The sequence below is a fragment of the Halobacillus sp. K22 genome (assembly GCF_052246795.1).
Lineage (GTDB): Bacteria > Bacillota > Bacilli > Bacillales > Halobacillaceae > Halobacillus.
Genome location: NZ_JBQQCN010000001.1, coordinates 173,014 through 288,356 on the forward strand (window position 1 = coordinate 173,014; position 115,343 = coordinate 288,356).

Annotated in this window: 121 protein-coding genes, 1 other RNA gene and 3 other annotated features (2 of these 125 only partly in view); of the genes, 16 read left to right on the top strand and 106 right to left on the bottom strand. The window is 41.0% G+C overall.

Annotation, left to right across the window (positions count from 1 at the left end; all coding sequences use genetic code 11):
• The 32 genes from dnaG to gpr form a co-directional block, all read right to left on the bottom strand.
• Positions 1-1,189, bottom strand: the 5' portion of a protein-coding gene (gene dnaG, locus ACTWPM_RS00880) for a DNA primase (RefSeq protein ID WP_443131174.1). It extends 626 nt beyond the left edge of the window; only the first 1,189 of its 1,815 coding nucleotides appear in the window; its start codon is at positions 1,187-1,189; the stop codon falls past the left edge of the window.
• Positions 1,190-1,224: 35 nt separating this feature from the next.
• A complete protein-coding gene (locus ACTWPM_RS00885; RefSeq protein WP_443131175.1) occupies positions 1,225-1,689 on the bottom strand; it encodes a YaiI/YqxD family protein in 465 nt (154 codons plus the stop codon).
• A 246-nt stretch (positions 1,690-1,935) separates the two neighbouring features.
• The gene (locus ACTWPM_RS00890; RefSeq protein ID WP_443131176.1) at positions 1,936-2,748 is read right to left on the bottom strand and encodes a pyruvate, water dikinase regulatory protein; all 813 of its coding nucleotides are present in this window, start codon (positions 2,746-2,748) and stop codon (positions 1,936-1,938) included.
• Between the two features lie 22 nt (positions 2,749-2,770).
• Entirely contained in the window at positions 2,771-3,400 is a 630-nt protein-coding gene (locus tag ACTWPM_RS00895; protein WP_443131177.1) for a helix-turn-helix transcriptional regulator, read from the bottom strand.
• An 83-nt stretch (positions 3,401-3,483) separates the two neighbouring features.
• Positions 3,484-5,568 carry a glycine--tRNA ligase subunit beta gene (gene glyS / locus ACTWPM_RS00900; RefSeq protein ID WP_443131178.1) on the bottom strand — a complete coding sequence of 695 codons (2,085 nt, stop codon included), beginning with the start codon at positions 5,566-5,568 and terminating at the stop codon, positions 3,484-3,486.
• On the bottom strand, positions 5,561-6,448 hold the full coding sequence (gene glyQ / locus ACTWPM_RS00905; protein WP_443131179.1) for a glycine--tRNA ligase subunit alpha: 888 nt from the start codon (positions 6,446-6,448) through the stop codon (positions 5,561-5,563). The genes glyS and glyQ overlap by 8 nt, the downstream gene beginning before the upstream one ends.
• Positions 6,449-6,747: 299 nt before the next feature.
• On the bottom strand, positions 6,748-7,491 hold the full coding sequence (gene recO / locus ACTWPM_RS00910) for a DNA repair protein RecO (protein WP_443131180.1): 744 nt from the start codon (positions 7,489-7,491) through the stop codon (positions 6,748-6,750).
• A 22-nt stretch (positions 7,492-7,513) separates the two neighbouring features.
• Complete coding sequence (locus tag ACTWPM_RS00915) at positions 7,514-7,693, bottom strand: YqzL family protein (RefSeq protein ID WP_443131181.1); 180 nt, start codon at positions 7,691-7,693, stop codon at positions 7,514-7,516.
• A 70-nt stretch (positions 7,694-7,763) separates the two neighbouring features.
• Entirely contained in the window at positions 7,764-8,669 is a 906-nt protein-coding gene (gene era, locus ACTWPM_RS00920) for a GTPase Era (protein WP_443131182.1), read from the bottom strand.
• 64 nt (positions 8,670-8,733) lie between these two features.
• Positions 8,734-9,114: a diacylglycerol kinase family protein gene (locus tag ACTWPM_RS00925; RefSeq protein ID WP_443131183.1), complete on the bottom strand. Its 381-nt coding sequence runs from the start codon at positions 9,112-9,114 to the stop codon at positions 8,734-8,736.
• On the bottom strand, positions 9,089-9,559 hold the full coding sequence (gene ybeY / locus ACTWPM_RS00930; RefSeq protein ID WP_443131184.1) for an rRNA maturation RNase YbeY: 471 nt from the start codon (positions 9,557-9,559) through the stop codon (positions 9,089-9,091). The genes ACTWPM_RS00925 and ybeY overlap by 26 nt, the downstream gene beginning before the upstream one ends.
• A 603-nt stretch (positions 9,560-10,162) precedes the next feature.
• Complete coding sequence (locus ACTWPM_RS00935) at positions 10,163-11,125, bottom strand: PhoH family protein (protein ID WP_443131185.1); 963 nt, start codon at positions 11,123-11,125, stop codon at positions 10,163-10,165.
• Between the two features lie 2 nt (positions 11,126-11,127).
• Positions 11,128-12,315, bottom strand: coding sequence for a sporulation protein YqfD (gene yqfD, locus ACTWPM_RS00940; protein WP_443131186.1), 1,188 nt, complete (start codon positions 12,313-12,315; stop codon positions 11,128-11,130).
• Positions 12,316-12,325: 10 nt separating this feature from the next.
• Positions 12,326-12,610, bottom strand: coding sequence for a sporulation protein YqfC (gene yqfC, locus ACTWPM_RS00945; protein ID WP_443131187.1), 285 nt, complete (start codon positions 12,608-12,610; stop codon positions 12,326-12,328).
• A 69-nt stretch (positions 12,611-12,679) separates the two neighbouring features.
• Positions 12,680-13,186 (bottom strand): hypothetical protein, encoded by a 507-nt coding sequence (locus ACTWPM_RS00950; RefSeq protein ID WP_443131188.1) that lies wholly within the window; start codon positions 13,184-13,186, stop codon positions 12,680-12,682.
• 30 nt (positions 13,187-13,216) lie between these two features.
• On the bottom strand, positions 13,217-14,212 hold the full coding sequence (floA, locus tag ACTWPM_RS00955) for a flotillin-like protein FloA (RefSeq protein WP_443131189.1): 996 nt from the start codon (positions 14,210-14,212) through the stop codon (positions 13,217-13,219).
• Complete coding sequence (locus ACTWPM_RS00960) at positions 14,209-15,567, bottom strand: NfeD family protein (protein ID WP_443131190.1); 1,359 nt, start codon at positions 15,565-15,567, stop codon at positions 14,209-14,211. The genes floA and ACTWPM_RS00960 overlap by 4 nt, the downstream gene beginning before the upstream one ends.
• Positions 15,568-15,690: 123 nt before the next feature.
• The gene (locus ACTWPM_RS00965) at positions 15,691-16,137 is read right to left on the bottom strand and encodes a GatB/YqeY domain-containing protein (RefSeq protein WP_443131191.1); all 447 of its coding nucleotides are present in this window, start codon (positions 16,135-16,137) and stop codon (positions 15,691-15,693) included.
• A 22-nt stretch (positions 16,138-16,159) separates the two neighbouring features.
• Positions 16,160-16,333, bottom strand: coding sequence for a 30S ribosomal protein S21 (gene rpsU, locus ACTWPM_RS00970; RefSeq protein ID WP_089749081.1), 174 nt, complete (start codon positions 16,331-16,333; stop codon positions 16,160-16,162).
• 80 nt (positions 16,334-16,413) lie between these two features.
• On the bottom strand, positions 16,414-16,992 hold the full coding sequence (locus ACTWPM_RS00975) for a flavin reductase family protein (RefSeq protein ID WP_443131192.1): 579 nt from the start codon (positions 16,990-16,992) through the stop codon (positions 16,414-16,416).
• 96 nt (positions 16,993-17,088) lie between these two features.
• A complete protein-coding gene (deoC, locus tag ACTWPM_RS00980; RefSeq protein WP_443131193.1) occupies positions 17,089-17,760 on the bottom strand; it encodes a deoxyribose-phosphate aldolase in 672 nt (223 codons plus the stop codon).
• 84 nt (positions 17,761-17,844) lie between these two features.
• Positions 17,845-18,606, bottom strand: a complete 762-nt coding sequence (locus ACTWPM_RS00985) for a 16S rRNA (uracil(1498)-N(3))-methyltransferase (RefSeq protein WP_443131194.1) — start codon at positions 18,604-18,606, stop codon at positions 17,845-17,847.
• A 12-nt stretch (positions 18,607-18,618) separates the two neighbouring features.
• Complete coding sequence (gene prmA / locus ACTWPM_RS00990; protein WP_443131195.1) at positions 18,619-19,557, bottom strand: 50S ribosomal protein L11 methyltransferase; 939 nt, start codon at positions 19,555-19,557, stop codon at positions 18,619-18,621.
• 214 nt (positions 19,558-19,771) lie between these two features.
• Entirely contained in the window at positions 19,772-20,893 is a 1,122-nt protein-coding gene (gene dnaJ, locus ACTWPM_RS00995) for a molecular chaperone DnaJ (protein WP_443131196.1), read from the bottom strand.
• Positions 20,894-21,044: 151 nt separating this feature from the next.
• Complete coding sequence (dnaK, locus tag ACTWPM_RS01000; RefSeq protein ID WP_443131197.1) at positions 21,045-22,874, bottom strand: molecular chaperone DnaK; 1,830 nt, start codon at positions 22,872-22,874, stop codon at positions 21,045-21,047.
• Positions 22,875-22,916: 42 nt separating this feature from the next.
• Positions 22,917-23,459: a nucleotide exchange factor GrpE gene (gene grpE, locus ACTWPM_RS01005; RefSeq protein WP_443131198.1), complete on the bottom strand. Its 543-nt coding sequence runs from the start codon at positions 23,457-23,459 to the stop codon at positions 22,917-22,919.
• Positions 23,460-23,578: 119 nt separating this feature from the next.
• On the bottom strand, positions 23,579-24,601 hold the full coding sequence (gene hrcA / locus ACTWPM_RS01010; protein WP_443131199.1) for a heat-inducible transcriptional repressor HrcA: 1,023 nt from the start codon (positions 24,599-24,601) through the stop codon (positions 23,579-23,581).
• Positions 24,602-24,699: 98 nt separating this feature from the next.
• Entirely contained in the window at positions 24,700-25,839 is a 1,140-nt protein-coding gene (gene hemW, locus ACTWPM_RS01015; RefSeq protein WP_443131200.1) for a radical SAM family heme chaperone HemW, read from the bottom strand.
• 75 nt (positions 25,840-25,914) lie between these two features.
• Complete coding sequence (lepA, locus tag ACTWPM_RS01020; RefSeq protein ID WP_443131201.1) at positions 25,915-27,729, bottom strand: translation elongation factor 4; 1,815 nt, start codon at positions 27,727-27,729, stop codon at positions 25,915-25,917.
• 90 nt (positions 27,730-27,819) lie between these two features.
• The gene (locus ACTWPM_RS01025) at positions 27,820-28,107 is read right to left on the bottom strand and encodes a hypothetical protein (protein WP_443131202.1); all 288 of its coding nucleotides are present in this window, start codon (positions 28,105-28,107) and stop codon (positions 27,820-27,822) included.
• Between the two features lie 31 nt (positions 28,108-28,138).
• Positions 28,139-29,281, bottom strand: a complete 1,143-nt coding sequence (spoIIP, locus tag ACTWPM_RS01030; protein WP_443131203.1) for a stage II sporulation protein P — start codon at positions 29,279-29,281, stop codon at positions 28,139-28,141.
• A gap of 96 nt (positions 29,282-29,377) precedes the next feature.
• On the bottom strand, positions 29,378-30,469 hold the full coding sequence (gene gpr, locus ACTWPM_RS01035) for a GPR endopeptidase (protein ID WP_443131204.1): 1,092 nt from the start codon (positions 30,467-30,469) through the stop codon (positions 29,378-29,380).
• Between the two features lie 160 nt (positions 30,470-30,629).
• On the opposite strand from gpr, the gene rpsT reads away from it, so the two are divergent.
• Positions 30,630-30,890, top strand: a complete 261-nt coding sequence (rpsT, locus tag ACTWPM_RS01040; protein WP_443131205.1) for a 30S ribosomal protein S20 — start codon at positions 30,630-30,632, stop codon at positions 30,888-30,890.
• 94 nt (positions 30,891-30,984) lie between these two features.
• Here the strand turns inward: rpsT and holA are convergent, their stop codons facing one another.
• Positions 30,985-32,007 carry a DNA polymerase III subunit delta gene (gene holA, locus ACTWPM_RS01045; protein ID WP_443131206.1) on the bottom strand — a complete coding sequence of 341 codons (1,023 nt, stop codon included), beginning with the start codon at positions 32,005-32,007 and terminating at the stop codon, positions 30,985-30,987.
• Positions 32,008-32,357: 350 nt separating this feature from the next.
• Between holA and ACTWPM_RS01050 the strand changes: the two genes are divergently transcribed.
• On the top strand, positions 32,358-32,492 hold the full coding sequence (locus tag ACTWPM_RS01050; RefSeq protein WP_014643818.1) for a YqzM family protein: 135 nt from the start codon (positions 32,358-32,360) through the stop codon (positions 32,490-32,492).
• 41 nt (positions 32,493-32,533) lie between these two features.
• Here the strand turns inward: ACTWPM_RS01050 and ACTWPM_RS01055 are convergent, their stop codons facing one another.
• The 3 genes from ACTWPM_RS01055 to ACTWPM_RS01065 form a co-directional block, all read right to left on the bottom strand.
• Positions 32,534-34,801 (bottom strand): DNA internalization-related competence protein ComEC/Rec2, encoded by a 2,268-nt coding sequence (locus ACTWPM_RS01055; protein ID WP_443131207.1) that lies wholly within the window; start codon positions 34,799-34,801, stop codon positions 32,534-32,536.
• Complete coding sequence (locus tag ACTWPM_RS01060) at positions 34,798-35,358, bottom strand: ComE operon protein 2 (RefSeq protein ID WP_443131208.1); 561 nt, start codon at positions 35,356-35,358, stop codon at positions 34,798-34,800. Before ACTWPM_RS01060 ends, ACTWPM_RS01055 begins: the two co-directional genes overlap by 4 nt.
• 66 nt (positions 35,359-35,424) lie before the next feature.
• The gene (locus ACTWPM_RS01065; RefSeq protein WP_443131209.1) at positions 35,425-35,991 is read right to left on the bottom strand and encodes a helix-hairpin-helix domain-containing protein; all 567 of its coding nucleotides are present in this window, start codon (positions 35,989-35,991) and stop codon (positions 35,425-35,427) included.
• A 78-nt stretch (positions 35,992-36,069) separates the two neighbouring features.
• On the opposite strand from ACTWPM_RS01065, the gene comER reads away from it, so the two are divergent.
• A complete protein-coding gene (gene comER, locus ACTWPM_RS01070) occupies positions 36,070-36,879 on the top strand; it encodes a late competence protein ComER (protein ID WP_443131210.1) in 810 nt (269 codons plus the stop codon).
• 93 nt (positions 36,880-36,972) lie between these two features.
• On the opposite strand, the gene ACTWPM_RS01075 is transcribed toward comER, so the two are convergent.
• From ACTWPM_RS01075 to ACTWPM_RS01110, 8 genes are read right to left on the bottom strand one after another with little or no spacing between them, the layout of a single operon-like run.
• Positions 36,973-37,704: a class I SAM-dependent DNA methyltransferase gene (locus ACTWPM_RS01075; protein WP_443131211.1), complete on the bottom strand. Its 732-nt coding sequence runs from the start codon at positions 37,702-37,704 to the stop codon at positions 36,973-36,975.
• A gap of 4 nt (positions 37,705-37,708) precedes the next feature.
• Positions 37,709-38,062: a ribosome silencing factor gene (rsfS, locus tag ACTWPM_RS01080; RefSeq protein WP_014643824.1), complete on the bottom strand. Its 354-nt coding sequence runs from the start codon at positions 38,060-38,062 to the stop codon at positions 37,709-37,711.
• Between the two features lie 43 nt (positions 38,063-38,105).
• Complete coding sequence (gene yqeK / locus ACTWPM_RS01085) at positions 38,106-38,666, bottom strand: bis(5'-nucleosyl)-tetraphosphatase (symmetrical) YqeK (RefSeq protein WP_443131212.1); 561 nt, start codon at positions 38,664-38,666, stop codon at positions 38,106-38,108.
• Positions 38,647-39,222 (bottom strand): nicotinate-nucleotide adenylyltransferase, encoded by a 576-nt coding sequence (locus tag ACTWPM_RS01090; protein WP_443131213.1) that lies wholly within the window; start codon positions 39,220-39,222, stop codon positions 38,647-38,649. The genes yqeK and ACTWPM_RS01090 overlap by 20 nt, the downstream gene beginning before the upstream one ends.
• A gap of 12 nt (positions 39,223-39,234) precedes the next feature.
• Positions 39,235-39,525, bottom strand: a complete 291-nt coding sequence (gene yhbY / locus ACTWPM_RS01095) for a ribosome assembly RNA-binding protein YhbY (protein ID WP_443131214.1) — start codon at positions 39,523-39,525, stop codon at positions 39,235-39,237.
• Position 39,526: 1 nt separating this feature from the next.
• Entirely contained in the window at positions 39,527-40,363 is an 837-nt protein-coding gene (aroE, locus tag ACTWPM_RS01100) for a shikimate dehydrogenase (protein ID WP_443131215.1), read from the bottom strand.
• Positions 40,364-40,374: 11 nt separating this feature from the next.
• Entirely contained in the window at positions 40,375-41,475 is a 1,101-nt protein-coding gene (gene yqeH / locus ACTWPM_RS01105) for a ribosome biogenesis GTPase YqeH (protein WP_443131216.1), read from the bottom strand.
• Positions 41,472-41,999, bottom strand: coding sequence for a YqeG family HAD IIIA-type phosphatase (locus ACTWPM_RS01110; RefSeq protein ID WP_443131217.1), 528 nt, complete (start codon positions 41,997-41,999; stop codon positions 41,472-41,474). The genes yqeH and ACTWPM_RS01110 overlap by 4 nt, the downstream gene beginning before the upstream one ends.
• Positions 42,000-42,324: 325 nt before the next feature.
• On the opposite strand from ACTWPM_RS01110, the gene ACTWPM_RS01115 reads away from it, so the two are divergent.
• From ACTWPM_RS01115 to sigK, 8 genes are all read left to right on the top strand, one after another.
• Positions 42,325-42,486, top strand: a complete 162-nt coding sequence (locus ACTWPM_RS01115) for a sporulation histidine kinase inhibitor Sda (RefSeq protein ID WP_443131218.1) — start codon at positions 42,325-42,327, stop codon at positions 42,484-42,486.
• A gap of 275 nt (positions 42,487-42,761) precedes the next feature.
• Positions 42,762-45,101: a Na+/H+ antiporter subunit A gene (locus ACTWPM_RS01120; protein WP_443131219.1), complete on the top strand. Its 2,340-nt coding sequence runs from the start codon at positions 42,762-42,764 to the stop codon at positions 45,099-45,101.
• Positions 45,102-45,104: 3 nt separating this feature from the next.
• Positions 45,105-45,443, top strand: coding sequence for a Na(+)/H(+) antiporter subunit C (locus ACTWPM_RS01125; RefSeq protein ID WP_443131220.1), 339 nt, complete (start codon positions 45,105-45,107; stop codon positions 45,441-45,443).
• Positions 45,436-46,920 carry a Na+/H+ antiporter subunit D gene (locus ACTWPM_RS01130; protein WP_443131221.1) on the top strand — a complete coding sequence of 495 codons (1,485 nt, stop codon included), beginning with the start codon at positions 45,436-45,438 and terminating at the stop codon, positions 46,918-46,920. Before ACTWPM_RS01125 ends, ACTWPM_RS01130 begins: the two co-directional genes overlap by 8 nt.
• A gap of 6 nt (positions 46,921-46,926) precedes the next feature.
• Positions 46,927-47,403, top strand: coding sequence for a Na+/H+ antiporter subunit E (locus ACTWPM_RS01135; RefSeq protein WP_443131222.1), 477 nt, complete (start codon positions 46,927-46,929; stop codon positions 47,401-47,403).
• Positions 47,403-47,714 (top strand): Na(+)/H(+) antiporter subunit F1, encoded by a 312-nt coding sequence (locus ACTWPM_RS01140; protein WP_443131223.1) that lies wholly within the window; start codon positions 47,403-47,405, stop codon positions 47,712-47,714. Before ACTWPM_RS01135 ends, ACTWPM_RS01140 begins: the two co-directional genes overlap by 1 nt.
• Positions 47,695-48,069, top strand: a complete 375-nt coding sequence (mnhG, locus tag ACTWPM_RS01145; RefSeq protein ID WP_443131224.1) for a monovalent cation/H(+) antiporter subunit G — start codon at positions 47,695-47,697, stop codon at positions 48,067-48,069. Before ACTWPM_RS01140 ends, mnhG begins: the two co-directional genes overlap by 20 nt.
• A gap of 164 nt (positions 48,070-48,233) precedes the next feature.
• Positions 48,234-48,947, top strand: coding sequence for an RNA polymerase sporulation sigma factor SigK (gene sigK, locus ACTWPM_RS01150; protein ID WP_443131225.1), 714 nt, complete (start codon positions 48,234-48,236; stop codon positions 48,945-48,947).
• Between the two features lie 41 nt (positions 48,948-48,988).
• Here the strand turns inward: sigK and ACTWPM_RS01155 are convergent, their stop codons facing one another.
• The 19 genes from ACTWPM_RS01155 to ACTWPM_RS01245 form a co-directional block, all read right to left on the bottom strand.
• Positions 48,989-49,216: a YrhC family protein gene (locus ACTWPM_RS01155; RefSeq protein ID WP_443131226.1), complete on the bottom strand. Its 228-nt coding sequence runs from the start codon at positions 49,214-49,216 to the stop codon at positions 48,989-48,991.
• Positions 49,217-49,284: 68 nt separating this feature from the next.
• Positions 49,285-49,977 carry a 5'-methylthioadenosine/S-adenosylhomocysteine nucleosidase gene (gene mtnN, locus ACTWPM_RS01160; protein WP_443131227.1) on the bottom strand — a complete coding sequence of 231 codons (693 nt, stop codon included), beginning with the start codon at positions 49,975-49,977 and terminating at the stop codon, positions 49,285-49,287.
• A 19-nt stretch (positions 49,978-49,996) separates the two neighbouring features.
• A complete protein-coding gene (locus ACTWPM_RS01165) occupies positions 49,997-50,746 on the bottom strand; it encodes a YrrS family protein (RefSeq protein WP_443131228.1) in 750 nt (249 codons plus the stop codon).
• A gap of 1,047 nt (positions 50,747-51,793) precedes the next feature.
• On the bottom strand, positions 51,794-52,270 hold the full coding sequence (greA, locus tag ACTWPM_RS01170) for a transcription elongation factor GreA (RefSeq protein WP_443131229.1): 477 nt from the start codon (positions 52,268-52,270) through the stop codon (positions 51,794-51,796).
• Between the two features lie 160 nt (positions 52,271-52,430).
• Positions 52,431-53,084, bottom strand: a complete 654-nt coding sequence (gene udk / locus ACTWPM_RS01175) for a uridine kinase (protein WP_443131230.1) — start codon at positions 53,082-53,084, stop codon at positions 52,431-52,433.
• A gap of 55 nt (positions 53,085-53,139) precedes the next feature.
• Positions 53,140-53,769, bottom strand: coding sequence for an O-methyltransferase (locus tag ACTWPM_RS01180; protein WP_443131231.1), 630 nt, complete (start codon positions 53,767-53,769; stop codon positions 53,140-53,142).
• 109 nt (positions 53,770-53,878) lie between these two features.
• Entirely contained in the window at positions 53,879-55,018 is a 1,140-nt protein-coding gene (gene mltG / locus ACTWPM_RS01185) for an endolytic transglycosylase MltG (RefSeq protein WP_443131232.1), read from the bottom strand.
• 143 nt (positions 55,019-55,161) lie between these two features.
• Positions 55,162-55,446 carry a DUF1292 domain-containing protein gene (locus ACTWPM_RS01190; protein WP_443131233.1) on the bottom strand — a complete coding sequence of 95 codons (285 nt, stop codon included), beginning with the start codon at positions 55,444-55,446 and terminating at the stop codon, positions 55,162-55,164.
• A 15-nt stretch (positions 55,447-55,461) separates the two neighbouring features.
• Positions 55,462-55,878 (bottom strand): Holliday junction resolvase RuvX, encoded by a 417-nt coding sequence (gene ruvX, locus ACTWPM_RS01195; protein WP_443131234.1) that lies wholly within the window; start codon positions 55,876-55,878, stop codon positions 55,462-55,464.
• Positions 55,875-56,147, bottom strand: a complete 273-nt coding sequence (locus ACTWPM_RS01200; RefSeq protein WP_014643848.1) for an IreB family regulatory phosphoprotein — start codon at positions 56,145-56,147, stop codon at positions 55,875-55,877. The genes ruvX and ACTWPM_RS01200 overlap by 4 nt, the downstream gene beginning before the upstream one ends.
• 62 nt (positions 56,148-56,209) lie before the next feature.
• Positions 56,210-58,846, bottom strand: a complete 2,637-nt coding sequence (gene alaS / locus ACTWPM_RS01205) for an alanine--tRNA ligase (RefSeq protein WP_443131235.1) — start codon at positions 58,844-58,846, stop codon at positions 56,210-56,212.
• Between the two features lie 96 nt (positions 58,847-58,942).
• Positions 58,943-59,156 (bottom strand) — a binding site (T-box leader).
• A 41-nt stretch (positions 59,157-59,197) separates the two neighbouring features.
• Entirely contained in the window at positions 59,198-60,265 is a 1,068-nt protein-coding gene (locus ACTWPM_RS01210) for an AI-2E family transporter (RefSeq protein ID WP_443131236.1), read from the bottom strand.
• A gap of 240 nt (positions 60,266-60,505) precedes the next feature.
• A complete protein-coding gene (locus ACTWPM_RS01215; RefSeq protein WP_443131237.1) occupies positions 60,506-61,321 on the bottom strand; it encodes a sugar phosphate isomerase/epimerase family protein in 816 nt (271 codons plus the stop codon).
• Positions 61,322-61,341: 20 nt separating this feature from the next.
• Positions 61,342-63,663, bottom strand: a complete 2,322-nt coding sequence (gene recD2 / locus ACTWPM_RS01220) for an SF1B family DNA helicase RecD2 (RefSeq protein WP_443131238.1) — start codon at positions 63,661-63,663, stop codon at positions 61,342-61,344.
• Positions 63,664-63,684: 21 nt separating this feature from the next.
• Positions 63,685-64,344, bottom strand: coding sequence for a tetratricopeptide repeat protein (locus tag ACTWPM_RS01225; RefSeq protein ID WP_443131239.1), 660 nt, complete (start codon positions 64,342-64,344; stop codon positions 63,685-63,687).
• A 67-nt stretch (positions 64,345-64,411) separates the two neighbouring features.
• Positions 64,412-65,524: a tRNA 2-thiouridine(34) synthase MnmA gene (gene mnmA / locus ACTWPM_RS01230; protein WP_443131240.1), complete on the bottom strand. Its 1,113-nt coding sequence runs from the start codon at positions 65,522-65,524 to the stop codon at positions 64,412-64,414.
• Between the two features lie 4 nt (positions 65,525-65,528).
• Positions 65,529-66,680 (bottom strand): cysteine desulfurase family protein, encoded by a 1,152-nt coding sequence (locus tag ACTWPM_RS01235; protein WP_443131241.1) that lies wholly within the window; start codon positions 66,678-66,680, stop codon positions 65,529-65,531.
• 19 nt (positions 66,681-66,699) lie between these two features.
• Positions 66,700-67,119 (bottom strand): cysteine metabolism transcriptional regulator CymR, encoded by a 420-nt coding sequence (cymR, locus tag ACTWPM_RS01240; protein ID WP_014643856.1) that lies wholly within the window; start codon positions 67,117-67,119, stop codon positions 66,700-66,702.
• Positions 67,073-67,756: a YczE/YyaS/YitT family protein gene (locus ACTWPM_RS01245; protein ID WP_443131242.1), complete on the bottom strand. Its 684-nt coding sequence runs from the start codon at positions 67,754-67,756 to the stop codon at positions 67,073-67,075. Before ACTWPM_RS01245 ends, cymR begins: the two co-directional genes overlap by 47 nt.
• 438 nt (positions 67,757-68,194) lie before the next feature.
• On the opposite strand from ACTWPM_RS01245, the gene ACTWPM_RS01250 reads away from it, so the two are divergent.
• Positions 68,195-69,469 carry a replication-associated recombination protein A gene (locus ACTWPM_RS01250; protein WP_443131243.1) on the top strand — a complete coding sequence of 425 codons (1,275 nt, stop codon included), beginning with the start codon at positions 68,195-68,197 and terminating at the stop codon, positions 69,467-69,469.
• A 137-nt stretch (positions 69,470-69,606) separates the two neighbouring features.
• Complete coding sequence (locus ACTWPM_RS01255; protein ID WP_443131244.1) at positions 69,607-70,275, top strand: RsfA family transcriptional regulator; 669 nt, start codon at positions 69,607-69,609, stop codon at positions 70,273-70,275.
• 69 nt (positions 70,276-70,344) lie between these two features.
• Here ACTWPM_RS01255 and ssrS read toward each other — a convergent pair.
• From ssrS to hisS, 3 genes are all read right to left on the bottom strand, one after another.
• A non-coding RNA gene (gene ssrS / locus ACTWPM_RS01260) (6S RNA) lies at positions 70,345-70,537 on the bottom strand.
• An 84-nt stretch (positions 70,538-70,621) separates the two neighbouring features.
• Entirely contained in the window at positions 70,622-72,385 is a 1,764-nt protein-coding gene (gene aspS / locus ACTWPM_RS01265) for an aspartate--tRNA ligase (RefSeq protein ID WP_443131245.1), read from the bottom strand.
• Positions 72,386-72,387: 2 nt separating this feature from the next.
• A complete protein-coding gene (gene hisS / locus ACTWPM_RS01270; protein ID WP_443131246.1) occupies positions 72,388-73,668 on the bottom strand; it encodes a histidine--tRNA ligase in 1,281 nt (426 codons plus the stop codon).
• A gap of 69 nt (positions 73,669-73,737) precedes the next feature.
• Positions 73,738-73,958: a binding site (T-box leader), on the bottom strand.
• Positions 73,959-74,121: 163 nt separating this feature from the next.
• On the opposite strand from hisS, the gene ACTWPM_RS01275 reads away from it, so the two are divergent.
• Positions 74,122-75,177, top strand: coding sequence for an N-acetylmuramoyl-L-alanine amidase (locus ACTWPM_RS01275; protein WP_443131247.1), 1,056 nt, complete (start codon positions 74,122-74,124; stop codon positions 75,175-75,177).
• A gap of 60 nt (positions 75,178-75,237) precedes the next feature.
• Here ACTWPM_RS01275 and dtd read toward each other — a convergent pair whose 3' ends face one another.
• From dtd to secDF, 6 genes are all read right to left on the bottom strand, one after another.
• Positions 75,238-75,684 carry a D-aminoacyl-tRNA deacylase gene (dtd, locus tag ACTWPM_RS01280; RefSeq protein WP_443131248.1) on the bottom strand — a complete coding sequence of 149 codons (447 nt, stop codon included), beginning with the start codon at positions 75,682-75,684 and terminating at the stop codon, positions 75,238-75,240.
• A gap of 24 nt (positions 75,685-75,708) precedes the next feature.
• The gene (locus ACTWPM_RS01285) at positions 75,709-77,913 is read right to left on the bottom strand and encodes a RelA/SpoT family protein (protein ID WP_443131249.1); all 2,205 of its coding nucleotides are present in this window, start codon (positions 77,911-77,913) and stop codon (positions 75,709-75,711) included.
• Between the two features lie 144 nt (positions 77,914-78,057).
• A complete protein-coding gene (locus tag ACTWPM_RS01290) occupies positions 78,058-78,570 on the bottom strand; it encodes an adenine phosphoribosyltransferase (protein WP_014643866.1) in 513 nt (170 codons plus the stop codon).
• On the bottom strand, positions 78,560-80,887 hold the full coding sequence (gene recJ / locus ACTWPM_RS01295) for a single-stranded-DNA-specific exonuclease RecJ (protein WP_443131250.1): 2,328 nt from the start codon (positions 80,885-80,887) through the stop codon (positions 78,560-78,562). Before recJ ends, ACTWPM_RS01290 begins: the two co-directional genes overlap by 11 nt.
• A gap of 57 nt (positions 80,888-80,944) precedes the next feature.
• Positions 80,945-81,277, bottom strand: coding sequence for a LapA family protein (locus ACTWPM_RS01300; RefSeq protein ID WP_443131251.1), 333 nt, complete (start codon positions 81,275-81,277; stop codon positions 80,945-80,947).
• Positions 81,278-81,475: 198 nt separating this feature from the next.
• On the bottom strand, positions 81,476-83,752 hold the full coding sequence (gene secDF / locus ACTWPM_RS01305; protein ID WP_443131320.1) for a protein translocase subunit SecDF: 2,277 nt from the start codon (positions 83,750-83,752) through the stop codon (positions 81,476-81,478).
• Positions 83,753-84,239: 487 nt separating this feature from the next.
• On the opposite strand from secDF, the gene spoVB reads away from it, so the two are divergent.
• Positions 84,240-85,796, top strand: coding sequence for a stage V sporulation protein B (gene spoVB, locus ACTWPM_RS01310; RefSeq protein ID WP_443131252.1), 1,557 nt, complete (start codon positions 84,240-84,242; stop codon positions 85,794-85,796).
• Between the two features lie 24 nt (positions 85,797-85,820).
• On the opposite strand, the gene ACTWPM_RS01315 is transcribed toward spoVB, so the two are convergent.
• Together ACTWPM_RS01315 and ACTWPM_RS01320 are read right to left on the bottom strand one after the other, a co-directional pair.
• A complete protein-coding gene (locus tag ACTWPM_RS01315) occupies positions 85,821-86,471 on the bottom strand; it encodes a YetF domain-containing protein (RefSeq protein WP_443131253.1) in 651 nt (216 codons plus the stop codon).
• Between the two features lie 59 nt (positions 86,472-86,530).
• On the bottom strand, positions 86,531-87,820 hold the full coding sequence (locus ACTWPM_RS01320; RefSeq protein ID WP_443131254.1) for an ArsB/NhaD family transporter: 1,290 nt from the start codon (positions 87,818-87,820) through the stop codon (positions 86,531-86,533).
• A gap of 126 nt (positions 87,821-87,946) precedes the next feature.
• Between ACTWPM_RS01320 and ACTWPM_RS01325 the strand changes: the two genes are divergently transcribed.
• A complete protein-coding gene (locus tag ACTWPM_RS01325) occupies positions 87,947-88,330 on the top strand; it encodes a TIGR04086 family membrane protein (RefSeq protein ID WP_443131255.1) in 384 nt (127 codons plus the stop codon).
• Between the two features lie 44 nt (positions 88,331-88,374).
• On the opposite strand, the gene yajC is transcribed toward ACTWPM_RS01325, so the two are convergent.
• The 32 genes from yajC to ACTWPM_RS01485 all read right to left on the bottom strand — a co-directional run.
• Positions 88,375-88,638: a preprotein translocase subunit YajC gene (gene yajC, locus ACTWPM_RS01330; RefSeq protein ID WP_089748968.1), complete on the bottom strand. Its 264-nt coding sequence runs from the start codon at positions 88,636-88,638 to the stop codon at positions 88,375-88,377.
• Positions 88,639-88,653: 15 nt separating this feature from the next.
• Positions 88,654-89,790 (bottom strand): tRNA guanosine(34) transglycosylase Tgt, encoded by a 1,137-nt coding sequence (gene tgt / locus ACTWPM_RS01335; protein WP_443131256.1) that lies wholly within the window; start codon positions 89,788-89,790, stop codon positions 88,654-88,656.
• Between the two features lie 36 nt (positions 89,791-89,826).
• Positions 89,827-90,852, bottom strand: coding sequence for a tRNA preQ1(34) S-adenosylmethionine ribosyltransferase-isomerase QueA (gene queA, locus ACTWPM_RS01340; RefSeq protein WP_443131257.1), 1,026 nt, complete (start codon positions 90,850-90,852; stop codon positions 89,827-89,829).
• A gap of 19 nt (positions 90,853-90,871) precedes the next feature.
• Positions 90,872-91,072: a DUF2905 domain-containing protein gene (locus ACTWPM_RS01345; protein ID WP_443131258.1), complete on the bottom strand. Its 201-nt coding sequence runs from the start codon at positions 91,070-91,072 to the stop codon at positions 90,872-90,874.
• Positions 91,069-92,070 (bottom strand): Holliday junction branch migration DNA helicase RuvB, encoded by a 1,002-nt coding sequence (gene ruvB, locus ACTWPM_RS01350; protein ID WP_443131259.1) that lies wholly within the window; start codon positions 92,068-92,070, stop codon positions 91,069-91,071. The genes ACTWPM_RS01345 and ruvB overlap by 4 nt, the downstream gene beginning before the upstream one ends.
• An 18-nt stretch (positions 92,071-92,088) precedes the next feature.
• Positions 92,089-92,706, bottom strand: coding sequence for a Holliday junction branch migration protein RuvA (gene ruvA, locus ACTWPM_RS01355; RefSeq protein WP_443131260.1), 618 nt, complete (start codon positions 92,704-92,706; stop codon positions 92,089-92,091).
• A 498-nt stretch (positions 92,707-93,204) separates the two neighbouring features.
• Complete coding sequence (locus ACTWPM_RS01360; RefSeq protein WP_443131261.1) at positions 93,205-93,774, bottom strand: BofC C-terminal domain-containing protein; 570 nt, start codon at positions 93,772-93,774, stop codon at positions 93,205-93,207.
• 80 nt (positions 93,775-93,854) lie between these two features.
• Positions 93,855-94,607: a YebC/PmpR family DNA-binding transcriptional regulator gene (locus ACTWPM_RS01365; RefSeq protein ID WP_443131262.1), complete on the bottom strand. Its 753-nt coding sequence runs from the start codon at positions 94,605-94,607 to the stop codon at positions 93,855-93,857.
• Positions 94,608-94,680: 73 nt separating this feature from the next.
• The gene (locus ACTWPM_RS01370; protein ID WP_443131263.1) at positions 94,681-95,241 is read right to left on the bottom strand and encodes a YhcN/YlaJ family sporulation lipoprotein; all 561 of its coding nucleotides are present in this window, start codon (positions 95,239-95,241) and stop codon (positions 94,681-94,683) included.
• Positions 95,242-95,311: 70 nt separating this feature from the next.
• Positions 95,312-96,052, bottom strand: coding sequence for an NAD(+) synthase (nadE, locus tag ACTWPM_RS01375; protein WP_443131264.1), 741 nt, complete (start codon positions 96,050-96,052; stop codon positions 95,312-95,314).
• Positions 96,053-96,084: 32 nt separating this feature from the next.
• On the bottom strand, positions 96,085-97,047 hold the full coding sequence (locus ACTWPM_RS01380) for a phosphotransferase (RefSeq protein ID WP_443131265.1): 963 nt from the start codon (positions 97,045-97,047) through the stop codon (positions 96,085-96,087).
• A complete protein-coding gene (gene safA, locus ACTWPM_RS01385; protein WP_443131321.1) occupies positions 97,037-98,119 on the bottom strand; it encodes a SafA/ExsA family spore coat assembly protein in 1,083 nt (360 codons plus the stop codon). Before safA ends, ACTWPM_RS01380 begins: the two co-directional genes overlap by 11 nt.
• Before the next feature lie 169 nt (positions 98,120-98,288).
• The gene (gene pheA, locus ACTWPM_RS01390; RefSeq protein WP_443131266.1) at positions 98,289-99,164 is read right to left on the bottom strand and encodes a prephenate dehydratase; all 876 of its coding nucleotides are present in this window, start codon (positions 99,162-99,164) and stop codon (positions 98,289-98,291) included.
• A 14-nt stretch (positions 99,165-99,178) separates the two neighbouring features.
• Positions 99,179-99,628, bottom strand: a complete 450-nt coding sequence (locus tag ACTWPM_RS01395; protein WP_443131267.1) for an ACT domain-containing protein — start codon at positions 99,626-99,628, stop codon at positions 99,179-99,181.
• A 17-nt stretch (positions 99,629-99,645) separates the two neighbouring features.
• Positions 99,646-100,926: a GTPase ObgE gene (obgE, locus tag ACTWPM_RS01400; protein ID WP_443131268.1), complete on the bottom strand. Its 1,281-nt coding sequence runs from the start codon at positions 100,924-100,926 to the stop codon at positions 99,646-99,648.
• A gap of 13 nt (positions 100,927-100,939) precedes the next feature.
• Positions 100,940-101,458, bottom strand: a complete 519-nt coding sequence (locus ACTWPM_RS01405) for a Spo0B domain-containing protein (protein ID WP_443131269.1) — start codon at positions 101,456-101,458, stop codon at positions 100,940-100,942.
• A 159-nt stretch (positions 101,459-101,617) separates the two neighbouring features.
• The gene (rpmA, locus tag ACTWPM_RS01410; protein WP_443131270.1) at positions 101,618-101,908 is read right to left on the bottom strand and encodes a 50S ribosomal protein L27; all 291 of its coding nucleotides are present in this window, start codon (positions 101,906-101,908) and stop codon (positions 101,618-101,620) included.
• Positions 101,909-101,925: 17 nt separating this feature from the next.
• Positions 101,926-102,252, bottom strand: a complete 327-nt coding sequence (locus ACTWPM_RS01415) for a ribosomal-processing cysteine protease Prp (protein WP_443131271.1) — start codon at positions 102,250-102,252, stop codon at positions 101,926-101,928.
• A gap of 11 nt (positions 102,253-102,263) precedes the next feature.
• Entirely contained in the window at positions 102,264-102,572 is a 309-nt protein-coding gene (gene rplU, locus ACTWPM_RS01420) for a 50S ribosomal protein L21 (RefSeq protein WP_443131272.1), read from the bottom strand.
• A 13-nt stretch (positions 102,573-102,585) separates the two neighbouring features.
• Positions 102,586-102,660: a sequence feature (ribosomal protein L21 leader region), on the bottom strand.
• Positions 102,661-102,696: 36 nt separating this feature from the next.
• Positions 102,697-104,130 (bottom strand): ribonuclease E/G, encoded by a 1,434-nt coding sequence (locus ACTWPM_RS01425; RefSeq protein ID WP_443131273.1) that lies wholly within the window; start codon positions 104,128-104,130, stop codon positions 102,697-102,699.
• A gap of 11 nt (positions 104,131-104,141) precedes the next feature.
• Entirely contained in the window at positions 104,142-104,999 is an 858-nt protein-coding gene (locus ACTWPM_RS01430; RefSeq protein WP_443131274.1) for a site-2 protease family protein, read from the bottom strand.
• Complete coding sequence (locus ACTWPM_RS01435) at positions 104,986-105,759, bottom strand: peptidoglycan DD-metalloendopeptidase family protein (protein ID WP_443131275.1); 774 nt, start codon at positions 105,757-105,759, stop codon at positions 104,986-104,988. Before ACTWPM_RS01435 ends, ACTWPM_RS01430 begins: the two co-directional genes overlap by 14 nt.
• 128 nt (positions 105,760-105,887) lie before the next feature.
• Complete coding sequence (gene minD, locus ACTWPM_RS01440) at positions 105,888-106,685, bottom strand: septum site-determining protein MinD (RefSeq protein ID WP_443131276.1); 798 nt, start codon at positions 106,683-106,685, stop codon at positions 105,888-105,890.
• Positions 106,678-107,364 carry a septum site-determining protein MinC gene (gene minC / locus ACTWPM_RS01445; protein WP_443131277.1) on the bottom strand — a complete coding sequence of 229 codons (687 nt, stop codon included), beginning with the start codon at positions 107,362-107,364 and terminating at the stop codon, positions 106,678-106,680. The genes minD and minC overlap by 8 nt, the downstream gene beginning before the upstream one ends.
• 37 nt (positions 107,365-107,401) lie before the next feature.
• Positions 107,402-107,929, bottom strand: coding sequence for a rod shape-determining protein MreD (mreD, locus tag ACTWPM_RS01450; protein ID WP_443131278.1), 528 nt, complete (start codon positions 107,927-107,929; stop codon positions 107,402-107,404).
• The gene (mreC, locus tag ACTWPM_RS01455; RefSeq protein WP_443131279.1) at positions 107,926-108,807 is read right to left on the bottom strand and encodes a rod shape-determining protein MreC; all 882 of its coding nucleotides are present in this window, start codon (positions 108,805-108,807) and stop codon (positions 107,926-107,928) included. The genes mreD and mreC overlap by 4 nt, the downstream gene beginning before the upstream one ends.
• 11 nt (positions 108,808-108,818) lie before the next feature.
• Positions 108,819-109,859 (bottom strand): rod shape-determining protein, encoded by a 1,041-nt coding sequence (locus tag ACTWPM_RS01460; RefSeq protein WP_443131280.1) that lies wholly within the window; start codon positions 109,857-109,859, stop codon positions 108,819-108,821.
• 158 nt (positions 109,860-110,017) lie between these two features.
• Positions 110,018-110,689 carry a RadC family protein gene (radC, locus tag ACTWPM_RS01465; protein ID WP_443131322.1) on the bottom strand — a complete coding sequence of 224 codons (672 nt, stop codon included), beginning with the start codon at positions 110,687-110,689 and terminating at the stop codon, positions 110,018-110,020.
• A 59-nt stretch (positions 110,690-110,748) separates the two neighbouring features.
• Positions 110,749-111,315: a Maf family protein gene (locus ACTWPM_RS01470; protein WP_443131281.1), complete on the bottom strand. Its 567-nt coding sequence runs from the start codon at positions 111,313-111,315 to the stop codon at positions 110,749-110,751.
• A 162-nt stretch (positions 111,316-111,477) separates the two neighbouring features.
• The gene (locus ACTWPM_RS01475; RefSeq protein ID WP_443131282.1) at positions 111,478-112,326 is read right to left on the bottom strand and encodes an SPOR domain-containing protein; all 849 of its coding nucleotides are present in this window, start codon (positions 112,324-112,326) and stop codon (positions 111,478-111,480) included.
• A gap of 150 nt (positions 112,327-112,476) precedes the next feature.
• Positions 112,477-113,229, bottom strand: a complete 753-nt coding sequence (locus ACTWPM_RS01480) for a prepilin peptidase (RefSeq protein ID WP_443131283.1) — start codon at positions 113,227-113,229, stop codon at positions 112,477-112,479.
• A gap of 568 nt (positions 113,230-113,797) precedes the next feature.
• Positions 113,798-115,343, bottom strand: the 3' portion of a protein-coding gene (locus tag ACTWPM_RS01485; protein WP_443131284.1) for a diguanylate cyclase. Its footprint extends 188 nt past the window's final position; 1,546 of the gene's 1,734 nt are visible here — the last part of the coding sequence; its start codon lies beyond the right edge, outside the window — the gene reads right to left on this strand; the stop codon is at positions 113,798-113,800.

Below are 115,343 nucleotides of genomic sequence, written 5' to 3' on the forward strand. Positions count from 1 at the left end.
CCTGTAGTACCTTTTCGATATAAGCAATTCGATCTCCTTCTAGCTGGAGATTATAATCTCTCCGAAGATAGCTCATGATAAAAGCTATAAACGTATCACTCGTGTCCAAAACTTCTTTCTTAAAGCGATCTCCACCATGCTTTTGTATGAAATCATCGGGGTCTAAACCGTCCGGAACTCTAGCGACGAATGTTTGACATCCTGTATTTTTAAGCAGGCGTCCAGCCTTTACGGCAGCTTCTACTCCTGGCTGATCCCCGTCATAACATATGATAACCTGATCCACATAACGTTTGAGAAGATTAGCCTGAGAACTAGAAATCGAGGTTCCCATTGTCCCCACTGCATTATGAACGCCGGCCTGGTCAGCTGAGATTACATCAACGTACCCTTCAAACAAGATCACCGATTTCTGTTTACGAATTGCAGCTCTTGCCAGATCAAAGTTGTAGAGTAACCTATTTTTCTGAAAGAGTTCCGTCTCCGGACTATTCAAGTACTTAGGTTCTTGATGACCAAGTGAACGACCGGCAAAAGCCACAGTTTTTCCTAAATGGTTGCGCAGCGGAAAAATTAACCTGCCTCTAAAACGATCGGCATACTCTCCCTGCTCATTTGCGTTTAATAACCCTGCTTTAACCATGGTTTGTGGATGAAAACCTTTTTTCTCCAGAAAGGTCACAACAAACTCTTTCGAATTCGGCGAATATCCAATTTGGTATTTTTTAATTGTTTCTTCACTGAAACCACGGTCAATTAAATACTGATAAGCGTCCTGTCCTTCTTTTGAATTAAGAAGCATATGGTGGTACAACTTTGCAAGCCATTGATGAGCTTCTAAAACACTTTGAGATTCAGTACTTCTTTGTGAAGGCTCCTCTTGCGAAGCTTCCTCAGGCAGATCTATTTGTGCCTGGGCAGCCAGTTGTTTTATAGCCTGTATGAAGTTGAACCCTTCCATTTCCATAAGGAAGGTATAAACATTCCCTCCCTTTCCACATCCAAAGCAATGGAATATTTGCTTGTCAGCAGAAACGGAAAAAGAAGGAGTGCTCTCCCCATGAAACGGACACAAACCGAAATAATTTCTACCCTGCTTTTTCAACTCTACGTAATCACCAATAATATCCACGATATCTGTGGATTGGCGTATTTCATCTACTTTTTCTTCTGGAATATGCCCAGCCATACGCATCACCATACTAAACCTTTATTCGAGATAGACTATTTAATACCTTCTTGATCAGCTAACAAATTTTCAAATACATGCTGAAAATGATCCCGATCTTCTTTCCTAAAAGCTGAAGGACCTTTCCAATTTTTTCTTCTCTTCATTGATTGCTGTCTCAAGTACTTGTTATTCATTATTTCATCTGCATCAGCTTCTTTAATTAGTTTACCTCTTGGAGTAAGAACATAAACCCCTCTAGATGTCAATAGCACTGCTAAAGATAAATCCTGAGTTATTACATAATCGGACGCAGAGACGTTATTAAGAATGTAAAGATCCACTGCTTGAGAGCCATGATCTAAAAAGATCCAACCTTCTTCTGCTTTTTCAGGACTATAATGGTTGACAGTGGCTATGAAGATAGGTGTAATTTCATATACACTGCATACATTATAAATTTCCTGTTGAACCGGACAGCTGTCTGCATCTACCCATATTTTTGGAATTTGATTTGACATAGTAACTCTACTTCTACAATAATACATAGAATCCTTCTAAATTTAGAATGTTTTATTTTTCTGAAAAGTACTCACTTTGCGCTTTAGGTAAATCTAAAGACCTAATGACTACTTGTATAGAATCATTTTTACCGCAAATAAACATTATAATACATTCTATTGTTTTTCGCTATATACTATTTTACCTAATTTCATCCTTCCCAACAAAAGTCGCGCTTAATCATAGCGCGACCTTAAGTGATGATCCTATTCTTGGGAATCTTGGCGTAGTTTATTCGTAATAACATTAGCCGTCTCTTCTACAGCTTTATTGGATACATCGATGACGTGGCAGCCAATTCTATCCACCACACGATTAAAATGCTCAATTTCCTGGTGAATTCTATTCATGTTTGCATAGCTGGCTTGCGCTCCAAGACCAAGGGATTTTAAACGCTCTTTTCTGATATCATTTAACTTTTCTGCGCTAATCTTTAAACCAATGCATTTATCAGGGTCCACTCGATATAATTCAGCTGGTGGCTCAACTTCTGGAACAATGGGCACATTAGCTACCTTCAATCGTTTGTGGGCCAAGTATTGTGAAAGCGGAGTTTTAGAAGTTCTTGAAACACCGATCAACACGATGTCCGCTTTAGCAATTCCTCGGGGGTCTCTTCCATCGTCGTAACGTACGGCAAACTCAATTGCTTCTACTCTCTTAAAGTAATCTTCGTCTAGTTTATGAACCAGACCAGGTTCAAGACGAGGTTCTAAATTAAAGTGCTTTTCCATGGCTTCCATCATCGGGCCCATAATATCCACACATTCAATATCATACTTTTTTGCTTCCGCAAGTAGATATGTCCGGAACTCTGGAATAACAAATGTAAACCCGACCATCGCTCCCTGTTCCTTTGCCTGTACCAGAGCCTCATTAATAGTACCTTTATCCTCCACATAAGGAATTCTCTGAAGATCAAAGGGACCATCATCGAACTGACTGAGAGCTGCTTTAACGACAAGCTCTGCAGTTTCCCCAACAGAATCTGATAATACATAAATTAATGGTTTCCCCATTTTCTCCCTCCTCTCTGTTCCTTTATAGATGCTGGTCGCGTCCTAATTCAACTAAGGCTTTAGTTATGTTGGTCTTTGTCAGTCTGCCTATAACTTCTAATCCATTCTCAGCAGGATCAACAACTGGAAGACCATCAATTTGCTTTTCTATAAGCTTTTGAGCGGCATCCAACAGTAGGTCCTCTGGTTCACAAATGGTGATATTCGGCATCCGAGTCATAATAATATGCACAGGGATCGAGGACAAATCTTGGTTACCAATGCTTGCTCGTAAAAGGTCTTTTCTGGAGAGCACACCTGTTAGATGTCCATGTTCATTCGTTACAAATAATGTACCGACATCCTCTAAAAACATGGTGCAGATGGCATCATACGCTGAGACGTCCTCTTGTACAACGATTGGTATAGATTGATACTCTTTGACTTTAAATTTCTTTAGCTTTTCCGTTAATAATTCAGATCCAGTTTTTCCAGTAAAGAAGTATCCAACACGAGGTCTCGCGTCCAAAAAACCCGCCATTGTTAAAATGGCAAGGTCAGGCCGAAGAGTAGCCCTTGTAAGGCTTAAATGGTCTGCTATATTTTCTCCAGTTATAGGTCCATTATCTTTTACTATTTGAATGATTTGTTCTTGTCGGTTAGAGAGTTCCAATCTTTCACCACCCTGCTCACTGTGACGTGCTGTTCTATTTTATTATTATAGACCATATTAATAACCGGGTAAAAGAAGGGGCCTTAGAACTGCTGCTTCCATTCAATAGCATTTAGGTCAGCAAACTCTTTAATGTCTGCAGCAATTTGATTTAATAATCCCAATCGATTGTTTCGAATCTTCTCGTCTTCTGCCATAACCATCGTGCCTTCAAAGAAGTCATGGATCGGGGAAGCCAGTTCAGATAGTTTCTCCAATGCCAGAGCAGGTCGGTCTTCTTGTAATGCTTGTAAATACTCTGGATGGACCAATCTAAAGGCTTCATACAAACGGGCTTCTGAATCATTTTCAAAATACTTCGGCTTTACTTCCATAGCGTCAGCTTTTTTGGCGAGATTGAGCACCCGTCCCAGTGCTTCATGTACATTCTTGAAAGTAGGGTCCTGCCGCTTATCTACAAGCAGCCTTGCTTTATCAATGGTTACTGCGTAATTCTGAACACCGTTCGTAAGTGTTGCTTCTACAATATCAGGATCAATTCCGTTCTCTCTTAATAGGTAAGCAGCTCTTACCTTAAAGAATTCATGTAAATCTTGATGAACCTCTTGTTCTGTACGTGTTGGAAGATTTAATTCACGATAGAATTGGTGAACAAGATCTATTAACTTTTCTACAGGTATGTTCCATTGCTGACTCTGTAAAGTTTGTAATATTCCAAGAGCTTGTCTCCTTAACCCGTAAGGATCCTGTGAACCTGTTGGGATAATTCCAATCGAGATGCTTCCTACAATCGTATCAAGCTTATCCGCTATACTTACTATAGAACCAATTGTTGAAGAAGGAAGGGTGCCATTAGCCTGTCTCGGCATGTAATGTTCGTTAATAGCTCGCGCTACTGCTTCATCTTCTCCAAATAATCTGGCATACTTTTCGCCCATTACTCCCTGGAGCTCTGTAAACTCATCTACCATTTGAGTAACTAGATCAAATTTACATATCTCAGCAGCGCGTTCAGCTTGCTGCTTTTCTTCATCATTCAGATCAAGCCACTCACTGATTTTACCTGTTATAGCTCGAATGCGTTTAACTTTATCTGCAAGTGTTCCAAGCTCAACTTGATATACCATCCGTGACAGCTTTTCAAGTTTTTGATCAATCGATCCTTTTTGATCTTCTTCATAAAAGAATTGTGCATCTTTCAAACGCGCTTTCAATACTTTTTCATTTCCGCGGGAGACGGTATCCAGATGCTTATCATCCCCATTACGAACTCCAACAAAATAAGGAAGCAGGGTCCCTTTATGAGAACGAACTGGGAAATAACGCTGGTGTTCTTTCATTGATGTAATTAAAGCTTCTTCCGGAATATCCAGGAATTCCTCATTATAAGATCCAAAGAAGACTGTTGGATACTCTACTAGATGAGTGACTTCCATTAATAAACCTTCATCAATAATGAGTTTCCAATCTTTTTCTTTTTCAAGCTCCAACAATTGTTCTTTTATGGCATTTTTCCTCTTAGTAACATCACTGATAACATATTCGCCATTTAATATTTCTTCATAGTTTTCAGCCGAACGAAGAGATGCTTTATTACCTAGGAAACGATGGCCGTATGTAATCCGGTCAGTCGCTACATTTTCAATAGTAAAGGGAACGATCTCCTCACCAAACAAAGCGACCATCCAACGAATAGGGCGGGCATACCGTAAATCATAGCTGCCCCACCGCATATTCTTGGCGAAGGTAATACTTAGAAAAACAGACCGAAAATCCTGAAGCAACTCTGCAGTTGACTCCCCTTCAATAAACTTCGTTACATGTACATATTCAGTTCCCTTTACTTCTTTGAAGTATATATCTTCTACATCTTTTCCTTGTCCTTTGGAAAAACCAATGGCTGCTTTTGTCCACTCTCCATTTTCATCCAATGCAATTTTTTTAGCAGGGCCTTTGGCTTCTTCTTCGACATCAGGCTGCTTATCAGCTACATTGCTTATTTGGACTGCTAATCTTCTTGGAGTAGCGAATCCTTTCACTTCCCCGAAAGGAATCCGCTGCTCACGGAACCACGTTTCTGTCTTTACTTTTAATTGTTCTAAAGCATCATCTATAAATCTAGCCGGGAGTTCTTCTAACCCAAGCTCAAATAAAACCGTTTTACTCATGGCCTTCAACCTCCTTAGGTAACATTGGGAATCCTAGTCGTTCTCTTTCTTCCACATAGGCTTTGGAAATTTTTCTTGCCAGATTTCGGACCCGGGAAATGTATCCTGTACGTTCCGTAACGCTAATTACTCCTTTGGCATCTAAAAGGTTAAATGTATGTGAGCACTTCAGCACATAGTCATAGGCTGGGAATACTAACCCTTTTTCCATAATTCTTTCTGCCTCTTTCTCGTAAGTGGTAAATAACGTGAAAAGCATCTCTTCATCTGAGTCTTCAAATGTATAAGTAGAATGTTCGAATTCCGGCTGCATAAAGATATCTCCTACCGTGACGCCGTTAGTCCATTCTAACTCAAATACGTTTTCTTTATCTTGAATATAAGAAGCCAGTCGTTCCAGCCCATAAGTAATCTCCGCAGACACGGGACGTGCTTCAAGTCCACCAATTTGCTGGAAATAAGTAAATTGAGTAATTTCCATTCCATCCAGCCAAACTTCCCATCCTAATCCTGCAGCTCCAAGCGTGGGATTCTCCCAATTGTCTTCTACAAAGCGAATATCGTGCTGAAGTGGATCTATTCCTAAAGCACGAAGGGAATCAAGATAAAGCTCCTGAATGTTATCAGGAGATGGTTTCATAATGACCTGGAACTGATGATGCTGGTACAGACGATTCGGATTTTGTCCATAACGTCCGTCGGCAGGTCGTCTAGAAGGCTCTACATAAGCAACGTTCCACGGTTCTGGCCCGAGGCTTCTCAGCAGAGTCATTGGAGACATCGTCCCCGCCCCTTTTTCCGTATCATAGGCTTGCATCAATAAACAACCCTGCTCGGACCAATGGTTTTGCAATGTAAGAATCATATCTTGTATATTCATTTTCTTCCTCCTCTTGTTAATCGAAGTCGCAGCCTTGCAAGCAAAAATAAAAATCCCGCCCCTATGTCCTAATCAGACATAGGGACGGGATTCCCGCGGTTCCACCCTACTTGCTTTTCCACATGGAAAGCCACTTTAAAGTAAATTGCTCAGGACTGCCTTCACTGAACCAAAGACGCTTGTCTTCCACCATCACAAGCTCGCTCTATTGTCTGGATCTCAGCTACTACTTTCCTTCTTCACAACGTATTATTAAGTAGTTGAATCATACTGAATAAATAACCGAATGTCAATCGAGATCATGTAAAGAGATCTAATTGTTTCAAAAACTTCTTTGATTTAATTAAATACCCACCGTACTGATCATAATATTCATCCATAATTAAACGCAATATCTTTTTATTCTTCTCTTTCATGGAAATCTGCCCCAGCCGCTTAACATCCATATGTACAAAGATACGTAATAGTTTAGGCAAAGGATCTGGCAGGCCATAGGCGTTTGGGTCTTTGTGTTTGCAGCGGTAACAAAGGAGTCCGCCCTCAAGTATCGAGAAGGAATAGGGCCCTTCTTGGCTGCCGCAATTTATGCAATGATCTACCACTGGAGAAAAACCAGCTTTTTTAAATAATTTAAGTTCATAAATCATCGCCAATACCGCTGCATCTTTCCCCTCATTCATCCAGAGAAGGGTCTGAAGAAATTGCTCATACATAAACGGATCCGGCTGTTTTTCATCTATCAGCTTGTCCACGAGTTCCGCCAGATAAGAGGCGTAAGCGGTTTTTACAATATCTTCTCTTATTGAGCGCAGGGAGGAGAGCATTTCCCCCTGACTCAAAGATCCCAGACCAGATCCTAGCTGAATTAAATACATCCCATGAATAAATGGCTGGGTTACAGAAGAGGTGCGGCTCTTAGGTTTTTTAGCACCGCGGGCCATCACCCCTATTTTTCCCTTTTCACGTGTAAAAAGTGTAATAATCTTATGAGTCTCCCCGTAATCTCTCGTGCGAATAACAATGCCTTCGATCTTCTCTAACAAAGCACTCACCTGCTTTTTAGTCTTACAAATTTAAGTCCTCTTTAGATTCCTGTTCGATAGAGGAAGCTTGATGTTCAGGAGATTGCTGATTTTGATCCTTTATTTCCTTCATCAATAAATAAGTTTCAATGTTTCCTGTTTGTCTAAATACATTCCATGGAAGGTTTTCGAGCAAAAGAAACACCGCCTTTCTTATATTCACTGAGCATCGGAATTACATCATTAGCATGCTTCTTAAAGGTGAAATCATAAGACTTAATATTTTCCAACTCTTAATAATCTTCTTCGTTATATCCAAAATCACTTAGCTGGACTTGACGGTTTCTCCAGTCTTTCTGTACTTTGACCCACAATTCTAAAAAGACTTTGCTTCCCAATAAAGATTCAATATCGTGTCTGGCGCGCTTGCCTATTTCCTTGAGCATACTTCCCTGCTTACCGATAATAATCCCTTTTTGCGACTTTCTTTCTACTATAATCGCAGCCTGTATATAAACAGCATTCTTATTTTCTCTAGGCTCAATCCCTTCAATTACTACAGCTATAGAATGCGGGATTTCTTCATGCGTTAAATGCAAAACTTTTTCCCGAATAAATTCACTGATAACGAACCGTTCAGGATGATCTGTTATTTGATCTTCAGGATAAAATTGCGGTCCTTCGGGTAAGTGACCTTTTAATACATTGAGCAAATGATTGACGTTATTGCCTTCTAAAGCAGAGATGGGAATGATTTCTTCAAAGTCCAGTTTTTCCTTGTACTGCTCAATCAGAGGAAGCAATTGGTCTGGGTGTACTTGATCAATTTTATTAATAATTAAAAATACTGGCTGATTCACTCGCTGCAAACGATCAATTATAAATTGATCTCCACGCCCGTATCCTTCTTCGGCATTGATCATAAAAAGAATGGCATCTACTTCGTTTAAAGTATTTTCTGCTACATTCACCATATAATCTCCGAGCTTGTGCTTAGGTTTATGAATACCCGGAGTGTCGATAAAGACGATTTGGGACTCTTTATCCGTCATAACCCCCTGGATTTTATTTCTAGTTGTCTGTGGCTTGTCACTCATAATCGCGATTTTTTCTCCAATTACGCGGTTCATAAAAGTGGACTTGCCTACATTAGGCCTGCCTACAATCGTGACGAAGCCGGACTTGAAATTTTCATTCATAGTTGAGCCTCCAATGTTTCTACATCACTTCTTTATTACTAAATCTACTAAAAACTACTGCTTGTTAAAATAAGGCTATCAAGTGTGGGACAAAGATAAATGCTCCCACGATTAATGAAGCTAAACTGGCTATTAATACAGCTCCCGCAGCAATATCTTTCACAAGACCTGCAAGTGGGTGATATTGAGGTGCCAAGTAATCCATCACCCGTTCGATACTTGAATTAATCATCTCCAGCGTAATTACGTTGGCAATCATAACGATGAGGAGTGCCCATTCTACCGTAGATACTCTTAAACCTGCACCTGCTGCTATACATAGCACTCCGGCGATTAAATGAATTCGGAAGTTTCTTTCTGAATTCCAAACTTCCTTTATCCCTTTCCATGCAAAACGAAAGCCGATCGACTTCTTATTTTTATGCCCTTTCAAGTCCGAACTCATGAAGGATTTCCTCTTGTCTATTAAACATTGCTTTTTCGTCTTCTTCATTCTCGTGATCATATCCTAATAAATGCAAAAAGCCGTGAAGGGCTAAGAAACCTAATTCTCTCTCCAGCGAATGACCGTAATCTTCAGCCTGTTCCTTAGCCTTATCTAATGAAATAACAATATCGCCAAGCATGAGAGGAAGATCTTCACTAAGAATTTTTGTTTCCCCTTCTCCTTCTTCCTGCATAGCAAACGAAATAACATCCGTAGGCTGGTCTTTCTGACGATAATTTCGATTAATTTCTTGAATTTCGTTGTTATCAACAAAGCTTATTGAAACCTCAGCATCCGTTTGTACACCCTCTTTTTCGCCTGCAAAACGAATGATACGTTGAATTAAATCCACATAAGCTTCATCTACTGAATTGGTTTCATCTTGAAAATCAATTTGAATCATACTGTTTCCTCCTCAAGCTGCGGTTTTTACTATCCATGCTGTATTCAGCAATGTAATTTACACAATAGTTTATTATAGCTTCTTCCCTTATGAATTTCATTAAAGATTGCTAATGACTGTGGGGTTTATCACCCACGCCCTTCCTTCTTTAAACAAGGAGGGTTTTTTAGGTTCTTCAATATTATAAGTTCTTATAGACCATGATACCTCCAAGAGGGAAGGAAAACAAATCCAACCCACAAAAAAAGAGGATGATTAACATAATCCAAGCTTTACCTATGTAAAAAAGCTTTTCGTCTTTTTTATGAAATCGCTCTGTTAAACTTCCGTGTTGATTTTAAGCGTAAGCTCCTAATACTGTAAGACTCAGTTTCGAGATATTTAGTGAGAGAGTTAGGTCCTGTGGGGAACGTCCCTGCGTCGTGCAGGGCCGGAAAGCGAGTCGTTCCCCACCACCCCGCTCCTTATAGGGTAACGGGCCCAATTCATCTCGAAATTGAGTCTTAAAGTAACCGACCTTATTGTGTAATAAGACTCTTATGAAAATCAACTATAAACTTTAACAAAGCCTATGAAATAAAATAAGGCCCGCATATAGGGGCCTTAGGAATTGTCTTTTTCATAAGCATCAATTATCCGCTGTACAAGCGGGTGTCTTACTACATCAGATTGATCTAAATGAATGAAGGCAGAACCCTTCACTTTACCGAGCCGCTCTTCTGCAACCTTCAATCCTGACTTAACACCTTTTGGCAGATCAACTTGAGTGATATCCCCTGTAATAATCATTTTGGAGCCAAATCCAAGGCGAGTCAGAAACATTTTCATCTGCTCAGGGGTAGTATTCTGGGCCTCATCTAATATCGCAAATGCATCATCCAGAGTTCGCCCTCGCATATATGCAAGAGGGGCAATCTCAATTGTACCTCGATCAATGAGACGTGCAGTATGCTCCGTCCCGAAAACATCATGAAGAGAATCGTAAAGTGGACGCAGATAAGGATCCACCTTTTCCTTTAAGTCGCCGGGTAAAAACCCAAGACTCTCGCCAGCTTCAACAGCCGGTCGAGTTAAAATGATCCGCTTAACATCACCATTTTTCAAGGCGTTTATTGCCATGACCACAGCTAGATAAGTTTTACCTGTCCCTGCTGGGCCAATCCCGAAAACCAGATCATTATTTTTAATAGCCGAGATGTAATTTCTTTGTCCAAGTGTTTTCACTCGGATAGATTTACCTTTACTATTTCTTGTAATTTCATCTTCAAATAAAGCTTCAAATTGATTAATTTTACCTTTTTTAGCAAGTTCTACAGCATAAACAACATCTCTTTCCGTAATGGTTAATCCTTTACGAATAATAGCAAGTACTGAATGTAGAATATCCTCCACTAATTGAACTTGCTCGGCTTGCCCGGAAACTCGAACCGTTTCACCTCGAGAAATAATAGTTACTTTTAATTGTTCTTCGATCTGCTTTAAATTTCTATCTTCTGTCCCAAAGAGGGCCAAAGCTTCCGTTGTATTATCTAATTGAATGTCCATTGTTTTTAAATCTTCCGGCATACTCAATCTCCTTGACTTATATACTTGGTCACTGCTATGTTTTCATGAACTTTGAATAATAGGATTAATTTTACTTTACCATTCTCCTCACGAAGGTGCAAAACTTTTTCCTTCATGACTTCAGCCTCTTTTCCAAGGTATTGGCTCAAGCTTTCTCTTGCCGTTAAAATTCCCAATTTTTGAATCTTATCTTTTGATTGTTCATATTTTTTTAGGTCGATCTTATAATAACGAGTGGTTTTCAGGTCAACTGGTGATTTCCAGCCGAGCCACTCCCAATTCGTCTCCTTAGTTTCGTGTCTATATTCTGAATCCTCGTTCTTCCACCATCCCCATAAAGGAATAGTTAAGGAGCCGACTGTTAAGTGGTATTCTTTGATTTCTACTCCATCCGTCAACTGAAGCACTTGGGTCGTGGGGAGATTCTGGTCGACTTTATACCAGGTCTCAGCTATGACTTCCCCCTCCGTATGAACCAGTATATCTTTATCCTCCACCAATTTTCCCGCAGCCAGCTTTTGACCCTTTTTCACTACATCATTCACGGCCACAAGTGGTCTTCCTTTTTTTATAAACGTTTTTACTATCATACCCTTTTTTTCTGCCACCAAGTCAGCGGGACGCAGGTTCTTATTCGTATCATGTCTTGTCTTTTCTACACCGTACAGGTGATAACTTGTCCCCTTCTTATTAACTCCTACCCATAAAAGATCCGGAATATCATCAAGCAGCTTTCTTTGTATATCATTCGGATCGTCCATTCCAATAGTCAGCTTGCCCGGGGAAACTCCATAAGATTGTAACTTTTTTTCTACGTTAGCTTCCAGCTCAGGAGTCAACCCCTCTACTTTAATAGACCAAAGCGTATTGGCTAGTAAAAAAACGACTATAAGTGAAAGCAGGAAAGCTGCCATTAAAGCTGTTCGCTGAGTGATTTTTCTGTAAAAGAACGGCAGACCTTTTCCTCCCAGGAGAGAAATTTTGCAACGATACTTCTTTCGTAACTGCCTAAATGTTTTCCACTCACTAAGTCTAATGGTCATTACTGCTTCATTTTCTTTGATTCGTTTAATATTTGAAATCACGCATCCCCTGCGGACACACGCTTGAAGAAATGGTTCAATCATTTTTCCTTCCACTTTAATTCTCATGCTGCCTTGAAAGAAGTTATGCTGCATCTTCATACTCATCTACTCCCCCTTAAGCTTCAGGCAGGAATTCCACCGATTTTATTTCTCCTTCTAGCAATAATTCTTCCTTTAGCATCATTTTTACACCGAGATCTTTTCCAACTATCTTCACTTGGCCCTGCTTATATTGGATCCTTACTTCACTATCCGAAAAATGTAATAGACCTGTATGATTTTCTATGTACACATGAATCGACCCAATTGTCGTAATTCTGGGTAAATCAAGCATTACATCAGAAGGTAAATCGAAATAACGTCCGATCCACGTACGGATTTGCTTTTGCCATTTAGTCATTCGACTCCCCCCTCTTTTTATTTATACGAAAAACGCACGAATTGTATCACTACAATTCGTGCGTTTCGATTATCTTTTTCTTGGATGAGATCGATGAGGCTTATACGCTCGGGGCTGGCCGAGAATCTCGGCTGCAATAACCCCTTCGGCTAATCGTTTCTTATCCCATCTATTCAATTTTTTCAGCTTAGGAAGATCAGGTATATCATCTTCTTGAGGCACATACCGCTCCATTTGCCCGTCCTGGATCTTATCCGATGTATGAATATCCTTATTCGGTGTCTCATACGTGAACGTTTTCTGAGGGTCCTGAGAAACGTTTTCCCTTGGATACCCTTTGATCTTTTCCTGCTGTTCTTCATAGTATTCTTGCAAATTTTTCTGGCCTGTCCTTATAGGACCTCGCTCCTCCGCTTCCTCAGAAGAACCGGTTGGATAAGTGGAGGGTCTGGGCTGATGTTGTTTACGTTCGTCTTCCTGTTCACTTCCCCTTCGGCTGAAAAAGCTAATAATACCACCTATAACAGCAGCTACGATGAGAAAGTTGCTGAATAATAGTTCAAAAAGTTCTCCCATAGAAATTCTCCTTTTTTGCTAATCAGGGGATTAACTTTCTTCACCTTCACCCTGCTCACCTTCAGACATTTTGCCAAGTGTATTTCTCATATCGGTGTCGGCATTAATATTTTGATAATTCATATAATCCATGACACCCATTTTTCCTGAACGAAGAGCTTCTGCAAGAGCCTGCGGAACTTGAGCTTCAGCTTCCACAACTTTGGCTTGCATTTCCTGCACGCGTGCGCGCATTTCTTGTTCTTGAGCAATCGCCATAGCACGACGTTCTTCTGCTTTAGCTTGTGCAATATTTTTATCAGCTTCAGCCTGATCTGTTTGCAGAATTGCGCCAATGTTTTTACCGATATCAATATCAGCTATATCTATGGATAAGATTTCAAAAGCCGTTCCGGCATCTAACCCTTTTCCTAATACATTTTGTGAGATCATATCAGGATTTTCCAACACTTTATTATGGTTTTTACTTGAACCAATCGTCGATACAATCCCTTCCCCTACACGGGCTATAACTGTATCTTCACCAGCACCTCCGACTAAACGGTCGATATTGGCACGCACAGTAATACGTGCTTTAGCTTTTACTTCTATACCATCCATAGCAACACCCGCAATAAAGGGAGTTTCAATTACTTTTGGATTAACGCTCATTTGCACGGCTTCCAATACGTCACGGCCTGCCAGGTCAATCGCAGCACAACGCTCAAAACTTAATTCAATATTTGCACGCTGAGCTGCAATTAGGGCGTTAACCACCCGGTCCACGTTACCACCGGCTAAATAATGGCTTTCCAATTGGTTAGTATCAACGTTCACCCCAGCTTTATGAGCTTTAATCAATGGATTAATAACTCTTGAAGGCACAACTCTTCGTAACCTCATCCCAACGAGTGTAAAAATACTGATCCTGACCCCAGCTGCCAGAGCACTGATCCAAAGCATTATTGGGATAAAGGTAAATAATACAGCTAAAACAATGATAATGACACCAATGACAATAATTGGCATAAGTTCTTGTAACGTCATTCTTTCTCCTCCTCTTTCTCTTTTGATGAAAGTTCACGTACTACTATGCGTGAACCTTCTGTTTTCAAAACTTTAACAGATTGCCCGGTGCCAACAAATCCTCCCTCAGTAACTACATCCAGGCGCTCACCATCGAAAACAGCGGTGCCTGCTGGCCTAAGGGGAGTCACGGTTTCTCCAACCATGCCAATCAACTCGAGACGGCTGGTAGAAGATAAATATCCTTTCTCAGCTGATGTTGAATCCTGAAGGATGATATGTCGGAAAAACCCTCGCTCCAGTCCCATTGTTTTAAACAATACAACGGAAACAATAATGGTTGCAATCAAGGCTATTCCAATACTCATGGCCATATGCCCCATATCCGCTGATGAAAGCATAAGGGAAGCTACAATAGAAACGACTCCCGCAATCCCAGCGATACCACCGGGTAAGAATATTTCAGCTATGACAAGCCCTACCCCAAGTATTAGCAAAATAATAGCTTCATATCCGGCAAGTCCTGCTACGATATGTCCATAAAAGAATAAAACGAGTGAAAGCAGCCCCATTATTCCAGGAATGCCAAATCCAGGCGAATACAACTCAACAATAAGCCCGAGACTAGCAACGGAGAGTAAAATAGGAATGACCACCGGATCAGTTAAAAATCTGGCAAGATTCTCTGCCGGTGTAGGATTATTCTCAGTTATTTTAGCATTAGATAATCCTAACTCATTAAGTAATTCAACACGATCTTCTACAATACCTTCTGCATAACCTACTTCTTCAGCATCACTGGGGCCAAGTGTTAGAAATTCTCCTTCAGCGGCATTGTATTCAGGAAGATCTATACTGCTGTCAGCCATAGCTCGGGCATAAATAGGATCTCTGCCATTAGATTCAGCAGCAGCTACCATAGAGGATATCCAGGCAGACTGGGCTTTCTTATCAGCAGCTGTACCATCTGAATTAATTACCCCAGAGGCCCCCATAGTTGCTTGCGGTTTCATATAAATATTATCCGCATTAAGTGCTATATAAGAACCTGCAGAATAGGCACGGCTGGTAATAAAAGCTGTATTCGGGATATCAAGATCCTGAAAAATCTCACCTATATCCCCAGCAGCGTCTACTCTGCCGCCAGGTGTATCTATTTCAAATATGATGTGGTCCACACCATTTTCAGCAGCTTCTTCCGTGGTCCTCTTCAGAAAAGCAGCCATCCCCCGTTCCACCGTCTCCTGAACAGGAACAATATAAACCTGCTGTCCTTCTCCCTCAGCATGAACGGAAGAGTAGAGATGAAAGATGGATAAACCAGCAGCTAAAGCTACCATGCAAAAAATTATGGATAAACGAATAGTGCGCTTCATTAAACGATCACCCCCTTATGCTTATTAGCTTTCCCAAGGAATACTACTTATACGATTAAAGTATCACCTTGGTTTCAAAAAATATAAAAAGACCTCTCTTTTTTAAAAGAGAGGTCTTTATATTTAAGATAAATGCTGAAGTACAAGCTTATTGACTTTGGAGCCATCGGCTTTACCTTTAACTTTAGGCATCACAGCACTCATGACTTTACCCATATCACTTTTCGATGTAGCTCCTACCTCTTGAATTGTTTCCTGAACAACTTGTTCAAGTTCTTCATCTGAGAGCTGTTTCGGCATATACACTTGTAAAATCTCAATTTCACGCTCGAGTCCTTCTACAAGATCGTCGCGTCCAGCTTCTTTAAATTCGTGGAGGGAATCTTTTCTCTGCTTAACCTCGCGGGTTAATACAGTTAATTCTTCTTCTTCAGTTAATGAATCTTTCCCCAATTTAATAGCTTCATTTTGCAAAGAAGCTCTAGCCATGCGGATCGTAGACAGTTTTTCTTTGTCCCGAGCTTTCATAGCGGTTTTCATATCCTGGGTCAGATTTTCAGTTATAGTCATCGTTCCGCACCCTCTTTAGTTACTACTTACGCTTTCTAGCCGCCTCAGACTTTTTCTTACGGCGTACGCTAGGCTTATCGTAATATTCACGTTTACGATATTCAGCTAATGTACCACTTTTTGATACATCGCGCTTAAAGCGACGAAGAGCATCTTCAAGAGACTCGTTTTTACGAACGCGAGTTGTGTTTGACATGCAATTTCCCTCCCTCCGAAGCAAAAACCTGATTCTTTGTATAGGAACCTCCCATACCTTTGACAATTATATTATATGGTTTAAAAGCGGTCAACTTTTTTATTCAATACTTTTGGATTAATCACCTGTTTTTCGACCTGATTATCCAGTTTTAAATATGTAGATCTGCCGAGATAGAGAGGAAATTCAAGCTTTTCCAAATCTGGAAGCCCATCTTCCAGAAAAAATTCCTCTTTATAATGGCAACCGCTAATCCGAGTAATGATCCATTCATGATCACCAGTAGGAATGAATTGATTAATGAGGCATTCGTACGCAAGATAAGAGTCTTTCAAAAGTGGATAGCCGGCTTCACTTATATACCAATCCTGGTTAAAACTCGAAAGTTTATTCACGTCTTCACCAGAAACGGTACCACTGTATTGAATGAACTCAGTCTCCTGATAAGGCAGAAAATTTATAGATAAGCGCTTTGCTGCTTTCAATTTACTATAGGTATAACGTTCTCGGCCGATGGCTACTCCATACATGGGCGGGGAAATCGATAAATAAGCATGCCAGCCCGCCGCCATAAAATTAGCACCGCTTTCTGTTAGTACTCCCACAACCGCCACCATACCAGGATAACTATGCATTTTTACATGATCCTGCTTTTTCATCAGCTTCATCACCTTTTAATTACTGCCTCAATTCTAACAGGTCTGGTAAAAAAAGAAAGCCGTTTGCTTTTTCAGCAGGACGGCTTTCTCTCAACATTAATAGTCAGATGTACCTTGTTCACCTTTAAGAATTGAAATTCCAGCACTGGCTCCTATACGAGTTGCCCCGGCTTCGATCATTTCGTTCGCACCTTCATAGTCACGAACACCGCCTGAAGCTTTAACGCCCATTTCCGGTCCTACAGTTTTACGCATAAGACTAATATCGGCTACAGTTGCTCCTCCTCCAGAAAAACCTGTAGAGGTTTTTACATAATCTGCTCCCGCTTCTTTAGCAAGGTGAGATGCTTTTTCTTTTTCTTCCTCAGATAAAAGAGATGTTTCAATAATTACTTTTACAATCGCTTTACCTGCTGCTTCACGAACGACAGCTTCAATATCTGATTGAACGGCTTCAAAATTGCCTGATTTAAGTTCTCCAATGTTAATCACCATATCCACTTCTTCAGCACCTTTTTCAATTGCCTGCCGGGTTTCAAAGGCTTTGTTTTCCTTAGTGGTAGCTCCTAGTGGAAAGCCTATAACTGTACAAACTTTTACATCTGTGTCCTTTAACTTATTATAACAGTAGTCCACCCAGTAAGGATTCACGCAGACTGATGCGAAGCCGTATTCTGCAGCTTCTTCACATATTTGAGTGATTTTTTCCTTCGTAGTATCTGGCTTTAGTTGTGTATGGTCAATCATTTTCGCAAGATTTTGTCCCATGTATTTAAATCTTCCCTTCTTATTTTTAAGTTGTTCGTACAACTATCTTAACACACCTATGCATATTAAGGAATTCAGGCTGATTCAGCAATTCTTTCCTTTTTCTTCAAAATGATAAGAGATCGTGGACAGGAAATATAAAGGCGCCGTTTCCATCCGCAGAATTCTTGGACCAAGACGCACGGTCATAAAACCTGCTTTCACTAAGTCCTGTACCTCATTTTCAGAAAAACCGCCTTCTGGTCCAAAAACGACTAAAACCCTATCCTCTGGATTTATCTTTTCAAGTATAGAATCAATTGCTCGGAATGTTTTGCGGCGTGCTTCATCTTCATGCGCAAGAATACACCAGTCATATTCTTTACTAGACTGAATGAGTTCTTGCAATGAGATAAGTGAATGAACCTCAGGAATACGAATTCTTTCGGATTGTTCACTTGCCTCTTTAGCAATTTTTTGCAGACGTTGTATTTTCTTTGCCGTCTTTTTTTCATCCCATTTAACTACTGATCGCTCGGCCTGATAAGGAGTAAATGTCCAAGCTCCAAGTTCTGTTCCTTTTTGAACGACTTGCTCTAACTTGTCTCCTTTTCCAAGGCTTTGGACGATACTTACTTTAACGGGAAGCTCGCGGTTTTCATCTAACCATTCCTCTACGGAACATTCGATTTGACTGGATGTCATCTCTAGAATTCTGCATATAGCTGGCCCTTGCTCCGGGTGAATTCCTATCAGCTTGTCTTCTTTATCCATCCGCATGACACGGGAAATATGGTGGACGTCTTCTCCTGTAATCCATAAACTTCCGTTTTTCCAATTAGATCGTTCTACAAAATAGCGCTGCATGAATGATCACCTTCACTCTGGCTTTCTCGCAATAATACTGATCCAATCTTCCATTTTATTTGTTTCCACTATATCAAAACCAGACTCCTTCAGACGTTCCATAACCAAGTCCTTCTTACCGGAAATGATTCCACACGTAATGAAATACCCTCCTGGTTTAACAACTTTAAAAGCGTCATCCGTAAACCGTACGATGATTTCAGCCAGTATATTAGAAACAATCAAATCAGCTTCTTGCTCCACTCCTTCAAGCAGATTATTAAGCTTAGCGGTCACTTGATTTTCAACACCATTCAGCTCAGCATTAATCATGGTACTTTTCACTGCAATATCATCCAGGTCAAACGCTTTAACGTGCCTTGCCCCTAATAAAACAGAGGCCACACTCAATATTCCAGACCCTGTTCCTACATCAAGCACTAAATCATTCTTTTGCAAATACTGTTCCAATGCCTGAATACTAAGAACTGTGGTCGGATGAGTACCTGTGCCAAAAGCCATACCTGGGTCCATTTCGATGATAATTTCATCACTTGAAACAGGGGTGTACTCTTCCCATGTCGGCATAATGGTAATCCTTTCAGAGATCTTAACTGGTTTGTAATACTTTTTCCAGGCTGTAGCCCAGTCCTCTTCTTGAACCTCGCTAAGTGTTACCTTATTTCTTCCTACATCTATCCCAAATTCGTGGAGATTATTAATAGACTGCTTAATTTCCTCGATCGTTTCCCCCAGAAAGCTGTTCATAGGTAAATAAGCTTTCACATATACCCCTTCTTCAGGATAATCTTCAGGGTTCAATTCATATATTTCTCCCAGGTCAGTCTGGTCTTTCATCATATCCTGCGGGTCTTCAATTACAACTCCGCTAGCTCCTGATTCATGTAGAATATTGGAGATTGGTTCAATCGCTTCATTGGTTGTGTGAATACAAAATTCAGACCACTTCATTGGACTCAACTCACTTTATAATTTTTTCTTGCCGGGGTATCACCCAGCAGGCTGATTTTCTGCCCCTAAAGGATGATCCCTCTGCACTGTGATCAAATATCGAATAGAATTTATCCTCATACAAAAAAAGAGTGTCTGAACGATTGTACGGGACCTTTCAGATTAAAAAACTCTGTGAACCGTTTCGTTTCAGACACTCTCCTTTTTTATTCTATCAGTCACCTTTAAAGGCGCGCTTCATACGTTCAAAAAAGTTACCATGCTGCTCTTCCGTAGCATCGTTGCCACTAATATCATTAAACTCACGCAGCAATTCTTTTTGACGTTCTGTGAGATTTTTCGGTGTGATAATCTTCATTTTTACGTGCTGGTCTCCTTGACCACGCCCATGAACATTAGGTGCACCTTTTTCTTTCAATCGGAATGTTTTACCAGTCTGAGTACCTGCTGGAATCTTCAGCATAACTTTTCCGTGAACGGTTGGGACCTCAATCTCATCACCAAGTGCGGCTTGAGCGAAAGTCAGCGGGATCTCACAAAAGATGTGGTCTCCATCACGTTGGAAGAACTCATGAGGCTGAACGCGGATTACTACAAATAGATCGCCTGCAGGTCCCCCATTAACTCCTGCCTCACCTTTTCCTTGAACACGGATTTGATGACCTTCATCAATACCTGCCGGAATATCAATATGAATTTTGTTGCGTTTTTTCACCCGGCCGTCGCCGCCGCATGTTTGACATTTATCTTTAATAATTTTTCCGCTTCCCTGACAATAATGGCAGACTCTGCGGTTAACTACGCGGCCAAACGGAGTATTCTGTTCCTGATTGATTTGTCCACTGCCTTCACAGTGAGGACAAGTGTCAGGCGTTGTACCTGGTTTCGCACCAGAACCATCACAAGTATCGCATGGCTCTTCAACTGGAATCTCAACATCTGTACTCTTGCCAAAGATGGCTTCTTCGAATTGTAAAGTCATTGTGTACTGTAGGTCAGCACCCTTGCGCGGAGCGTTTGGATCACGCTGACGACCGCCACCGCCAAAGAACATATCGAAAATATCTCCGAAGCCGCCAAAATCCTGGCCGCCTCCGAAACCACCAAAGCCTTGGTTAGGATCCTGGTGACCAAACTGATCATACTGTGCACGTTTTTGCTGGTCACTTAACGTTTCATAAGCTTCTTTTGCTTCCTTAAATTTCTCGGACGCATTTTCCTCTTCACTAACATCAGGGTGATACTTTCGTGCTAGTTTTCTGTACGCCTTCTTAATTTCGTCTTTAGAGGCATCCTGGGATACACCCAGCACCTCATAATAATCACGTTTACTCACTTGTAGATCACTCTCCCGGACACTATTACATAACGTTTATATTAACATTGACTGGTTTGTTGAAGCAAATAAGATGGAGCTCATCTTTACGTGAAAAAAAGTCAAAGTCAAGAAGATCCTGACTTTGACTTTTCTTTTTTACCTATGATTTTTATTTTTTATTCTCGTCATCATTTACTTCTTCATAATCAGCATCCACAACATCTTCTTCAGCTTCGCCTTCTTGGCCTTGCTGTGCTTCTGCTTGCTGCTGAGCCTGTTCGTAAAGCTTCACAGATAGAGCCTGAACTTGTTCTTGAAGAGCATCTTTCTTCTCTTTGATCGCCTCTTGATCTTCACCTTCGAGCGCGGTCTGAAGTTCTTCTTTAGCTGTTTCAGCTTTTTGTTTCTCTTCTTCGCTTACTTGCTCGCCAAGATCTTTGATCGTTTTATCTGTTGTGAAGATAAGCTGATCAGCTTCATTACGAAGTTCAATCGCTTCACGCTTCTTCTTATCTTCTTCAGCGTTCTCTTCAGCCTGACGAACCATATCTTCTACTTCTTCATCAGAAAGACCTGAAGAGGATTTAATGGTAATGGACTGCTCTTTATTCGTACCCATATCTTTCGCACGAACATTCACAATTCCGTTTGCATCAATATCAAAGCTTACTTCGATTTGAGGCACACCACGTGGAGCCGGTGGAATATCCGTTAGTTGGAAACGTCCAAGAGTTTTATTGTCCTGTGCCATTTCACGTTCGCCCTGAAGGACGTGGATGTCAACCGCTGTTTGGTTATCAGCAGCTGTGGAGAACACCTGTGAATGGCTTGTTGGAATCGTTGTATTACGTTCAATAAGCTTAGTCGTAACTCCACCCATAGTTTCAATACCAAGAGAAAGTGGTGTCACGTCTAGAAGTACAACATCTTTCACATCGCCTTGAAGGACTCCGCCTTGAATAGACGCGCCAAGCGCAACCACTTCATCAGGGTTTACACCTTTAGATGGTTCTTTACCTACTTCTTTCTTGATCGCTTCCTGAACTGCAGGAATACGAGTTGAACCACCTACAAGAAGTACTTTATGGATGTCGCTAGCGCTCATGCCAGCATCTTTCATAGCTTGACGTGTAGGCTTCATAGAACGCTCAATCAAGACAGATGCAAGTTCTTCGAATTTAGCACGTGTAAGATTCATTTCAAGGTGAAGCGGTCCCGCTTCTCCAGCTGTGATAAATGGAAGTGAAATTTGAGTCTGTGCTACCCCAGATAGATCTTTTTTAGCTTTTTCAGCGGCATCTTTCAAACGCTGTTTAGCCATTTTATCTTGGGAAAGATCAATACCGTTTTCTTTTTTGAATTCAGCTACCATGTGATCGATGATGACCTGGTCAAAATCGTCACCGCCAAGACGGTTGTCACCGGCAGTAGCTACAACTTCAAATGTACCTTCGCCAATATCCAGGATGGATACGTCGAATGTACCGCCACCAAGGTCATAAACAAGAATTGTCTGATCTTGATCTTCTTTATCGATACCATAAGCAAGTGCTGCTGCTGTAGGCTCGTTAATAATACGCTCAACTTCAAGTCCAGCAATCTTACCGGCATCTTTCGTAGCTTGACGTTCAGCATCATTGAAATAAGCAGGTACCGTAATGACTGCTTTATCTACGGTGTCTCCCAGATAATCTTCTGCATAATTCTTAATGTACTGAAGGATGATAGCAGAAACTTCCTGTGGAGTGTACTCTTTACCTTCCACTTCTACTTTGTGGTCTGTACCCATGTAACGTTTAATAGAAAGAATCGTGTTAGGGTTTGTGATCGCTTGACGTTTAGCTACTTCCCCTACTTGACGTTCCCCATTTTTAAATGCAACGGCTGATGGAGTCGTGCGGTTACCCTCTGGATTAGGGATAACTTTTGATTCTCCACCTTCCATAACAGCTACACAAGAGTTTGTTGTACCTAAATCAATTCCAATAATTTTACCCATGGTTTTGTGTCCTCCTTTTACCTTACTACATTAAATGTTAATTTACTGATTTACTTTTACCATAGCCGGGCGGATTACCCGATCATTTAGTCGATACCCTTTTTGCAGTTCTTCTACTACAATGTTGGAGCCAAAGTTTTCATCTTCGACTTGCATCACGGCCTGGTGGAGATGAGGATCAAACTCTTCTCCTTTAGATGGAATCTCTTCCACTCCCTCTTTTTCAAGAGCACTGTGGAACTGTTGATAAACCATTTTGATTCCTTCAACAAATTTTTGAGAAGACTCTCCATCTACTTCTACCTGCAAAGCCCTTTCGAAGTTATCCATCACCGGAATTAACTCCTCAACTAAGCTTTGGGATCTATATTTCCGATCCGCTTCTCTCTCTTTCTGAGTACGGCGTCGGAAATTATCATAATCAGCTTGAAGACGAAGTAAACGGTTCTGCGCTTCTTCTTTTTCCTCACGCAGCTGGTCCAATTCAGAGTTTTCCTCTACTACTTCTGTTTCTTCATCAGCTGTTTGATTTTCTTCATTCGTTTCATCAATAATTTCTTGATTCTGCTGCTTACTTTCTTCCACGACTTCCACCTCCTAAATTCCAATTCACCGTTAATGACTATAACATGAATTGATATGCTGAAAAAGCAATATACAATAAAGAAGCGATGGGATAAAAAACCGCTTTTTATTATTAAAGGTTAGTACCACCCTTTAAACGTTTCCGTCATGTGCTTAGATAAAACATTCATTAATGAAAACATCCGGTTGTACTCCATCCGTGTGGGACCTAACAAAGCAATGGTACCTATTTGGTTATTGCTTAGTTTATAACTAGCTGTGATCAGGCTGCAGTTCTGCATTGCATCAAAAGGATTTTCCTGACCAATACGTACATTAATGCCTTCTTCACCTGAGCGCAGTAGATCTGCGATATCATTCTCCTGCTCGATCGTAGCGTATAAGGAGCGCACTTTATCAAGGTCTCTAAATTCCGGCTGCCTCAGGATATTCGTTTTCCCACCAATATATAGCTTGGTGCTATGATCATCCAGAAGAGCCGCCTCTAAGTAAGAGAATGCCTGTTCATGCTGATCCGTATGAGTCTTAAGCAAATCACTTATTTCTGTATGCAGCTTTTCATGCAGCTTTACTAAGGGCACACCCTGGAGACGACTGTTTAAAATGTTAACCATTTTTTCAAGGTTCGAAGGGTTGATTTCCACAGGAACATTGAATGCTCTATGTTCCACGTGGCCTGTATTGGTAACTAGGATAGCAATGGCCGATTGATCATTTAAAGGAACAATCTGCAACTGTTTTAGTTTGGTTTCAAACACTTCGGGACCCAGAATAATGGAAGTGTAATTTGTTAAATCTGATAGAATACCGGCAGATTTCTGCACGACTCTCTCAAATTCAAGCATCTTGTCGTCAAAGGCTTCCCTTATAGTCAGTATTTCTTTGTTCGACAGACGTAAAGGAGCAAGAAGGTGATCCACATAAAAACGGTACCCCTTCTCAGATGGAACTCGCCCAGAAGAAGAATGGGTTTTTTCAATATACCCCATCTCCTCAAGGTCTGCCATTTCATTTCTAATAGTGGCTGAACTGAACGTTACAGCATCTTTTTTAGCAATTGACCGCGACCCCACAGGTTGTGCAGTCAGAATGAAATCATCAATAATCACTTGCAAAATGAGCAATTGTCTTTCAGTTAACATCGATGATCACCTCTGTTAGCACTCGAAGAAAGCGAGTGCTAAATCTAATAATAAATTATCAAAAGGGTTTGAGGATGTCAACGGATATCATTTATTTTTTAGTCATCAATAAGAAATTCTTGAAATACTTCATTTCCTAGAATCCGCCCACGTGAAGTCAGACTAATATTGTCGCTTTGCTGCTCAATTAATCCTCGTTTTTTTAGAGATGGAAAAGCCTCTCCAAACACTTCTTCTGCCTCACGATTGTACTTTTCACGGAATCGGGACAAGGAAACCCCGGCAGTTTTTCTAAGACCAAGAAACATTTCCTCTTCCATTTGCTCTTTAAGACCCACGGGTTCCTCGTGAAGGACTGGTTTTCCGTTTTCCATTGCTTGTTTCACATAAGCAGGAAGCGGACGAATATTAATGGTTCTTTTACCTGGGAGATACCCATGTGAGCCTGCGCCGATTCCATAGTAATATTCATTATTCCAGTATGTCAGGTTATGCTTGCTTTCAAACCCCGGTTTTGAGAAATTACTGATCTCATACTGTTGAACACCGTTTGCAGCCAGCTTCTCCTGAAGCATTTCATACATTTGAGCCTCATCTTCTTCCGGCGGCTTAACGAGAGTGCCCTTATTATATCGCTGGTAAAATACCGTCTTAGGTTCAATCTGCAGCGAATAAGAGGAATAGTGGGGCAAACCGAATTGAAGAGCCTCATCAATCGTCTTTTCAAAATCATTTACACTTTGCCCTGGAAGAGCATACATAAGATCAATGCTTACGTTCGATAATCCTACCTGCAGCAAACGGTCAATGTTAGTGTAGACATCTTTCACTCGATGGACGCGACCGATTTTTTCAAGCATATCATCATCGAAAACCTGGACTCCTAAGGAGATTCTGTTCACTCCATAATCTTTCAGCATTTGAACTTTCTCCAAATCCAGATCTCCAGGGTTAGCTTCAAATGTGTACTCCTCGCATGAAGCAATGTCAAAATGATTATCAATCATGTCAAGGAGCTTCTTCAGCTGTTTATGGGTCACAACAGTTGGTGTACCACCGCCGACGAAAATGGTTTTTACTACAGCCTTTTCTCCAGGTACGTAAGTGTTTATTTCCTTCTCTAATGCTTCCAAGTATTCATCAGCGAGTTTTTCATTGTAGAAAAACTTCGTAAAGTCACAGTAATGGCAAATCTGCTGGCAAAAAGGAATGTGAATATAAGCGGAAGGTATATTCATTGATGATGTTCCACCTTTCATAAGGAAAACCGCAAGAGATTTACTCCTGCGGCTTTATTCATTATCTTCATTTGATTAATCTTCACTCAGATCTAGTACGGACATGAAGGCCTCCTGAGGAACTTCAACCGAACCAACCATTTTCATGCGTTTTTTACCTTCTTTTTGTTTCTCAAGAAGTTTACGTTTACGGGAAATGTCTCCCCCGTAGCATTTGGAAAGCACGTTTTTACGCATCGCTTTTATAGTGGTACGGGCAACAATTTTTGTTCCAATTGCTGCTTGTACAGGGACTTCAAACTGCTGCCGCGGAATCAGGTTCTTCAGCTTTTCAGCAATCAGCTTTCCACGTTCATAGGCAAAATCACGGTGGACAATGAACGATAGAGCATCAATCGTATCACCGTTCAGCAAGATATCCATCTTAACCAAATTAGAAGGACGGTAACCGATTAGTTCGTAATCGAAAGAAGCATAACCTTTTGTCTGAGATTTTAAGGAATCAAAGAAATCGTAAACGATTTCTGAGAGTGGAATTTCATAGACAATATTTACACGATTATCATCCAGATATTGCATATCCATGAAGTTTCCGCGTTTCCGCTGGCAAATTTCCATTACAGGCCCAACATAATCATTAGGAACCATGATAGTTGCTTTTACGAAAGGCTCTTGCACTTCTTCAAGGGTTTGATTATCGGGCATCATTGATGGGTTATCCACTTCTTTTTCTTCCCCATCCGTAAGCATAACTTTATAAATTACGCTCGGTGCCGTAGTAATCAGGTCAATTTTATATTCGCGCTCGATCCGCTCCTGAATGATTTCCATATGAAGCATTCCCAGAAAGCCGCAGCGGAAACCAAACCCGAGGGCTTGAGAAGTTTCAGCTTCATACTGCAAAGAGGAATCATTTAATTCAAGACGTTCCAGGGCATCTCTTAAATCATTGTATTTATTGGCATCTACCGGGTACATCCCGCAGAAAACCATCGGATTCATTTTTTTGTAACCTGGAAGCGGCTTATCAGCAGGATTATTCGCTAAGGTAATGGTATCACCTACGCGTGAGTCTCCTATGTTTTTAATAGAAGCGGTTAAATACCCGACATCGCCTACCTGTAACTCTTTTAAAGGGGTAGGTGTCGGTCTGAATACTCCCACTTCATTGACTTCAAATTCTTTTCCGGTCGCCATCATTTTAATCTTGTCGCCGACTTTAATGGACCCCTCACGTACACAGGTGTAGGCAATAACACCTCTGTAGGAATCATAGAGGGAATCAAAAATCAATCCCTTTGTAGGGGCCTTTGCCTCTCCAGCAGGTGCAGGGATGTCGGAAACGATACGCTCTAAAATTTCATCAATACCGACCCCTTCTTTTGCTGAAGCTAATATAGCATCAGAGGCATCGATGCCAATCACATCTTCTATCTCCTGCTTAATCCGCTCAGGATCTGCTCCTGGAAGATCAATCTTATTAATAACTGGTATAATTTCAAGGTCATTCTCCAAGGCTAGATAAACATTTGCCAGGGTCTGCGCTTCGATACCTTGTGCTGCATCCACTACCAGGATAGCACCTTCACATGCCGCTAAACTCCGGGACACCTCATATGTAAAATCGACATGTCCTGGTGTATCAATCAGATGAAAGGTATAATCCTCTCCATCATTAGCTGCGTAATTAAGCTGAACAGCATTCAGCTTAATGGTAATGCCCCGTTCTCTTTCTAGATCCATCGCATCGAGAAACTGCTCTTTCATTTCTCTTTGCGTTAATGCTTTTGTTTTTTCAAGGATTCTGTCAGCAAGCGTTGATTTCCCATGATCAATGTGGGCTATAATCGAAAAGTTGCGGACTCTATCCTGGTTATATTGACTAGTCAACTTAAATCACTCCTACCTAATTCGGCACACATAACTAGCCTGATTATAGCAATAGAAGCTTTATTATTCAATGTCTAAGCAGAATCGATTCTATGCAGAACCCGGGTTGGAGTGTATAAACTCAGCCAGAACCAGAATTATTCCATTAAAGCTTGCGGCAACTCCTTCTCCCATCCCTGCTGCAACTTTTACAATAAAGGGGACGTCTTCCATGGTTTCAGGGGGAGAACATCGATCGGCTGCAGCCGGTTTCTTCACTTCTTCTTCATGAACTACCGGAGAGTTTTCACGCTCCTTCTCCTGATTCTTTTCTATTCCATATAAAGACCCTGCCACAAACAACGCAACCCCTAACAGAATAGCCAGCAGCCATTTCACGTTCCATCCCCCCTCCTTTTCCTTTTTAAGACTAGTTTGATACTTTTTCTGCGTTCAAATAATATTCACTGAATACTTCAGCCATTACATCAGCAGAGCGATACAATTCATCCAGATTATTTTCTACTCCCCCGAACTCTATCACGATTAGATTAGGATCGAGATCCTGGTTATATACTCCATCTACCCCGGAGCCTTTCTTTGTAATAACTCCACGGCTGATTCCTGGATATTTACTTTCCAAAAGCTTATGCATATCAGACGCAAACTTTAAATTTTGTTCATACTGACTATGTTCTGCTCCAATAACGAAGATAAAACGCGCGTATTCTTTTCCATCGATGTTAACGGTAGTATTCTCCCTAGGAAGGCTGTCCCGATGAAGATCAAAGTAATATTGAAGTGATTCATTCTGGCTCATAGCTTCCTTGATTACAGGTCTCATCGCATCATAGGACTGGTAATGTTTCATTCCTTTTTGCTTTAAAATAGCAGCCACATCGGTAAGATCAACCATTGCCCCTATTCCTTTGTTTTCTAAGCTCTCTGCCAGCCGCTTACCTACAAGTGTGATATTTACTTTTCCATCATAGGCAGTCGAGCGGTCAGGCAAGTGAGGGTAAAAAGATTCCGTGTTATGAGTATGGGATATGAAAACCCGATCTTCTTTAATCGTTGGAGTGCCTTCGGGAGAGTCTTCCTGTTTCTCCTCAACCTCTCCTTCCTCCCCCTTATGATCCACGTCTAGTGGCGGTTCTGACTCTATAGGAAGGGTTGCAAAGTTTGTGCCTTCTCCAGCTATAATGATTTGACTGTTATAAAACGAGAGACCAGGAATTTCACGTCCAAGCAGACTCCTCGGGTCATTAGGCGTTAAGCTTGTCAACAATTTAAAAGTTAGAGTAGATAAGCCTGGAATTCGGTTCTCATCAGGATGAGCACCTGAAAATGTTCGATTTTCCATTTCAAATAAGTAAATGAACGAGCTTCCTTTTAATTGAGTAGTCCATTCTTGTATAGTATCCGAATATAAACGATAGGTTGTTTTGGCTCCTGTTAACAAACCAATCCCTATAAACAGCAAAATCATTACTGCAGTCCCTGCACCTAGCCATTTTGACCATGATTTTATAATATGGGGACGTTTCCTTTTCCAGTTTTTATACTTAGACATAAGAAAAATCCTCTCCTCATCCAAACTCTATCTAGTAAATGGTATGAGAGAGAGGATTTTAATAGAACCCTCTTCTATATTTAATTCATTTCTATATTAACGGGAGTAGGACTGGGCTTCTCCATCTTCTACACCTGGATGAAGGGCTCCATTTATACCTGAAGCAATTACATGGGCCATGTCCTTGATAAAACCGTCTACTTCCTTTGGGGTGACCATTAAATTATGTCCAAGGGGAGTAAGCACTTCTTTAATTAACTGTTTTTTCTCTGCTTTTCCAAGCTGTCCAAACATTCCCAGAACGGCTTTACTCTGCTCTTCATTTGGGTAATCTTGTTCCGTTAAAGTTTTTCTTTCAAAAGGATTCATAGCCGGCGATAAAGCGTTCGATGGACGGTCTTTTTCCTTCCATTCTCTTCCAAAGTGTTTCAGTACAAAATCCACCGTATCACTGGTTATTGTCACCGCATCTACAACAGTTGGGACACCAATAGAAATAACAGGAATTCCGTAAGTTTCTTTGCTGATTTCCTTTCGTTTATTCCCTACTCCAGAACCAGGATGAATACCTGTGTCCGATAACTGGATGGTGGAATTAATGCGGCTTATAGAGCGAGAGGCTAGAGCATCAATGACGATGACGAAATCAGGTTTCGTCTCTTCAATGATCCCATTCACCATATCACTCGTTTCGATTCCTGTTACTCCCATAACACCAGGCGTGACAGCCGAAACTGGGCGGTATCCATCTGCCACAGTCTCTGGATGCAGCTCAAATAAATGGCTGGTGACCAGTACTTTTTCTGTAACCAGCGGACCTAGCGCATCCGGGGTAACCTGATGATTCCCGAGTCCTACAAGCAAACAGCGATCCATCTCCTGTACTCCGCTATCCAATAACAATTTACGAAGCTGACCTGATAATGTTTTTGCTAAGTTTACTTGAAGGTCTGTATCTTGTTTTCTAATAGCTTGTGATTCGAGCGTGATGTAGTGACCTGCTTTTTTCCCAATGCGGGCAGCTCCCTCATCATCTACGGTAACGTAAGTAATCTTTATGTCGTCTTTTTCATTTTCTTCTACCTTTACACCGTCATTATCAGACGAATCAGGATCATCTTTCACGTTCATTTCCTGCGCTTCAAGCGCCAAATCTGTGCGTACCACGTATTCTTTTTCTTTTTCCATGAAACACCCGCCTCCTTATGCCCATCTTCTCCTATACGGACAAAAACTATGCAAATCTTCATGGAGATCGATAAATCTATTGAAAACAAGCCTCTGCTTTGGTAAAATGTCTCTTGTTCGATATGAATGAGTCTTTTGTTTTTACCTAGGAGGTGAAACCATGCCTAATATTAAATCAGCGAAAAAACGTGTACGTTTGAATGATGATGCTCGCTACTTGAATGCAGCTTTTAAATCAGATATGCGTACAGCGGTTAAACGTGTAGAGAAACTTGTCTCTAGCAATGAAAAAGATAGCGCGAAAGATGCTTTAAGCACAGCTGTTAAGAAAATTGACAAAGCTGTTCAACGAGGTGCCCTTCATAAAAATAACGGGAACCGTACAAAATCTCGCCTATCTAAAAAAGTAAACGCATTATAATACTTTTTTCGTTAATTATGACCAACAAACGATCCTTCCTGTGTATGGGTCGTTTTTTCATGAAAAAGAGCCTTCCGTTTCCGGGAGGCTCTTTTTAAGATAAGGATTGCACCTGATTTTGTTTAATATGGATCAACTTATAAAGCATCATCTCAAATGCCAAAGACTTTTCCATCTTCCCTTGTTTTAAGGCGTGGTCAGTCTGGGCAAGTTCTATTATTATTTCGTTCAGCTCTTCTAGAGTAAAATACTTCTCCCTTTTAAGTGCCATTTTAATCACAAATGGATGGGCCTTTATATAGTTCCTCATTTGATTTTGAGCATAACCTTTCTGCTTCAGAACCTTAGCTTGACTAATGATGCGAAATTGTGAGGCAAGAAGCGCTGTAAGAGCAATTGGTTCTTCGTTCAGTTTCTCCAAATCCTTAAATAACCGAATAGCCCTTCCTAAGTCTCTTTCCATTACAGCATCTACCAGCTTTAACCCAGAAGCCTCCGCACTATGAGAAAGCAGTTGCTCAGCAAGTTCTCTTGTCACCACACCGCCTTCACCTACATTTAAAGCAAGCTTTTCCATTTCAGACCTTAGCGCGAGCAAATTGGTTCCTACTTCCTGAGCAAATAATTCATGCAAGCCTTCTGGTACAGTAATATGTAAATCATTAGCAATTGAATCTACCCACTTAGAAACATCCCATTCTTTTACAGGCTGACAGGAAATAATCTCTCCGTGCTTCTTCAAGGCCTTAAAAATCTTTTTTCTTTCGTCTACTTTTTCATAAGGTGCTATTAGAACCAAAACGGTATAATCCGCCGGAGATTGAAGGTACTGCAGGAGCGCATCAACGTCATGCTCAAATGACAGCTTGTCCGGTTTTGCTTTTAAAAACACCGGTTGTTCTCCGATAACAATCTTTTTTTCACCTAAAAAAGGAAAAGTTTCTGCATCTGTCACCAGTTCTTCAATTGGAGTTTCCTCCAGATCAAATTGGGAGATGTTAAATTCCTGGTCTTCTTTTTTTAATGTCTGTTGAATGATTTTATTCTTATTCTCTTGAATTAAAAAGGATTCTTCTCCATACAATAAATATACCTGTGATCGTTTAATTTTCCCCATTATTTAGTCCTTCCTTTTTTAAAAATACGGCGGCTTCCCCTGGATAATGGTGGGTCAGTGTCACTATTTTATGGTTGTTTTGAATATCTGTCAAAATAAAGACACAAAGCCGCCGCATGAATCATCTATATAAACGTCATTTCAAAAGCCCCGGAAGCTTTTGAAGAGGACGATACTGTTCCTCTCTTGAATATAGTTTGACCCTCTACTCGAGAATTATCTGTGACAAGTCTTGCTAGCTGAGGCAATGAATGAAGCTAAAAGGGAATTTTTTATAATCACACAAAGTTGAATGTAGATTTTTGCTTAATAATGACTTATACTTAATAATTGATATAGGAGGGGTCACAATGAACGAATTCAAGAAGGATATTCAGTCCAAAACTAATGACGTTATCGACTCTGGATTAGGGTTTGTATTCTCATTTGTTTTCTTCTTTGTCATTTTCGCAATCGGTATTGTATTCTCTGTTATAGGACAATAATGAATACAAAATTCAAAAAGGCTGCAGTTGCAGTCTTTTTTTTATTCTCTGCTCGCATTATACGGCAGAAAGGTGGAAAACGTTCCTGATGATCCAGAGAAAACATACTGCACAGCTCCATGGGTTTTTGTTACGTAAAGAAGACTGCCGGATTCCTCAAGCCTCTGTAGTACCTCTTCATGAGGATGGCCATAACGATTATTTCTCCCAGCAGATAAGAGACTAACCTCCGGCTTTAGCCATTCCACCCACTCTCTAGAACTAGAAGTATTGCTGCCATGATGGGCTACCTTAAGGACATCTGCTTTCATGCTTGGATAAGATTCCATTAGCTCAGCTTCATTCTCCGTGGATATATCTCCAGTAAATAACCACGAAAGCCCTCCGATCTCAGTCCACAAAACCATAGAATTATCATTTGGATTACCTGCATCACCTTTTGGATAGAGCACGTGAAATGAATGATCGGCAATAAGGACGTGATCTTCAGGTCTTACACGTATTATTTCCACATCTTTTTCATCTGCAGCATAATAGTCACTCACAAACAATTTACTCACATCGAATGTATCCACTAATGCTTGAACACTTCCGCTGTGATCTACATCCTTATGCGATATCAATATAGCGTCAATATAATGTATCCCGCGTGATTTTAGGTAAGGTGTGATAATCTGATCAGCTGTTTTATTTTGATCTTGAGTAAATACAGGGGGACCGCCTGCATCCACCAGTATTACTCCCCTGCGATAAGGAAGTTCAACTACAAACGAATCTCCCTGTCCGATGTCTAGCATAGTGACCCTGCCAAAAGGTGAAATGTAAGGAATGACACTAAAAAACATAAGGACACAGATAGCCATCACCCCGGCTGCAAAGCCCCTGGATAACTGCTCTTTTATCCACTCTTTCATCATGAATCCAAAGAAGAAAAGATACAAAAGTATATATATGGTTTCCAACTCTCCTACGATCCATTGAATATTAAAAGGAGAACTTAAATTTTGTAGTGTGTAAAGAATTTTTTCATGGGGATGAATGATGATAGTAGAGAGCTTATACGCACTGCCGGGGACGATTAAACAAACGCAAAATAAGAATAGCAGGAGCGGGATGACAATAAATGAGAAATAAGGAACGATAAGCAGGTTAGCGAATAGTGAAAGTGGGTTAAATTCGTAGAAGTAGTAAAGTTGAATGGGAAGTATAGACAATTGACTGATTAAACTAATGGAGGCTGACTGAACTAACATAAACGGAGATCTTTCAATAATGGGAAGAGAATAAATTAAACTCATAGTGACCAAAAATGAGAACTGAAACCCAATATTGGTAAAGTAATTAGGGGACAGTAAAAGTAAACTCATTGCAACCAGGGACAGAAGATCTGTAATTGGAATTTTTACATGTAACTTTCTGAAAATCAGTATTAAGAAAGCCATTAATGAAGCGCGTACCACTGAAGGAGCTGCTCCTGCCAAAAAGCAATAGGCGGGAATTATAAGAATAACCAGTAACTTTGCCTGCTCAATTGTTCCAAGACCTGTCCGATAAATAAGAAAATAAAGACCACCAATAGTTAATCCAACATGCAGACCTGAGATCGCCAGGATGTGAGATAAATTAAAATCTCTGAACCATTCTATGGTCGATTCATCCAGGAGCTTTGCCTCTCCAAAAATCAGAGCTGCCATCCAGGGATAAGCCCCATCATTCACACTTTTCTCCACGTGCTCCATCAGGCTACTGCGCCATTCATATACATAACTGAGGAGAGATCGATTTTGGCACGATAATCCCTCAATACTACTGAGTTCAATTTGAGAATAAATCCCTTGGTTAGCTAAAAATTCCCGGTAATCAAACTGACCCGGATTCGTCGACTTGTCTATCTCCTCCCTGCTGCCTTCCAAAATACACTCGGCTCCATGATGCCAGCTTTGAGGACGGCTAACAGGTTCATTTTGATCATTAAAAAAAATCACCAATGCTTCATTTTGTGGATCCTGCAATGTTACTTCCATTTGAATGGTTTGGGGGGTTTCTTTCACATCTGATGAAATCGTTATTGAAAGCAGGCCTGTTGGACCTGATTTAATTGAGGGGGGCGTTAATGGGGACAAATAGTAGTAACCAAACAGACAAAAACAGAGAAGGATAACAACATAAGAGAAGGATTGCCTCATCAAGAAAATCCAACTGATTATTATACCGATTAAAAACCAGAGCGGAACTCCTGATAATCGGGAAAGGACCCCGCCCAAAACAAAAGCTGTGACGGGGATATGCCATCTTCCTTTACCGATCATTTCTTTTCCATTAGCCGAAATAAGCTTCCAGCCTTCTGTTTGACGTTCTCAACATCGGGGTCATCGTGCTCTTCAAGTTTATCGATCAATTCCTCCACTAGCTGTTGTTGTTCATAATAGACAGGATCGGTTTCAAGCGGAACTTTTTTAAATGTCACACCTGCCTGTTGTAATAATTCAATCGCATAGGGATGATTTTTGTAATCTTCACTGTAATATACCGCTTGTATTCCGGCTTGAATAATAGCTTTTGTACAATGCAGGCAGGGAAAGTGAGTAACATAAATTTCTGAGCCCTCGGCAGCCACACCGAATTTAGCACACTGAAGCAGCGCATTCATTTCTGCGTGAATTGTACGGACGCAATGCCCGTCAATTACGTAACACCCTTCATCAATACAGTGTACACCTCCGGATACGCTTCCATTATAGCCGCCCGCAATCATCCTCTTATCTCTTACTATAATAGCTCCAACGGCTAACCGCTCACATGTACTTCTTGATTTCAAAAGATGACTTTGTGCCATAAAATATTGATTCCACGAAATTCTTTCCACTATGTAGCCCCCTGTAGATTTTTCATCAGTGTACCCTTCACTTTTTTTTTCGTCAAACGAAGCCTGTCATGGTATCCTAATATATTCTTCCATATTTTCCAAAGTTTTCTCACCAATCCCTGAAACATTTAACAAATCTTTTGATGTTTTAAACGGACCATTTTCTTCCCTGTACTGAAGGATAGCAGCTGCTTTAGAGGGACCTATTCCATTTAGACTTTGGATTTCTTCCAGAGTAGCTTGATTTATAGCTAGTAAATCATTGGTTTCGCTGCTGACAGTTTCATTCGAAACTGAAGGTAAAGATAACACAGAAATAACCATCTCATCCTGTAATTTTTGCGCGAGGTTTACACTCGAAGGGTCAGCGTCAGTAGTTAAACCACCGGCCATTTGGATCACTCCATCCACCCTTAGTCCTGGTTTTACTGTATAAACACCAGGCTTTACGACTTCACCTTTCACATCCACTATAATTTCTGAAGGATCGCTCTCTAATCCCTTATCGAAAACCTTTTCAGATTTTTCTACAGTCACAGTATTCTTTTCTTTTGCAGGATTATTAAATAAAATTATTAGCATGGCAACTACAACTACCAATATTATCCAGGTGTAACGCCGCAAAAAGCTCATGTAAATAAAACCACCCTTTCATAATTAGAATTGATTAGAATAAAAATAAATAGGTAACTACCTAAGGAGGGGATTCCAGTGAAATGGGGAATCATCGGTACTGGTAATATGGGGAGTATGCTCACCACTTCCTTGGTGAAGAGTGGAGCAGTTCGTGCAAGTGACCTTATTTTATACAACCGTACAGCTCAAAAAGCTTTAGATTTAAAAAAAGCCGAAACTGAGCTTACCGTGGCGAAGGATTTAAGGGAAGCTGCGAAAAAAAGCGATATTCTTTTCCTATGTGTTAAACCACCTCACTACAGTCAGGTTTTGAATGAGATCAAAAATGAGCTGTCCCAGGAAAAATGTCTTGTATCCATTACAAGTCCAGTTTCTGTAGAAGATCTGGAAAACAAAGTTTCTTGCCAAGTAGCTAGAATCGTCCCTTCCATAACGAACCATGCTCACGCTGGAGTCAGCCTATTTACATTCGGATCAAGGGTCACAAAAGATGTAAAAAATACTCTGCTGACTACCTTCGAGTATATTTCAAAACCAGCAGACATTGAAGAAGAGCACATTCGTGCAGCTTCAGATATGGTCTCATGCGGACCTGCATTCATCAGCTTTTTATTAAAAAATTGGATTGAGGCTGCAAGAGAGGTAACGGGAATTCCGGAAGCGAAAGCTACCGAACTTACTGAGAATATGATGGTTGGATTAGGAAGCTTATTAGCGAAGGAGATATTCACACTCGATGAATTAATGGAGAAAGTGACAGTTAAAGGTGGAGTGACAGGGGAGGGCCTGAAAGCACTTGAAGCCCACATTGGCTCACTCTTTCAGGAGATGTTTAAAGCCACTCAAAACAAGCATAGGGAAGATAAGCTTGAGATTGACCTTTAAACCTAACTCAAATATTACAATTCGACAAAGACTTTATAAATCCTTCAAAAAATCAGAAAAGGAGTACGTATTTTACGCACTCCTTTTTATCTATTATGGTTTTTGACACACAAAAAACATCCGCTCTCCGCTATCAGTTTCTTCCATTTGAAAATCTGCACTAATGAACTGAATTTTGAACCCAGTCTGCTTCAGCCATTCACTCAACTGTGGAGACGAGTAACCCTGCTGAACGTGCTGTTCGTCAAATCTCTCGTAATTAGGACCATTTTGCACGAAGAATGTAAGGTCATGTATCATACGATTTTCAATTTCTCCTTGGTCACAAAACCAAATATAAGATAAGTCATCATAAACCTCTGCAAAGGTTGCACCTATCAAATTATCTTGAATATGATCGATAGAATGGACATCAAAAATAAATAATCCGGAAGGACAAAGTGATTCATAAATACTACGAAAAGCTCGAATTACGTCTTCATGATCTGACAAATAATTTATAACATCACAGTAGCTTATGACACATTCTACATCTTTTAAACCGGCTAAATCAGTTATGTCCTGGTGAAGCCATTGAATTTTAGCAGAAGGACCTTTCTGCTGGGCAACTGCCAGCATATCTTCAGATAGATCAACACCCGTGAGAAGATAGCCTTCTTCATTTAATCGGTGCGTAACCTCCCCGGTGCCGCAGCCTGCATCTACTATAGACTGGGCATCAGGTAGAAAACGCTTGATCATTTTGTCCGTAAATTCAGCCCAATGATCGTAAGGAGCATCTCTCATCAGCCGATCGTAAACTTGAGCCATTTGTTGATAGCTCATGTGTTCAGCCTTCCAACCCCTCAAGAGCTACTGTTGAAGCATCTCCCCAAAGGCGTTCGAGATTATAATAATGACGTTCATCTTTATGGAAGATATGACAGATCACGTCGTTTAGATCTACAAGAATCCAGCGCGCCTGTTCAAACCCTTCCATTCTTTTTACATCAATGCCGTTTTCTTCGGCCTGATTCTTTAATTCTCTAGCTATTGCCTGCACCTGACGCTCATTCGAACCTTCACATATTAAGAAATAGTCGGCAATTAAGGATACATCCGACATATCTAAAACAACTATATCTGTGGCTCTCTTTTCATCACATGCCTGTGCAGCTATGGTTACTAATTCTTTACTTTCCATTCTGTTCCTCCCTATTTCATCCTTGTCTCTCTTACAAAAAATTCTATATTAAATCATTATATGCATGAAACGTGTCCGGATAAACGGTTCTTTCCTTATTTATTAGAAAAACCACTGTATTTTTTAAAGCAAGCAGACAAGCCTGTTCTAAATTTGTGCGGGCTGTTTCCCTTACTTCTTCCACTCCTGGAAAATCTCTCCCAGGTTCGATATAATCTGCTAAAAATACAACCTTATCTACCATACTCATATGCTTCTTGCCTGTGGTATGGCAAGCAATGGCTGAGATGATTTCAGGATCCTCAAGCCCTATTTCCCTTTCAAGCATGTATGCTCCTACAGGTCCATGCCATAATTCGTGATGATAATCGAGTAAATCTTTAGACAGGCGGCGCTCCTGCTCAATCCAGCGCTTCATTTCGTCCAGAGGCTTATATTTCGCATAATCATGTAACGCTGCAGCCAATTCCGCTTTTTTTGTATCTGCGCCAAAACGTTCAGCCAGCGTAACGGCTTCATCCGTTACACGTATAGTATGTTCATATCTGGATTTCTTTAAAGCAGATCTTACATATTCCAATGCTTCATTTCGAGTCATCTGCATATAATTGATGCTCCTTTATATAAAGGTTTACAGACTCAGGGACGAGATATCTCACACTTTTTAAAGAGCTGAGTCTTCTTCTGATATGAGAAGAAGATATATCAATTAAAGGGATTTCTACCTGATGAACGGGCATCTGGGGGTTCCAGTCGTATCCGGGCCGCTTTATACCTACGAATTCCACCAGAGAGTTTAATTCATCTATTCTGTTCCATTTAGGCAGATGCTCTACCATATCTCCCCCGATTATAAAATAAAAGGTATGATTTTCATATTGATCGATTAAATACTTCATCGTATCTACCGTATAAGAAGTACCTTTTCTAGTCAACTCTGCATTGCATACTTTAAAACGCGGATTATTTTCCACTGCCTTTTCCACCATAGAAAGCCGGCTTTCAGCTGAAACCGCTGCTTCTTGTTTATGCGGTGGAATGTGTGATGGCAGAAACCATACTTCATCCAGTTCCATTTCGCTGCATGCAAATTCTGCCATAATTAAGTGGCCCTGATGAGGAGGATCAAAGGTTCCTCCTAGAATACCAATTCGTTTCATATAAGAACTCCTTTACGGCAGCTCAATTTGTTTGTTTTCTTTCGATTCTTTATAAAGAATAACAGTATTACCGATAACCTGAACAATGTGAGCACCTGTAGACTTCGCAATTTGATCAGCCACCTCGTTGTTATCTTCAAAGCAATTTTGAAGTATACTGACCTTTATTAACTCTCTCTTTTCCAGGGCTTCTTCAATTTGTGTGGTCATATTTTCATTAACGCCTGCTTTTCCTACTTGAAAAATTGGCTGTACATGGTGAGAATCAGCACGTAATTTCTTTTTTTGTTTACTTGTTAACATTCTATACCCCTTTCAGTTTTTTTTCGAAACCTTCCAATAATAAAGAAGCGTCCGGATTGGCATCTGTCCAAATATGGAAAGCATAAACTGCTTGCTGTAGAAGCATTTCATGACCGAAGTGCAGCTGAGCTCCTCTGTTTTTAGCTTCCTGTAGAAATCGGGTCTCCAGGGGACGATACACAATATCGCTGACTACTGCCTCTTCGTTTAAATTATGGAGATTTATTATGACCTCCTGATCATTCGGACTCATTCCTACCACTGTTGTCTGTACAATTAAACCATAGTCATTTAATTGCTCTGCCGCCTTATTTAAGGACAAAGCTTTTGAATCATTATTTGTGGAGGCAGTCTTTATGACCTCTTCTGCTTTCTCAATTGTGCGGTTCGCGATATCAATTTTAGAGAGCCCGGCTTCCATGAGGGCATGATAAATGCCTCTCGAAGCTCCGCCACTCCCAATAAGAAGAACCCGCTGCTCATTAGAGAATATCTCTGGATATCTATTTCTAACAGAAGCAGCAAATCCTATGCCATCGGTATTGTAACCAACCCATCCGCACTCTGTATTTTTAACTGTGTTTACAGCGCCTAGTGCACGCGCACTGCTGTCGACTTCATCAAGGTAAGGAATAATTCTTTCTTTATACGGGACGGTGATATTAAAACCATCTAAACCTTTATCTTTTAGTGCATGGATTTGTTGATCAAACTCCTCCGGATCAATATCAAATAACTCATAGGTACCTTCCAGTCCTTCAAGCTCCATAAGCTGTTCGTGGATCCATGGAGATAACGAATGTCCGACCGGATGACCGATTAAACCAAGTCTAAGCAATAGTTCCCCTCCTATAATAACGATTCACGTAAAGATACTTTTACACCTTCAGGAACATGTACGGTTACATTAATATTTCCTTCCGGCACTGTAATCCAGCCTAGACCGGAAAATACAATGTCTGTTTTATCTTCTTTAATTCTAAATGTTTGCTTTTTAAGCGGCGGAAGTTTTTCGATCGTACGACTGTCAGGTGGAACAAGAAGTTCCCCTAGGTGATTTTCATATAGATCATCAGCTTTTTCCAATTTCGTTCTGTGGATGTGGAGGTCATTTGAAAAGTAACATACAAACGAGGTTCGCGCTCCACTTTCAAAATCAAGCCTGGCAAGGCCCCCAAAATAAAGCGTTTGAGCTTCATTCAACTGATAAATCTTAGGTTTTACTTCTTTTCTCGGAGTGATCACTTTTAAATCCTGATCGGATACATAATGAGCCATTTGATGACGCTGAATAACTCCTGGAGTATCAAATAATGAACTTCTGTCATCTAATGGAATATCTATAAAACCAAGGGTTGTGCCTGGGAAGTAAGACGTAGTTATGGCATCCTTCTCTCCCGAAGTATTTGAAATTAGCGTATTAATAAAAGTGGACTTACCCACATTCGTCGTCCCTACTACGTAAACATCTCCACCGTTCCGGTAGTTCTCCATAGCGTGTGAAAGTTCTGTGATTCCTTGATTTTTTTCAGCCGAGATCAAGAAAACATCTTCCACCACCAGGCCTTGATCCTTAGCTGACCTTCTCAGCCAATGCTTAACTTTTTCATGGTTTACAGATTTAGGTAGTACATCCATTTTATTCCCTACAAGGACGACAGGATTATTACCTGTTAACCGCTTTAATCCTGAAATAAAACTTCCATTAAAATCAAAGATATCTACCAATTGAATAATTAATCCTTTAGTATTACTGATTTGGTGAAGCATTTCTAGGAAATCATCATCATTATAAGGAACATCTTGCACCTCATTATAATGCTTCAATCGAAAGCAGCGTTTACAAATCACGTCTTCCCGCTCTAATGCTGAAGGCGGAGCGTAACCGAGCTGCTCTGGATGGGTTGTCTGAATTTCCGCTCCGCAGCCCTGACAATATACTTCGCTCATGAACGATCACTCCTGTCCCAAGTAATTTTCCCTTTTCTTCTCATCCAATTTAGTATCCGCCTCTCAATTTGTCGATTAAATTTCGTCAAGAGACCATCAGTTTCTACGATGGGCACGACGAGAATCGTATGATACCCAACCATATTCCCTCCTAATACATCCGTGAGAAGCTGATCTCCAACTACTACGACCTCACCTTTTCTAAGCTTCATTTGCTTCCTTGCTTTTTTAAATGCTTTAGCTAAAGGTTTTCTGGCACTGTAGATAAATGTTGCATTTAAAGGCTGAGAGAACAGTTTTACTCGTGCTTCTTTATTATTAGAGACAATGGTAACCTGGATCCCATGATCATTCATTTTTTGAAACCAGTCCTTAATATCTTCTGTTGCATCTTCAACATTCCAAGCAACCAGCGTATTATCAAGATCAGTAATAATCCCTTTGATTCCTTTATTTTTTAATTCACTGGGGTCTACATCAAATATGCTGGGTACGTGCTCATTTGGTAAAAACTTATTTAACATTTCTTTCACTCCATCTCATAAACACAGGCAAAATCTCCTTATACATCATATACAAAAAAGCTTCATGTTTCAAAAACGAATTTTAATATATGAACTAGAACGTAAATCGTTCGACAATTCCCGACAGTCCTGGCCTGTGGATAAGTTTATACACATTTTCCACACTCGACTTCCTATGGCATCTCTAATTCGTTCGTTAAAAATGAGAAAGTTATCTACATTTACTTGTAGATAACTGCCATATTGTAGGGAATTTCAGCTCATGGTAAGGTTAGAATACATTACTCGAAACGTTCATTTCGAACAATCAGGAGGTGGCTGTCACATGAGTGACAGAGGTATTAAACAATTATCTGATTCCCTGTTAATACAATCTTACCACAAAGCAATTGAACTGAATCTCTCAGAAGACTTCATTCTTCAAATGAGAGAAGAACTCGTAGCCAGATCGATCAATATGGATAATTTAGCTATCCAGGTCGGATAACCTTTCACAAATTCCATTTTATAAAAATTCTCGTCCCCTGAAAAACTCGCTGATAACAAATCAGCGAGTTTTTTTATAAAAAAATTATCTCTTTAAATTGAGGTGTCTCTTCTTATTTAATAGGGAATACTAAAAGGTAGTGCAAATACGCTCTCCTCAGGAGGCTACAGTTGAATAATGCCCCTGCTTTTGATTACAATTGAAATCAACAGTACGATTCAGAAAGAATGTATTTGTTTTTATTAAAGAAATTTTGTTGAGGGAGGAACAGCCAGATGCTGCTGGTAGTATTATTGCCTTTTATCTTTGCGATTGCAATTCCATTTTTAAGTAAATGGAAAGATAAATTTCATCCGGGGATTTTCGTCACCATGATTCCCGCAATCATTTTCATTTATTTTGTACGTTTTATTGGGACAGGGTTTGAACCTTTAACAAGAGAGTACTCTTGGATACCTTCATTAGATATAAATGTAGTATTTTATCTAGATGGTCTCAGTTTATTGTTTGTGTTATTAATAAGCGGGATTGGTGCCCTAGTTGCCTTTTACTCGATTTACTATCTACATAAATCAGAGCAACTGGGACATTTTTATGTGTACTTTTTAATATTTATGGGGTCTATGCTGGGGGTCGTCCTATCCGATAATGTGTTCGTCCTATATAGCTTTTGGGAGTTCACTTCGTTATCGTCCTTTTTACTGATTGGATTCTGGAACTTTAAGCAAGAATCCCGGTACGGTGCCTTAAAGTCTATGCTCATTACCGTGTTTGGCGGGCTAAGTTTACTTGGCGGGCTTATTTTTATGAGTGTCCTGACTAAAACCACAAGTATTCAAGGGATGATCGACCAGCAGGAGCTTATTTTGAATAGTGAATTCTTCCCGTTAATTTTAGGGCTTATTCTGTTAGGGGCTTTCACAAAATCAGCTCAGTTTCCGTTTCACATCTGGTTACCAGATGCGATGGAAGCACCAACTCCAGTAAGTGCTTACCTGCACTCTGCCACTATGGTAAAAGCAGGTATCTATTTAGTCGCACGTTACTCACCTATGCTGTCTGCGAGTGAGTGGTTTTTCATTATTGTTTCATCGGTGGGAATTGTAACCCTATGCTGGGGTTCTTATATGGCCGTCAGACAAACTGATTTGAAAGCTATTCTTGCATTTTCCACCATTAGTCAGCTGGGTATGATTATGGCAATGCTTGGTTTCGGCACAGAAATAGCAGTATTTGCAGCCGTCTTCCATATCTTAAACCATGCTACCTTTAAAGGAAGCTTGTTCATGGTCGCCGGAATCGTGGATCATGAGGCTGGAACCCGTGACATTCGAAAACTGGGTGGTTTAATGACGTTTCTGCCTATTACAGCAACGCTTGCTTTGCTAGCTTCTTTTTCTATGGCAGGACTACCTCTACCATTCCTGAACGGCTTTTACAGTAAAGAACTCTTCTTTGATGCTTCACTACACTTAGAAGCATCCGCAGCAGGAATTACAGGCGTACTTCAGTCAGTTCTTCCTTACTTGGCTGTCTTTGGAAGTATTTTCACATTTGTATATTCCATGTATTTCTTTTTCAGTACGTTCAGAGGGAAATCCAATTTGGATCAATTGCCTAAGAAACCTCACGAAGCTCCGTGGGGTATGCTGGTTTCCCCTTTTATCTTAGTCGCTGCGGTGATCGTCATTGGACTATTTCCTAACCTGTTCAACCAATCTTTTATTGAACATGCGGCAAGCTCAGTAAAAGGGATGCAAATTCATGAACATCCTATTAAGTTCTGGCATGGTATTAAAGCTCCACTTATTATGTCATTGGCTGTTGTTTTTCTGGGTACCGCGCTGGTACTTTCGCGTAAAGTCTGGCAGCCTGTTTATAACTTCTTGCCTGGACGTCTTAGCTTCAATAAAGTCTATGATGGAATGGTCGACCGCCTTGAATCATATTCCTCCATATTAACAAGAGGCTATATGAATGGATCATTAAGTCGTTATGTACGCCTGGTACTTGCTGCGATTCTTGTTATGACTTTTGCCTTTATGGCGATTACTGGAGGCTTCACTGTGGATACCAGTAATCTAGCAGATATTACTTTGCCTGAAATATTCGTTGCCGTACTTATGGTATGTGCTGCAGTAGGAACAATTATTACGAATAACCGCATAGCTGCGATTCTCATATTAGGAGTGGTAGGTTACGGTCTTTCTATGCTATTCGTATTATACAGGGCTCCTGATTTAGCCTTAACTCAGCTAATTATAGAAACCGTTACGGTCGCTTTATTCTTACTGGCTTTCTATCACCTTCCAAAAATGAGGAAAAAACAAGAATCAGCAAGTACGCGAACGCTGAATCTCATTATCTCTATTGGCTTTGGAGCGTTAATGACCATGGTCGCTATTTCTGCTCATAGTTCTAAATACTTTGATTCAATAGCTAGTTACTTCCTTGATAAGTCCCATTCCCTGGGTGGCGGTGATAACGTTGTAAACGTAATACTTGTAGATTTCCGTGGTTTAGATACGTTATTTGAGATCGTTGTTCTCGGAATTGCCGCTATGGCGATTTATGGTCTGGTTCGTTTAAGAGGTAAAGAAAAGGAGGAGGAATAATTTATGGAAATTATTATGTCGATACTAGCCGGTATTTTATTTACCACAGGTATTTATAACCTCCTTCAAAAGCAATTATTACGCATTGTCATTGGGACGGGGCTTATCTCCCACGGAGCCCACTTATTTATTTTAACGATGGGTAAGTTGAAGACAGGAGCCCCTCCAATCCTATCTGAAGGAGTGGAAAAATATACAGATCCACTTCCTCAAGCCTTAATTTTAACGTCAATTGTTATCAGTTTTGGTGTAACAAGTCTACTGCTCGTGCTGGCTTACAGAACTTCTAAAATTAATGGCACGGATAATATGGAACAAATGAGAGGTACGGATTATGAGTAATTTAACAGCATTGCCCATTATATTACCGCTGATTGCCGGAATTATAATGGCCTTCATTCACAAACGAACTACTATGGTCAGAAAATTATCCCAGGTCATCGCTGTGGTTAACTTGCTGGTTGTGGGAGGAATTTTCCTTTATGTCTTACAAAACGGAGCCATCATTCTGGAAACAGGCGACTGGGCCGCCCCTTATGGCATCATACTGGTTGGTGATCTTCTTGCAATGACACTGATTTTAACCTCTAACCTGGTAGGAACAGCCTGCGTATTCTACGCGCCCAAGTCCCTGTCTAAGGAGCAGGAATCCTTTTACTTTTACAGCTTCTTCTTTATGCTGATTGCAGGTGTAAGTGGTGCCTTCTTGACAGGTGACTTATTCAATCTGTTCGTGTTTTTTGAGGTACTTTTAATGGCTTCTTACGGCTTGATTGTCTTAGGAAATGGCAAAGCTCAACTTAGAGAATCCATTAAATATGTTTTAATTAACCTATTCTCCTCCATGCTCTTTGTCACGACTATTGCCTTTTTGTATTCAGTAGTAGGTACGGTAAATATGGCGCAGGTCGCTGAAAGAGTGCAAGAGGTGGATCAACAAGGTATTCTTACGACTATAGCGATCATGTTCTTTTTCGTATTTGCGACAAAAGCAGCTGTTTTTCCATTGTACTATTGGCTGCCAAGACCATATATTTCGCCTAACCCTGTCGTATCAGCGCTATTTGGTGCTTTATTAACAAAGGTAGGAATTTATTCGATCTTGAGGGTTTTCACCCTGATCTTCAACCAGGATGTACAGCTGACACACACACTTTTCATTTATCTCGCGGCATTGACCATGATTTTTGGAGTCGTAGGAGCTTTATCTACGAATAATATTAAACTAGTCGTGGCCTACAATATCATTCCGGCTGTTGGTTTTATGTTGATGGGTATAGGCATCTTCACAGAAGTATCCATTAGCGGCACCATCTACTATCTGGTCCATGATATGATTATCAAAGGTGCTCTCTTCCTTCTTGTGGGAGCAATAGCTTATGTAGCGGGAACTTCGGACTTAAGAAAAATGGGGGGACTCATTCACCATTATCCGGTTCTGGGGTGGTTATTCTTTATTGCTTCCCTGGTACTTGCAGGCATTCCTCCCTTTAGCGGTTTTATTGGCAAACTGCTTCTGCTCAGAGGTGGTCTGGCGGAGGAAGAAATTTTGATTGTCATTGTCGGGCTTATAACCAGCCTACTTATTCTATTCTCTATGATTCGCATATTCATTCGCGGGTTCTGGGGAGAGAAAACTGACCTCCCACTGCCTGAAAGAGAACGTAAAGGCAAAATGATGGCCTGGCCGATAGGATTGCTTTTAGCCTTTTCCGTATTACTTGGGGTCGGTGCTGAGTGGTTCTATCCATCCATTGAATCCATTTCTACCTACTTAATGGATCCACAACTCTACATTGATTCTGTATTAAAGGAGTAGAAGCTGATGCCTTTTCAAATCGTTTTAAACATTATTATTGCGATCATGTGGATGTTTCTCAGTGAAAGCTATCAATTTTCCACTTTTCTTGTGGGGTATCTACTTGGGATCGGTCTCCTATTTATTCTCAGGAGATTCATTCCAGACTCATTTTATATGCATCGGGTATGGAATTTTATTAAATTGATGCTTTTATTCGTAAGAGAGCTTGTCCTTTCAAACATTGATATCGTAAAAGTTGTCTACAAACCAAAGCTGGATATCGAACCAGGAATATTCGCTCTTCCTATTGAATTAAAGAGCAATTTTGAAATAACTTTATTAGCAAACTTAATTACATTGACACCTGGTACACTATCTATAGCTGTCAGTGACGACCACACAAAAATTTACGTACACGCGATGGACATCCCTGACGTTGAAAAGTCCATTAACGAAATTAAAGAAACCTTTGAAAAAGCGATTATGGAGGTGACTCGCTAATGGACAACATATTAGACGTTACCCAGAAACTGATCGAGTATTCAGCAACCATTGCGGTCTTAGGAGTTTCTGTTTCCGTAATGATCTTATTATATCGAGCGATTAAAGGGCCGACCAATCCGGACCGGGCCGTTGCCCTTGATATTATAGGCATCAACTTAATGGCTTTGGCGGGGATCATTGCTATATTACTCGTAACAACTAAATTTAATGATGTTATTCTTCTGATCGGTATTTTACTATTTATCGGAACGGTTGCCTTAGCGAAATTCTTAGAAAAGGGTGTTATTATTGAGCGGGACATGGATTAATTTAATTTTTGACATCCTCATATGTTTTTTCTTACTCTCGGGTACCTTTTTTATCATTTCAGGTTCAATTGGAATTCTTCGCTTACCTGATGTTTATACGAGACTCCATGCTGCCACTAAGAGTTCTACCCTGGGCGTCTCCGGAATCATGATAGGAGCCTTTTTATTTCTATTCATCGAGCATGACATTGTGAGCGGAAAGCTTCTTTTAGGAATACTATTTGTGCTCCTCACAGCTCCTGTATCAGGACACGTAATATCAAGAGCAGCCCATCGAAGTGGTGTTCCTTTATGGAAAGATAGTGTCAAAGATGATTATGATGAAGTTTTACAGGCTGAACAGAAAGATAAATAAATACACCCTTAAAAACCGCGGGTCCTGTGATGACAGGGACCCGCGGTTTTTTATGAAGAAACAACTAGGTCAGGCCTTTTTGTTCCTGTACAAGCACATCCTCCCTTATTCACACATAGATATGTTGTAGGCAATTGCCTAAATATCGAGGAGGTGCGCGTCGTATGAGCAGTATTATCGCTTCCATCCTTTACTTTTTCAAAGAATCTTTATTCTTTATGTCTTACGTTAAAAATCAAGCCTTTCCAAATCCCCTTTCCTCTGAAGAAGAAGCTAAACAGCTTGAATTAATGAAAGAAGGCAGTCATGAGGCGAGAAACATGCTTATAGAACATAACTTGAGGCTGGTAGCCCATATCGTGAAAAAGTTTGAGAATACAAAAGAAGACTTTGAAGATTTAATTTCCATCGGCACAATTGGACTGATTAAGGGGATTGAAAGTTATTCGACAGGTAAGGGAACCAAACTAGCCACATATGCAGCGAGGTGTATTGAAAATGAGATATTAATGCATCTTAGATCCACTAAAAAAATGAATAAAGATGTTTCCCTTCAAGATCCGATTGGCCACGACAAAGAAGGAAATGAACTAAACCTATTGGATATTTTGCAAGCGGACGTCAAGGATATAGTGGAAGAAATTCAGTTACACATGGAACTTGAAAAAATAAAAGACTTTATCACTATATTAGATGAACGTGAAAAAGAGGTCATTATCTTTCGCTACGGACTAAATCAAACCGAAGAAAAAACTCAAAGAGAAATAGCGAAAGAATTAGGAATCTCCAGAAGTTATGTATCGAGAATTGAAAAGAGAGCCTTAATGAAAATCTTCCACGAATTTTATAAACAAAGTAAACAAGGAAAGAAAACGTAAGAGAGCCACTGAACGATGTTCGATCAGTGGCTTTACTAAGGCTATTCACTTGGTAAAAGCTGCTGCAGCTTTTTTATTTTTTTTATAAATACGAAAGCGGAAACCAATCCTGCTCCGATAACCGGGTAAAGAAAATAGTGTAGTGTAGTGTGATATTCAAAAATACTAATTAAGGTGCCAATATATAAATAGCTGATTAAGATTAATAGAGTCATAATAAAGCGTTTATAATCTGAGATTTTCTTTTCCATCCATTCAGTCGATTTCATGGATAGATCACCTCCTGCACGGCTATTATTGTAACATATTGGCCGTGCAGCGAAGCTGGTAATATTATCTATTCATAAGCAGTGACCATTGAAATTATCATAGCTGCCGCATTTCCGGCAGCTTTTGGTAAGAATTGGTCAAAAGAAATCGAGGAGTCTTTTCCTGCGATATCGGACAAGGCCCTGATTACAACAAATGGCGTCCCGTATCTGTAGCATACCTGGGCGATCGCTGCGGCTTCCATTTCTGCAGCTACCATTTGTGGAAATTTACTACGTACGAACTGCACCTTGCTTTCCTCCTGCATGAAAGTATCTCCTGTTGCAATTAGACCCTTCGCAAAAGCTGCATCTGTTTGATCCACAGCTTCCACCGCTTGCTTTATAAGCTTTTCATCTGCCTGATAGCGGGCGGGCATATCTGGAACTTGTCCATAATCATAAGAGAAGGCGGTCACATCTACATCATGGTACGTAACAGCATCCGATATAACAATATCTCCTACCTCTAGATCTTTAGCAAAACCTCCTGCCGACCCCGTATTAATAACAGCTTCCACGTCGTAATGCTCGTGCAGAATGGTTGTCGCGACCGCCGCATTTACTTTTCCTATTCCTGATTTTAAGAGAACCACTTCTTTTCCTTGTAGAGTGCCATGAATAAAAAGGCTTCCTGCAATTTCTTCTGAGTTCGTGTTTTGCATCTCAGTTTTTAGTTTTTCGATTTCCTCATCCATTGCTCCGATAATACCAATTGCCATTTTTCTCTCTCCCTTTTCTTTAGCGATCCACTTCTTTTCCTTCCAACACTTCTAATTTAACAGGCTTATATCCTTCTCCTTCTACCCATTGAACAGAAACACGGTAATGCTCGGTTTCATTTTTGTTAGAAACCGTTGCTTCAGCTTTTTGAGGACTCCCCCCATTTCCAACCCACCAGGTAATCATATTTTCCTTTGAAAGACCTGTAGCCTTACTGACAGCCTGAATAAGTTCATTCCAATCCTGTGAACCTTTATCGTAAGAAATTCTATGCTCGCCGCTTGTATCCAGTTCTGTTGGAACAGGCTCCCAATCTTTCTTTACGATTTTCGCTACATTTTCTTCATTACTTTCTTCGACCTCTACCTCGTCTTCCTCCTCGGAAGATTCATCTTCATTTGAGCTTTCTTCATTACTAGCATCTTCTTCATTACTGTCTTCTTCAGAACTTGAACTACTACTTGATTCAGAGCTATTTGATTTGTCCTCTTCTGAGTCTTGCGTATTTTCCTGATCGTTCACCGAACTATCGCTGTTATTATCCTGTTCTGTTTTATCTTCCTGATCTGCTTCGCTATTTGAAACAGCGTTTTCCTCATTGGAACCTTTAGCGTTACTTGCTTGATCATCTCCGCCAAATATCATCAAGGCTAAGAAAACAACCAACAATGCACTGCCGGCACCTACTAACCAATTCATAAGAATAGTACTCTTTCGTTTCTTTTCATAACGATGAGCTCTTGATTCCTGGGTATGTTTGTCAGCCATTCAAGTCTCCTCCTTTGAATTCGTTGTTAATTATACAACAATAGGGCGCGACGACCAACACTTTCATTTATTTTTCCATTTGCCGGAGAATGTCTTAATTAACAGACTCTACTAAATCTCAAAGTTGCCCTTACAGTAAATCTCCTCCATTGTGCACGATCAGATTCGGCCGTCGTGATGCAAGCTCTTTCTTCGTTCCCGCTCACGTGGCTGACTGAGCCGAACCTCCTCTTACGAAAAGTAAGGCTCATTCCTGTCCATAAGCTGGTGGCTAAGATGCATCCGCTTCTCACCTAGAAGTCTCGTCTTTTTCCAACAACCTAGTAAGATCTAGGAACGGTTCGTTTCATAGAAGAAGTGGGCGTATGCAGCTTCAGAAAGTACTAGGTGAACTTTCTAAAGTCGAAGCCTGAAGTAGCTAAGCGCCTTCCAGCTGAAAAGAGTGTTTTCCTGAAGCCCCTTTGTACAAACAATTGCTCGACTCTGCGTCTTACAGTCGAGGGTCATACAAATGAATAAGCTTCTTATGTAGAAAATCTAAAACAGGTCTTTTGTAGTAATAATTAATTAGCAGGTATTAAAAGAGCCAGTTTTTCTTTAGGGGAAGCAAAAGAGCAGGTCTTTATCCTCTGGACAACTTAAGTGAAATGCTTCGAGACAACTTTAGCAATAGAACAGAGATGTCATCGTAGAGTAAAACTACTGCCATTAGCATTCGGGTAAGTTATTAATAATCTGTTATTTTTTGTTAAAGAAACATAATAATAAGGCGCTGTTAAACTTCCGTGTTGATCTTAAGGATAAGCTTCCGTTACTGGAAGACTTGATATCGAGATATATGTTGAGCTGAAGGTCCTTCGGGGGACGATTTCGCTTTCCCCACCAACCCGCTCCTCATCTCGTAACGGCCCCAATATATATCGAAATCGAGTCTTCAACTATCCGGCCCTATTGTGTAATAAGACCCTTATGAAAAATCAACAATAAACTCTAACAGAGCCAATAATAAAAAAGACAGGGAAGCCCCTGTCTTTTATTTATAAAATTCTATTCTACAGTTACGATTTTAACATCTATATCTCCACCTGGGGTAGCTACAGACACTTTGTCGCCTACTACATGTCCAATCAGGCTTTGGGCCATAGGTGAATCATTGGAAATTTTCCCTTCAAATGGATCAGCTTCAGCACTTCCTACGATTGTATAAGTTTCTTCTTCTCCATCTGGAAGCTCTTGAAAGGTTACAGATTTACCTAAGCTTACTGTATCAGGATTGTCATTATCATTTTCAATGATAACCGCATTTCGAATCATATTTTCTACTTGAGTAATGCGGGCTTCCACAAATGCTTGTTCATCTTTAGCCGCATCATACTCAGAGTTCTCAGAAAGATCTCCAAAGCCGCGTGCAATTTTAATACGCTCTACTACTTCTTTACGACGCTCTGTTTTTAAATGGTGCAGTTCGTCTTCGAGCTTTTGCTTTCCTTCTTCTGTCATGTAATAGTTTTTTTCTTCTGCCATCTTCTTTAAACACTCCTTTAATCCATCAAAAAATTGATGTTCCCTCATATAGGAAATGAGCGATACCTTCGTATGCTCATTAGTGAATTACTATACTTTACACGAGGACTCTTTATTGTAGAACTACTATTGAAAACTATGCCAGATTTCTGGAAGGTTTTCAACTATTTTCTGAACTGAAATGGTGTTGCGTTTCATTGAGGACCGTCTGAATCTTTGTAGCCATTAAGTCAATAGCTACGTGGTTTTGGCCCCCTTCTGGAATGATAAGGTCTGCATATCGTTTCGTAGGTTCTACGAATTGCAGGTGCATCGGACGTACCACATTAATGTATTGTTCAATTACAGAATCCAGTGTGCGTCCACGTTCATTGATATCTCTCATCATTCTGCGAATGATCCTTACATCAGCATCCGTATCTACGAAGACTTTTATATCCATTAAATCGCGTAAGCGTTCATCTTCTAAAACAAGAATACCCTCAACGATAATAACCTCTTTAGGCTCAACATGAATAGTCTCTTCCGAACGAGTATGCATTTTATAGTCATAGGTAGGTTTCTCTACCGATTTCTGATCAATTAACTGTTGAAGGTGCTCCATCAGCAAATCATTGTCAAAAGCAAGAGGGTGATCATAATTCGTCTGTAACCTTTCTTCATAGGGAAGGTGACTCTGATCCTTATAATAATAATCTTGCTCTACCATTAGAATTGTTTTATCAGCAAATCGCTGGATAATGGACCGGGTGACGCTTGTTTTCCCTGACCCTGTACCTCCGGCTACTCCAATAACTACAGGTTTGTCTTTCATGTTTCTGGTTTCTCCTTTCATCCCAAACATATTCTCTGAACTGTGCGGGGTTCAGTTATTTTTTTATAGTGATAGCTACACCATCGCCAATTGGTACAATTGTCGTGTGATAATCGGGATTTTGAATAAGCCAATGATTGAAACGGCGTATTTTCCGTGCAATTTTTGCCATACGCTTATCTGCTTGTGATTCATCCACAACATACCCCTTAAATAGAACATTATCTGAAATAATTACACCTCGTTCAGATAATAACGGTTCGTATAGGTGAAAGAATTCTTCATATTTACCTTTAGCAGCATCAATAAATAGGAAGTCATAAGAACCTTCTTTCTTAACTTCTTCCTTCAGCTCAAGAGCATCTCCAAAGAGGAGTTTGATCCTGTCTTCAGCTCCATGTTTATTAATAAAGTGCTGGGCATCTCTATAACGATTCTCGTCTCTTTCTATTGATACAATATTACTTTCAGGTGAAGCTTCCAACATACGAAGGGCCGAATATCCTATTGCGGTGCCTATTTCCAAGATGCGTTCAGGTTTATGCATACGAATCAGCTGCATTAGAAAATGAATACCAGCCGGCTCCATAATCGGTATATTCTTTTCCTCAGCGTATACCTCCATGTTCGCCAATTGGCCAGTGGAAGGTGGCAGCAATGATTGCACATATGCGTCTTGCTCCATGATGTTAACATCCCTTCATATTTAATTTACATCTATTTTACAACCCCATTATTTTAACATATAAAAATGGAGGAATGCGAGTAATCTCACATTCCTCTTCAATAATAAATTAATTATTGTTAATGTACTTGTTTTTCTTTTCGTTATGCTTTTCCAGAGTTTTTGAATAGTAAATATTTCCTTCACTATCTGCGAGGAAGTACAAGAAGTCTGTATCCGCCGGCTGAACGACAGCTTTTAAGGAATTCTCATTAAAATTGGAGATAGGTCCAGGAGGCAATCCTTCTTCTTCGTACGTATTGTAAGGAGAGTCGACTTCAAGATCTTCATATAAGACTCTGTCTTTATGCTCACCTAAAGCATATAATACGGTGGGATCCGTTTGTAATGGCATTTCTTCTTCTATGCGATTATAAAATACACTAGCGATTTTCTTTCGATTCTCAGAAGTTCTGGCTTCATTCTCTAATAGAGAAGCCATAGTCATCAACTCATGTAAAGTCATTTCATCATTAAGTAGATCCAACTGGGCCAGTTGTTCTTTGTAAGGCAGCACTACCTCTTTAGTCTGATCTAACATTTTTTTAACAATCTGATCAATTGTAGGATCTTCTACATAAACAGGATAAGTAGAAGCAAATAGATATCCTTCAAGAGGATATTTAATCTCTTCATTTAATATCTCATCTGTTAACAGCTCGGGGTACTGTTCCATAAGTTCTTTCACATATTCTTTATCATTTACTTTTGCTAAAAATTCGTCTTTAGTAAATGGAAGTTTCTTTGCTAAAGTACCCGCAATCTGATCGAGCGTACGGCCTTCAGGTATGGTTACCTTAAATGCCGGATCTTTAATTAATTTACCTGACTGAAGTGAATCAATAATTTCGTTCAGTGTCATAGACGAAGTAAGCTGATATTCCCCAGCCTGGAAACCTGATTCATTATTAAATTTTGTATAAAACCTAAAAATTAAATCATTTTTAATTATTTCATTCTTTTCAAGAATCCCTGCAATTTGAGAAGTGGATGAGCCCAGGGGTATTTCTACGCTCTTTTGACTTTCATCGTTGGGGTCCACAGGCTCAAGGGCGGATTTAATATAAAAGTAACCGCTCAAACCTACGACAAGTAAAAAAAGCACCAATATTGTAAGAATGGAAGCTACAATTTTTCGTACCGTGCCAGCTTCCTCTCTGCGTTTTTTTAGTCGAGCTTTATAACTTTTTTTGAAATTTCTTTCTGACAACAGACTTCCTCCTTCCATCCGGTACATTATACTACAAAACGCGAGATCCTTTCCACATCAGCGGTATAATTTCTATAGTTCAAAAGCTTCCCATAATAAAAAGCCTGCAGTTTTTGCAGGCTTTTTATTTGTTCGGTACCTAATTAGGTTAAATCTTCATCTGTTAAAGTATTCAGCATCTCTTCAACCATTTCCCACTCATCATCAGACTCGATCTGGTAGAGAGCAAGATCATCTTCCTCATTGCCTTTTTCTTCATACCGAAAGGCAAAAACCTCTACCTCGTCTCCCTCTTTCTGCTCAGCAGGAATCACTGCAATATAGGATTGTTCCGTCTGCTCAACATCGAATGTGAACAATACTTCAAATAAATGTTCCTCTCCATTTTCATCTGGAATTACTATACGTTCTTCTTTTTCTAGTGCCATGATAAAACGTCCTCCTTATTGTTTAGAATCTAAATAACTCTGCAGAATGATGACAGCGGCCATTTTATCAATGACTTTCTTTCGCTTCTTTCGACTGACATCGGCATCCAACAATACCCGTTCTGCTGCCATTGTCGTTAAACGCTCGTCCCAAAGGTGGGACGGGATCTTATATTCTTTTTTTATCCACGCGGCGAAACGCTGGCTCGCTTCTCCTCTCGGTCCTACAGTCCCGTTCATATTCTTGGGAAAACCAACCACTGCTTCTGTAATTTCATGATCTTCAATGATCTTTTGAAGCGGTCCTCGAACCGTATTAAAGTCGGTTTCATCCCAATGAATGGTCGTCAGTCCTTGTGCTGTCCAACCAAAAGCATCGGAAATAGCGACTCCTACCGTTTTTTCGCCTACGTCTAAACCTATTTTTTTCATTCATTGCCCTCTTTATTCTCTCTGATGTAAAACTTAACTAACTCTTCGATTAGTTCATCACGTTCAATTTTACGAATCAAGTTTCTGGCATCCTGGTGACGCGGAATATACGCTGGATCTCCGGAAAGTAAATAACCAACTATTTGGTTGATAGGGTTATAGCCCTTTTCTTGAAGAGCGCTGTGTACAGATAGCAGTACAGAGCGCACATCTTGATCAAACGGTTCCTCTGAGAAGTTAAATCTCATTGTTTTATCCATTGAGCTCATTCATGTCACCTCGCACATATTAGTCTTTACTCTATTATATACCTATTTTACTTAATGGAAAACTAAGAACCTTGATTTACGTACTCTTTTGCAAATTCTAAGGCCTCAGGGATCTTAGTAGCATCCTTGCCTCCGGCCTGAGCCATATCCGGACGACCTCCGCCGCCTCCGCCGCATCTGGAAGCAGCTTCTTTAATTAAATGTCCCGCATGGTAACCTTCTTCTACTAAATCTTTCGATACTCCTGCAATTAGTTGAACTTTATTTCCATTAGGTGCGGCAAGCAGTATAATACCTGACTCAATTTTTTGTTTTAAATCATCAATCATAGAACGCAAAGCATTCATATCCTTCACATCCACTTGTTTTGCAAGCACTTTGACGCCGTTAATTTCTTCAACTTCGTCAAGGATAGTTGAAGCCTCCATATTAGAGATTTTAGCACTTAAAGATTCATTTTCTCTCTGCAGATCCTTAATTTCTTTATGAAGGACATCAATTCGTTCAGGTACCTGCTCTGGCTTAGTCTTTAAGCGTTCTCCTGCTTGCTTTAACAGGGTTTCTTTACCATTCATATACAGGTAAGCATCTTTAGCGGTCACAGCTTCCATCCGTCTGGTTCCAGCGCCAATCCCTGTCTCTGATACAATTTTGAACAAACCAATTTCTGCGGTATTTACAACATGACACCCACCGCAAAGTTCCAGGCTGTAGTCACCTACTTGGACAACACGGACAGTATCACCATATTTCTCTCCAAATAACGCCATAGCTCCTTTTTCTTTAGCTTCTTCGATAGAGCTGTATTCTACTCTTACCGGAATAGACTGCCAAACCTTTTCGTTTACGATGGATTCGATTCTCTCCATCTCCTCATTGGAAACTGAGCCAAAATGGGAAAAATCAAATCGTAAACGATCAGGAGCTACAAGCGAACCAGCTTGATTGACATGGTCACCTAATACGTCCTTCAAAGCCTGATGAAGCAAATGGGTAGCCGTGTGGTTCTTGACTATAAAGGAGCGGGATTTCTCATCAACTTCTGCATGGACCTTGTCTCCCTTATGAAGCGAACCACTTTGAATCACCGCTTCATGCATGTGCTGTCCGTTTGGCGCCTTTTGAACATTGGTTACTTCTAATGAAACATTGTCGTTTTCTATAAGGCCTTTATCAGCGATCTGCCCGCCGCTTTCGGCATAGAAAGGTGTTTTATCCAGGAATACGTAAACTGTATCGCCTGCTTCTGCTTGTTCACTAAACTCTTTGCCTTTAATCAGCTCCACGATTTCTGCTTCTGTATGAAGTTGATCATAACCGGTGAATTCACTGGCTACATGAACGTCACCGAGTACACCCTCCTGAACCTGCATAGAACCGGTTTTCTGACGAGCTTTCCTTGCACGTTCCCGCTGCTTCTCCATTTCAAGCATGAAACCATCTTCATCTATAATAAAACCAGCATCGGCCACATACTCTTCCGTTAGCTCTTTTGGAAAACCATACGTATCATAGAGACGGAACACTTCAGTGCCAGGGAATATATTACTGCCCTTTTCTGATTCCTGTTTCATAATCGTGGACAGCATTGCAAGTCCATCATTCAATGTTTCGTGAAAACGCTCCTCTTCCGTTTTAATCACGTTTTGGATAAAGGACTGCTTCTCTTTTACCTCCGGATAGAAGTCGAGCATAATTTCAGCTACTTCCGGTACTAATTTGTACATGAAAGGTTGATCTATACCAATTTGTTTAGCAAATCTTACAGCTCGGCGCAACAAACGGCGCAGAACGTATCCTCTTCCTTCATTAGACGGCAGAGCCCCGTCACTTACTGCAAAAGAAACTGTACGCATATGATCAGCTATAACTTTAAAGGAAGAATCTCCTTCCTCACTTTCTCCGTACTTTCTACCCGAGATAGACTCTGTAGCTTCGATTAAAGGTTTGAATAAATCTGTTTCGAAGTTGGTCGGAGTATCTTGAATAACGCACACAATCCTCTCAAGTCCCATTCCTGTATCAATGTTTTTCTTTGGTAAGGGCGTGTACGTATCATCAGGATTATGGTTGAATTGGGAGAATACCAAGTTCCAGATTTCTAAATACCGTTCATTTTCTCCTCCCGGATAAAGTTCAGGATCTTGAGAATCATTCCCGTATTTTTCACCACGGTCATAAAAGATCTCAGTATTTGGTCCACTTGGTCCTTCACCAATATCCCAGAAATTCTCTTCAATACGGATAATTCGCTCTTCATCGAGCCCGACAACATCCCTCCAAATGGAATAGGCCTCATCATCTTCTGGATGAACAGTAACAGATAACTTACTTTCATCAAATCCAATCCAATCTTTACTAGTTAAGAATTCCCATCCCCACTTCATTGCTTCCTCTTTAAAATAATCCCCAATGGAAAAGTTGCCTAACATTTCAAAGAAAGTATGGTGGCGGGCTGTAAATCCAACATTTTCAATATCGTTGGTGCGGATGGATTTTTGTACATTCACAATTCTTGGATTCTCAGGAATGACCCGCCCGTCAAAATATTTTTTAAGCGTAGCTACTCCACTGTTAATCCAAAGAAGTGTAGGGTCTTCATGAGGAACGAGAGAAGCACTTGGTTCCACACTGTGATTTTTTTCTTTAAAAAAGTCTAGAAACATTTGGCGGACTTCAGCAGATGTCCATGATTTCATGTAATTACCTCCTTAATGTATAATGCATCATTCTTCATGCTCTCATAATAAGACATTCATTATCTGTACGAACAAAAAACTCCCGTCCCTGCCATTGGCAGGGACGGGAGTTTAAATCCGCGGTACCACCCTGATTATAGACATTAAGCTGTCTATCACCTCTAACGCCAATAACGAGGCGCGACTCCGGCGGGGATTAACCGCACTCAGGAATAGCTTTCAGCAACCCTGTCCATAGCATACTTCTCAGCCTGGAGTATGCCTCTCTAATCATGGGTAATTGCTTACTTATTTCCTTCACTGTTTTTCGTTCGTATAGTGTCGATATGCGCTATTATAGATAACTGTTCCCTATCTGTCAATATGAAGGCGTCCTTTATGAACTTCACTGACAATTACTTTTAAACATGTAAGGACCGGTACAGCTAAAATCAATCCAGGAATTCCAGCAAGTTCACCACCAGCAAGTAAGGCAAAGATAATGACCAGTGGGTGGATGTGAATACTTCTCCCCATAATATATGGAGAAAGCAAATTCCCTTCAAGCACTTGAATCACAACGACCACAAGCAGACTAAAAATAAGAGTTTTTACCGAAATAGTAACAGCTACGATTAAGACCGGTACAGCCCCAAGCAAAGGGCCAAAATACGGAATTATATTCGTTAATCCTGCTATAATTCCGAGAATAAGAGGATAGGGAAGCTCCACCAGCCAAAACCCGACAGAGGCCAGCGCCCCTACAAAAAGACTAATCAGAAGCTGGCCGCGAATATAGCCTCCTAAAGAATGACTAAGTTCCCTGGTCAATCTTCGAGCTTCATCATGCCAGGAACCAGGTAGTAGAGTCATCAAAGAGTGACCGATCAATTTGTAGTCTTTTAAGAAATAGAATGTCATTACGGGTATGACAGCAAGTAAAAAGACCATATCAAAGACCCCAGTTAAACTTGTTAGTACGGTCATTAATTTTGTGCTGATCCATTCTTCGAAATTTGAAAAGCTCCCGTCCAGCTTTTTATGAATACCATCCGGGAATCTCTCTGTTTGAGCATATAACTGTTTAGTCCATTGTTGATATGATTCAGTTAAGGCAGGAACTTGCTCGCTCAAAAGTCTTATCTGAGCTACCAGTCGGGGATAGCCTTTATAGATTCCTAAACTTACAAGAGAAAAAAATGCCAAAAATATAAACAGGATAGCAAGCGGTCTTGAAACACCCGTCTCTTCCAAAAGATTCACAAGAGGATGGAGTAGTAAGGAAAGCACAAGCGCCAATACAAAAGGTAGAAGGATTCTTCCAATCATGATAATAATATGATCATAATAGGGAAACAGCCAGGCTAGTAGTAATAGACTGAGAAGCACAATGAAGAAGATGACAAACCGACGTACCCACTTGGCTGTTTGATCACTCATCCTTACTTAAGATCCTTGTTGATAGAATATGTCATTGAGAGAGCTTAGACTGCCATCTTCTTCAATTTGGTTTATATTCATTTTACCGTTTTCAATGGCTAACTCTAGACAGCAATTCCAACAATAATATTGTTCGTTTCCTATTTTACCAAGATTTTTGCTCTTACAATTCGGACATTTCATGGGGAGACATACTCCTTTTTTACAAACCAGTATGTCCTTCCCGAATAAATTCATACATTAACCTATGAGATTACGAATCCATTCTAACCCTTCATCCACATACGAATCAGATGGCCTCGAGTGAGGAGTATGCTCCAGGATGAAGTATCTTCCTTTTCTTTCAGACAGAATTTCAATCATGGACTTCATATCATAGTGACCATCTGTTTCATTTAGGCCTGGATGAATTGGTACCCAGTAATATTTATTATTTGAAAAACTCACGTTATGTACATGAACAACGGTTGTGTACGGCAGCAAGGGCACAATATATTCTTTCCATTTATCCCCTGCTGCCATTCGATAATCTCCCATATCAATACAGATAGATAGTTGATAGGTTTCCCACACTTTTTTAGGGAATTGCTGAAGATAATGAATGCCTGCGGGGGAACGATTAAGCCCGAGTTTTGGTTCACAAACAATAGAGATTTTGTATCTTTCCTGCAGCTCAGAGAGGTAACGAAGTCCTTCCTCAATTATAGGACGAGGATTTGAGCTCACAGAGCCCTTAAAATATGGAAAATGCACAAGAATGTATTCCGCACCGACGCTTGCTGCTAAAGCAACTTCCTTTTCAAAATTCTTTCGGGCTTCCCCAGGATCCATAGACACATAATCGATTAGATCGTACTTGCTGTTTCCTCTAATTAGTGGCGAATGAATTCCAAAAGAGACCTTATTTTGCTTAGCCATTTGAAGAAAATGATAAAAAGAAGCTTTATCTGGAAATTCTCCAATTTCAATATGATGAATTCCTGTTTTGAATAACTGATCAAACTGATCTGGATCACTTAAAATGGTGCTGCCGGATATCCCCAGCTTAGACCTCATAGTCTGTCTCCTCCTTAAATTTACATAAAATCATAAGGGGACAATTCTTCTTCATTTTCCGCTTCTTTCGGTACCGCCTTGTCCTGGAGTTTTTCTTTTAATCTGGTATAACGGAGATTCGTATCCGTCGACTTTACGCCTTCAAGAAATGCATTACGATCTCCACAGATGATCAGCGATTGCTTAGACCGGGTAATAGCTGTGTAGAGCAAGTTTTTCCGGAGCATCCTCTTGTAGCTTCGGACCACGGGAAGAATGACAATCGAAAATTCACTTCCTTGAGATTTATGGATCGATGTACAATAAGCCAGCATCACATTATTCAAATCTTTTTTAGGATAAACGATTTCTTTTCCGTCAAAATCAATGACGACCTGCTCCACACCATCCACGTTTTCTTCCTCACGAAATATCGCTACAATTTCACCTATATCTCCATTATAAACACCGTCTTCAGGCTGATTAACCAACTGAATGACTTTATCCCCTTTTCGATACGTCTGATCTTTAAATTGGATATCTCGCTTCTGCTTGTTTTTAGGATTTACAACTCGCTGAATCTCTGAATTCAGTTTATGAATGCCTACATCTGTGCGGTACATGGGTACAAGAACTTGAAGTTCTCTCAGGTTAATACCTTTATCGATTGCTTTTTTCACAATATGGGTAACTATATCAGCCAACTGATTTTCCTGAGCTGGTATAAAATTAAAATCATGCTCTTTAGCCAATGATAAAGCGGTGCACTGATCATTTTTAATCTCATGAGCAAGCTGGATAATTTTTGAACCTTCCTTTTGACGGTAAACTTCCGTTAGTTTCGAAGCTGGCAGTTGCTCGGAAGCAAGCAGGTCAGCCAGTACTTGGCCGGGACCTACCGATGGAAGTTGGTCTTCATCCCCTACTAGGAGGACTTGCATGCCTGAAGGAATAGCTCGAAATAATTGATTTGCAAGCCAAATATCCACCATCGAAAATTCATCAATGATGAGGACCTCACCTTCTAAAGGATTATTCTGATTGCGTTCAAACTGCTCATGTCCATCCCAGCCAAGTAAGCGATGGATCGTGCTAGCAGGCATTCCAGTGGATTCTGTCATACGTTTAGCAGCCCGCCCTGTCGGAGCAGCTAATACAAAAGGAAAAGGCTGATCCGAATCGTAGTCTTTCGGATCAATTGATACGTCATTTAACTCCGCATAAGACTGAATAATCCCCTTAATAACCGTTGTTTTTCCAGTACCAGGGCCTCCTGTTAAGATCATCAGCTTCGAGTGTAAAGTTCTCTCTATTGCGTTAAACTGGTCTTCTCCATAACTCATTGCTTCCTCTTCTTCAATACTTCCAATAATTTTCATTAGATCCGCCTGAGTATGGCTGGTTTCCAGCTCCTCTTCAAGAATACGATCAATATTACGGCAAAAGCCATTTTCAGCAAAATATAGTGTTGGTAAGTAAATTCGATCCTCTTCTATATATACATATTTTTCCTGGCCGAGGTGGATGATCTGATCTGATAACTGCTCGAATGAGATAGGAGCTTCAAGACCTGTGTTCAGTAATTGGTCCACTTGTCCAAGACATTCTTCGGTGGGAAGGTAGGTATGACCGGCAGACATGCTTTTTTGCATCATGTATAAACATGCTGCTCTGAGTCTCGTAGGATGATCATGAGAAAGATTTTGCATCCTTGCCATTTCATCTGCGCGATGAAATCCGAAACCTTCGACTTTAAATACAAGTTGATAAGGATCTTCTTCGATAATTGCAAGAGTCTGATCCTTAAAAACCTCATAAATTTTTTGAGATAACTTTAACCCGAAACCGTATTGAGAGAGGTGGATCATTACGTGTTCAAACCCCTGATGCTCCTTAAGGGAATTATATAATTGATCCGCTTTTTCCTTAGTGAGCTTCGGGATATTATCTAAAGCATCTCTGTCTTCTAAAATCAACGATATCGCTTGTTCCCCTAAATGATCAACAATACGCTCAGCTGTCTTTTTACCTATGCCATGAAATAAATCACTTGATAAATAGTGAACCAGGCCATCTTTTGTTTCAGGCAGGACACGGTTATACATCTCCACCTCATACTGCAGTCCGAATTTTTGGTGGTTACGGAATTGCCCGTAAAAGATATAGGTTTCTCCTTCTTCCAAAGGTGAGAAGTGTCCCTTAATAACCAGTGAGTCCACATCTGTCTCTTCATTTGTTTCATTGACAGTGATCGCTGCGATGGAAAAATGTTCAGACTCATTATGGAAGATCATCCGATTGAGTTCACCTTTAACATAAGGACGGTCTTCATTGGATTCAGAAAAGAGCGTTTGTTGTGTCATTCCATCTTTCTCCTTCAATAATTACTCGTTCAATGCTTGTTCGACTTGGGCCTTTGCATGAGAAGCCAGCATATGCTCAGGCTGGATTTCCAGGGCTCGATTAAAATGCTGGAGTGCTGTTTTCGCTTCTTCTTTATGAAGAGCTACCACCCCTAAATTGTAGTAAGCATCACTGTGTTCTTCCTCCAATTGTAGCACACGTTTCATAGCCTGTTCAGCACCATCAATCTGACCATTTTGGGCTAAACACAGGCCATATTGAAATTGGATATCTACATCTTCCGGAGCCAGTTCAGCCGCTCGAAGTAAATAAGGGAGAGCAAGTTTCGAATATTCCTGATGGACAAAGGTCATTCCAAGCATAAAGTGTACATCAGCTTCATCTAAACCGTTTTGGATGGCTTGAATAAACTGTTCCTGGGCTTTCGTGAACTTTTCTTGTTCATAATACACATTCCCCAGGCCGTAATAAGCTGTAGCTGCTTCATCATCAAGTTCAATAGCTCTATTAAAAAAACGGGTAGCTCGTTCATAATCGTTCATGTGCATAAGCAGGTTTCCAAAGTTAATATAGCCTACCGGCTGTTTAGGATTTTCATCAATAGATTCTGTAAACAGACGGGCTGCCTCTTCATAATTGTGCTTTTGCATCTCTTCAATACCTTGCTTTAATTTATCCATATTCTCTCTCCTTTTTTAAAATTATGTAAAAAAGTCATGTCCTGAATAACGGACATGACCCTTTTGTTCAGCCTACATAAGTGACCGCTGCATCTTCTTTTAAGACCGTATCAATAGTGGCACCGCCAAGACAAACCTCTCCATCGTAGAACACAACAGCTTGTCCAGGAGTAATGGCTCTTTCCGGCTCATGAAAAATTACTTTCCAGCGTCCATCTGTCATTGGTCGAACAGTTACGTGGCTGTCCTCTTGCCGATAACGGAATTTTGCTGTACACTCCATGGCTTGTTTCGGAGCTATTCCAGTGGTCCAGTTAGCCTCAGACGCAATTAAACCATCAGAATATAAAGCATCATGGTGAAAACCTTGTCCAACGTATAGAATATTTGACTCTACATTCTTACCTACTACAAACCAAGGATCTCCAGCGCCTCCAATTCCTAAACCTTGGCGCTGACCGAGAGTATAATACATAAGCCCTTCGTGTTTTCCCTTCACTTCACCATCCAGAGTTTCCATGTTACCCGGCTGTGCCGGAAGGTATTCGCTCAGAAATTCTTTGAAATTCCGCTCACCGATAAAGCAGATACCTGTTGAATCTTTCTTTTTAGCCGTAGCCAGGTCATTCTTCTCTGCTATTTCTCTCACCTGTTTCTTTTCTAAATGGCCGAGAGGGAACATTACTTTTTCAAGCATGTCCTGAGTCAGCTGGTTCAAGAAATACGTTTGATCTTTATTCCTGTCAATTCCGCGCAGCATTTCATAAACCCCATTATTCTCTTGCACCTGAGCATAATGTCCGGTTGCTAGATAGTCAGCCCCAAGAGAAAGCGCATGGTCTAAAAATGCCTTAAACTTGATTTCTTTATTACACATCACGTCAGGGTTTGGCGTCCGGCCTGCTTTGTACTCCTCTAGAAAATAAGTGAACACTTTATCCCAGTACTGCTTTTCAAAATTAACCGCGTAATAAGGAATATCAAGTTGATTACAGACTCTAATCACATCTTCATAGTCTTCAGTGGCTGTACATACTCCATTTTCGTCAGTATCATCCCAGTTTTTCATAAAGATTCCGACTACATCATACCCCTGCTCTTTTAATAACAGAGCGGCGACAGACGAATCGACGCCTCCGCTCATCCCGACTACCACACGAGTGTCTTTCGGTTCTTTCATATTCTCACCTTCCTGTTACGCTCAGTCTTTGTACGATTTGACTGATTTTCTGTGCTGCTTGTATAAGGTCCTCTTTGCTATTGGAAAGACCAAAGCTGAATCGAATTGAATTGGTGGTTCGCGGATCGCCTGAACCATACATAGACGAAAGTACATGAGAAGGTTCTACAGACCCAGCTGTACAAGCACTGCCGCTTGAGGCAGCAATTCCCGACAAGTCAAAGTTTGTAAGCATTGTTTCTACGTTCATTCCTGGAAAACTAATGTTTATGATCGATTCAACACTATATTCTTCTGCACCATTAATCGAGTAATTCACGCCTGCTTCGTCTAGTGCATTTAGAAATGTTTCTTTCAATTCTTTGTAATGTCTCTTTTTACGTCCGCGATCTTCTTCAATCAGTTCCACTGCTGTTTGGAGACCTTTTATAGACGGAAGGTTTTCCGTGCCTGCTCGCCTTTTTCTTTCCTGCTCTCCGCCATGCTGCAAGGACTCAAGCTTAGCCCCTTCCCTTACATACAGAAAGCCAATACCCTTGGGACCATTTATTTTATGACCTGAAACCGCCATCAAGTCAATTGGTAAATTTGTTACATCAATTTCCACGAGTCCATATGCCTGGACAATATCAGAATGAAAAGAAGTGGAATGTTCTCTAAGGAGTTCAGCAACTTCTTTTACAGGCTGCATAACCCCTGTTTCATTATTTACCATCATAATAGAAACAAGAATCGTATCATCTCTTAATGATTTTTCCACATCTTCTACACGAACTGCGCCGTTGCCATCTACAGGCAGATAAGTTACTTCAAAACCTTCTGTTTCGAGATATTCGACTGCATGTAATGTAGCATGATGTTCAATTGGAGTGGTAATAATATGCTTACCTTCCTGCTGACGGGCTCTGGCTGTACCGATAATTGCTAAGTTATCGGCTTCCGTACCGCCGCTTGTAAAAACTATTTCTTTTTCATTCGCTCCAATACTCCCCGCAATTACCCTTCTCGCTTCATCAAGTATCTTTCTTGCCTGCCGTCCGAATTGGTGCACGCTTGAGGGGTTACCATAGGTCTCTTCCAATAGTGGGATCATGGATTCCACTACCTTTGGATGAACGGGAGAAGTAGCAGCATGATCCAGATAAATTCCCTTCATTCATTCTCACCTCTACCTGTTAAATATAAAACATGTAAGCATCCTGTGTCTGATCGTCTACATGATCTTTCAAATCTTCTAAAGTGGTCGTATCCAGTACATCCTTAACGGCATCTCGTACTCTTTTCCATAGCGCTTGTTTAGCGGGTTCCTCATCTTCAATACCTTCCACCGGGGTAATCGGTCCTTCCAGGATACGAATAACATCTCCTGCGGTAATTTCGTGTGGTGCTTTTGTCAGCATATAGCCACCGTAAGCCCCCCGTACACTTTTAACTAGACTTGCATTTCGAAGAGGAGCGATTAATTGTTCCAAGTAATGTTCGGACAATCCGTTGTCCCTCGCGATCTGTTTTAGAGATATTGGACCATCTCCATATTTCCTTGCTAATTCAATCATTATGGTTAGACCGTAACGGCCTTTGGTAGATATCTTCATATAAGTCACCTTTCATTATTAAAAACTGTAACAATCGTTGAGATGCTGGAAGCGTATATCCGACAAATGTTCCTAAAAATAATGCAATAAAGACAGTTCCAATCCCTACAGGACCGCCAAGAGTAAAACCAAGTAAAGCGACTGTGACCTCAATGCCGTTTCTTACATTTGAAACCTTCCAATTCATCGTTTCAGAGATCATTAACATTAAACTGTCTCTCGGTCCCGCTCCGATCCCGGAAGAAACATATATTCCAATTCCTGAAGCAGTAATAACAGTGCCAAGAATAAATACGACCAATTGAACGCTCAGGATTTCAGGACTTGGAAGCAGCCAATTAAAGAAATCAATAAATATACCAATAAAACTCATGTTTAAAATGGTACCAATCTGTGGGAGTTTTTTTCTATAGAAAGAGTGTAAAATGACGATGATCAGACCAGCGATAATGGACCAGGTTCCTACTGTTAATCCTAACTTAAGAAACAGCCCATAATGAAAAACGTCCCATGGTCCTATTCCGAAATCCTTCACTTGCATGGTCATGGATATACCAAAACCAAGGATCATCACTCCTACTATAAAAAAAGTCCATCTAATGATATTTTCGCGCACTTGAGGGTGGTTAAAATTCAACCTAATCCCTCCTCTCTCTATTATACCAAACGTTATTATAGCATGAATGGCAAGTCTCTTGCATTTTCTTAATAATCCATCTAACCTTACATTTATAACTAGAATCTGTTAGAACTCAATGTTGGTTTCGTCGTATAAGTTCACTCCTATGAAGGAACCCGCTGCTCCAGTTATCCGATTTCGTCTGTTGTGAAGGTAGTGGAAATGACTCGATCTCCACCTCATTGACCGAATAAGGGCCGGTCGACACCGCCATACGTTGTAGCGTCCCTCATCGAACTTAACCTTTACCCAGCCCCTCGAGCTAACACCGACGGAAAGGGACTCGCTTTCATGAGAATCTTTCTCCATACCCTGTCTTGGAACATACCAGAATAATATTTTATAAAAATCACCAACTAATTCTAACATAACCATACCCAAAAAGGAGCTTAATGTATGAGCCAGCAACCACTCGCATTCCGCATGCGTCCCTCCAACTTAAATGAAATCATTGGACAATCTCACCTTGTGGACGAAGGAAAAACGATTCACCGAATGATAACAGCGAATCGCCTGGCTTCCATGATCCTATTCGGGCCTCCTGGGACGGGGAAGACATCCATGGCCACTGCACTAGCCAAAAGTCTGAAAATCCCGTTCAAAAACTTGAATGCAGTAACTGATAAAAAGAAAGATATGGAAATAGCCGTTGAGGAAGCTAAAATGCATGGGCAGCTCGTGCTTATTCTGGATGAAGTCCATCGGCTGGATAAAGCCAAACAGGACTTTCTGCTTCCACATCTTGAGAGTAATCGTTTAACTCTAATTGGCTGTACAACCAGTAACCCCTATCATTCCATTAATCCCGCGATCAGGAGCCGCTGTCATTTATTTGAACTTTATAAACTGACTCCCGGTGAAATTAAACAGGCAATTGACCGGGCATTACAGGACAAAGACCAGGGACTTGGGGACTTAAAACTGGAACTTACCTCCGAGGCTATCAATCATTTTGCCCATGCGGCGAACGGAGATCTAAGAGCGGCCCTTAACGGTCTGGAGCTTGCAGCTTTTTCCACTCCTGAGGAGGACAATCATATTCCTATTGATTTGGAAATTGCTGAGGAGTGTATGCAAAAGAAAAGCTTTTCTCATGATAAGGATGGAGATGCTCATTATGATGTACTCTCCGCTTTTCAGAAATCAATACGTGGCAGCGATGTAGACGCTTCCCTTCACTACCTTGGACGTTTAATAGAAGCAGGCGATCTCGATAGTATTGGACGGAGGCTGGTGGTCATTGCCTATGAGGACATCGGGCTCGCCAACCCCCAGGCAGGCCCAAGAGCTCTATCCGCCATACAGGCAGCGGAAAGAATTGGATTTCCTGAAGCCCGGATTCCTTTATCAGTTATCGTTACTGAACTTGCCTTGTCACCTAAGTCAAACAGTGCCTACAAGGCACTCGATGCAGCCCTATCAGACATTCGAAAAGGTAAAAGCGGAGAAGTTCCTGCTCATCTTAAAGACTCTCATTACAAAGGTGCTTCTCAACTAGGCAGAGGACTAGAATATCAATATCCGCACAATTTTGAAAATGGCTGGGTTGATCAGCAATATTTACCTGATACCATCAAGAACCGCTCCTATTACGAACCGAAAGCTACCGGAAAGTTCGAACAAGCTTTGCAGCAGGTATGGAAAAAAATTAAAAATCGCAAATCTACTTAAGTATATTTCCACTTTCTGTTGGCTACACTACAACTAAATCTGAAAAACTACTTTTCTAGGTGAGGACAAAGCAAAGATATTTAACAATAAAAGAGCTTCATCATACAAACCTGGAAAAACAAACAGGAGTGGAAAATATGCCTAAAGTAAGACAAGATGCATGGTCTCATGAAGATGATTTATTACTAGCAGAAACGGTTTTGCGACATATTCGTGAAGGAAGCACTCAATTAAAAGCTTTTGATGAAGTTGGGGATGCATTAAACCGCACATCCGCCGCTTGTGGCTTCAGGTGGAATGCGGAAGTTCGTCAAAAATACGAGCAGGCTGTAGAACTGGCCAAAAAGCAAAGAAAAGAGAAGAAACGTAACGAGGCTCACCAGAAGCCCGTTTACAAGAAAGTACCTGCACGGATGACTTATCAATCAGAAGCTGCAGAAGAGCCTGTTATAATAGAAGAAAGTAAGATTGTGAGCGAGCAGCCCGTAAGCCACTATCAACCAGATCCAGAACCAGAACTGCAACTCTCCCAGGTCATCCGATACTTGAAAAACCTTCAAAAAGAGACCTTAGGAAGTGATTCAGCTAAGAAACAAGTGTTCGAGCTTCAAGAACAAAATAAACAGCTAATGGATCAGAACACACAGTTAAATAGACAATTAGAAACAATGACGGAAGATTACCAAGCATTAATCCAAATTATGGATCGAGCACGAAAAATGGTAATGTTTGAAGAACAGGACTATGCTTATAAACCTCAGTTTCGCATGGAAAAAAACGGAAACCTCGAAAACGTTGCAAAATAAAAAAAGGAAGCCCTCTCTAGAAGGGCTTCCTTTTTTATTTTGTTTGCTTATGTAAGGTAAATTAAAAAGACCAATCCCAATTGTGCCGTTGTATCATGAGTTTTGAACCCGCTCCAGGCAGGTGGGTGCCCTGTTCCACACTTCCTGCGTCCTCCCATCAATGATGGTTAAGAGGCTTGCATTCCGTATGGAAACACCGGGCTCCCGTTTCAAAAATGTTCGGTCAAAACGTACATTCGAACAACGTACACATCAGGATTGATCCGTTTAATTTGTAAGACAATCATAGCATATATATATGTCCTTATCAACAATAATAAGCCAGATTTAAAAGTGGACTTTTCTTTTATTTTTCAGGTTTCAGTTGTAAGTGTAGTTCATCTAATTGCGCCTTGCTTACGCTTCCTGGTGCGTTGGTCATTGGATCTGCAGCTGAGGCTGTCTTCGGAAATAGAATGGTATCACGAAGATTTGTACGACCGGCAAGAAGCATAACAAATCGGTCAAAGCCAAGAGCAATACCCCCATGAGGCGGTGCGCCATATTCTAAAGCTTCAAGTAAGAAACCGAACTGCTCCTGAGCTTCTTCCTGACTGAAACCAAGAACTTCAAACATTTGATTCTGAACGTCTCTTTGGTGGATACGCAGAGAACCTCCGCCCAGTTCATATCCATTTAATACAATATCATAGGCTTCCGCATGAACGTTCTCTGGATTCTTGTGCAGCTGGTCCATATCCTCTTCCGTTGGCTTCGTAAATGGATGGTGTGCCGCAAAATAACGATTTTCCTCTTCATCGTACTCAAGCAGCGGCCAGTCTGTCACCCATAAGAAGTTAAAGCGATCTTCTTCAATTAAATCAAGACGGCGGGCTAACTTTTGTCTAAGTGCTCCTAAACTGTCATATACGACTGATGTTTTATCAGCTACAAATAGGAGAAGGTCGCCGTTTTTCGCTCCGGTTTTGTCTTTAATCAAAGCAGCCTCTTCTTCTGTAAAGAATTTAGCAATCGGGCCGTTAAATTCACCCTCTTTTACCTTGATCCATGCCAGTCCTTTTGCACCATAAACCTTGACATCGTCGGTCATTTTATCAATATCTTTACGGGAGAAATCATCCGCTTTCCCTTCCACGTTAATGGCACTGACCTGACCACCGGAGGAAACCGCTCCGCTGAATACTTTAAATCCAGAATTCTTAACCTCTTCGGATAGATTTACAAGTTCTAACCCAAATCGTGTATCAGGCTTATCTGATCCATACCGTTCCATAGCCTCATCATAGGACATTCTTGGAAACGGAGTATGAACGTCTATTCCTTTTACTTCTTTCATCACTTTCTTCATCATACGTTCAGTCATAGCCATAATCTCATCCTTAGACATAAAGGATGTTTCAATATCCACTTGAGTGAACTCAGGCTGACGATCCGCACGTAAATCCTCATCACGAAAACATCGAGCGATCTGGTAATATTTTTCGAAACCAGACATCATTAGCAGTTGCTTAAATAACTGTGGTGATTGAGGTAGTGCATAAAACTGCCCCTCATGTACACGGCTTGGCACGAGATAGTCCCTTGCTCCTTCCGGCGTACTTTTTGTAAGCATAGGGGTTTCCATTTCAAGGAATTCCTCTTCATTTAAGAAATTACGAATGGACTGGGTAGTTTGGTGTCGCAGCTTGAAGGTTTCCTGCATTTCCTTCCTTCTAAGATCCAAGTAACGGTATTTCAAACGAAGATCCTCTGACACTTCGGACTGCTCTTCAATCATAAAAGGAGGAGTTTTCGCTTTATTTAAAATCGTAACGGATTGTGCTGCGACCTCGATTTCTCCGGTACCAATATTCGGATTAATTGTCTGTTCATCCCTCGCTACTACTTCTCCTTTGATTTCTAATACATATTCACTGCGTACATTCTCAGCTGCATTCAAGGCTTCCTTAGAAGTTTCCGGATTAAATACCACCTGAACAATTCCGGATCTGTCTCGCAGATCAATAAAAATCAAACCTCCCAGGTCCCTGCGCCTTTGAACCCAGCCTTTTAAAGTTACTTCTTCACCTAAATGGTCTTTACGCAATGATCCGCTCTGCACTCGTTCCATTTCTATTCGCCTCCTAACAACTGGTTTTTCATATACGTTTCAATATCATCCAGCGGAATCTCTTTTTGTTCCCCGCTTACCATATCTTTCACATTGATCACATTTTCTTCAACTTCCCGATCGCCTAAAATAAGGACGTGTTTCGCTCCGAGACGGTCGGCGGTTTTGAACTGAGCTTTCATTTTTTTACCCAAATAGTCTTTATCTACCTGAATGCCTGCTTTTCTCAATTGATAAGCAACTCGGACCGAAACCTTCTCTGCTTCTTCTCCTAAAGCTACCAGATAGCAATCCAGCTCTTCATCGATCGGAAGTTCAACACCTTCTGCCTCCAGAGCCATTAATAATCGCTCTAGACTCATGGCAAACCCAATGCCGGAAGTAGCCGGGCCTCCAACTTCTTCTACCAGGCCTGTGTAGCGACCTCCGCCGCTCAGGGTTGTAATCGCTCCAAACCCTTCAGCGTCGCTCATAATTTCAAAAGCGGTGTGATTATAATAATCCAGCCCGCGGACCAAATTAGGATCGATTTCATACTCAATACCCATCACATCTAAATACTCTTTCACCTTATCAAAGTATTCTTTTGAATACGTATTTAAATAATCCAGGATAGATGGCGCCGTCGCCATAGCCGGATGATCTCTGTCCTTCTTGCAATCTAAAACCCGAAGCGGGTTTTGGTCGAGACGGACTTGGCAATCTGCACATAGTTCATCCCGATGCGGATCAAAATGCCGAATCAATGCGTTTCTGTGAGCTTCTCTGCTCTCAAGGTCTCCAAGACTGTTTAACACAAGACGTAAGGAACTTAATCCCATTTCGCGATATGAATCAAGAGCCAGCGCTAGAACTTCAGCATCTATCGCTGGATCATCGCTTCCAAGAGCTTCAATTCCGAACTGGACAAACTGTCTTTGTCTGCCTTGCTGAGGACGCTCATATCGAAACATAGGGCCAATATAGAAATATTTAGTTGGTTGATTAGGAGACCCATGAATTTTGTTTTGAACAAATGATCTGACTACAGAAGCCGTTCCTTCAGGACGAAGTGTAACACTCCTTCCACCGCGATCCTCAAATGTATACATTTCTTTCTGAACAATATCTGTACTATCTCCAACTCCACGTTGAAATAACTCTGTATGTTCAAAGATAGGAGTCCTAATTTCTTTATAGTGATAGCGGCGGCACAAGTCCACCAATTTTTTCTCTACATACTGCCATTTTTCAGAGGCGCCAGGAAGAATATCCTGTGTACCTCTTGGGGCATTTATACTCATTTATATTCCTCCTTTATACTTTCCACCATAAAATACCAAAAAATCCCCGTCCCTTTTCCTGCCAGTAGGAAAAGGGACGGGGATTTACCCGCGTTGCCACCCTGATTGAAGCATTCAGCTTCCACTCAAAGACAGTTAACGCCTGCGGTACGTCTGCACCTACTTTTATTTCGAGGCAGAACCTAAGAAATGTCTTTCATCCATCCATCATAAAGGAATGCTTCCAGCCTTTCTGGCATTCCATCTCTGGTTACGTGGGAATGGACTACTTTTTTCCTCAATGGTTTTAGTCGTATCATTATAGAATTGATTACTATCATATAGGCTTTTTCATTAGGATGTCAAGTTTATTCCTTAAAAAATTTATTACTATATTTCAACTTCTATTGCAGGTGCGCTGATCATACATGTCGAATAATACACGTGGCCAAAAAACAAGGAGGTGAAATTTATTTGAAGAAAACAATTTTTATGGTACTTATTTTTATTTTGGGAATCCTTAATTTAAGCCACCTCAAAGTTTATGCCGATCAGATGGTTGTTAAAGAGGATGTGGTTAATGTTAGAAGCGGCCCCGATACGAACCATGAACAAATTACCCAAGTTCATAAAAACGAAGTGTATGAATACATAGATGAACAAGGGGAGTGGGTCCAGATCCAGCTAAGTAATGACCGTCAGGGCTGGATAGCTGGCTGGCTTGTACAGAAAGAAGGTCAGGCTGCTAAGAAGGAGAATTCGTATCTATCATTGAATTACAATGGTACAAATATTAGAAGCGGTCCTTCTACAGAAGCCCCTATCCTTGGGCGTGGTCATAAGAAAGAGCAATTCAAAATCATCGGTAAAGAAGGTTCCTGGTATGAAATACGCTTTCAGAATCAAAAAGCATTTGTGGCAGACTGGATCGTAAAAACAGAGCAGAAGCAGACAGAAAATTATCATACAGCTTCCGAGTCCCAGGATGGTCTCTATGGTAAAACCATCATAATAGACGCCGGCCATGGCGGCCGCGACCCAGGAGCCATAGGTTTCACAGGAATCTTAGAGAAAGATCTTACGCTGCAGACAGCTAAAGCTTTGAAGCATCAGCTTCAAACCCAGGGAGCAAATGTTATATTAACCAGAAAGGAAGATAATTACGTAGCACTTGCTGTCCGCAATTATCATTCTCTGAACTCACAAGCAGATGCTTTCATCAGCCTCCATTTTAATAGTGCCCCTGTAAATGTTTCTGCAAATGGAATCAGCAGTTACTACTACCACTTTAAAGACAAACAGCTTGCTGCATCGATTCAGCAGGAAATGGTCCACGAGACTAGTTTGACAGACAGAGGGGTAAGACTGGGAAATTTTCATGTGTTAAGAGAAAACAATAAACCAGCTGTTCTCTTAGAACTGGGATTTATTTCTAACAAGTCTGAAGAAGGATTCGTGAACTCAACTTCTTATCACTCAACTGTTGGACAAGGAATAACTAGAGGATTGGTTCGATACTTCTCAGAATAATTCTTTATAATCCAATAACAATGAAGCCCCGGAAGTTAAAACTTCCGGGGCTTCCTCTTCCTATCTTTCTTTACTATCAAGTATCAATGTCACTGGACCAGAGTTGGTCAAAGCAACATTCATCATGGAACCAAATTCTCCAGTTTCTACCCCTACACCTTCATTTTCCACCATATGGTTAAATGCTTCATAGAGTTCTTTAGCCTGGTCAGGTTTAGCTGCCTGCATAAAATTGGGACGTCTTCCCTTTCGGCAATCTCCAAACAATGTAAATTGAGAGATAGACAAAAGCTTCCCACCCATGTCCACAAGGGAACGGTTCATTTTTTCATCTTCATCTTCGAAAATTCTCAGGTAAGGTATTTTTTTAGCTAAATACCTTGCATCTTCTTCTGTATCTTCATGAGTAACCCCAAGCAGAACGACTAATCCTTGTTGAATTGAACCCACATCTTCGTCATTGACTTCTACACTCGCTCTTGAGGCACGCTGTACCACTGCTTTCATTCTGTTGGCCCCCTTTAGTGTATTTTACTGCATAACACGGCGGACCGTATAAACCTCTTGAATCTGCTTAATACGTTCCACAATTCTTCGTAGATGACTCGTATTTTGGATCAAAATTGTAATATGAATGGTAGCCATTTTGTTTCTGTCCGATTTCCCAGAAACCGCTGTTATATTGGTCTTTGTTTCATTGACTGCCTGTAATACCTCATTCAGCAGTCCCCTGCGGTCGTATCCCCATATTTCGAGATCAACGTGGTACTGTTTGGAATCCGTTACAGAAGTTTCCCATTGAACTGGAAGGAGGCGGGTCTGCGCTTCTTCTGTTTTCACATTAGGACAATCCGTGCGATGGACAGAGACACCTCTCCCTTTTGTGATGTAACCTACGATATCATCACCAGGTACAGGATTACAGCACTTAGACAACCGAACCAGCAGGTTGTCTACTCCCTCAACACGTACGCCTGAGTCTTTCTTACCAGCTTTAGCGGGTGTTTTTATTTCTGTGGTACTCACATCTGCCAAGGTCTGTTCGAGGTCTTGCTGTTTCTGTTTTTGTTTTCTCCATTTTTCAGTAATTCTCGTAGCAATCTGGGCTGCTGTAATACCTTGATAACCCACAGCGGCAAACATATCCTCTTCGCTGCTAAAATTGAATTTCTCAGAAACGCGACTCAAATTATCGGGGGTAAGAACATCTTTAGGCTGAATGCCAAAGTTGCGAATTTCTTTCTCTACAAGCTCTTTTCCTTTGCCGATATTTTCGTCCTTTCTCTGTTTCTTGAAAAACTGCTTAATTTTGTTTTTTGCCTGAGAAGTCTGAGCCAGTTTAATCCAGTCTTTGGATGGTCCATAGGAATGTTTGGAAGTCATGATTTCTAAAATGTCTCCGGTATTAAGAACATAATCTAACGGTTCCATTTTCCCGTTTACTTTTGCCCCAATCGTTTGATTTCCCACTTCGGTGTGAATACGATAAGCAAAATCAATAGGGACGGACCCTGAGGGAAGTTCAATAACGTCCCCTTTCGGCGTAAACACATATACCATGTCTGAAAATAAATCGACTTTCAAAGACTCCATGAATTCCTCGGCATCATGAGTTTCACTTTGCCACTCCAAAATCTCTCTAAACCATGTTAGTTTTTCTTCAAACGATTGTTCCGCTGCACTTTGACGCCCTTCTTTATATGCCCAGTGCGCAGCGATTCCATATTCAGCAATTTCATGCATATCATGGGTGCGTATTTGAACTTCCAGAGGGTCGCCTTTTGGACCAATTACTGTCGTGTGCAGAGATTGATAAAGGTTAGGCTTTGGCATAGCAATATAATCCTTGAAACGTCCAGGCATCGGTTTCCAGCAAGTGTGAATGATCCCAAGAACGGCATAGCAGTCCTTTATGCTATTCACCGTAATTCGAACAGCAAGCAGGTCATAAATTTCATTAAATTGTTTATTTTGCAACACCATTTTTCTATAAATACTGTATAAGTGCTTAGGCCTTCCATTAAGATCCGCATCAATATTAACGTCCTTTAACTGACTGCGTATCTCATCAATAACTTCTTCGATGTAATGTTCACGTTCATTACGCTTTTGTTTCATTAAGTGGACAATCCGATAATATTGCTGTGGATTTAAATAGCGCAGAGCTGTATCTTCAAGCTCCCATTTAATCGTAGATATACCCAGACGATGAGCCAGTGGAGCGAAAATTTCCAAGGTCTCATTAGAAATTCTTCTTTGCTTTTCAGCAGGCAGGTGCTTTAAAGTCCTCATATTATGAAGGCGGTCAGCTAGCTTAATAAGAATAACACGGATATCTTTGGCCATAGCGACAAACATTTTCCGGTGATTCTCTGCTTGCTGAGCTTCTTTGGATTTGTACTTAATTTTCCCTAACTTTGTAACACCGTCGACAAGCATGGATACTTCCGTGTTGAAGGCTTTCTCTATTTCTTCAATACTCACTTCAGTATCTTCAACAACATCATGAAGAAACCCACCTGCTATCGTTTCCGGATCCATTTCCAGGTTCACGAGAATTCCAGCCACCTGAATAGGGTGGATAATATATGGCTCCCCGGATTTACGGAACTGGTCGCTATGTGCCTGCTCAGCAAACTGATAAGCACGGCGAATAAAGGCAAGGTCATCCTCATTCAAGTATGTGCTTGCTTGTTCTATTACTTCTTCAGCTGTTAGAACTGTATCTTTCGCCATTCAATCACCCTGGTTTCTGTAGACTTACTTTAATAAGATATTTGATTTATATTATCAAAAAAAGCAGGTGAAATGTAAAGAGATAGATGCTGTCCCCCTCACCTGTAAAACAAAGAGCGCCCTATGGAGGGCACTCTTTCTAAATTAATATTGCATTAATGTTAATACATCGTATCCATCAAGCTTACTGCGTCCATCTAGATACGTTAGCTCTATCAAGAATGCACAGCCGGCAACCACTCCGCCCAGCTGTTCTACAAGATTAATTGTAGCTTCAATCGTGCCCCCTGTAGCAAGGAGATCATCAACAATCATTACTCGCTGCCCTGGTTTAATAGCATCTTTATGAATCGTAAGTATGTCACTGCCGTATTCCAGACCATAATCCACCTTGATCGTTTCTCTTGGAAGTTTACCTTCTTTACGGACAGGAGCAAAACCGATTTCTAATGCATAGGAAACTGGGCAGCCGACAATAAATCCGCGTGCCTCAGGACCAACCACGATATCTATTTCTTTATCTTTTGCATAATCAACAATATCGTCAACTGCCGACTTAAATGCTGGACCGTTGTCCATCAAAGGAGTAATATCCTTGAATTGAATGCCTTCTTTGGGCCAATTTTCTACAATAGCGATATGTTCTTTATAATCCATTAACTACTTCCTCCTTGGAATGCTTGGAACTCTGGTTCAGATAATCATTGAACCAGCCTTTTAACTCTTTGTAAGTGGAATAATACAAGGTCTGTTCCATGTATAAACGCTCTTCACGTTCTTTATATAAGGTCGATTCTTTTAAATCTTTTTGAGAAGGTTTTGAATTTATCGTGATAATTCCATCTTTCATTCTAACAAATTCAAGTTCAAAAAACACCTTCGAAATAAATTCAACCATAGAATAGTCCCAGCCTTTTCTCTTAGCCAGCTGTGCACCTTCTTGTCTAAGATTAAATTCTTTACGCTTCAACAGCATACCATAAAACCATTTGAAATGATCACGAGTAGGCCATGTTTTTAAAAAGGTGCTTTCTTCCAAGCGGTAACAGGCAAAAATTTTACTTACAGATACCCGGCCGAGAAGTTCTTCCAATTGACTGATCCGATCAGGTAGATCCAAAAGCAATAACCCTTCAACCTTTCCGTCTGCAGTAAATTCTTCGGGTGTGTACACAGGAATATTGCGTGGTGCCTCTGTTTCTCCTTGAAAAGTGACAGCTGCATAGTTTTCATTATTAGGGACTACAAGTTTTTTCTCTATATGTTTGGAGCCCCGCAAGTCAAATAACTGCCACTCATTCACGCGTAGATCTTTTACCATAATTTGAAGATTTTTTCGCCCGTTCCATTCGTTGATTCCCAACTCCCCCACAACCTCCAGAGGATCCGAAGGAGTTAGATGAGGGTAAATATCACCCATACCAAAGGCAATCCCATCCACTCGTGACTGTTCTTTTTGAAATTGCAATTTTAAATGATTCTTCTTACTGCCGATCAATCTGAGTTCTTTAGGTGTATGCTTTAAGTGAAATAACGGTTTAGGGTTCCCCATCCCGAATGGCCTGAGCTGATCGATTTCTTCAATCTGCTTTATGGAGATGTCATCCAATTCAAGAGTGGCTTCGATGTCCAGAACTTGCTGGTAGTCATCCTCCGTTAACTTTTGCTCTGCCAGATCATTTAATGCTGATCTTAGTTCATCAATTTTCTCTGTTTCTAAAGTCATTCCTGCCGCCTGGGCGTGGCCTCCAAAATGAAGAAAGTGATCCCTTACTTCCATACAATTTGCAAAGAGATCAAAAGCGTCGATACTTCGAGCAGATCCTTTCGCTTCCCCTTTATCAAGATCAATCCCCAGCACAATTGCAGGTCTATCAAATTGGCGAACGAGTTTGGAAGCTACAATACCCAGAACTCCAGGATTCCAACCTTCTTTAGCAACAACAATGACATTTTCAAGGTCCTCAGACGTTGAAGAAAGCAGTTCTTCAGCTTCTTTAGCTATTTCAGCCACTATTTTCTGGCGTTCCTGGTTAATCTGATTAATAAATCCAGCAATCTGCTGAGCTTCCTCCGTGTCTTTAGATAGAAGCAATTCTACTGCTGGCGTAGCATCTTGTAACCGTCCAACGGCATTCATACGAGGACCGATGGTAAATCCAATCGTTTCTTCATTCATTTCGCCCTCGATACCGCATACTTCACGCAAAGCCAGCACACCCGGCCGCTTTGATTGGGAAATAGCTGAAAGTCCCATCGAAGCCAGTATCCGGTTCTCTCCCTGAAGCGGAACAAGGTCGGCAATCGTCCCAATCACGACCAGATCCAGATAATCCTTAGGAAATTTGCCTAGCAAGGCTTCCGCAAATTTAAAAGCAACCCCTACTCCAGCCAATTCCTGGAATGGATAGCGGCTGGACGTCTTTGGGTGAATGATGCTGAAGGCGTCTGGTAATACTTCCTGGACTTCATGGTGATCGGTTATAATCAGATCCATTCCTAGTTGTTTGGCTACTTCCGCTTCGTGGATAGCTGCAATCCCCGTATCTACAGTAATGATCACGGAATAGCCAGAATCCTTTGCGAACAAGAAGGCTTCTTCGTTAGGCCCATAACCCTCTGTAAACCGATTCGGTATATAGAAATCACAATGTGCGCCAGCTTCTCTTAATGCCTCAATCATTAAAGTGGTTGAGCTTACACCGTCCGCATCGTAGTCCCCGAAGACAAGAATGGACTCTTGGCGGTCAATCGCTGCTTTAACTCGCTCTACTGATTTTTCCATCCCTTCCATAAGAAATGGGTCATGTAAATAGTCGATAGAGGGATTCAAAAACTGCTTAACAGCTTCCGGCTCAACAATGCCCCGCTTCTCAAGCATTTGCTGTGTTAACGGGGTCAGTCCTTTCTGAACCTCAAATCCTTCAACATTATCATTATATGTAAACTGCCATTTCATCTTACTTTGTATCATAAGTTCACCCCTGACCCATCTATTATACAAGAGGGGGCCAGGGGTGGCAAACGCCTTTTACGTGACATTTCTATTCTCGTTATCTTCATTAGAATCAACCGACTCTTCATGTGTTTTGCCATAGCCAGAGGAAGATTCAGACTCGGTAGTTTGATTGGCTTTTTGCTTCAACGAACGATTTTCCCTCTTTAATTTAAAGTAACGAACTGCTCCAACAGATGCCGTCGCAAGACCGCCTAGTAGAACAGATATTAAAATAACCAGGATCAACGGCGCTTCCCCTGTTCCAAACATATAGTTAACTTGCACAGGTTCTACATTGATCACAGCAAAAATAGCAATAATTAAAGCAAATATAAGTGCAAAAATAATGTAAGATTGCCCTTTCACTTTTATCCCTCCCTTTATAATCCGTTTTCGAATACAAGTGAAGGACTCGAATTTACCCGTTAAGCCCTTTCCTCATACATCCACAAACATTGATACAGCTTAAAATAACAATTAATACTTTTCATTTAACTATACCCAAATTCGTTTATTTTCAATCAAAAAGGCAGCCTCATTCATGAATGAGGCTGCCTCGTATCTTTACACTTGAGGTCCATCGTTTTTCTTCTTCTTAACAAATTGAATCGGATTATCTTTAATGTTCTTCCCACGCCAGATCAACCATAGCTGAGAAGCAATGAATAAGGAAGAATACGTTCCTGCAAGGAGTCCTACAACAAGCGCAAAAGCAAAGTTTGTAATCGACGAGGCTCCAAATAACAGAAGCATAATTGCCGCGAATATTACAGTAATAACTGTATTAATACTTCTGGCTAATGTCTGCATCAAGCTGTCGTTCACAACTTTAGCGAGTTCTTTAAAGGACTTGACCTTCTTCTTAAGCTTCAAGTTTTCACGAATCCGGTCAAATGTAACAATGGTATCGTTAACTGAATAACCTACAATCGTTAAGATCGCAGCTATAATTGTAATATCAAACTCAAGCCTCGTAAGACTAAACAGCGCAATGATAAAGAAAGCATCGTGAAGCAGGGCGATGATAGCGGTCATTGCAAAGAAAAACTCAAATCGGATGGTTACATAAATAATAATCCCGATAGAAGCATACAAAACAGCCAATGCCGCATTCTTAGCTAACTCCTGACCAACTACAGGGGAAACCGTGCTTACGTTTGGTGTATTGCCAAATTCGTCTTCATAGTAACTCTGAATCTCTCCAATTTTATCTTTACTTAGCTCGCTGTCAAAACGAGCAACAGCTATCTCGTCATTGTCTCCGGAGATTACTACTTTCTTAGGTGCCACATTAAATTCTTCTTCCATGGTCTCCTCAACTTGTGAGGCATTGATGCTGCCATCGGATAAAATGGAGACCCTTGAACCACTTGTAAAATCGATACCTAAGTTCAGACGGAAAACGGCAAGTGCTAGAATACCGGCTGTTATTAAGACAATAGAGATTGTAAAAAATCTTTTTCTTAAGCCAACAAAGTCAAACTTACGGTTCATAACCGTTGCTTCAACTTCCTCGCCATCTTCAAGAGAGTGGATATCTTCCGGCTTCACTCCAAACCACTTCGGACGTTTATTTAAGAAGCGGCTCTTCACCCATAACCCCATAAGAAGACGCGTACCATATACAGCAGTAACAAAACTGACTAAAATACTTACGATGAGCATCGTAGCAAAGCCTTTTACAGAACTAGTACCAAAAATGAAGAGAACAGTAGCTGCGATTAGCGTGGTAATGTTCGCATCAAGAATTGTAGCGAGTGAGCGTTTATTACCAGCTTTGAATGCTGACATCACTGATTTGCCGGCTTTTAACTCCTCTTTAATTCTCTCGTAGGTGATAATGTTGGCATCAACTGCCATACCTACCCCTAGAATCAGTGCGGCTATTCCAGGTAGCGTCAGCACCCCGTTCATGGCTTCAAATACCACTAAAATTAGATAAACATATGCGGTCAAAGTTACAACGGCTATAACCCCAGGGAAGCGGTAATAGGCCATCATGAATAAGAATATAGTGGCTATTCCGATTGCACCGGCAAAGATCGTTTTATTCATTGCCTGCTCACCGAATTGAGCTCCTACTGATGTAGAATAGGTCTCTTCCAGATTTACTGGGAGTGAACCTGCGTTTAGGAGATCTGCCAACTCTTTCGCGGACTCTACTGTAAAGTCCCCGGTAATCTGCACGGTGGAACTTCTGACGGGTCCATCTGGAAATCTTGGTGCTGAAAGATAAGCAGGATCTTCCTTGCCAAACTCTTCAGCATAGGACGTCTCTTCATCATAATCCAGCCATATGACCAGGACATCTTCTGGATAAGGTGTGCTTGGGTCATCAGGTGTATTAACTACCTGTTCAGAAACCTCATAAAACTTACCAGGATCTTTTACGCCAAGAGAAACGGCGGGACTATTATTCTGGTCATAAGTTTGCTGTGCACTACCCTCAACCAGGTCTGATCCATCTAAATATTCTTCTCCATTCGCTCCCCGGAAAGAAAGTTCTGCGGTGGTAGCTAATAAATCCCGGGCCTCCTGTTGATCCTGAATACCGGCAAGCTGAACACGGATCCGTCCACCGTCCTCAATCGATATATTCGTTTCACTGATTCCGAGTGTATTAACTCGTCTATTCAAAGACTCAACCGTCGCTTCCAGAACATTTTCATTAACTTCCTGGTCTTCGTTCAAAGGCTCGACATCATACAAAATTTCAAATCCACCCTGAAGGTCGAGTCCTAAGTTTATATTTTTAGTAACACCTGTTACAGTCGTCCCTATTGTAGCTGCTAATAGAAGCACCACTAGAAAAAAGGCGACGATACGCCCCCGTTTCACCATAATGTCCATTTCCTCCTTTTATATCTTCCGCGCCTGTTCATTATTGAAAAGCTTATGTACTCGCAGTAAGTACGTGTCTCACTCCTAAGTATTAGGGTTTCCTTTGTTCATCCATCCGTACCAATTTTACTACTATTTTTATATTTGACAACATGCAAAGTCGTTTCTATAGACCGCCAGAGAATACTATCCTTCCTGTTTTGCACGCTATATCTACACCCGACCCTCTAACCAGACTCTTTATAGAGCCTGTCTGCCCGTTCACCATTTATGTATCAATAGAGTGATCAGGTATTTTTGAACAACTTCGCACAATTTCCTGTCTATTACTATTACATCTAACTATGATAATTGATTTCCGCTAATTTCGCTGGCCCTCCCGCCTTCTCTTCTCGATAATTCTAAACCTTTGTCATGCCTTGTCCAAGGCTAAGCATATACTTCATTGTAGCTGAATTTTAATTCTTTGAGAAGGCGGATTGTTTTTATGTCTAAACAAACCTTTTTACATGGTGCCCTCATACTGGTAGCTGCTGGCCTGGTTACACGTCTGCTTGGATTTATTAATCGGATTGTTGTTGCTCGAGTGATGGGAGCCGAGGGGGTAGGGCTCTATATGATGGCCTTGCCCACTTTGATCCTTGCAATTACCATTACCCAGTTCGGTCTTCCGGTTGCCATATCAAAACGAGTGTCCGAAGCTGAAGCCACTGGCAATGAAAAGAAAATTAAAAGTATTTTGATTGTATCTTTGTCGATCACCGGGTCATTAAGTATTATCTTTACAGCCGGCTTATTTATACTTGCACCGGTTATCGCTTCCTATTTTCTAACTGACCCGCGCGCTCTCTTTCCGTTACTCGTCGTCACGCCTATTATCCCAATTATCGCTGTAGCCTCGGTTATTCGAGGTTATTTTCAGGGAAGGCAGAATATGAAGCCCCAGGCTCTGTCTCAGGTTATCGAGCAGATAGTTCGTATTGGTGGAGTGCTTGTTTTAACTAAACTCCTTTATCCTTACGGTGTAGAATATGCCGCAGCAGGAGCTATGGCGGCCGTGGTTCTCGGTGAATTTGTTTCACTGATTTATATGTTAAGACAGTTTAACCTTCAGAAATCATTTAAACTGCGTAATACCTGGAAAAAACATGTGGGACAAGGTAAAAAAACGTTTCAAGAATTAATGGCTATCGCCCTTCCCACCACAGGCAGCCGTTTTATTGGCTCCATAACCTATTTCTTTGAACCCATCCTTGTTGCCCAAAGCCTTGCCATAGCTGGGTTCGCAGCTGTAGAATCAACTAAGCTTTACGGGGAGCTTACTGGATATGTTCTTCCTTTACTTTTCTTACCTACTTTTTTAACTCATGCGCTTTCCACAGCCCTGGTACCTTCTATTAGTGAAGCAGCAGCAGTAGGAAAAAAAGAAACCATCCAGTACCGAATTATGCAGTCCATCCGTCTCTCCTTAGCTTCTGGAGGCGTAATTACAGTGGTTTTTATGATTTTCCCCGCTGTTATACTTATGACGGTTTACGGCACTAGTCAGGCTGCTTTTATGCTGCAGTTTATGGCGCCATTCTTTTTGCTGCATTATATTCAGACTCCGCTACAGGCCACATTACAAGCTTTAGACCTAGCCCAGCCTGCCATGTGGAACACTTTAATCGGATCAATTATTAAATTCATTATATTAGTAAGTTTAAGCTCCCGGCCCGAGTTCGGCATTCATGGTGTAGCCATAGCTATGGTGGTGGGTGTTGTCGTTGTTACTCTGCTACACCTTGGAGTACTCATTAAATACAAAGTCATGACTCTTCCGCTTGGAATGTTTACCCGTTTCGCCCTGGTGGTTGGTATTACCGGTTATATTGGCTTTACCATGAAGCAGCATCTGCTTCATGAAAGCAAGCCGCTCGCTCAATTATTATGGATGGGAATAACACTTACGCTTATTTATCTGATCCTCCTGTTTTGGTTTAAGCTTTTAAGCAAAGAGGAGTGGAAATTAATCCCCTGGAAAAAGATCCTGCATAAAAAATAACCGCTCTTTGAACAAGCGGTTATTTTATTTGTATTGATTTTTTTCGTCAATTGAAACTTCACCTTCTTCATTAATTGTACATAAAGAAATTTGATCTACAGACTCATACCCCTGCTTTTTAAGTTCATTTAGCAGCCAGTTCTTGTTTTTACGTATATTCTTAAGACCGCTATATTGGATTTGGCCGTCTGCGATCAAGACAACTGCATAAGATGAATGACCAGATTCATCTTTTTCGAAAACCGATAGCTTCCCTGAAGGTTCAAGAATGGCATAAGCTACATCGTTTACTTGTTGAATCCCATGCTCACGTAATTGTATAAGTAAATCATTAAAGTTATAACGCTGCCGTTTCATCTCATATTCGTCTACCATCCCATGTTTAATAATAACAGAAGGTTTTCCATCAAACCACGTTCTAAACCTTTGATTCTTCAACGAAACCCACGCGCTGCCCAGTTGTATAGCTAATAGCACAGCCATAGGAACTATTGCTTTCCAGATCGAAGAATCGGGTTGTTCAATGATAAAGACTCCGATTTCTGCGAGCATAATAAAAACAACTAAGTCCATAACACTTAACTCACCGATTTCTCTCTTACCCATAAAACGAAAAACAATCAGAATAATTAAATAAGTGAGAAGAGTTCTTACTATAAGAGAGGCATACACCATGAAAATCCACGACCTTTCAACAGGCTTACTCTCTTATAAGATGACCCATTCTCGTGTTTTTATGAAGAGAATGGCAGCAAATATCGGAAATATACATAAATGGACGCGATGACTAAAGATAAAATTAAGACCGGGATACCATATATAGAAAATTTAATGAACGATATAGGCTGGCGGTGACTGGCAGCTATGCCCGCTACGACAACATTCGCAGATGCGCCAACCAGAGTTCCGTTTCCTCCAAGACATGCACCTAGCGCAAGCGACCACCAAATAGGATCTACATTCATCATTCCATAACCTTGCAGCTCCTGAACAACTGGAATCATAGCTGCAACAAATGGGATATTATCTACTACACCCGATAGCAGCCCTGCACTCCATAACATGACCATCGAAGTAATAGGCAGGTCTCCGCCAGAGACCCAAACCATCCCACGAGCCAGTTCATCAATTACCCCTACCGTTTCTAAACCACCTACCAGCATAAACAGCCCCATGAAGAAAAATAAGGTGACCCACTCCACCTCTTGAAACACATGTTCAACATCAAGCTCTTTGTCTGTTAAAAACAGCAATAGTAAAGCTCCGCTTACCGCAATGGTGGTAATATCCATATGTACAAATGGATGCATCATAAAACCGGTAATTGTTAAAAAAAGCACAGAAATGGACTGAAAAAGTAACCGGGAGACTTTAAGATGCTCCCGCGCATCCATTTCCATAAGGGCAGCAGCCAGTTCACGATTGTAAACTAATTGCTTACGGAACAAAAGCAGCAATATGGTTAACATAGATACAAATATCACGATCACGACCGGGCCTAAATGATAAAGAAAAGATAAGAAACTAAAGTGCTCTACAGCCTGTCCAATCATAATATTAGGAGGGTCTCCGATCAGAGTGGCGGTGCCGCCAATATTAGAACTGAATATGGTAATTAGTAAGTAAGGAAAAGCTGGAAGCTGTAAACGTTCAATTAATGTAAGTAATACAGGAACAAAAAGAAGGACTGTTGTCACGTTATCTAAAAAAGCAGAACCCACAGCAGTAAATGTTGCTGATACAGCAAGTAAAGGTACAGGACGTCCTTTAACGAGCTGAGCTAAACGAACCGCCATGTAAGTGAAAACTCCCGTTTTCTTCGTTATGGAAACCAGCACCATCATTGAAAAGAGTAAAGCTACCGTTTCCCAATCAATAAACCCAAATGCATCTTCCCACTCGTACACTTTGGTTACTAATAAAAGCACACCGCCAGTTAAAGCTACAAGCGCCCTATTCCACTTCTCCGTCATAATTAATACATAACTAGCTACGAATATGAGTAATGCAAGTAAAGTTGCCATACACCTTCCCCTTTATAAGGACTTTACTTTATACGTATTCAAGGAAGAGGGAAAATATCTACTTCTATCTAAGGCTTAAACATGCATATAGTGATAATGACAAGCTTAAGAAGGGAGATTTATATTATGAAAAAATTTACGCAGGGCGTCCTTGGATATGGAATTGGCTCTATCCTTCTGCTGATGATTATTTCCGCTGCTGTACTGGCTCTATTACTTCGTTTTACATCTATGGAATATCAAACCCTCAATCAAGCGGCGCTGATCACCGGTTTGAGTATTCTAGCATTTGGTGGAATGATGGCTGCTTATAAAGGTGAACAGAAAGGGTGGCTGTCCGGGGCGATGACGGGACTTATTTTCGTAGCTGCAATGGCTTTATTTCAGATCATTTTTGAAAACCAATGGGTATCTCTGCCGCAACTAAGTTATTTCGGGGGATTAGTTCTAGCTGCCTGGCTCGGAGGGGTAATCGGGGTCAATTTGCCAAGGCGAACGGCAAAAAGATAATTGGACATGAAAAATCCCGCTGCCTAGACAGCGGGATTGTATCATTAGTCCTGATTTAGTTTCTCACGAACAGATGAACGATCGAATTTCATTTGCGTTCCATCTTGTACCGTAATAACTAGAGATCCTTCATCTATAGCATGTACCGTACCATGGAGACCTCCGATTGTGATGATTCTATCGCCTTTTTGCAAGTCCGCCTGCATTTGTTGTACTTTTTTCTGTTTCTTTTGCTGCGGACGAATTAATAGGAAATAGAAAATGACAAACATTAGAATAATTGGTAATAAACCGACTAATGTATCCATTTAATTTCCCCCCTTCTAAAAGTTCTTCGCATTTGGTTTATTGAAACCATATTGTTCAAAGAATTCTTCTCTAAAGTCTCCGAGTCGATCTTCTTTAATGGCTTCACGCACTTGCCTCATTAATTTTAACAGAAAATAAAGGTTATGATAAGTAGTTAATCTAAAGCCAAACGTTTCACTCGATTTAACGAGGTGTCTGATGTAAGCCCGGCTGTAATTGCGGCATGTATGACAGTCACAATTTTCATCAATGGGGCGAAAATCACGGGCAAATTTTGCATTGCGGACAACCAGACGTCCATTAGAAGTCATACATGTACCGTTACGGGCAATCCGGGTAGGTAGAACACAATCAAACATATCTATGCCCCGCATGCTTCCATCAATTAGAGAATCGGGTGAACCTACTCCCATTAAATAGCGTGGTTTCTCATCAGGCAGGAGAGGCGCAGTAAAATCAAGCACCCGGTTCATAACATCCTTTGGCTCACCAACGGAAAGTCCTCCAATGGCATAGCCCGGGAAATCCAATGAAGTAAGATCCCTAGCGCTTTGCCGGCGTAAATCTTCATATTCTCCACCCTGAATAATCCCAAAAAGTCCCTGATCATGAGGTCTCTGGTGTCCTTCAAGACATCGATCCGCCCATCGGCTTGTCCGCTCAACTGACTTTTTCATATAGTCATGCTCAGCCGGGTAAGGAGGACACTCATCAAAGGCCATCATAATATCTGCACCTAGTGAATTTTGGATGTGCATGGCTTTTTCAGGTGAGAGAAATAATTTCTCTCCGCTGATATGGTTACGGAAGTGAACACCTTCTTCTTCAATCTGTCTCAAGTCACTTAAGCTAAAGACTTGAAATCCTCCTGAATCTGTTAAGATGGAGCCATTCCAGTTCATAAAAGAATGAAGACCGCCTGCTTCTTCAATAATATCTTCACCAGGGCGCAGCCAAAGATGATAAGTATTAGAGAGGATGATCGGCGCTCCCATTTGCTCAAGTTCTTCGGGACTCATCGTTTTTACAGTGGCAAGCGTACCCACCGGCATAAACATCGGAGTCTCAAATGAACCGTGAGGTGTATGAACTTTGCCGAGACGTGCCCCCGTTTGTTTACATGTTTTAATTAATTCGTATGTGATTGCCATTATTTATATCCTTTCTCCAATTCAAGCATAATCTAACTAGATAATCAGCATCGCATCTCCAAAGCTGAAGAACCGATATTTATTCTTCACAGCTCTAGCATAGGCTTCCAGGACAAAATCACGACCGGCAAAAGCGCTGACAAGCATAATCAGCGTAGATTTAGGCAAATGAAAATTGGTAATCAGCCCATCAATGGCTTTCAGCTTTTTAGGCGGGTAGATAAAGATATCTGTCCATCCGCTTGCTTCCTGGAAGGTCCCGTAATCACGGATAATCGTTTCCAATGTCCTCGTAGAAGTTGTACCTACAGAAATAATACGCCCCCCCTGTTTCTTCACCTGATTTAATTGGTCAGCCGTTTCTTGAGAAACCTGATAGAATTCCGCATGCATATCGTGGTCTTCCACATTGTCGACACTAACAGGACGAAAGGTACCAAGCCCGACATGGAGGGTGAGGTAAGCTATATTTACACCGGAAGCTTGAAGATTTTCAAGAAGTTCGTTTGTAAAGTGCAGCCCGGCAGTCGGTGCGGCAGCGGACCCCTCTTCCTTCGCATATACAGTCTGGTAACGTTCCCTGTCCGGCAGCTGTTCCTTAATATAAGGAGGGAGCGGCATCTCACCGAGGGACTCCAGCACTTCCAGAAAAATTCCTTCATAAGAAAATCTGACTTTTCTTCCTCCATGATCTTGAAGTTCCGTGACTTCAGCTGTAAGTTTTCCATCTCCAAACACGAGGCGTGTGCCCAGTTTCACTTTTTTAGCTGGTTTAACGAGTACTTCCCATTCGTCTCCCGCCTCTTGATGCAGAAGTAGGACCTCTACTTTTCCACCCGTATCTTCTTTAACACCAAAAAGCCTGGCAGGAAGCACACGTGTATCATTCAAAACAAGACAGTCCCCTGGCTTTAAGAATCGTTCAATATCTGAAAAATGGTGATGTTCTATTGTTTCAGCGCCCCGGTCACAAACCATGAGACGTGAAGAAGAACGATCTTGAAGCGGCACCTGAGCAATAAGCTCTTCAGGCAGTTCAAAATCATACTGCTTAATATCCATTTAAATCCCCTATTCTTCCTTATCGTATTTTACCAATAATATAAAATATAAGTGAAAGAACAATGCTGGCTACAATGGATGTCATAATGGGAAAGTAAAAGGTAGTATTTCCTTTTTTGAAACTAAGATCACCCGGAAGTTTGCCAACAAAACTCCATAGAAGTCCAATCACTATAAACACAATCCCTATAACAATAAATATTTTTCCGAACCCAGTCAAGTTCCGGGCACCTCCCTATGGAAGTGAGCGTATGCTTTAGGTGTTACGACACGTCCACGCGGAGTTCTTTGTATAAATCCAATTTGAAGAAGAAACGGCTCGTACACATCTTCAATCGTTTGAGACTCTTCTCCAATCGTAGCCGAAATAGTATCAAGACCCACAGGTCCTCCTCTAAAACCGTCCATAATGCCTTTTAGAAGCTTGTGGTCTATATAATCAAGACCTTCGGCGTCTACTTGCAGCATCTCCAAAGCTTCTTGAGTAGTATCAAGAGATATGATGGATTCACCTTTTACCTGCGCTATATCCCGCACCCGCTTAAATAATCGGTTGGCAATACGCGGAGTGCCTCTCGAGCGCCGGGCAATCTCCACGGCAGCATTAAAATCAATTTCTACATGAAAAATATCCGCTGTCCGCTCTACTATCGAACAAAGAGCTTCTGTTTCGTAATATTCTAACCTGCTGTGGACTCCGAACCGGTCGCGCAGCGGCGCGGATAATAAACCGGCTCGCGTAGTGGCTCCTACCAGCGTAAAAGGAGGCAGATCAAGACGCATCGATCTCGCACTAGGTCCGCTGCCTACAACAATGTCCAAGCAAAAGTCTTCCATAGCCGGGTACAGGACTTCTTCTACTGATCTTGGTAATCGATGAATTTCATCGATAAAAAGAACATCTCCGGGCTCAAGTGAAGATAAAATAGCTGCCAGATCTCCTGCCCTCTCGATAGCAGGTCCAGCCGTTGTCCTGAACTGTACGCCCATTTCATTAGCAATAATAGAAGCAAGCGTCGTTTTCCCAAGCCCCGGAGGGCCATAAAGAAGCGCATGATCCAGAGGTTCCTCTCTCATCTTTGCTGCTTGAATAAATATACGCAGATTTTGTTTGGTTCGCTCCTGACCAATATACTGTTTGAGCGTTTCCGGCCTCAAACTAAGTTCAATGTCCTGGTCTGTCTGCTGCAACTCGCCGGAAATCATTCGATCTTCCACATTAGTTCCCCCTTCCAGTTATGACTTCATCAATACCTGTAATCCTTGTCTTACATAATCGTCCACACTTCCTTCATTGGTTTTTTGAAGTTCTGTGCGTGCCAATTTGATTTCTCTGTCTGTATATCCTAAAGCTTTTAATGCTTCAAGAGCCTCTTCTATGCGCTCTCTCTTTTCTTTTGAAGTCAGTTCCTCTTGGTAGAAAATAGTATCTTCATTCTGTTCATCGGGCAGCCATACAATCAATTTACCCTTTAAGTCCAAAATCATTTGCCTGGCTGTCTTTTTTCCAACACCAGGAAATTTAGTTAAGTACTTATCGTCTTCCTGTTCAATAGCTGAGACAAATTCGGGTACGCTCACCGTCCCAAGTATAGCTAAAGCGCCCTTTGGTCCAATACCGGAAACATTTAAAAGCTGGGCGAAAAGCTGTTTATCTTCTTTTTTCCTGAACCCAAATAATGTTTGTTGGTCTTCACGTATATAGTGATATGTATGAACTTTTATCTCCCGGTTCAAATATTCTTGAAAGTTGAAAGGATTAGCACATAGAATTTCATAACCGATGCCGCTAGTTTCAATTATTATGGACGCATCTTCAATTAAGCTTAACTGTCCTTTTACATAAGTAATCATAGTTGGAAGTCCTCTCTTACCTGTATTGCTTAGCATTTCTATTGTAACACACAAGCACATGTTCGCCCATGACAGAACTTGAAGAAGGATGTAGATTATTGCACTGAGCAGCCACCTTTAATTAACATCCTTTACAAATATCCTGTTTTCCAGCTCTTAATTAAAAGGCTCTGTTAATGTTTATTATTGATTTTTCATAAGAGGCTTTTTACACAATAAGGCCGTTTTCTGTAAGGCTCAGTTTCTAAATATCTCGGGTCCTTCTCCGAAAAGTAGATGAGGGCGGCTACAGAAACAACTCGCTTTCCTGCGGCCCTACACGAAGTAGGGTCGATCGACGTTGCGTCGTGCAGGGTCGGAAAGCGAAATCGTCCCCCGGCAGGACCTAATTTTCACAAAAGTCTCGAAACTGAGTCTTAAGCAATCGGGAGCTTTGCCTTTAAATCAATACGGAAGTTTAACAGAGCCAATTAAAATAAAACAGCCGCCTATGACTATTCATAGCGGCTGTTCTTCTCCGGCATACTGTTTAACCACTTGCTCAAAATGAAAGACATCCTTGATTTTGATGCCCTCTTTCAATTCTGACTTCCTCTTAGACTCTAACGGTTCAATAGGTATAGGTTTAAAGGATTCTATGACCTTCCCTTCGGAAGGAGTACCATCAAATACCGCTAGTTCTCCATCTTCCGTAAGGCCGAAGTACCCCTGCTGCTTAGTCAGTGGAGAAATATCTTCCACGTGCCTTTTGAAGACGATTTGATCCAATTCCTGGGACTCTATGGACCAGCCTTCATAAGCTGACCAGAAGTCCACCATTGACCATATTGTTTCTTCCTTATTAGTGGTCTCAGTTACACCATCCAAATAGTGCTGCTTCAATACCACCTTTATTGTTAAAGGTTCCGGATTTACTAGAGTTTCTACAGCCTTCTCTTCGGTTTTATTGACCACGGTTCTTTGATAAGGCATGTCGTCTGCTCTGAGTGAGACTTCATCTTCCGCACCAAACCACTGCCATCCTGCTAAAATTAAACTGGCTGGTATGATCCATAACCATCGATTCATCGCAGGTTCCCCCTAACTAAAAATAACTTCTGATCCTAGTATGCCCAGGAACAGAAGTTATTATGATAGAAAGACAGCGATTAAGATAATTTCTCTAACAGGGCTTCATCAGCGTCTAAGTTATGATAGACCTCTTGAACGTCATCATTATCCTCAAGCATATCAATTAATTTCAACATCTTTTCAACGCCCTCTTCTTCAAGAGGGGTGTATGTCTCTGGAATCATCGTAACTTCACTAGTCACAAATGAATAACCACTTTTTTCAAGAGTAGCCTTAACATCAGAAAAGGATTCAGGTTCTGCATAAATTTCGAATTGATCCTCTGTTGTTTCCATTTCATCCGCTCCGGCTTCAATTACCTCAAGCATTATCTCTTCTTCGTCAGCCTCTGTTTCCCCGCGATCAATTACTAAGTAGCCTTTGCGGTCAAACATAAAGGAGACACAACCATTTTCACCAAGGTTTCCATCATTTTTATTAAAGGCATGTCGTACGTCTGCTGCGGTACGATTTTTATTATCTGTCAGCACTTTAACCATAACAGCTACCCCGCCAGGTCCATAGCCTTCATAGGTGTACTCTTCATAGTTTACCCCTTCAAGATCACCAGTGGCTTTTTTAATGGCACGATCAATATTTTCATTAGGCATATTATTTGATTTAGCTTTATCTACAGCTAAGCGAAGATTGGGATTCATGTCTGGATCCCCGCCGCCTTGCCTGGCAGCCATGAATATCTCTCTTGCCAGCTTCATAAAAAGCTTTCCCCGTTTAGCATCTTGTGCGCCTTTACGGCGTTTTATATTACTCCATTTTGAATGACCAGCCATGGACATTCTCCTCTCCAAAGCAAATCTTTTCCTACATCAATATACCACAATTTCCCGGTATGAATAAAGCGACTTACTTACCGGTCTGGTTTTGCTGAAAAAAATCTCTAATCTGATTTCTCAGTTGAGCAGGAGCCTGGGAAGCTTTTAACCTGGCGTTCAAATCCTTCATATGATCCCAATTGTTATTGTTAGTGTAGATAATGACTGGTTTATCTGTCATTTCTTTGACTTTTGCCTCAATTTTATTAGGAATGGACTGATCCCTGCGGTCGTATGGGTTAACCATAACCGCAATGTACACTTTCTTATCATCGGTAAAAGCCTGAGTCATAGTGACTTCTTCTAATTCATTCACTTTTTGCATGATAGCCATGGATTCTTCATTGTTAAATGCATTATCATGTCCTCTGTTGGTCTCCTTAAATTTGGAATTTCGGAATTCCTCTTCTGCTGTACGTTTGAACCAGCTGTTTTCCCCAGTTGGAATCTGTCCTCTTCGTTTAATCCCAGGATCTCCTCCATAGGTCAGCGGTTCATAGTAAGTTTCGTCCTGAGTACTTTCTTCAGGCTGTTCATTACATCCAGCCATTAGTAAAACAGTAAGCATTAGAACCATGAAGTATTTCCACATAAAAAAACATTCTCCTTTTACCATTACTATGGTTCAAGGAGAATGTTTTAAACAGTTAATTTTACCCAACTCATGATTGCGGCGGTGAAGGTGGAAGATTACGCTTATGAGCCGATTTCCTGTGCATCGCCTCTATAATCTTTCTATCTTCCTCAGGAATTTCTTCCCCACGTAAAAAGGCATCAATCTTATTATAACTTGTGCCCATTTCGTTTTCGTCCGTCTGACCTTCCCAAAGCCCTGCGCTTGGTTGTTTATTAATAATTTCATCAGGAACACCCAAGTGAGCAGCCATCTCACGTACCTCACCTTTAGGGAGGTGAACTAATGGTACGAGGTCAACTCCTCCATCCCCGAATTTAGTGAAATATCCAGTGTACCATTCGGCGGCGTTATCTGTACCAACCACTAAATATTTATGATTGGAAGCGATGGTATATAAGGTACTCATACGCAGCCTGGCACGTAGATTTGCGTCTGCCAGTCTTTCCTGGTCTTTATCAAAAGACCCGTCTGCTTTCAATTGGTTTTTGACCGTTTGGAACATAACTTCGTGTGTCTCAGTCAAATCTACTGTTATAGAGTGGAGACCACATGCATTTGTCACTAATTCAGCATGTTTCTGGTCACTTCCTTGACTTTTACAAGGCATAATAACTCCAAGAGACTGCTCTGGAAAAGCGCGTTTAATTAAATTTGCGACTACCGCTGAGTCAATTCCCCCGCTTACTCCTACAAGCAAGCCCTTTACATTTGCCTGGGCCACTTGGTCTCTTAACCAGGCAACTAATTCATTCACTTTTTGTTCCACCGGATTGTTCATCCTCTCACACATATGATACTTTATCTTAGCATATGTTCTGCGTATCGGACAAACTTCTTCCGGCTCTCCCATGCTTTTTCTAATTTTATTACATGCTTTGTTAGGGATACTTCACCTCGAAGACAGCGTCTATAACCGTAAAGCCATTCTCTGAGAATATCTGCAGGAACCAATACTCCTTTTAACCATATGTCCAGGTTCGGAGTATGCTTAAAATATTGAAGAAGCATGGAACGTTGATCTTCCAAGTAAGGAAGAAACCGTTGCCCCAATTGGATATGATCATAAAGGTGGGGGCCGGTGTGCAAAAGATCAAAATCGATTAATTTGATGTCATTGTTTTGGTTAATCATAAAGTTATGATGTGCGACATCGCCGTGCAGCCATTCGTTATTCTCCCATGCCTTTTCTTCTACTTCTCCCCAAGGATAATTGGAGAAACGTTCAAGTTGAGTAATCATGCTTAAACGCAGCTCCTGATAGACACTTCTTTTTCTATATTCAGAAAAGACATCCTGAGTTTCTTCAAATTGCTCCAGACGTCTTCCCCATTTAATATATAATGGATCTCGAGGTATAGCTAAGGTGGCAATCCCTTTGGTAGTACGGTGAAATTGATGCAGGACTTGAACAGCCTTCTCTCTGTCATCATGCTTACCAAAATCCGCATGCTTTCCTTGCACCCACTCAAAAAGCCCCCACGCACACCCAAGCTTACTTTTTGTGTAAACATTGTCTTGAAATGGCAGAGGACGAGCGGCCGTGCTGGATGCATAGTTCCAATCCTTAAAGAAACAGATCTGCTGTTCTAACGTTTGCGCTCTCCTATACCCTTTTAATATCATAGGCTTACCATTATACCGGACTTTATATACTTTTGGCTTAATTACTTTTTCTAATCTTATAGGTAATTCCTCTTCTTGTAAGAGCCATTGAAAAAGGCGATCCGTATATGAATCGCCTTCTGAATGCTCAACTTTCATCTACATCATCGTCCCGCCATGGACCGGGATACGGCCCCATTGGCCCTGCTTGGGAATAGTCACACCCCATCGACTGCGGCATACTATGCGGACCCATTCCATAAGGGTTACCACCCTGCTGCGGACCCCACCCGCCCATCGGGGATTGCATTGGCCCATAGGCTTGAGGGTAGCCATGATGGTATCCGTAATGAGGATATCCGTGATGCTGATAACCTGGATACATCGGCTGACCGCCATACCCCATCGCTGGAGACCAGGCTTGAGATCCCCCGTCACCTTCCATACTGCATCCGCAATCTCCTCCTGCTTGCGCACCCTGAACCATAGGGGAAGAACTTTCCTCATATTCTGCTCCCATGTAGCCCTGTTGCTGTGGGTACATAGGCATATTATGCTGGCCTGGCATCTGCATAGGCATATAAGCAGGCATCATTACAGGATGAGGCGGGCAGCAGTAAAAGTCTGAGTGTACAAGCTGGGGCTGCATTGGTTGCTGCATTGGCTGCTGCATTGGCTGCTGCATTGGCTGCTGCATTGGTTGCTGCATTGGCTGTTGCATTGGCTGGTAGTATGGCTGCTGTGCTGGCTCTTGATACTGTGATTTCCCCTCACCCTTTAGCGACTCCTCTGAAGGCATTTCTTCCTCTTTCGGAGCTTGCGGCATCGGCATTTGAGGTAAGTGAAAAGTCGTGTAATAATTTTGCATTTGCTGATCAATACTAGGCATTTGGATCGGCATATTCATATGAATAGGCTGCACTGGCATCATTGGTTTATCCATAACACCTTTTTTGACAGGCTTTTTCTCGTCCTCTTTGATGACAGGAATCGGTTTAGGTGATGTATCTTTATAAGGTGGCATGGAAGGCATTTCTTTCTTCGGCATCTGCTTAGGCGCTTCTTTCTTGACTTGCTTTGTGCCTTGTGGAACCTTGATCTTCATACCCGGCATGATCATATCAGGATTAGAAAGCTGGGTATTGACTGATTTCAATTCTTCAAAATCTACCCCATACTTTTTGGCAATCTTCCAGAGTGTATCCCCTTTTTGCACAATGTGAATTCTCACCATTGCAACTCCCTTCCTGTGAATCTAAAAACTAAAAAGGCAATAATAGCTTCATAACACTCTATGCAGTTCGAGCCAAAAGATTGATGAAAAAGCCTATATTTCTTTTGAATAATAAAAAGAACCTCGCCAAAACCTTGATATAAACAAGTTTTTGGCGAGGTATAAATTAAGCTCTCCGAATAGGAGAAGGAATATCTAATTGGTAACTTGGATAAGTTCCAAGAATCTTCAACTGACAACCTAATGCTTCTAGTTCAGCCTGCACCCCAGGAAAGAGGATCTGATCGTACGGCTGATCGACATCTATTAAGAAAAAGTAGTTGCCAAGCCCGGTTTTCATTGGCCTTGATTCAATTTTAGACAAGTTCATCTTTCTCCAAGCGAAGGCAGCAAGGACCTGGTGGAGGGCTCCTACATAATCTTTAGGCAGCGTTACCATCACCGTGGTCTTTTGCTTTGTTACGAATTGGTCTTTCACCTTTAATGTCATAGGGTTTTTTTGGACTACTGCGAAACGCGTATGGTTATTATCGTAGTCATGAATGTTCTCATCCAGAATCGTCAACCCATTCTCTTCTGCTGCCAGATGGTTTCCAATGGCCGCGGCTCCAGGACCCGTCTCTGCTACAATTTCAGCAGCTCTTCCTGTAGAAGCTGTATATTCGAGCTCTGCTTGAGGATAGTTTTTGTGTAAATACTGATGGCACTGGGCTATCGCGTGACTGTGAGAATAAATCTTCTCAAGCTCATGATCCTGGTGATCCGGGTGGACAAGCAGGTGCTGTTTAATCGGAACTGTCAGTTCAGCAATAATAGACTGATTCACCTGATGGACCAAATAATCTATGGTTAAGTGCACAGAGCCCTCTATAGCATTTTCAAGAGGGACTACACCTGTATCCACTTCCCCGTGCTCCACCGCATCCAGGCAGGCAGGGATGCTTTCATATCCAATATAAGTACCGCCATCGAATAAGCCATCGACGGCCATTTTTGTAAATGTTCCTTTAGGTCCTAAATACCCAATCCGTTGTTCCGGCATATCTTCCCCTCCAATTAAGCTCCCGTACTTAAAATTTCTACTCGATCCACAAAGTCGAGTTTATGAAGCTGCTGTAGCAGTCGTTCAATTGTTCCGACCATTCCAGTCGTGTTCAGCGATAAAGTAACATTCGCTTTCCCCTGTAATGGAATCGTCTGGTGAATGGTAAGAACATTACACCCAGATTCTGCGACAGTACGAAGTAAGTTGGATAACGTACCTGCACGATCTTCTAAATGAAAGAATAAAGTGATCATCTGTTCTTTTACCATGGCCTGAAAAGGAAATACTGCATCTCTATATTTATAAAAAGCACTCCTTGACAGTCCTACATGCTGAACAGCTTCAAATATAGATTCAGCTTTACCACGTTCTAACAGTGCTTTAGCCTCAATGGTTTTTTTCATGGCTTCAGGGAGAATGTCGCTACGGACTAAATAAAATTTTTCGTTATAATCCGCCATTCAATCCTCTCCCCTCATTAATCTACAAATTCGAATTCATAATCAAGTACTCTGACTGTATCCCCATCTTTTGCTCCTCTTTCTCTTAAAGCATCATCCACACCCATACTGCGCATCTGTCTTGCAAAACGGTTAATGGACTGATCTCTAGAGAAGTCGGTTCGTCTAAATAAGGATTCAATCTTTTCACCATATAATACGTAAGCTCCATCGTCGGCTCTTGTTAGTTGGAAAGGAGCTTCTTCTTTTTCAAATTTATAAATTACACGCTCATCCACTTCTTCAACGGCTTCTGACTGTTTCGGTATTTGATCCAACTGATCGGCTACTGTATAAAGAAGCTCATCCAGTCCTTCACGAGTTATTGTAGATATTGGAAAAATCATAACTTCTTCTTCAAGTTGTTCTTTGAACATTTCCAGATTTTCTTCAGCATCTGGCATATCCATCTTATTAGCTACAATGATTTGAGGACGGTTTTCAAGCCTCTTATCATAAGAAGAGAGTTCATTATTAATCGTCACATAATCATCGTAAGGGTCGCGTCCTTCTAAACCTGACATATCTACGACATGCAGAAGCAGACGAGTTCGCTCCACGTGCCTTAAAAACTGATGACCGAGGCCTACTCCTTCATGAGCTCCCTCGATCAGGCCAGGCAGGTCTGCCATTACAAAACTGCGGTGATCCTGACTTTCCACCACCCCAAGATTTGGGGATAAAGTGGTAAAGTGATAATCTGCAATTTTAGGTTTGGCTGCAGTTACCACTGATAGGAATGTTGACTTTCCAACACTAGGAAAACCAACCAATCCTACGTCTGCCAACAATTTTAATTCTACTACAACATCGAGTTCTTCACCGGGTTCACCGTTCTCTGCAATTTCTGGTGCTGGGTTTCTTGCTGTAGCAAATCTTGCATTGCCACGTCCGCCTCTACCACCTTTTGCTATTACAGCTCGTTGCTTATGTTCGGTTAAGTCCGCAATCACTTTATCTGTATCTGCATCCTTGACAGTTGTACCAGGAGGAACGCTGATAACAAGAGGATCCGCATTTTTACCATGTTGTTTCTGGTTCATGCCATTTTCACCACGAGCAGCTTTGAAATGATGCTGGTAACGAAAATCCATTAAGGTATTCAATCCTTCATCCACTTCAAAGATAACGTTCCCACCATTTCCTCCGTCCCCACCCGCAGGGCCGCCTTTTGGAACATATTTTTCACGACGGTAGGCAACTAAACCGTTTCCTCCATCTCCAGCTTTAACAAATACTTTAACCTGATCTACAAACATACTCTTCACCTCTTCAACCTATCGTCATATCGATAGATAGTTCTTTTTCTTCTAAAATGGTGGCTATAAATCCTGCCTGATTCAACTCTTTTATAAAGGCCTCTGTTTGCTGGAAGCGGCCTTCCCACTCCCAGCTTACCCCTAGCGAATGATCATCTATGCCCTTATAGATTTGGACGGTCCCCTCATAGAGTTCATCGTCCACTCGATAGTCATTCATTAGCTCAATCATACGCTTGCCATAAGCCGTCAACTTTTGATCATGACGGGATAAATCAACTTCTTCACTCAAAGAGTATTTTATTCTGTAATAGTCGTATTTCCAATTGAACGATATCAGCCAAATAGGAAAAACAACGGCATCACTATTCAATATCCTTCTTTCATTTTCTGCTTCTTCTCTTATGTCGTCGATTTGCTCTAATAAACGCTCCTGCTTTCCCAGAGATGCGTATCCCTGAAGCAGCTGAATTTGATTCATCCAGTCATGACGCTTATGTCTGAGCAGCGTAATGATCTCTTTGTCATCCAACGGGGGTCAGCTCCTTCGGTCATCCATAATAATAAAAAGTATAGCAAATATAGGCAGGAAACTAAAACGATCTCCGAATTTATATAACAAAAAAAGCCACGCTTATGCAAAAGGCACAGCGCGGCTTCGTTTTACGTATGAACCCGTACACTATTTAGTTTACGCTTCCTGAGCAACAGGATAAACGCTGACTTTTTTGCGGTCGCGTCCGTAACGTTCGAATTTCACAACTCCATCCACTTTAGCGAACAGTGTGTCATCTCCGCCGCGGCCTACGTTAGCTCCAGGGTAAACTTTTGTACCGCGTTGACGGTAAAGGATAGAACCACCAGTTACCGCTTGTCCGTCTGCGCGCTTAGCTCCAAGGCGCTTAGACTCAGAGTCACGGCCGTTTTTTGTACTACCTACACCCTTTTTCTGGGCAAAAAACTGCAAATCAAGACGTAGCATGGGTCTCCACCTCCTTATTAGTTTGATATTGTAATATATTGGTTATATTCCTGTTCGATTGTCTGAAGCGAAACCACCATGCCTTCAAGAAGCAGCTGGGATTTAGCGTAAATTTCTTTATTCAGTCCTTCAGGAAGGGTGATTTTAAGAAAACCGCCTTCTCCGCCCTGCTCGACATGTGGTTCAAATTCACAAAGGGTCACGAGAGAATTGACCGCTCCAAAGGATACAGCTGAAACTGCTGCACACACTAAGTCATGGCCGTAAGGGCCGCTTTCGGCGTGGCCCGAAATTTCAAAACCTGTGATATCTCCCTGTGAACGAAACAACGACACATTAATCATACCGTTCGACCTTACGCGTTGATATCTTCAACGATAAGTTTCGTGTACGGCTGACGGTGACCTTGTTTACGCTTATAGTTCTTTTTGGGCTTATATTTGAAGACGGTTAGCTTTTTCTGACGACCTTGTTTTTCAACTTTAGCCGTTACAGAAGCCCCCTCAACGTAAGGAGCACCTATTTTAGAATCGTCTCCACTAACAAATAGAACTTTGTCGAAAGTTACAGTGTCACCAGATTCTACGTTTACTTTCTCAATATAGATCTCCTGGCCTTTCTCAACTTTTACTTGTTTACCACCAGTTTCAATAATTGCGTACATACTTGCACCTCCTCGATTTACTCAGACTCGCCATTCAGGTACCGGAAACGGTTTTTTTAAAACCTGTTCTGTGCGGTTGTAGCATCGAAGTGCTACTAGAATAACAAAACAATGTTACCACAGTTCAAAACACGTTGTCAACATGGTACCCGCGCTTATAAATCACTTCACGAACCATGTCCACGGACCCTTCAAGCTCAATTTGATAGTGAGAAACATTTGGATCCTCTCTAACAAACAGCTCCTGTGGAATTTTACTAGAAATACAGCCTGAAAGCAATTGTTTTTTAACGATTTTAAATTGAGGATTTATGGATAGAAGAATAGCTTCTTGATTTCTTCCCACTCCAAAAAGAAGTTCACGTTCAAGACGGAAAACAGCTGTTTCGATTGAAAACTCAGATCCCTGCTTTTCCTGCAATAAATGGACTGGACTAATCCATTCATTTTTTCGAGTAATTTCCATTAATCCTAAGCGTGTCATCCCTAAAACCTGCGTTTTTACTAAATCCTGCTTTGCCACCTTTTTCATCTCATTTACGAGCTTTTCTGCAGCTGATTGATCTTTCATAGAAATGAAATCCACCATAATTATTCCAGATATGTTTCTTAAACGCAGCTGCCTGAGAATTTCTTTTCCTGCCTGCCGATTTACATCTAAGGTTTGTGAATTAGTAAAAGTTTTTCCTTTATACTTGTAACTATTTACATCAACAACCGTCATTGCTTCCGTTCTCTCAATCACAATCTCTATCCCGCCCTCAATCTCCAAGCGAGAGTTGATAAGCTCCATTTGGAGTTCCTGTACAGCACGGGCTGCTTCATTCGTTCGTTTAGGATTCCAGCTGATCTTATCTCTAAGTGAAGGATAAATTTTTTTCAATCGTTCACTCGCTTCCACCCCGTCTATAACAATGGCATCCATAGAATTAACAGGGAATTTTCTAATTAGCTGATTTGGAATAATCTCATCTTTCCACAAGAGGCGTGGAGGCTTTTTAAGTGGCTGTGTGGCTAGTTCCCTCCACTGCTCCTTCAACCCTTCTAGCTCCCTGAGAACTTGTTCTGGTTTAACCTCAGAGGCAGCAGTACGGATAATACAGCCTTCTTCACTGCTCAGGCTCCCCTCTAGTTCTGATTGAAGTTGAGCTGTTGAAGCAGGCGTTAATTTCTTAGAAATCGAAGTTTTCCCACCGTAGGGCTGATAGATGGTATAAAGCCCTGGAATAGTGATATCAGCACTAACTTGTGGACCCTTATTACCGGTTGGTTCTTTTATTACTTGAATATATAGATACTCTCCTTCTTTAACAGTGGTTTGTATCGATTCTTTAGCCCACGGGATAGCTGGTTTCCTAAGAAAAGCACGTATTCCTTCGCCTATATCAATAAAAGCCGCCTGAAGTCCACGATCTATGTGCTCCACTCTGCCAACAAAAATAGCCCCTGTGAGTGTCTGCACTCCGGGGCGGTCTATCACATATTCATTGATATGATTATTCTCTATTAAAACACCTGTTTTTTCAGAAGTATTTGTATGGAAGATGATTTCCCTCATATGATCCCTCTTCATAGTGCGATTTTAGGCAGATCCCTTAAGCGTAAATCAGATTTTTTTCTATTAAAATACGCTTGCAGGCATTCTTGCTCATCTACTATATAGAAAAGGGGAGGCTCTTTCAAGACATAGAGATGATTTCGGTTGCTTCTAATGTTTCTTAAAACGTCCCGTACCAGCATTTCCTGATGGACATTCATATATTTAGGGCGTAAATGACGCCGGTCCTCAAGAGCACAATGCATTAAATACCTCATTTGTGTGTAAGTTCTCCTCCTCCACTCCAGGACGTTCTCCATAATTAAAAATCCCGCCAGAAGAATACCAGCGAACGTCCACCGTTCGTCCAGCGTAAGCCAGCTGCCAACCAGAAGTATGACAAGGAAGGAGAAGAATAAAGTAAGTATAAGACTTAGTCTGAAACTAGCCGCCTGATTCATCATATAAAATACCAATTTACCTCCATCCAATGGCCAGATGGGAAGAAGATTAAATAGAAGAATCACCCCGTTATAAAAACTTGCGACACTTAATAGAGGGTGGGGCCCTACAGCCGCTTGTAGGACAGAAAGAACTGCAAAGATCCAAATATGCTGAAGCGGTCCCGCTAATATAACTGTAACTTGCTCTCGAAAAGGGCGTGTATTATGCTCTTCACTAACGACTGCTCCTCCGAACAACCAGAACTCTATTTTCGTCACTCTCCATCCATAATGTTTAGCGGTAAAAAAGTGACCCAGTTCATGAATCATGACAATAGAAAACAGAATAACAAATTCATAAATAGCCCCAGTTAGAAATGCAGAAATAGCTAATAAAAAGAAGAGAGGATGAACATGAATGCTTGGGAGCAAATTAAGAACTTTCATCCACTTTTATTGCCTCTACAGGATCTAGATATTGTTCATCTTTCTCAATCGCAAAAAAGAACTCAGCTGATTCCCCGTCTTCTGATTTTACAGAGCCTACATTTCTCTGGGCTTGTACATGTTCATAAAGATGTACGTCAATAGAGGATAAATAACCGTAAATACTTTTTGAGCCGTCTTCATGCTGGACAATAACTGTTTTTTGAGTATCTTTATCATTTCCTGCAAAAATGACGGTTCCTTCCCTCACCGCCTTAACTTCTGAGTTATTTGCAGTCGTTAACACGATCCCCTTTCCATCATTCTGGAAAGATGTAGTAACAGTTCCATTTACAGGCATGGCGATACCTTCCTGTGTAGAGGATTTTTTGGGAGCAACTACCTGCAAAGGCTCTCCAAAGCGTTCGCTATACCAGGCCGTGACCTTTGCAAATGGGAAGTCCTCTTGAAGCTGAGACGTCACCCATTCCTCAGGACCATTAAGGAAAGCAATATCAGTCTGTTTTCCTATTGCTACGGCAGCAAATAAAAGAACAGCGAAAAACAACTGAAGCCCCAAACGACTTGTCCCTTTTCGAAACTCAGGAATAGGTTGTTTTCTTTCATAATCATTATTTGTTACTAAAGGTGGATAGCCATGCATTTCTTCATCCTGAGGTGGAACAAATGGCTTGTTAGGAAGCGTGTGGCTGCCCTGCACCTTTTTTTTCTTACGTTCTGATATATTTTTACGGACGTGTTCAATATCTTTCCTCACCATAATCCCTCTCTTTCACCCACCTTTTTTTACATTCTATGGAGATGGAAAGAGGGATATGTGTAAAAGCTTTATCCACCACTAAAAAAAGAGCTGCCAGTTAGAATCTAACAGGCAGCTCTTCTTAAATCCTATGTGCGCATTCCAAAGAAGCGTTTTACTTTAGAGAACATTCCATTATCCTCATCTAAATTCATAAGCGGAACCGCTTCACCCAAAATTCTGCGGGCAATATTGCGATAAGCTATCGAAGCCCTTGAATTTGGTTTCATTGCTACTGGCTCTCCACTATTAGATGCGGTAATGACTGAGTCATCATCTACAACTATACCTAGTAAATCGATGGATAAGACCGAAACTATTTCGTCTACGTCCAACATGTCTCCACTTTTCATCATATGATTTCTTATGCGGTTTATAATAAGTTTCGGAGCTTCAATCTCTTCCTGTTCAAGAAGTCCTATAATACGATCCGCGTCCCGGACACTAGATTTTTCAGGAGTTGTAACCACTACAGCTTTATCAGCACCGGCCACAGCATTTTTATATCCTTGTTCTATTCCGGCGGGGCAATCGATAATGATATAGTCATATTCTTGCTTCAACTCTTCCACAATTTCTTTAATTCCTTCTGGAGTCACTTCGGATTTATCGGAAGTCTGGGCTGCCGGCAATAGATGCAGACAGTCAAAACGTTTATCGGTTACCAGGGCTTGTTTTGTTTTGCAGCGTTCATTTACTACATCCACAATATCGTAGATTATGCGGTTTTCAAGTCCCATCACAACATCTAAATTCCTGAGACCAATATCTGTATCCACCAGACAAACTTTTTTGTTCTGTAAGGCCAAAGCGGTCCCCAGATTGGCGGTAGTTGTGGTCTTTCCAACCCCTCCCTTTCCGGAGGTAATTACTATCGCTTCACCCATTCCTCATTCTCCTTTCAAAACTTGCAAGATCCGGTTTCTTCTTCACCACTTCCTGTAATCGATCGATGCGAATCTTCCCTTCTTGTTCATCAATAAATCCGCACTCCATATATACACCCTCTGTTTCATAGTCTGGAGCACGGCTGACCTGGTCGGCAATCCGTAATTGGCTCGGCTGCATATAAGAGGCAGCAATTATCGTCTCTGTATCTCCTTCGAATCCAGCATGAGCAACACCTTTCAAGCTGCCAAGCACATATACATTGCCCGTCGCCGAAATACTTCCGCCAGGATTAACATCCCCGATTAGCAGCAAATCCCCGCGCACTTCTACTAATTGCCCAGAACGAATGGTCTTAGCGATCGTAGTGATTTCAGTATTCTCTTTCCATTCAAGAGCCTCTTTTTTCGTAATAACATCTGATTCAATACGATCGACTACAAGCTTTTGTTTTTCTTTAATAATATCAACGACTTCCTCTTTCTGTTCCTTCGTCAAAAAACGTTTACCTAATTGAATCGTCACATGAATCATAGGATCTTCATCAGTAACGCCTTTCATAGACAGCTTACTTTGTAATTCCCTCAGAATATCCTTGTAAGCACACTGATCGTCTAAACTAAGTGTCAATCCATCTCTTGTTCCTTTAATTAATACTTTTTGATCGTTTGCCGTCACAGGCTTTCACCTCAGACCTTAGACATTTTACAAAATTCTAAGCGTTATTTATTTCTTCTGACCACTGGGTAATCCGATCCTTCACGACAGGATATAATATAACAAAGAATATCATATTAGCTGCCACAGTAGGCAGCAGTCGCAAGATTAGGTAAGTACCCCAGGGCATCGAAGTTATTTTTACAAATGAATAGATAACGTACAGTAATGTATCAGATAAAATAATTGCAAGGATCACTAATAATGAAGCTCCAATAAAATTCGAATGAATCATCTTGTTGATACCATGGATCACGTAGATGACCAGAGCATAGGTTACCATGTAAACTCCAAGAATCCCAGTATATACAATGTCGAGCAACAAACCAAATACCAGCCCATACCAGACTGCATAGTAAGTTTTATCCCGGTCAAAAAATATAGCAACTATTAATAAGAAGATAAGTACCCAGTGAGGGGTCATTAATAGATTTGAATATACAAGCTTAGAGGGTAATAGACTCATAGCCGTCCCCTGCATTACTAATAAAAGCAGGCAGATCAGAGAGATGTAATACCTTTTCATGAGTCTCCATCCTCACTCTGATCATTATTTTCCACTGTCTGCATTGATCGGTCAACCACGATAACATGATTAATATTAAATAGATCGGCAAAAGGTTTAACGTAGGCGGTCTTCGTTAATCCGAACTGGTCGTTAACAACTTCTTCCACCGTACCAATTCGCAGATTACTAGGGAAAACACCGCCAAGACCTGAAGAAATTACCGTATCTCCTTTTTTCAATTCTTCGTCCAGCTTAATACCCTTTAGCAGTAATCTGCCACTCTCTCCATCGTACCCTTCTATTAAACCAAATGCTTCATTATTATCTTCTCTTACCACCCAGGATGAAATCTTATTGGAACGATCAAACCCGCTCAATAGCTGTACAGTCGAATGAAAGGCTCCTGCAGATTTAATTTTACCCACCATTCCTTCACTTGTTAAAACAGCCATATCCTTGGCCACACCGTGTTTTTCCCCGCGGTTAATGGTCATTTGCTCAAACCATCTGTCCGAACTTCTGGCTATAACAGTAGCTTGAATGGGAGAATAATCACTCAATGATTCCGTTTTTCCCATCGTTTTTTTCAGTTCTGCATTTTCATTCTTCAACCGTTGATTATCTTTGATAACGCCTTTGTATTCGGAAAGACGTGCTTTTAAAATCTGATTTTGTTCATACACTTCAAACATATTCTGAATATTGTCCACGGAGTTGTCAACTAGACTGACAGGTTTATGGATAATGCTCTGCATCCATCCTATAGTATCTTTGAAGAATTTTTCAGGTGTAGTTAAAGAATCACGGTCTCGAATCGAAAATCCGATCAAAGCAACCAATACAATGAAGCCAATTAATACTGTCATTAATCTCTTTCTGCGGAATAAGCTTGGCATACCTTGTCCGCCTACTCCATTTTCGATCGGCTTGCAACATTAGGCTGGGCTCTGAAATGGTGGATATTATCGAGAGATTTTCCAGTTCCAATAACTACACAATCCAGGGGTTCTTCTGCTATGAATACCGGCATCTCGGTCCGTTCACTAATGACAGTATCCAAATTCTTAAGTAATGCTCCACCACCGGTCAAGACAATGCCGCGTTCCATAATGTCTGATGCAAGTTCAGGTGGGGTCTTTTCCAATGTATTAATAATCGTATCAATGATCGTATCTACAGTATCCTTAACGACATTAATTATTTCCTCAGAGTGAACGGTAATCGTTTTAGGAAGACCCGTGAGCAGATCACGGCCGCGAATATCCATTTCATCATTACCCTGAATGCTTCCCGCACCACTAAGTTCCATTTTTACTTCTTCTGCTGTTCTTTCACCAATCATTAGGTTATATTTTTTCCTGACATGTTGAATAATGGAGTCATCCATTTCATCGCCGGCTACACGAATTGATTGACTGGTTACGATTCCACCCATGGACAGGATAGCTACTTCAGTAGTACCTCCCCCGATGTCTACAATCATGCTTCCGGTAGGCTCCCACACAGGAAGTCCAGCTCCGATCGCAGCCGCAAAAGGTTCCGCTATTGGAAAAGCTTCTTTAGCACCTGCTTGCTTAGTAGCATCAATGACAGCCCGTTCTTCCACCATAGTAATGCCAGAGGGTACACAAACCATAATGTTTGGCTTGCTCGCAAATGAAGATCGAGTTTTTAATGCTTTTTGAATGTAATATTTCATCATTTGAGCTGTAGTTTCATAATCCGCTATGACCCCGTCCTTCATTGGACGTATGACAGTTATGTACGCAGGAGTACGGCCGATCATCTTTCGAGCTTCATTTCCTACGGCCAGAATTTCACCTGTTTGATTATTTTTGGCTACGACAGAAGGCTCTCTTACAATAACACCTTTATCTTTTAGATAAACTAGTGTATTAGCAGTACCTAAATCAATCCCTAAGTCTTGAGAAAAACCAAATAGACCCAATTCAATCTTCCTTTCTAAGTGCCCGCATTGCTCAGGCGGGGTCAGGCATAAGCCTTTTGTGGATTAGAAGAAGCGCCTATTTATAAGAAGTTCCTATAAATGGCGCCTTTTATCTCCATCTATTCAATTATACGAAAAATTAGATAAAATAGATAGTGTTACAAGTATCCTTTTTCTTTTAAAGATATAAACTTTCGATCTCCTATGACAAGATGATCCAATAATTCGATACCGATCATCTTTCCACACTCCTGCAAACGCCTTGTTACCTGAATGTCCTCTTGAGAAGGAGTGGGATCTCCGGAAGGATGGTTGTGGGCACATATAATGGAGGCAGCCGAGCGTTTGACCGCTTCTTTAAAAACCTCGCGAGGATGAACAATCGAAGCGTTCAAGCTTCCGATGAAGATGGTCTGACGATGGAGTACCTGGTTTTTGGTATTCAAAAATAAACAAATGAAGTGCTCTTGTTTTAAGTCACGCATTTCTTCCATAACGAAGTCCGCTCCGTCTTCAGGGCTGCGAATCATATATCTTTCCACCGGCTTCATTTGCTGCATCCGCTTCCCTATTTCTATAGCGGACATGATCAGAACTGCCTTTGCCACGCCGATTCCCCGGATAGCAGTCAACTCTTCAAGTGTCGCATCTTTCAGTAATAAAATGCCTTCAAAGTGAATAAGAAGACGCTGAGCCAAATCCATTACTGACTCTCTTTTAGTGCCGCTACCTAAAAGAATGGCAAGAAGTTCCTGATTGGAAAGATGAGAGGGACCTATTTCTAAAAGTCTTTCCCTGGGACGATCCTCCTTGGGTACATCCTTAATCATAATACTTGCATTTGTCACCCTCTTCGCTCCCTTACATCTCATTCCTCATGTAGAGAAAGTTAGTCAAGCAGCACTCCGAAGGCCCTAAGCTCCCTTACGACTCTAGCTATGGGCAAGCCTACTACACTGTAGTAGTCTCCGTGAATGTACTTTACAAAAAGTGCCCCTTTCCCCTGTATGCCATATCCACCTGCTTTATCCCATGCTTCTCCAGACTCCATATACTTGTAAATGTCCTTATCTGATAGAGAGTAAAACGTAACATCCGTTCTGACGACAAATGTTTTGATCTGTTCCTCAGTACGTATGGTGACCCCTGTATGCACTTGATGTGTGCACCCGCTTAGATTCCAAAGAAAACTAAAAACTTCATTCTCATCGGCAGGTTTTCCAAGTATATACCCATTTACAGATACAAGGGTATCGGCCGTAAGCAGTACTTCATTTTCCTCAATAGGGATAGCCAGGCTTTTTTGTTTTGATAACTGACTGACCGCTTGCTCTGGCATAATGCCCTCTTCTAATTCTTCATCTGTTCCGGAGACCCGCATGATAAACTCGTACCCGGCTTCTGTCAGTAATTCTTTTCTTCTGGGTGATTGCGATCCAAGTATAAGTGTCGGCATTAACTAAGCTCCTTACTCTACATGAGGTATTATTATCTTACAGGAATTCAGTTCAATCTTTGATTCCCATAAACAGAATTTCCACTCTCCAAAAACGAATAAAAAAAGAAGAATCCAATAGTGAAATTTTTAAATTTCATTCCCTTGAGAGACTGTTACTTTCTATTCCATCATTTTTTCAAGAGAATAAGCCACCTTAAGCCAATTCAAATGATAAGCATCTGCTTTCTCCCATTCTTGAAGTGGAGAGATTAAAAGAGAATCCTGATCCTGCTCCTTCAGGGTATTAACCAGCCCCTGACGATCCGTATCTGAAAGCTGATCAATCGAAAAATTCTCCAAGTGGTCTATCATGAACTCAAACGTTTCAGCTTCTTCTCCTGAAAAAGAACCTTCTCCCTTTAAAACCGCCCAGGGCTTTACATACGTTTCAACATTCCGCGCGGATAACTCCGCAGCTATTTGAGAAGCTTCACTCTCCGTTTGAGCGCTGCCTGCAAATAAATAAAACTGATGATCCCTTTCCCAAACCATAGAAGAAACAGAAAGAGCGGTCAACTTACTTTTCCACTGCAAAGCTTTCTCCTCTGTTGTAAAGACTCCTGCCTGAACAAAATAGGCTTCAACAGTGTTTGGATTTACAACGGATTCCTGTTCTGAAACGGCTTCTTCACCAGCTGGGACTGTTGTGGGAATCATTTCTTTACCAGCCGTAGTTTCATCTGTCAGACCTACAAACATACGAAGAAGTAAAAAACCGAGTCCTAAGCTTAATAAGAGAGCTGAAGATGCAGCAATGACCAAATACTTCACTGAACTCTTCTCATATTTCTTTTTCTTAATGGGAGATTGATGTGGTTTTCGAATTTCTAGTACCGGTATCTCTTCTATCTTATTGGGATGCGGGTCAGAAGCTGCCGTCTCCTCTTTCGCCTGGATTATTTCATTTTCAGGGACTTTTTTATTTTCATTGCGGAAAGATATGGTTATTTTTTTATTCGATTCCATCATTTAATCACTCCTGCAAGGTTTGTCCCAACCCTATCACAGCAACTCCAAAAACAACGTTGAAATTTGTCAGCATTGTATCGACAATTTCACCCTTTTCGTATTCCTGTTAAGAGTCCTTCTTTAAAAAACACAGGAATGACACCCCCTCCCTTAAAAGGAGGACAGGTATAAAACAACTAAATTTTCTCCATAAAAATACACAATGGTGGCGGCCGACACAATAGATGGCCCGAATGGAACCGGGTCTTTACGACCACTACGTTTTAAACTAACCATAATCAAACTGGTTATCGTACCGATGAAAACGGCTATAAAAAAGGTCAGCAGCACATGCTGAGTTCCAAGCAGAATTCCAAGAACACTTAAAAGTTTCATATCTCCAGCACCCATTCCTCCTTTACTCAGGATAATAATTAAAGCAATCAAAAGCAGGGAAATAACCGCCCCATTAATTGAGGAATACCAGGGGCGAAGCGGGTGAATCAATCTATAGATCACAAATAATGCTGCAAACCATATAAGGAGACGGTCAGGAATGAGCATATATCTAAGATCGCTCACTGCTACTATGATACTTAAACTAATGAGTAGACAGGCACCTAAAAAAGCGGGCGTCCATCCATAAACGATGTATGAAAATAAAAACAAAACGCCAGTTATGACTTCTACCATTGGATATGAGAAGGATATTTTAGTACAGCAGTGTCTGCATGCACCTTTAGTGAGAAGATAAGAGAAGAGAGGGATTAAATCGATAGGCTGTAACTTTGTTTGGCAATGGGGACATTGAGAACGGTCAATGAGGAAGGGAACTTTTACCGGTAGACGGATTCCGACTACATGGTAAAAGGAGCCTAGAATCAGCCCGGTTATAAGTATATAGACTGACAATAAAGTGTTCATCAATTTCTCCTTTCGAGTTTTTAAATTAGGTGGGAGGCTGAATATAAGAAGGGTACATTTGGGTAAGCAGGTAATCACACGTACGGTGGGGCGAGGCTAATAGGGGCGGGTGCATTCTATGCAGCTAAGTATTTCCTCCTTTCTCATTAACTAAATTCAATTATAGAATAAGCCCTTCCGTTTGTCCTCTTTTATTATTAGAGCTTCATTCTTCACCCGCTTGAGAGAAGTAACCACGTGGGTATATATCCTTTTCAGGCTGGAACTACGCTGGATAGCCTTTTATATAAGCATTTCAGGCGCAGTAAGGAGATAGGATACTCTCTTTCCGAAGGGTCCATTCGCCCTAATACAATTGGGCTGGTGGGGAAATGCCGAGACTCCCCGATTAAAAGCGAAAGCACCTTGGTCAGCGACGTATGGACTGGACGTTCTAATGTGGAGGTGCCTTGCTCAGCCTTGACAAGCTTAAGAACGACCATGAAAGGAAGTGCCAGGCCCTTTTGTTTAATAAGTATTAATAAATCAAGAACATCATTTTTATACAATTAAAAACGTCCAATATCAATTATTGGACGTTTGAGTTCAATTGATTATAATTCGCTACCTTGTTTCTTCCTTGCTGCTTTGCACCTATGTACATTGCTCGATCCGCATGACGAATTAATTCTAAGGGGCTCTCACAATCATCCGGGTAAACCGCCACTCCAATACTGGCCGTAACATTGACTTCCTGTGCTGTTTTCCATTTTAAGATGTGTTCGTGAGAGTAAAAAGGTTCAGAAGATATGGCACGTTTAATTTCTTCAGCTATTTTTATAGATTGCTCAGCCGAATACCCAGGAAGAAGAATCACAAATTCTTCCCCGCCATAACGAGCAAGCACTCCTCGATTACTTAAAAACAACCGCAACCTCTCAGATAGCAGGCAAAGAATCTCATTGCCACTTTCATGCCCATAGGTATCATTCACTTGCTTAAAATAATCGATATCTAAAAGAATAAGAGAAATCGGCTTTTTATTTTCTTCTTTTTCCCACTGTACAAATAAATCCTGCAGATAAGTTTCAAAATAACGGTAATTGTAAAGACCGGTAAGAGGACATCGTTCACTTTCTTCTTTGCGCTGCTCATAATGCCTGGCATTATCAATAGCTACGCCCAAGTAATTCCCAAGAATCCTAAGAATCATAAACTGAAATTGTACAAACGCTCTTTTCTTATTTGAATAAATGGTTATGATCCCAACAATCTCATCATTCCTCTCCACAGGTACAGATAGTACACTCTCAGCAGTCGAAGGAGTAAATGAATTCGCCATATGCTTCCATTCGGTCCTCTTCCTATAATGAAAACTTCGTGTTTTTTCCCATGTTGCTCCGCTGACACCTTCTCCTTTATTCATCTGGACCTCTGGAAAAACTTCTTCTCCGGAACGGTCAAAGAAACGGATAAGCTTGAGTTGATTGTCAGAGGCAACATCAAACACATAAATGTGATCCAGAGGCAGCAGATCGCTGAGGCGTTCTACAAATAAGTCAAGAACTTCTTTAACACCAAGTTTTCCCGTAAGTTCATGCCCTATTTTACTAGTTTTCTTTAAATATGAATTAATTTCATTGCTGTTATGAAAAAGCATTAGCATTCCTGAGATAAATATAAAAGGAATACCTACAAAAAACACTGCACTTACTCCAAATTCGAGGAAAACAATATAAAGCACAAAACCAACGGGCAGCACAATACCTGCGGTGGCTATGTCCCATACAAAACCGCTGTCCCACCAAACGATTTTCTGCTTATATATTATTTTTGCAATAATTTTAAGTGAAACTTGGTTGAGGAGAATTTGCGATAACGCGTATGTAATAATGGGGACTGCATCTGTTATAGAGGAAACGGCTTCTCCCGCATGTTCTCCGCCGAGGGCATAATACACTTGTGCCGAAAGGACTGATATAGCGAGAAACATTAAGAAGTTAATCGGTATTCGATGAGAGTTGGTACGGTCAACGCGAACCTTTAAAATTAAAAAGAGCAGGGATACTTGGGAAATTATTATCTCAACAAATAACCCATACTGCAAAAAAGCCGCAAATGCAATTCCATGAGTA

Excerpts from the sequence above, each read along its gene's own strand:
- ACTWPM_RS00885 (WP_443131175.1), bottom strand. The coding sequence starts at position 1,689 with ATGTCAAATCAAATTCCAAAAATATGGGTAGATGCAGACAGCTGTCCG.
- ACTWPM_RS00890 (WP_443131176.1), bottom strand. The coding sequence starts at position 2,748 with ATGGGGAAACCATTAATTTATGTATTATCAGATTCTGTTGGGGAAACT.
- glyS (WP_443131178.1), bottom strand. The coding sequence starts at position 5,568 with ATGAGTAAAACGGTTTTATTTGAGCTTGGGTTAGAAGAACTCCCGGCT.
- glyQ (WP_443131179.1), bottom strand. The coding sequence starts at position 6,448 with ATGAATATACAAGATATGATTCTTACATTGCAAAACCATTGGTCCGAG.
- era (WP_443131182.1), bottom strand. The coding sequence starts at position 8,669 with ATGAATGAAAATTTCAAGTCCGGCTTCGTCACGATTGTAGGCAGGCCT.
- ACTWPM_RS00925 (WP_443131183.1), bottom strand. The coding sequence starts at position 9,114 with ATGAGTTCGGACTTGAAAGGGCATAAAAATAAGAAGTCGATCGGCTTT.
- ybeY (WP_443131184.1), bottom strand. The coding sequence starts at position 9,559 with ATGATTCAAATTGATTTTCAAGATGAAACCAATTCAGTAGATGAAGCT.
- ACTWPM_RS00935 (WP_443131185.1), bottom strand. The coding sequence starts at position 11,125 with ATGCCGGAAGATTTAAAAACAATGGACATTCAATTAGATAATACAACG.
- yqfD (WP_443131186.1), bottom strand. The coding sequence starts at position 12,315 with ATGAGTATGAAGATGCAGCATAACTTCTTTCAAGGCAGCATGAGAATT.
- yqfC (WP_443131187.1), bottom strand. The coding sequence starts at position 12,610 with ATGACTAAATGGCAAAAGCAAATCCGTACGTGGATCGGACGTTATTTC.
- ACTWPM_RS00950 (WP_443131188.1), bottom strand. The coding sequence starts at position 13,186 with ATGGGAGAACTTTTTGAACTATTATTCAGCAACTTTCTCATCGTAGCT.
- floA (WP_443131189.1), bottom strand. The coding sequence starts at position 14,212 with ATGACGTTACAAGAACTTATGCCAATTATTGTCATTGGTGTCATTATC.
- ACTWPM_RS00960 (WP_443131190.1), bottom strand. The coding sequence starts at position 15,567 with ATGAAGCGCACTATTCGTTTATCCATAATTTTTTGCATGGTAGCTTTA.
- ACTWPM_RS00965 (WP_443131191.1), bottom strand. The coding sequence starts at position 16,137 with ATGACTATAACTGAAAATCTGACCCAGGATATGAAAACCGCTATGAAA.
- rpsU (WP_089749081.1), bottom strand. The coding sequence starts at position 16,333 with ATGTCAAACACAACTCGCGTTCGTAAAAACGAGTCTCTTGAAGATGCT.
- ACTWPM_RS00975 (WP_443131192.1), bottom strand. The coding sequence starts at position 16,992 with ATGAAAAAGCAGGATCATGTAAAAATGCATAGTTATCCTGGTATGGTG.
- deoC (WP_443131193.1), bottom strand. The coding sequence starts at position 17,760 with ATGGGACAAAATCTTGCGAAAATGATTGACCATACACAACTAAAGCCA.
- ACTWPM_RS00985 (WP_443131194.1), bottom strand. The coding sequence starts at position 18,606 with ATGCAGCGCTATTTTGTAGAACGATCTAATTGGAAAAACGGAAGTTTA.
- prmA (WP_443131195.1), bottom strand. The coding sequence starts at position 19,557 with ATGAAGTGGTCTGAATTTTGTATTCACACAACCAATGAAGCGATTGAA.
- dnaK (WP_443131197.1), bottom strand. The coding sequence starts at position 22,874 with ATGGGTAAAATTATTGGAATTGATTTAGGTACAACAAACTCTTGTGTA.
- hrcA (WP_443131199.1), bottom strand. The coding sequence starts at position 24,601 with ATGTTAACTGAAAGACAATTGCTCATTTTGCAAGTGATTATTGATGAT.
- hemW (WP_443131200.1), bottom strand. The coding sequence starts at position 25,839 with ATGAATATACCTTCCGCTTATATTCACATTCCTTTTTGCCAGCAGATT.
- spoIIP (WP_443131203.1), bottom strand. The coding sequence starts at position 29,281 with ATGTCTAAGTATAAAAACTGGAAAAGGAAACGTCCCCATATTATAAAA.
- gpr (WP_443131204.1), bottom strand. The coding sequence starts at position 30,469 with ATGGAAAAAGAAAAAGAATACGTGGTACGCACAGATTTGGCGCTTGAA.
- rpsT (WP_443131205.1), top strand. The coding sequence starts at position 30,630 with ATGCCTAATATTAAATCAGCGAAAAAACGTGTACGTTTGAATGATGAT.
- holA (WP_443131206.1), bottom strand. The coding sequence starts at position 32,007 with ATGGGGAAAATTAAACGATCACAGGTATATTTATTGTATGGAGAAGAA.
- ACTWPM_RS01050 (WP_014643818.1), top strand. The coding sequence starts at position 32,358 with ATGAACGAATTCAAGAAGGATATTCAGTCCAAAACTAATGACGTTATC.
- ACTWPM_RS01055 (WP_443131207.1), bottom strand. The coding sequence starts at position 34,801 with ATGATCGGTAAAGGAAGATGGCATATCCCCGTCACAGCTTTTGTTTTG.
- ACTWPM_RS01065 (WP_443131209.1), bottom strand. The coding sequence starts at position 35,991 with ATGAGCTTTTTGCGGCGTTACACCTGGATAATATTGGTAGTTGTAGTT.
- ACTWPM_RS01075 (WP_443131211.1), bottom strand. The coding sequence starts at position 37,704 with ATGAGCTATCAACAAATGGCTCAAGTTTACGATCGGCTGATGAGAGAT.
- rsfS (WP_014643824.1), bottom strand. The coding sequence starts at position 38,062 with ATGGAAAGTAAAGAATTAGTAACCATAGCTGCACAGGCATGTGATGAA.
- yqeK (WP_443131212.1), bottom strand. The coding sequence starts at position 38,666 with ATGCAGATGACTCGAAATGAAGCATTGGAATATGTAAGATCTGCTTTA.
- ACTWPM_RS01090 (WP_443131213.1), bottom strand. The coding sequence starts at position 39,222 with ATGAAACGAATTGGTATTCTAGGAGGAACCTTTGATCCTCCTCATCAG.
- yhbY (WP_443131214.1), bottom strand. The coding sequence starts at position 39,525 with ATGTTAACAAGTAAACAAAAAAAGAAATTACGTGCTGATTCTCACCAT.
- yqeH (WP_443131216.1), bottom strand. The coding sequence starts at position 41,475 with ATGAGCGAAGTATATTGTCAGGGCTGCGGAGCGGAAATTCAGACAACC.
- ACTWPM_RS01110 (WP_443131217.1), bottom strand. The coding sequence starts at position 41,999 with ATGTTAAATAAGTTTTTACCAAATGAGCACGTACCCAGCATATTTGAT.
- ACTWPM_RS01115 (WP_443131218.1), top strand. The coding sequence starts at position 42,325 with ATGAGTGACAGAGGTATTAAACAATTATCTGATTCCCTGTTAATACAA.
- ACTWPM_RS01120 (WP_443131219.1), top strand. The coding sequence starts at position 42,762 with ATGCTGCTGGTAGTATTATTGCCTTTTATCTTTGCGATTGCAATTCCA.
- ACTWPM_RS01125 (WP_443131220.1), top strand. The coding sequence starts at position 45,105 with ATGGAAATTATTATGTCGATACTAGCCGGTATTTTATTTACCACAGGT.
- ACTWPM_RS01130 (WP_443131221.1), top strand. The coding sequence starts at position 45,436 with ATGAGTAATTTAACAGCATTGCCCATTATATTACCGCTGATTGCCGGA.
- ACTWPM_RS01135 (WP_443131222.1), top strand. The coding sequence starts at position 46,927 with ATGCCTTTTCAAATCGTTTTAAACATTATTATTGCGATCATGTGGATG.
- ACTWPM_RS01140 (WP_443131223.1), top strand. The coding sequence starts at position 47,403 with ATGGACAACATATTAGACGTTACCCAGAAACTGATCGAGTATTCAGCA.
- sigK (WP_443131225.1), top strand. The coding sequence starts at position 48,234 with ATGAGCAGTATTATCGCTTCCATCCTTTACTTTTTCAAAGAATCTTTA.
- ACTWPM_RS01155 (WP_443131226.1), bottom strand. The coding sequence starts at position 49,216 with ATGAAATCGACTGAATGGATGGAAAAGAAAATCTCAGATTATAAACGC.
- mtnN (WP_443131227.1), bottom strand. The coding sequence starts at position 49,977 with ATGGCAATTGGTATTATCGGAGCAATGGATGAGGAAATCGAAAAACTA.
- ACTWPM_RS01165 (WP_443131228.1), bottom strand. The coding sequence starts at position 50,746 with ATGGCTGACAAACATACCCAGGAATCAAGAGCTCATCGTTATGAAAAG.
- greA (WP_443131229.1), bottom strand. The coding sequence starts at position 52,270 with ATGGCAGAAGAAAAAAACTATTACATGACAGAAGAAGGAAAGCAAAAG.
- udk (WP_443131230.1), bottom strand. The coding sequence starts at position 53,084 with ATGAAAGACAAACCTGTAGTTATTGGAGTAGCCGGAGGTACAGGGTCA.
- ACTWPM_RS01180 (WP_443131231.1), bottom strand. The coding sequence starts at position 53,769 with ATGGAGCAAGACGCATATGTGCAATCATTGCTGCCACCTTCCACTGGC.
- ACTWPM_RS01190 (WP_443131233.1), bottom strand. The coding sequence starts at position 55,446 with ATGGCACTAGAAAAAGAAGAACGTATAGTAATTCCAGATGAAAATGGA.
- ruvX (WP_443131234.1), bottom strand. The coding sequence starts at position 55,878 with ATGAAAAAAATAGGTTTAGACGTAGGCGAAAAAACGGTAGGAGTCGCT.
- ACTWPM_RS01200 (WP_014643848.1), bottom strand. The coding sequence starts at position 56,147 with ATGAGCTCAATGGATAAAACAATGAGATTTAACTTCTCAGAGGAACCG.
- alaS (WP_443131235.1), bottom strand. The coding sequence starts at position 58,846 with ATGAAATCATGGACATCTGCTGAAGTCCGCCAAATGTTTCTAGACTTT.
- ACTWPM_RS01210 (WP_443131236.1), bottom strand. The coding sequence starts at position 60,265 with ATGAGTGATCAAACAGCCAAGTGGGTACGTCGGTTTGTCATCTTCTTC.
- ACTWPM_RS01215 (WP_443131237.1), bottom strand. The coding sequence starts at position 61,321 with ATGAGGTCTAAGCTGGGGATATCCGGCAGCACCATTTTAAGTGATCCA.
- recD2 (WP_443131238.1), bottom strand. The coding sequence starts at position 63,663 with ATGACACAACAAACGCTCTTTTCTGAATCCAATGAAGACCGTCCTTAT.
- ACTWPM_RS01225 (WP_443131239.1), bottom strand. The coding sequence starts at position 64,344 with ATGGATAAATTAAAGCAAGGTATTGAAGAGATGCAAAAGCACAATTAT.
- mnmA (WP_443131240.1), bottom strand. The coding sequence starts at position 65,524 with ATGAAAGAACCGAAAGACACTCGTGTGGTAGTCGGGATGAGCGGAGGC.
- ACTWPM_RS01235 (WP_443131241.1), bottom strand. The coding sequence starts at position 66,680 with ATGAAGGGAATTTATCTGGATCATGCTGCTACTTCTCCCGTTCATCCA.
- cymR (WP_014643856.1), bottom strand. The coding sequence starts at position 67,119 with ATGAAGATATCTACCAAAGGCCGTTACGGTCTAACCATAATGATTGAA.
- ACTWPM_RS01250 (WP_443131243.1), top strand. The coding sequence starts at position 68,195 with ATGAGCCAGCAACCACTCGCATTCCGCATGCGTCCCTCCAACTTAAAT.
- ACTWPM_RS01255 (WP_443131244.1), top strand. The coding sequence starts at position 69,607 with ATGCCTAAAGTAAGACAAGATGCATGGTCTCATGAAGATGATTTATTA.
- aspS (WP_443131245.1), bottom strand. The coding sequence starts at position 72,385 with ATGGAACGAGTGCAGAGCGGATCATTGCGTAAAGACCATTTAGGTGAA.
- hisS (WP_443131246.1), bottom strand. The coding sequence starts at position 73,668 with ATGAGTATAAATGCCCCAAGAGGTACACAGGATATTCTTCCTGGCGCC.
- dtd (WP_443131248.1), bottom strand. The coding sequence starts at position 75,684 with ATGAAAGCAGTGGTACAGCGTGCCTCAAGAGCGAGTGTAGAAGTCAAT.
- ACTWPM_RS01285 (WP_443131249.1), bottom strand. The coding sequence starts at position 77,913 with ATGGCGAAAGATACAGTTCTAACAGCTGAAGAAGTAATAGAACAAGCA.
- ACTWPM_RS01290 (WP_014643866.1), bottom strand. The coding sequence starts at position 78,570 with ATGGATTATAAAGAACATATCGCTATTGTAGAAAATTGGCCCAAAGAA.
- recJ (WP_443131250.1), bottom strand. The coding sequence starts at position 80,887 with ATGATACAAAGTAAGATGAAATGGCAGTTTACATATAATGATAATGTT.
- secDF (WP_443131320.1), bottom strand. The coding sequence starts at position 83,752 with ATGGTGAAACGGGGGCGTATCGTCGCCTTTTTTCTAGTGGTGCTTCTA.
- spoVB (WP_443131252.1), top strand. The coding sequence starts at position 84,240 with ATGTCTAAACAAACCTTTTTACATGGTGCCCTCATACTGGTAGCTGCT.
- ACTWPM_RS01315 (WP_443131253.1), bottom strand. The coding sequence starts at position 86,471 with ATGGTGTATGCCTCTCTTATAGTAAGAACTCTTCTCACTTATTTAATT.
- ACTWPM_RS01320 (WP_443131254.1), bottom strand. The coding sequence starts at position 87,820 with ATGGCAACTTTACTTGCATTACTCATATTCGTAGCTAGTTATGTATTA.
- ACTWPM_RS01325 (WP_443131255.1), top strand. The coding sequence starts at position 87,947 with ATGAAAAAATTTACGCAGGGCGTCCTTGGATATGGAATTGGCTCTATC.
- yajC (WP_089748968.1), bottom strand. The coding sequence starts at position 88,638 with ATGGATACATTAGTCGGTTTATTACCAATTATTCTAATGTTTGTCATT.
- tgt (WP_443131256.1), bottom strand. The coding sequence starts at position 89,790 with ATGGCAATCACATACGAATTAATTAAAACATGTAAACAAACGGGGGCA.
- queA (WP_443131257.1), bottom strand. The coding sequence starts at position 90,852 with ATGGATATTAAGCAGTATGATTTTGAACTGCCTGAAGAGCTTATTGCT.
- ruvA (WP_443131260.1), bottom strand. The coding sequence starts at position 92,706 with ATGATTACTTATGTAAAAGGACAGTTAAGCTTAATTGAAGATGCGTCC.
- ACTWPM_RS01360 (WP_443131261.1), bottom strand. The coding sequence starts at position 93,774 with ATGAATCGATGGTTATGGATCATACCAGCCAGTTTAATTTTAGCAGGA.
- ACTWPM_RS01365 (WP_443131262.1), bottom strand. The coding sequence starts at position 94,607 with ATGGCTGGTCATTCAAAATGGAGTAATATAAAACGCCGTAAAGGCGCA.
- ACTWPM_RS01370 (WP_443131263.1), bottom strand. The coding sequence starts at position 95,241 with ATGTGGAAATACTTCATGGTTCTAATGCTTACTGTTTTACTAATGGCT.
- ACTWPM_RS01380 (WP_443131265.1), bottom strand. The coding sequence starts at position 97,047 with ATGAAAGTTGAGCATTCAGAAGGCGATTCATATACGGATCGCCTTTTT.
- pheA (WP_443131266.1), bottom strand. The coding sequence starts at position 99,164 with ATGCCGGAACAACGGATTGGGTATTTAGGACCTAAAGGAACATTTACA.
- ACTWPM_RS01395 (WP_443131267.1), bottom strand. The coding sequence starts at position 99,628 with ATGGCGGATTATAACGAAAAATTTTATTTAGTCCGTAGCGACATTCTC.
- obgE (WP_443131268.1), bottom strand. The coding sequence starts at position 100,926 with ATGTTTGTAGATCAGGTTAAAGTATTTGTTAAAGCTGGAGATGGAGGA.
- rpmA (WP_443131270.1), bottom strand. The coding sequence starts at position 101,908 with ATGCTACGTCTTGATTTGCAGTTTTTTGCCCAGAAAAAGGGTGTAGGT.
- ACTWPM_RS01415 (WP_443131271.1), bottom strand. The coding sequence starts at position 102,252 with ATGATTAATGTGTCGTTGTTTCGTTCACAGGGAGATATCACAGGTTTT.
- rplU (WP_443131272.1), bottom strand. The coding sequence starts at position 102,572 with ATGTACGCAATTATTGAAACTGGTGGTAAACAAGTAAAAGTTGAGAAA.
- ACTWPM_RS01425 (WP_443131273.1), bottom strand. The coding sequence starts at position 104,130 with ATGAGGGAAATCATCTTCCATACAAATACTTCTGAAAAAACAGGTGTT.
- ACTWPM_RS01430 (WP_443131274.1), bottom strand. The coding sequence starts at position 104,999 with ATGAAAGTTCTTAATTTGCTCCCAAGCATTCATGTTCATCCTCTCTTC.
- ACTWPM_RS01435 (WP_443131275.1), bottom strand. The coding sequence starts at position 105,759 with ATGGTGAGGAAAGATATTGAACACGTCCGTAAAAATATATCAGAACGT.
- minD (WP_443131276.1), bottom strand. The coding sequence starts at position 106,685 with ATGGGTGAAGCGATAGTAATTACCTCCGGAAAGGGAGGGGTTGGAAAG.
- mreD (WP_443131278.1), bottom strand. The coding sequence starts at position 107,929 with ATGAAAAGGTATTACATCTCTCTGATCTGCCTGCTTTTATTAGTAATG.
- mreC (WP_443131279.1), bottom strand. The coding sequence starts at position 108,807 with ATGCCAAGCTTATTCCGCAGAAAGAGATTAATGACAGTATTAATTGGC.
- radC (WP_443131322.1), bottom strand. The coding sequence starts at position 110,689 with ATGATTAAGGATGTACCCAAGGAGGATCGTCCCAGGGAAAGACTTTTA.
- ACTWPM_RS01470 (WP_443131281.1), bottom strand. The coding sequence starts at position 111,315 with ATGCCGACACTTATACTTGGATCGCAATCACCCAGAAGAAAAGAATTA.
- ACTWPM_RS01475 (WP_443131282.1), bottom strand. The coding sequence starts at position 112,326 with ATGATGGAATCGAATAAAAAAATAACCATATCTTTCCGCAATGAAAAT.
- ACTWPM_RS01480 (WP_443131283.1), bottom strand. The coding sequence starts at position 113,229 with ATGAACACTTTATTGTCAGTCTATATACTTATAACCGGGCTGATTCTA.